Raw genomic sequence first — 115,343 nt, 5'->3', positions numbered from 1 at the left:
CAAGCATCCATATTTTAATATCAAAGTGCTTTAATAAAGATTCTTTTAAAAACTCTACTCTATTTAAATCTACATTATCCCCGCCATACATCCATCCAGCAACAGTAAACATAATGCTGGTAATAATATAAGCTGGAACGTCTAATACGAGCATAGCTCGAACGTGAGCAATAACATCTACTTTCGCCATAGAAGCTGCAAGAACTGTGCTATCAGAAAGTGGTGATAACTTGTCTCCGAAATAAGCTCCTGAAAGGACTGCACCCGCAACAAGCGGAAGTGGTAATCCAAGCCCTTCACCTATCGCCATCATAGCAATACCTGCTGTTCCAACTGTTCCCCATGATGTTCCTGTCGCGATAGAAGTGATTGAACAAATAATTAAAGTTGCCAATAAGAATATGCTAGGGTGAATGAATTCTAATCCATAATAAATTAATGTAGGTACAACCCCACCAGCAATCCATGTTCCAATTAAAGCTCCAACTGCAACTAAAATAAGAATTGCTTCTAATCCATTAGAAATCCCTTTCGTAATTGCATCTTGCAATTCTTGATAACGAAATCCTAATCTTAATCCAAGCGCAATAACTAAAAACCATGAAATAAATAGCGCTAATTGAATTGGGAGATCAAAAATCGTTTGGAAGGAAAAGACGACAGCAAGAAATAGGCATAAAAGAATAATAATTTCTAGCATCGATGGTAATCTTACACTTTTCATTTTTTTCTCTCCTTACAAGTCGATAACATGATGTATGTAGTCTTACGTGTATGTAGTATACAATTAGCGAAGACAAAACAAAATTTTCATATTATTTCGATTTATTTTTCCAGTATAATATATTCACAACCCTTTCTATTGTAAAAGTAGATGACTCTTTTCGCAATGAAAAATATAAAAAATGTTGTATTTTTATTTATTTAGATAAAAACACCTAATGAAATAAAACTTTAATCAATGAGGGTTTTATCCATCCCCCACTAATTATTAACCCATAATAACCTTTTTAATATTTGCCTCAACAAAACTTTTTACTACCGCTTTCACCTCATATGTAATAATATATTTCCACATAAAAAAAGCGCACACATCATTTAATCGATGCATGCCCCTCTTTTATTTATACATATTTTGTATCTCTTCTTTATTTTTAAGTATTTCCGAAAATTTATCGCTACAACCTTTCGGAAATAAAACTCCGAGTCCATATGAATGCCCAAACTGAAAATGAGGGTGTTTCACCTTGACCTCATCCCAAAACTTATACACACCGAAATCACCGTTTTTAACTTCGATATCATGAAATAATACAATACCGTTTTTCGCAACTTTAGGTAACCATGTTTTATAATCATGAGAAACAGCTTCATACGTATGATAGCCATCAATATGCAAAAGATTTATCGTTTCATCTTGAAACTGATCCAGAGCCTCATCAAAAGTAGATCGAATTAGATTTCCTATATTAGGGTAACTAATATTCACAACTTTTTCTACTATATGAAAAATCCCTTCTCCATATGGACCTGTATGCTCATCTCCAGCCCAAGTATCTACAGCAAAACACTTAGTTGACAACCCTCCGTCTTTTACCCCCTGGCAAAAACTAAAAAAGGAAGCACCTAAATGTGTGCCTAGCTCAACTAAAGTTCCTGGCTTTTCAAATCGTACTAAAATCATATGCGAAATCCAAATGCCCACTCCAAGCAGATTGCGACCGAATAATATGGCTAAAATTATCAAATTCAAACGATGATTTATGAGTAACCCAGTTCATCTCATATCTCCTTATACGCATATTTTTAACAAACCAAATTACTCTTTTTTATCATTGTAATTATGATTCTATTTCATAAAAAGATTAAGAATTAGCCCTTTATTAATCCAGCGATAGAAAAGCAAGACGAAAAACAAATTTAAAAAATGATGTCTCAAAACTGGCTCCGTCCCATGAAAGAAATAAAAGAGCTAGTTACATTCTCATGTAACTAGCTCTTTCTTTACTACTCTATATGGTTATGCCTGAATGTCTGCATACTCTTCAATGTGTTCGTACTCTTTTTCCAATTCCTCTAAAGAAAGCTCGTATAATTGCCGATCACGAACTTTAAACACCCCTGCTCCAATTAACTCATCAATTAAATGCCTCTTACGATTTTCAACAGCAAAACGGAGTTGACTACTCATCTTTTAAAAAACTCCTTTCTACGATCATTGAAAATGATAATCTTTATCAATTACCACTTTTGATTATAAAAGATGATTCTTTATAAGTAAAGTAATCTTATGAAATATTTACCTTACAAAGTATTTGTGGCCACATTATATATATGTATGCCACGCGAAAGATGTTATGACACTTTTTCTTATCCTTTTTCTTTCATACTTTGCAAGTTGTCTCACTATGATTAAATTCACCGTCTATCTCTACTTGAATGGTGACATGTTCGACATGAAACTTCTCCTTTAATATATCCGTTGCCTCTTTTAATACATTTTGCGTTTCATTACCTTTAATAATAAGGTGACATGTTAATACTTGAAAGTCCGATGTGACAGACCATATATGCAAATCATGAACTTCTTTTACAATCGCAATCGTTAATAATGTATTTTTCACTTCATCAACATCGATGTGCTGCGGTGCACCTTCCATTAATATATGAACTGTATCACGTGTTACACGCCACCCACTAATAATGACTAAAATAGACACAAGAATACTAGCAATCGCGTCTGCAGCGTTCCAGCCGAAAAATTTAATAAGTAACGCAGCAATAATCGCTCCAACTGACCCTAATAGATCGCCTAGTACGTGTAAGAAAGCACTTCTTAAATTCAAATTACCTTTCACATCTCCGCCTCTCATTAATATCCAAGCTGATAAAATATTAATAAGCAGACCAAGTACAGCAATAATGAGCATTCCATTACTAGCAATCTCAACTGGTTCTTTAAATCGGCGAATTGCTTCAATAAAAATGTATATAGAAATGACAATAAGTACGACACCGTTACATAATGCCGCTAACATTTCGACTCGCTTATACCCGTATGTTTTTGCAGCCGTTGCTGTTTTTTCTCCAAGCTTGAAGGCAAGTAAACTTAAAGCTAAGGATACTGCATCACTTAACATATGCCCCGCGTCAGATAATAGTGCTAAGCTATTTGTTACAAATCCACCAATAACTTCAGCAATCATAAAGCTTGTCGTTAATATGAAGGCAATTAGTAACGCCTTTTTATTTTTTGAATGGCCGTGATCATGTGAATGTCCCATACAAATACCCCTTTATATGAATCTGTCTGTTAGTATGCAACAAACTTCCGGCGTTTATCCCGCTTTCCTTCTATATACAACCTTCGCTTCTTTTCAAACAAGTCCTTTTTCTCAACAAAAAATAAGACTACTTCTTTTTCAGCTTCATATTGTTTACTAATGAAAGAATTTTTAAGGAGGTTACTAAAATGAAACGTTTATTTCTCTGTATGGAGCGTGAACTTGTTGTAGTGAAAGAACAATACGGTCACTATGAAACAGCATATCACTTACAAAATATGCAACCTACTTGTATTGCGGTTGATCCATTTCAAAAGAATCGTGTATATTGTGGAACATTTGGACGAGGTTTATGGTTAAGCGATGATGGTGGGGATTCATGGAGACCAATTGGGGATTCTTATCGTTACTTTGATTTTCCGAAAGAAGATGGTATTTTACATTCTTCGATCACTTCCATAACGATCAGCTCTAATGAACAAGTTAACGGATATGGCGTCGTTTATGTAGGCACAGAACCTAGTGCTTTATTCCGTTCAGAAAATGGTGGTGAAACGTGGACTGAACTTAAAAATATGAAATCATTATTATCTTCCTATACGTGGGCTTTCCCGCCGAGACCTTTTACTCATCACGTACGCTGGATTACAGTTGATCCAAACAATCCAAATACAATCCACGTTTCAATCGAAGCTGGTGCTGTTATTCAAAGCAACGATAAAGGGCATACATGGATTGATAAAAAATTCGGTGCTCCTATCGATGTTCATCAATTACTCATGCATCCTGACGCACCAAATCGCCTATATGCATCATGCGGTGACGGATTTATGGGCGGCCCTGATCGTGCATACCTTGAAAGTTATAACAACGGCAGGAGCTGGATCTCATGTAGCGCAGGGCTAGAGCATCATTATTTATACAGTATGGCCATCGATCCAGCTGATTGTAATACGATTCTCGTCTCCGCCGCACCGAGTGCTGATCTCGCTCATCACCGTATTCCTTATGAATCTTATATATATCGAAAAACGAAAGATACTCCTTTCGAGCAAGTACAGCAAGGACTACCATCTGCAATCGGTACAGTCATTTCGATGTTTGCGACAAACCCGGCAGAACCACATACATTTTACACTTTAAATAACAACGGCATCTTCCAATCTGTAGATAGCGGCGAATCGTGGGAACAACTAAACATTCCGTGGAAAGATGAGTATAAAACGCAGCATCCTCATGCATTACTCGTTACTAGCTCTTAACAAAAAGAGAGACTGCCTATTTATTAATTTCAGGCAGTCTCTCTTTTTATTTCTTTAAATCAATCACAATATCATCTAACACAATATCTTTACTCTTCGCTTCTTTTTTCGGCACTTCAATTTTCTTCTCTTTTCCATTCACATACTCCACTCCACCATGATTTTCAGGTGTATGCACTCGCAAGTTCACATGAGGTGTAACGATAAGCTTTGTAGCATTTTCGTTCAATTTTTGGAATGTGGCACTCCAACTACTTTTATGTGGCTCTGCTACTGTACTACTTCCGCCATTTCCTTTACCTACGTATCGATTTCCTAAATCATCTTTTATTTCTAATTCCACATCAGCACTATCCCATATATTTCTTAATGCCTTAGATTCTTCTTGATTGTAATAAACAATAAATGACATCGGGGTTACTTCCATTTTGTCTATATTCACTTTTATTAATTCATTTTCAGAAACCCCATTAACCTTTGCTTCCTTACTATCCATTGCTTTTAAACTAAGTGCGAAATTCCAGTTCCCCTTTATTGCATTACCTTCATAATCCAACTCAATTGCTTCTATATCCCACCAAACATTTGCAACATCTAGCCTTTCATTACCAATACCACTCATAGTGGTCATACCTACATATTTTCTCTCTCCAATCTTTGTAACTTTCGAACTACCTCCCCCGCCATTAAAGCCCATAACTTGCGGGCTTCCAAATATGAACGGTTTCTCTCCTAAATCTTTATCACTCTCAATAGAATATGTGATTGTGATTGTTCTACCATCGAACACAGCATCATTAATTGTGACCTTAACCCCATTACTCTCCTTTGTCATATTCAACTCAGTCGAAAACTCTTTATAATTTTCGTATAGCCCTGTTCTACCATTATCTAAAAACCGGAATATATCCCCTACTATAGGCAGTCCTCCAGCGTATGTGGGAAATCCAATACCAAGCGTTGCAACTGATAACCCTACTAAAATAGATGCAACAGCGACACCTTTTTTCCAAGTTTTCATCTTTTTCTTCGTACGTATAGATTGTTTTAAGTTACGTTTTACTTTTTCTTTTTCAATTTCAGAAGCCTCTAGTTCCTCTAGTTCTTTTTCATCTATTTCAATATCATTTAATAGCTCATAAATGTCTTTCATATTACACTACCTCCAAAACTAATATTCGTAGCACTTTGTTGTAGTTTCTTTTTCCCGCGATACACACGATTATCTATTGCCGCTCGAGTTAATCCCAGCTTATCTCCTATTTCTTCTGTCTTCATGCCGAGGAGATATTTCATAATGAATACTTTTTGATCTAACGGTTCCAATTGATTAATGAGATTCAATAATTCTTCCCTGTCTTCCATAACGATTAATTCGTCTTCTGCCGATTTTTCTGTACTTATATGAAACTCATCTGAAATGACTTCTATTTTTTTAGTCGCTTTCCGGTAATAATCAATTGCTTTAAACTTTGCAATCGCCGCAATCCATTTTTTAAAATCACTCGGCTCTCCATGAAATTTATTTGAGTTATTCCAAATGGAAAGAAATATATCATTTATACATTCTTCTATCAACCCATCATTTTGAATTGGCCGCAGTACTTTATGCGTGATTCCTTTTATTAACGGTAAATATGTATCAACAACAAACTCTAACGCATCTTCTTTTTGCCGCTGTAATCTTTTTATATAATTTTTCTCATTTGATTTCATGTAGCGATTCCCCTTATTTTTTGTAAAAGCTTTTACACTCTATATAACGTCCAGAAAAAAGTTTTCTCTCATCTTTTTTATTATTTTTTGTATGTAATGGAATACTTTTCCTCATCTATTGTCTCATATAACTATGCATTCGAAGAAAATTTTCTCAAGTCTACAATTTGATTAATGTAGTACACTATTTATGTGGTCGTTCTTTAACTTGGTGTATATTTTATTTTGTTAATCTACTTTCAATTATTTAAAATTAGGAGATGAGATGTGTATGTGTGGAATTACAGGCTGGGTAGATTGGAAAAAGGATCTTTCCAATGAACATGTTATTTTAGAAAAGATGGCAAATAGTATTCAGCATCGCGGTCCGGATGCTGAAGGATTTTGGTTTTCACCTCGTGCGGCTTTTGCACACCGTCGATTAATCGTAATTGACCCCGAAGGCGGGACACAGCCGAAGACATTCCGTGCCGGTGATTATACGTATGCTCTTACTTATAATGGAGAAATTTATAATTTCCGTGAGCTGAGAGAGCAACTCCAAAAATGTGGGCATGCATTTGAAACTCATTCAGACACAGAAGTGCTACTACATGCTTATTTAGAATGGAAAGAAGATTGCGTACAACATTTAAATGGAATTTTCGCTTTTGCTATATGGGATGATCAGAAGCAACAATTGTTTTTAGCACGAGATCATTTAGGGGTAAAACCACTTTTTTATACAGAAAGAGATAACAGTATTATTTTCGGTTCTGAAATAAAAGCCCTATTAGCTCATCCATCTGTTCCTGCTGAACTTGATACGACTGGAATAAATGAAATATTTGGATTAGGCTTATTTCGAACTCCAGGTTGTGGCGTCTTTAAACATATTCAAGAAGTTCGTGCTGGACATTCTATAACGTTCACACGTGATAAAAAAGTAGTTAAGAAGTATTGGAATTTAGAAAGTAAGATCCATACAGATTCTGTTGATGATACATCTTCATACATTTTATCTATTTTACAAGATACAGTAAAAAGACAATTAATTGCCGATGTTCCCCTCGTTTGTATGTTATCAGGCGGATTAGATTCTAGTGGTATTACTGCACTGGCAGGTAAAGAATTTGCAGAGGAACACAAAACACTTCACACGTATTCAATTGATTTTGTAAACAGCGCTAAAGATTTCGAACTTACATTCGCTCGCACTGGTCTAGATGCTCCTTGGGTAAAACGTGTTTCTGAGCACGTAGGGACGTCGCATCATGACACTATTGTCAATGCAGAAGAATTAGCAAATCACTTATTTGTTCCCCTTCATGCGAGAGATTTACCGAGTGCTGGTGAAATGGAAACTTCACTATATTTACTATTTTGCGAAATGAAAAAAGATGCAACCGTGGCTTTATCTGGCGAATCTGCTGATGAAGTATTCGGGGGATATCCTTGGTTTCATCAAGAAGAACTATTATATGTAGATAAGTTTCCGTGGTTAACAAACTGGAAAAATACATCTTCTCTATTATTAAATGACGTAACGACTCAATGTAATCCTGAGCATTATATTAATAAACGATTCCATGAGGCTGCTCTTGAAGTACCTACTCTTGAAGGTGAAAGTAAAAAAGAAGCGAAACAACGTCAAATGTTTTATTTATTTTTAACAAGATTCCTTCCCTTCTTACTCGACCGTAAAGATCGTATGAGTATGGCTGTAGGTTTTGAAGTTCGTGTACCGTTTTGTGATTATAGACTAGTTGAATATTTATGGAATGTACCTTTTAACGTCAAAAGTATTGATAATATTGAAAAAGGTATTTTACGTAGAGCACTGAAACCGGCTTTACCTGATGATGTGCGAAATAGAAGAAAAAGCGCTTATCCTACTTCACAAGATCCACACTATTTACAAACAATCCGTAATTTAACACTTGATATGTGCAGCAATAAAAACAATCCTGTTTTCTCACTTATTAACCATTCCATATTACTTGCAATTGCTGATCAAAGTAATAAAGTGGTTAACAATTTTGAAGCAAGAAGTGCTATGGAGTATATGCTACAAGTAAATGAATGGTTAAAAACGTATCATATTCATATCGCTTAACAAAAAAGAGTTCAAGGACAAAAACCCTTGAACTCCCTTTCATTTATTAATTGGCACATTGTCTATTTTCAGTATCGATGGACCATCCAATAATAGTAGCACAATCTCTACCTTTCCACTGAAGTACATTTGTTAATACAGGCTCAATCTGTAAACAAGTTCCGTCGTGTAATATTTCTACTAAAGATTGATCATCATCAAACTTTCGTTTATCACATTCTAAAATACCATCTGTTGCCATTACAATGTGATTCTGACCTTTTTCTAATCCCCTTATCCCTGATGTAAAGCAAGGTGTATTCGCTGCAAAAACATTTTTTCTTCCTATATATTCATAATTCTTACGCTTATTTAGCCTACCTTTTCCATTTTCCGCTTGCTCTGAATGGAATAAATACGCAAAACAATCACCAACTGATAGCCAATATAAGAACTCGCCTTTTCGTAAACAAATTAAACATGCAAGTTCCTCATCATCTTGGTCACATTTCTCAATAAATAGCTCATCTGTAAATAACGCTAATAAATACATATGTGTATGATGAAAAGCTAAATGTATTGGATATGAAAATAACTCTTTTAGTTTTTCTTCTCTTTCTGAAATAGCTTCTATTATATAATGTATATTTTTCGTTTTATGATGTGTATCAAAAATCATAACAAATTCAAATTCTAATTTCGGATCCCACCAAGCTAGCACTGCATCTCCTCTTTCATATGCATCACTCTCTTGATTCCCTCCATATACGCCGACTGAAAGAGGACCACATTTTTCAACATGTATTTGATCTACATACATCTTTTCATGACTAATCCATTTAAATGTATTCACAGCTATCATCCTCTCTCTTGCTAAATGTATACCTTTACACATAGATTACCTTATATTTCAATAAAAATAAACTTTTTCAACATTTATTATGAAAATAACAGGATTTTAATTCTTACCAAGCGAATATATCTTATAAGACGATATAAAAAATAGGGGGATTTATAATATGAAAGATATTAATCCACATTGGGAGACAATTTACTACCACTTACGATATGAGTATGAAGACAATCTTTCTCACCAAGCAATTCGCATTTTACAAATCATTTCTCGTGAGAAAGACATAACAATTGGAAAAGTTGCTTCTGAACTCGGTTTATCTCATAACACAGCGTCCGAACATGTAAAACGCCTTATTCAAAAAGGATTTATCATTAAAGAAAGAAATAAACAAGATGAAAGAGTTGTGAACCTTACATTAACGACAGAAGGAATTGAAGCATTAGAAAAGCATACTTTGCTAGATAAAGAAAAGATACAAATATTAGAATCACAGTTATCAAAAGAAGAGCAACAATTAATAGCAAAAGCCTTTTCGTTATTAGCTAAGGAGGCAAAATATGCATTTCCTCGTTAAGGTCATCGTTTCTGCACTTATTATCGGCGTTATTACTGAAGTCGCTAAACATTATAGTACGATAGGCGGCTTTATTGCTGCCCTTCCTCTTGTGAGTTTACTTAGTTTATTTTGGATTGCTTTCGAAGGTGGGAGTAAACAGGAGTTAAGTCAATTCGCTATGGGCGTATTATATGGATTTCCTGCATCCGCATTACTATTATTTATTGTTTATATCGGTTTAAAAAACTCCTTTTCACTTAGTACATCGATACTCTTTGGCATAGGCGCCTGGTGTATCATCTTTGCTTGTCAAAAAGCATTTCAAGCTTAGGGGGTATTACTATTAATAGATCAGTAGAGATATTTGGACAAAATGTAGAAGTATATATGAGAGGTAGTAGTAAACAAACTGTAGTCATTCAAACAGGAATGGGATGCTCATTTTATGATTGGCTTCCTATTATAGAAAAGCTTTCACAAAACTTTACAGTCATTTCATATCATCGCCCAGGTTACGGAAAAAGTGAGCTAGGAAATACTCCACGTACAGCAAGGCAAGTTACAAAGGAACTACATATGTTACTAAACAAACTAGATATTCACGAGCCAATCTTTCTAATCGGCCATTCCTATGGAGGGTTATGTGCACAACATTTTGCAATGTTACATGCAGAGCAACTACAAGCACTTCTTTTAGTTGATTCTACTTCCATGAACTTACACCGATTAGATGAACTTCATTTACCGGTTTCTGATCAAACTGATTCTGATGATATTTGGCTTCAAAAATATAATACGTACTCCAAAATGGATGTAGACACACTTTATAATGAACTAAAACCTATGCTTGTCGATCAACCAAGACAGCAAATTGAATTTTCTACCTCTCCTTCATTATATAAAGCGACAGTCTCTGAACTATCCGTGTGGAAAAATTGCGCTCACTCAATAAAAGAGCTAGATAAAACATTAGAAACACCATTAATTGTTATCAGTAGAGATCCTCATTATTCTATTACTCAAATGATTGAGGGCGGTATGCCAAAAGAGGAAGCAACACAACTTGAAGCAATGTGGCAAGAACTGATTCGTGAACAATTACATATTTCAATAAACAGCCAATATATTCTTGCCGAACATGCTGGTCACGGAATAGAAAATGATCGACCAGATATTATCATTGAAGCTATTCACTCATTACACACAAAAAAAGGAAGCAACTAAAGCTGCTTCCTTACTTATCTATTCATAATCTTCTTCATCATCAACTTCTTCATAATACGAACTCCCATTGCTTACATATATAGGACCATTCGCAACATCAATACGTAGTACCCATGCCCATGGCACAGCTAAACGTTTATGTATTGCTCTCCAAAAATTCATTGATTTTCTTTCGTACTCCTGGAACTCCTGAAGTAACTCTTTATAGGAGGAACCGTCTAACTGAATATTTGCTTCTAATAAACGAGAATGGGCATAGTACTGTAACTCTAGTTCAGCAGCAATCTCCATTTCTTCTTCCGTTGCCATACCTATAATTGCTCCATCTGCTGGTGCGATTTCATATACGTTGTGAACTTCAATAAGCCCTTCTTTCTCTTTCTCAAACATGTAAACAGCCTCCTTTAACCAATATTTTTTATGTTACAAAGTCATACTTCTACAATACCTTCTCTCTTTCCTCTTTTTTTGATAAACTTTTACAAATTATTAATCTGACGAGCGGTATTCTCTATTCTTCCAACAGAAACTAAACTCTCATTATGAAAAGTTAACTTAAATATATCTGGCATATGAAGGGTTTTCCAAAAATGAAAATCATATGTAGAATCAAAATAATTCATCAGTAACACCATAATATTTCCATGAGTACCGATTACAATGTTCTTCCCTTTATATTTTTCCAATATATTTTGCAAACATAATACAGCTCGCTTTTGTGCTACATCATTTGATTCTCCGCCTTCGTATGCAAAATTCCAATCTTCCCACACTTTCTGAATAGCGTCATTAAAATCTGCTACTGGATCCTTACTTAATAATCTTTCACGTAACTCTTCTTCTATTTGTATCGACAAATTATATGTATTCGCAATTCCTTGCACAGTTTGAATCGCTCTTTTATACGGACTTGAAATCACAACATCAATATGTTCATCGTTTAATAAATATGTTACATTCTCTGCATCCAAGTGCCCCTTTTCAGATAAAGGGCGTTCTCTTTCTTCTTTTGTATATGTAGAGTGTGCATGGCGAACGAAATATATTGTCGTCACTATTCAACTTCCTTTCTTATTTTCAATCTATATTCAATGGAGTAAATAAGAAATCCTTTATCATTAAAAGAAAAGGACACTTTCCAAAAAGCGTCCTTTGTTTACATAATAAAATTATTTCATTATAATTTATCTTTAAATTCCTCATTTGTTAAAATTTCTTGAATAAAATAATCTACATTATTTCTAAGTTTTTGATATGCAACTTGATCATCTATATCGTTAAACATAATTACAACTTCTACCTTATTCCCCTTCTTATCTGTAGTGTACAAGCTTTTTGTCAATACGAATGCGGTAGAACCACCTTTTTGACCAGCATATTCGAACTTACTATTTTTAACTGTTCCTTTAAAAACATTCTCAATTTCATCTTGCATTAATTTTGGAAAATAATTTCCACTATTTACCTTTTCCATTATACTCATATAATCTTTAGCATTTGCATTCACTAATCGGTCTGACCAAATTCGCTGGAATTCCATATCTACTTTTAATGGGATATCCCGCTTTTTCCATTCTTCCTCGTCTTTCATCCATTCATGTATTTGTAACACATGTTTATTATATTCATCGTTTGACATGTTACGTAGCATTTTTAATGATTGATTTTCTGGTACATGAAGCTCTTTTTCTACATATCCTCTCATATATAGTGAAGCTGTATAGGAAGAGAACTTGTCATGACTAGTAAGCTCTAACTCTTTTATACTTTCATTTACTCTTTCTATTCCAAGCTTCTCTAACAAATATGTTGTATTTGCATTAGAACTATAGTGAATCATCCCTTTAGCGACTTCTTCTAAAGGAATTTGTCCATTTTTCACTAACTCTTTAGCTTTGGCATCTTCTAGCCAGGCAGGATGCGCTCCACCATCAGTGTTTTTTACGTAATATTTTTCTAACTCATGTAATGAAATTTGTTCATCTCGACTTATCTTTCCTTCTGACACTTGTTTAGCAAACTCAACTGCTATTACGATTTTTACCATACTCGCTAATGGCAATTTTTTATTTTCATTTATAGATGTTAATACTTCGCCATTTCTTCTAATAAGTAATGAACAGGTTTCATCACCTTTATGTTCTTTTATGTAATTTAAAACATACTTTGGATCTTCTTTTGACAAATAATATTTCATAATAAAAAAGAACGCTACAATGCCTACTATGATAACTCCCACAATAATCCCTATAATCTTTACTATATTCACAATATGCCCCCTCTAACAAATTCCCTTTCATATAATCATTATACCGAATATAATTACAAAATTATACAAAATAGAATAACTCTTCCTAATAATAGAAAGAGTTATTCTATTTCACATGAAGTTATTTGTCCATTTAACGTAACTACTATATTTGAATCGTCAGCCTGTATATCGCCTTTAGAGCGGGTTACTGTGGGCGGTCCAATTACAACCGACTCTTTAATTGGCGAAAGGTCTTTCGCTAATTTCTCTGCACTTACACCGTAGGCAGCTTGAAATACTTCTGGCGGCGTCAACCTTAATACATCCGATCCTTCGGCTGTTTCAAACTGATCGTTATTGAAGAATAAATGTAATTGTACTTCTTCTGTTATGGCTGTGATCCAGTGCCACCACCCCATTGGAATAAAGACAGTTTGCCCCGCTTTCAAATGATAATTTTGTAATTGATTCGTTTCAGGATTTAGAATAGACGTAACGGCTTCCCCAGAGACAACAACATCTAACTCCCAAGCATTCGGATGCCAATGTGGTTCTCGCATATGCCCCTTCGTCATAAACAAATCAACAAATGCTCCTCCAATCATCGCTGGTAACTGTGTTGACGTTACTTCATACGCAACATTTTTCTCGTCTCTTTTAAAAAAGACATTTGTTCTTGAATCAAAGAAAAGATTTGGCATTCCTGAGCTTTTCTTTAAATTTTTATTATCTGTAACATAACCTGAATTACTCATTTTATCCCTCTTTCCCGCTCCGAACATTTCTGATTTCACACTGTATCGTATGGGAATTTTTTATGCATGTGCCTATTAACAACATAACAAAAAAACATGCTTTCATTATGAGAGCATGTTTTGTGATATTCTTCACATTGTTTAGTTAAAAAATAAACTTTTTACTTACCATGATGTAACATTAAATCACTAAGTTCTTCTTCAATGTGATTTAATTTCGCAACTCCTTCTTTCCATTTATGAATATAACGTGAAACCCCAACGAAAAATAAAATAATAATTGTGGAAAGAATAATACCATACACGATAGCTACAGTACTCATAGTTACACTTCCTTGTAATTAGTTATGTTTTTATTATAAACCTTTTTTTTATAAAATGCTTTGATTTCAACTTTTTGTAACAAAATTGAGTTTTCTAACAATAACAAAAGCGAACTTACCATCTAATTTCCCCCTTACGATTGATAAAAAACCTTAATATTTCCATCATACCAAATACCTCCTTATGAATTGGCAATAGCTCAATTTGTTAAAAAACGTTCAAAAAAGGAAAATTTTTCACAAAATATACAAAACTTCACCATATGTACTATTACCATATGGGTTATATTATTTAATAGAATAAAGGGGATGATATACTATGACGACTTGGTTTATTGTTATGTTAGTTGTATTTGGAGCATTTAAAATTATCGTTTCTAGCCTTCCAAACTCTGTTATTGAATCCATTATTAGCAGGTACGAAACACATCCACAACTTGAAGAAGAGAATGTGACTGTTACAATCAATGGAAGTAACTTAGAAGGCGAAAAGAAATCCAAAATTATTCATGATTTTAACGAAGGTTTATTTTTAGATCGCTATTATGCACCACCGCATAATGAGGGCACTCCTATAATTATCAATGCAAAGCGTGGCAAAAAGGATTTTACATTTTATATTTATAGTCATGAAGAGCATGTTGATATTGTAAAACAACATAAAAAGAAAGTAATTGCTTATAGTTTACGCTCTAAAAACCTACAAAATAGTGATATGTTCGTGTCAGCTGATTTAGCTTAATGCTCATATATTAGAAAAAGGAATCCATGGCCATATGGATTCCTTCTTTCCTATTTACTGAAAAATAAGCTCTGTCTTCAAACTATCTTTCGGTAACAACCATCCTTTTTTCTCTATACTCGCCATTAATAATTCTCTTTGTTTTGTCGCAATACTTTCCTCATTTGTTTTAAATGACACTTCTATTACGAAGTCGTCTTCTATCTTCCCGGTATTACTTAATGGCCAAATTTCAATATTCGTTTTTGTATTTTCAAACTCCCCTGTATACCGTTTCATTAATACAGGACCGTAAATGTGAGAATCGTTGAGCATTTCTTCTCCCCAATTCGTATACAACCATTTGTTCATTTTCCCTGGTAATTTCTCTATTAACATGTTTTGAGCATCCCGTTCATTTGGTAAATCAAGTATCCCATATCCTTTAGCACTATAACTTTTCTTATTTGAAATACTTAATGTTTTCTTCTCAAATCCCCAATCTATTTCTGCCTCATAGTTATCAGTTTTACTATCAAATCCATCCTTCTTAGCTACTTCTAATGCATCTTGAATTATACCATTTTGAATCGGGTATCTCTTTTTATATGTTAGCTCAAAATCTTTACTAAATTCTTTCTTTCGAATTCTAGCAAACCAACCTTCATTACTTAAATTTTTATTCGCCGTATCTAAAAATTGCACTTGTATTCTTTCATAATTTGTACCAGCCTGGAAATGTTCTAGTACCTCTTGCTTTATCTCTTTGTTATAACCTAATACTTGTTCTGGCTTTAATAATAACTTCACTTCAAAACTAGGTTTCATCGGACTAGCAGCAAACCCTTCCTTAACATTATAAAGGAAACAACAAAAGAAAATACTTACGAATACAAATACCTTTTTCATATACCGATCTCCTTTACACTTTAAATTACTTCTATACGTTCCATAGTAAGGGAATATACATTTTCATATCCTGCTGTACTAAGGTTTTGCTGTAATCGATCCGTGTCCTCTTTAAGAGCATGCACTAACACCGTATGTTCTGGTAATAATATATTTAACATCGCCTTAACGTCACTTATACTTTGATGAACCTTATATGGAACTCGCTCTACCCTACATTCTCTACTTACACATTCTTTCATCACCTTTTCTGCGAAACTCCCTTTCGCAATATGTCCAGTAAAGATAATGGAATTTCGTTCTTCATGCCGAAGTTGTTCATAATATAACTGCGCTCGTTTCGTTTGCATATTCGCATCACTCATTACAACTATTCCGTAACTATTTTGCATACAAATGTCATTATCCATAACTATTATGTTTCTTTTTAAACTCTCCAGAGCCCGTTCAAGTTTTTCATTATCTTTTAACCAATCTTTATATATGAACATCTCTTCAAAACCAACCAAAATTTCTTTATCTACTATAAGCGGAAATTTTTTATATCGTTCATATAAATACAATACTATATCTTGCGCCCTACCAAGTGGAGGTAACGGTAGTAACGCTATTCCTTTATTGTGCGCAACTCGTTCAATTTCTGCACATAATTCGTCCACTCGTTCATTTTGCGAAACATCATCAGTGTGATAAGCGGCATCTACAATTGCAATTTTTATATCGCTTCGCAAATTTCCAGGTAAATTAGCTCGTAGTATATTAGATTCTGCTGAATAATCACCAGAATAAAATACGTATGTATTACACATATCCACTAAAAACCAAACAGCTCCTAATACATGCCCACTATACCCCCATTGAAACCGCAACGTTGGTGTAATCTGTATCCATTCATTTGGATTACTAATCTCATCAATACATACATAATTTAAATCTTTAATATTTTGGTCGTTATAAGGTAAATTCCACCCTTGCGTCAGTTTGTAGTTTCTCCATTTTTCAAAATAAGCTGGCAGTTGCTCCTTCGTATAACGAGTCGTCCAAATTTTTTTCTTATATCCATACTTCGTCAATAAAGGTAAACCCATCGTATGATCTTCATGAATATGCGATAAAAATACCGCATCCAAAAATGGAACAACTTCTCTTTCTATTTTTGGATAACTATCCTCATATGATCGATTAATACCACAATCAAATACTATTTTCATCTCTTTATTTTTTACAAAATAGCAGGAACGACCGTATTCTCCCGCTCCTCCCCATACTTCCATCCTCATCATGCTACCCCTTTTCGTTTTTGCTCCATATGTTGCAGAAGTAATAAGCACATTGTTGTAAGCCCCACAGAAACAACAGCCATTGCCATTCCTATAGATACTTCTCCTTGTTCAAATTGAGAAAAAATAAACGTTGCTGACGTTTCTACTGATGGAGGTAGTACGAGAAGCGATGCTACTAACTCTCGTATCGAAATCGTAAATGTCATCGCCCATCCAGCAAGAATGCCCGGAATAATAAGAGGCAATATTATTTTTCTAAAAATATAAATATAATTCCCAGAAAAAACACTTCCTGCCTGTACAAGAGAGTCATCAATTTGTCCGAGCGATGCTTTTACATACTGTACCGTATAAGGTAGAAAAAGAACAACATACGTTACGATAACCATGACAGGTGTATTGTAAATTGATATAGGCATATATGGTGAATTCCAAAATAAAATAAGCCCTACAACCATCACTATTCCTGGTACCATATTCGGTAACATACCGCACATATCAAGCCATTTTTCAGAGGAATTTTTCCCCTTTCGAATCATAAGTGCCAAAAAGACTCCAATAATTACAGCAACAATCGCCGTTACGAGTGAAAAAAGAAAACTGTTCCATAAAGCTTCTAATCCCGGAGAACCAATTGTAAATAATGCTTCATAATGGCTTGTTGTAAAGTTATTAAAATGTAAGCCCCCGCCTCTTAACTTCGATAAAGAAGCTATGAGTATAGAAAAGTATGGGATACCAATTGCTACTATTAGTAAACCAATTACATAAACCCATGCTATAAAACGTGTAACTATAGACAAAGTATATCTTTTAGATTTCACACCTTTTCCACTAACCATTGCATATGAATACTTTCGATTCAATACATTTTGCATATACCAAATGAGCATACACGCACTTAGTAATAAAGAAGATAATGCTGTTGCACTACTAAAATCAATCGGCCAACTCGAAATAAATTTATGAATCTCTGATGTTAACACGTGGAATCCTATTCTACGTCCGAATGTAGCTGGTGTTCCAAATTCAGCAATCGTCTTTACGAAAATGAGTAAAGCACCCATTACATAACTTGATAACAATAACGGCAATATTATTTTTCTTAAACGATAGAAAAAGCTTCCACCATGAACTGCTGCAGCTTCTTCTTTACTACTCCCAATTTGAAGTAACGTGTTTTTCAACATGAAGTAAAGGAATGGGAATAAATGCAGACTCATAATTAAAACCATACCGCCTAAACTAAAAAACGATGATGAAATCGGCTTTAAAGCCGGAAAAAATTGTTCAAAATAACCGTTAGGTTGCATGAACAAAATCCATCCCATCGATCCGATATACGGCGGCGTCATAAATGGGATCATAAAAATAATATCTAACTTACTATACTTTCCTACATCTGTTTTGCTCATAATGAACGCCAATGGAAATGCAAATATTGTAGCTCCTATTACAACGAGTACACCTAGAAGCATCGAATTTAGAAAAATCCCAGCTAATCCACCACTCTTCATGACTTCAAAAGGCTTTAAAAAATTCCAACTGCTATTTTCATATACACTAGAAAATAAAATGAGAAAAAGCGGAATGACGATTAACATCACCACAAGTAACAATGCTACTGTCATTCCAATTTGTCTTACTGATACGAATCGATTTACCATGTAATCACCATCTTATTGAAATACTTTCTTAAATTGTTTTCCTACTTCATCCTGTTCTTTCCCAACTGTTTTCCAATCAACGTTTAGTACCGGAATCTCTTCTACATTCGGTCTATTTTCAGCTTTTATATCTTTTCTACCTGGCAATAAGTACGCTTTAGAAACTTGTTTTTGCACATCATCTGATAATAAATAATCAATAAACTGTTTTGCACCTTCTACATTTTTACTATCCTTCATAATACCTGCTGCACGCGGACTAATAACCGTTCCGCTTTTTGGATATACGATATCAACCGGCTCGCCCTTTGCTTTTGCACTGTACGTCATATAATCAACACCCGCAATTACCATATCTTTCGCACCTGTTACTACTGGATCTAAAGCTTCTTGGTTTGCTCCCGCTACTGTAACTTCATTTTTCTTAAGTTGTTCAAATAAATTCCATCCATCTTGTCCATTCTTTTTCACGTATCCTGTTACAAAGTCTAAAGCTGAACCTGAAAGCGCTGGGTCTGGAAGATTCACTTTCCCTTTCCATTCTCCTTTTGTTATATCGCTCCAATCTTCAGGTGCTGTCTTCACATTTTTTGTGTTATACACAATTCCTAATGCTGAAGCGCTATATCCAAAATAATGTCCTTTATCATCCGACCATTCAGAACGAAGCTTATCAGCTTGTTTCGCTTCTTTATAAGCTAACGTTTTACCATCGTTCTTTAATCCTTCCATCGCTGGTAATGAAGCGAGTACGACAACGTCAACGACTGGATTTTTCTTTTCAGCTTCCATTCTCGCTAAAATCTTACCTGTTGTTCCTTGAAACATTTCCACTTTTATACCTGTTTTCTTTTCAAAGTCCTTTTGAATTTTTTCTGCTAATCCTTTTGGTCCTGCACTATATACAACAATTTTCTTTTCATTAGCGTTTTTATTTTTTACATCTGCACTGCCTGTCTTTGAACTACACCCTGTTACTACTGCAGAAAATAGTAAAGTACATACAAATAAAGACTTAAGCGAACTGAATTTCTTCATACGATTCTCCCCCTATATGATGAATACATTTTTTTGGTACATATAACGATACTGGTTTACCGACGCTTAGCTTACTATTGTGATAAGCTGTCCATACACCTAATGCCCCCATGTTTACTTTCACTTCATAACGTTCTCCTACATATATAACGTGCTGAATTTCACCTGCATATGTATCGCACACTTCATTTTTTGTCCAGCTCACGTGCTCTGGACGAATCATTTGTTTATTCTCTACAAGCCAATTTGCCTTACCAACAAACTTTGCAACAAATTCATGAGACGGTTTCACATAAATATTTTCTGGTGTTCCTTTTTGTAATACTTCCCCTTGTTTCATTACAATAATTTGGTCTGACATTGACATAGCTTCTGTTTGATCGTGTGTTACATACAATGCCGTTAAACCAATGGAATGAACGATATCCATAAGCTCTAAGCGCATTTCTTCTCGTAAAATTGCATCGAGTGCACTTAACGGTTCATCAAACAAAATAAAATGAGGCTTTGTTACAATTGCTCTAGCAAATGCGACACGTTGCTGCTGTCCGCCAGAAAGTTCGTGTGGATATCTTTTCTCCATACCTTGCAGGCGAACTCGCTTTATCGCATCTTCTACCTTTTCTCGTAAATGATTCGTTTGCTTTGTAGCCCTTAAACCAAATGCAACATTTTCAAATACAGTCATATGCGGCCATAAAGCAAAATCTTGAAATACCATACCGATATTCCGTTCATGAGGAGATGTTTTCACCTTTTTTGTAGACGAATACATGCACTTATCTCCAAAATATATTTCTCCTTTATCCGGTTCTTCAAGTCCTGCAATCATTCTAAGCAAAGTCGTTTTCCCACATCCCGAAGGTCCTAAAAGTGTGGTAAACTCTCCTTTTTTCATTACAATTTGTAACGGTTTTAACGCCTGCATTTTTCCAAATGTCTTTTCTAATCCATGAATTTTAATATCCATCGTTTCACCTCTCTTCCCTCATTCTTAACCTGCTTTCATTCTATCTGGACGATTTATACTGAATGTTAATGTACTGTAAAGATTAAATTAAAAAACTTCTAATAAACTATTTATTTCTATAGATTTTTTCTATAGTTAGAAGAAAAAGGGGTCAACTTATCATGAATCTCTTAAAATTAGAAATTGTAGTGCTTATTAAGAAGTACAAAAAGCTTACTATTGTCGCAGAAAAACTTGGTGTTAAACAACCTACTATTACATTTCACATAAAAAGCTTAGAAGAGGAACTCGGTGTGCCTTTATTTGAATTACGTTCCGGAAGATATTTCTTAACAGAAGCTGGCGAGGCGTTGCATCATTATGCTTGTAAAATAGATGCACTTATGAAAGAAGCTAGACGGGTGACACAAGAATTTAAAGATTTTAATAAAGGAGCTATAACAATTGGCGCTAGTTATGTACCAGCAACTTACCTTTTACCAGAAGTTGTTCACCAATTTCAGTGCGAATTTCCAAATATAAAAATAACACTAATGGTAAAAACAGCTCCTAAAATTCGAACGATGCTACAAAATCACGAAATTGATCTTGGAGTTATTTCAGCCGCACCATTTGACGAACCACTTTTAAAACAAACGAATATAATACCCGATACACTTGTTCTGGCCTTTTCCAAAGAACATCATTTTTCTAAAAGAGCAAATGTATCATTACAAGATATCGAAAAAGAACGTATATTATTGCACCGTAACCCATCTACAACGAGAGACTTACTTACACAATGGACGTTAGCACATAACATTACATTCCAATCTGAAATTGAACTAGATTCATTAGAAATGATGAAACAAATTTTAAAATATGGTAATGGGGTTGCCTTTATTTCTAAACTTGCTATTGAACAAGAAGTACAACGAAATGAGCTCTTATACATACCAATTCCCGAATTTGAATTACAGCGTAATATTTATACAATTCATCATGAGGACAGGTGGAATTCTAAAATCATTTCTTTTTTACTACATAGCATCACTTCTTTTTCAGCCAAAAATTAAAAGGCTGTCGTTATACACGACAGCCTTTTAAACTATAACTCTATTTATTTTTCTTTTCCTCAATTTTTGCTTGCGCCTCTTCGGCCTTATCTAATGCTTCTGAAACTTTCTGTTCTTTTTCTTTTACATCATCTATACTATCAACAGCTTTAATTAATTTATCGATTCCTTCTTCATTTACCTTTTTTCGTTTCGCTACTCTTTCATTTACTTTCTCTTCAACGTCTTTTGCTTTTTGAAGCATATTTTCTGCATTTGATTTCACAGCCTTTTCAAGTGCATCGTCCTTTTTCTTTTGCAACACTTCATTCGCATCGTCTTTCGTTTCTAAATACTTACCATCTTTTAATGCTGTTGCACCGTGATCCATTATTTGAGCGACTTCTTTATATGATTTCGCTTCATTTCCTGATTTTTCTTTTTCCGCTTTTTCAAACCACATAATCGCATCACTATATTTTTCATTTTTCAATGATTGCATACCTGTTTCAATATACGTGTCATAATTACTACATCCAGTCATTACGACTAACAGAAAAAGCATTACAAAACTTAATTTTTTCATGATGTTTTCTCCTTTTCTTTGCCTGCTCACTTTACTGTAACATACATGAAAAAGAGTTTCAAAAACTAAAATACTAATTTAGTCATTTTTTATCGTTAAGTCAAATTTTCTTTTAGGCAGACACATCCACTTGCTTTTTCGCCACATGCTTCTTTACTCCAACTAAAACAACTAACAATAACCCTCCGCCTAATGTCATCATAACAATGCTAGTCGGTAACATATCTAATAATAATCCATATACAATCATACCAAGCGGTGCGATTGCAGTAGAAATTGTTTCAAGTAGGCCGAATACACGCCCTAAATAGTTTGGATCTGTCGTCTTTTGCATATGTACTTGCATCGGGATATTTACAACCATCATTGATATACCAGTTAACATCATAAAAGCGATATAGTAAATAAAACTTGCTACTTTCGGAATGGTAACTAACAATGGAAAGACTGTACATAAACTCAAGCCCGCAAATAAAAACAGCCCAATATAAACAGAGCGAAACGGATTATTCACTTCTTTACGTACTGATAAAACAATTGCACCAATTAGCATCCCGACTGCTAACATTCCCTCTACAACTCCGAGTTGCTTCGAGGATAAGTGCAAATTTTGAATAATAATATATGGAAGTGAAACGAAAAGTGCACTCGCAAAAAAGTTTACCCCTACTGCAATTTTCATTAAACCATATATTTCATGTTGTCGTTTTATATATGAAAAGCCTTCTTTTATACTCTTCAAGAAATGCTCTTTACTTTCAGCCATTTCTTTTTTATATAAATCAAATACGATAAATAATTGTACAATAACCGCTAAAAAGAATGTAATGCTATTTAGCAGGAAAAAGGATTTAATTGAAAAGAAACCAAATACAACTCCACCAATAATTGGTGCTAAAATATTCGATAAAGATGCTGCCGTCTGGTTCAAAGCACTCGCTTTTTGAATACGCTCCTCATCTACTAAATTAGGAATAGACGAAGTTAATGCAACAGAATAAAAACTTGCACAAATTGATAATAATGCTGCTGAAACATAAATAAACAGAAGTGATGGTCCAAATATAGTAGTAAGAATAAACATAATAAGCATCGTTAAACTACTTAATAAATCTGTGCCAATGACAAGCCATCTTCGGTTCACACGGTCAGCTACAGCACCTGCAATTGGTCCACAGATCATTCTTGGTATTGATCCGCAAATAAGAGTAGTTGCAAATCCCATCCCGGAACCAGTTGTCTTTAATACGTATAACCCCATTGCAAACGTATAAATACCCGCCCCTAACAAAGACGTCATTTTTCCAATCATCATTAAAATAATATTTCTCATTGCAATCTTCATTTTCGAATCATTTTGACCTATACTTACATCCCCCATTATGACACTCTCCCCTTAAAAGTTAAATTGTGTTAAACTTATTATATAATCAATTTTCCGATTTTTACAACAAAAAGTTTAATTGTATTTAACTTTTTAATTATAAAGGAGCATGTGATGGCTACTCTCGGTGAAAAAATTAAAACGTTACGAAAAGAAAAAAAGCTTACTCAAACTGAGCTAGCAGGTTCAGAACTGACAAAAAGTATGCTAAGTCAAATTGAAAATGGAAAAGCTACACCTTCCATGAAAACATTACAATATATCGCTGAAAAACTTGGATGCGAAACGAGTTTTTTACTAGAAGAAGATGATGTAGAAATTGTAGAACTCATTCAACAAATGGAACAACTAATAAAGGCAAATAAATGTGATGAAGTATATAACACTTTACTGCCTATCGTTCAAAAAGAGCTACCTCCCACTTTAAATACCGCTCGTTTATATAAACAATTTGTAACAGCTGCGGCGATTATGAAAGATTACAATATTGAATATTACGTTGAAAAGGCTACTTCTATTTTTGAAAAATATACGTTATACCGGGACAGTACGGAAACAAAATTAAAATTATCCTTTACGATATTCACACGTAAAAAATATGCTGAATGTTTACAACTTATAGCTAGTATCCGAAATGACTATGAAGAGAAACATTTGGAAATGGATCTCATTATACATATCGAGTTATGTTTATATGAAGCAATTATTTTTCTTGCATGTGGTGATTATGAACAGTGTGAAAGAGTCATTTTAGATGCACTTGCATTTTCAAAAAAACATCAAGTCTATTATAAAACAGATGAATTTTACCGTATTTTGTCTTACCAAAAAGTCATCACTGCTGATAAAGAACAATATTTACACTACATAAAGAAATCTGAGCAATTTGCCATTTTTACAGAAGATACTTTATCGGCTGCGATTGTTGATCTTTTAAAAGCTTATTACTACAACACAATTACTAATGAATATACAATTGCATTAGTACATCTAGAGCAATTTCGAGAGAAACTAAAAGATGAGCCAATTTTTCAAGACGACGGATTGTATTATCTTGAAAAAGGAAAAGCTTTATACGGATTAAAACGTTACGAGGAGGCTTTAAAAACATTGCAACGTGGTATCATGCCAGATTATATGAACCATCCACTTGATCAAGCGTGGCTTACAACAGCTGGTGCATATCGTGCCCTTTGTTATGTAAAACTTAACGATAAAAAAAGAGCTCTTGAGGAAGTTACAGAAGCCGCTCAAAAGATACAATCCTATCCGGATTCCATCTTTTCTTCTTTTATTAAAGAAACATTACAAATAATACAAAAACTTTAAAAGTGTCTCTAAATGGTATATTATTCCTCTTTTTTTGCAAAGATAATAATGATGGGAGGAATATAAATGAATATACAACGCGCAAAAGAGCTTTCCGAGTCATCTGAAGAAGCCAATGTCAGTTTCCAAGGCATGCCTGTTATGATTCAACACGTTGACGAAAGCAACGAAACCGCCCGCATATATGAAGTAACAAATCCAAAACGCGAATTAACAGTTCCAGTTAATAGCTTAGAGGAAATATAAGCAATGCCACTTCAATTTTCTGAAGTGGCATTTTTCTTGTTTTGGATTACTTAATATGTATATATTTCTTCTAACCTCTATTTTTCTTTTTATTACGTGCTAAAATCAAACAATGAACTGATTTTAAAGGGGGAAAATGTATGGGGAATACGCCACAAAAAACTAGTCCTTATTATGCCGTTATCTTTACTTCTAACCTATCAAATGATACAACAGATTATAGTAACGTTGCCGAAAAAATGGAGGACCTTGCGAAACAGCAACCTGGATTTCTAGGTGTAGAAAGCTCACGTGATAATTCGGGACTCGGAATTACAATTTCTTATTGGGAATCACTTGAAGCAATTGAAAACTGGAAAATGAACGCTTTACATATTGAAGCGAAAAAAAGAGGACGCGAACAATGGTATGAAAACTTTCATCTACGAATTTGCCTTGTAGAGAAAGAATATAAGTTTCAGAGAGAGATTTTGTAACTATGAAGAAAAAAATAGCTCTCGTTGTTGTTCACGAAATATACGGTGTGAACGATCATATGCATCATGTTATTGACCACTTCACTTCACTTCATCTCATATAGATGTATTCTGCCCTAACCTTCTACAATCACAAAGTGCATTTCATTATAGTGATGAAGAAAAAGCATATCAGCATTTTATGAATCATATTGGATTTAATTATGGAAAAGAGCAAATTGAAGAACTCATCACTAGCCTTTCCAGCAGGTACACACATATAGGGCTTATCGGCTTTAGCGTTGGATCTACCATCTCATGGCTATGTAGTAACAATCCAAAACTAGATTTTATCATTGGATGTTACGGTTCCCGTATACGCGACTATGTTCACATGAAACCTTCGTGTGCAACATTACTTATTTTCCCTGAAAAAGAAACTAATTTTTCAGTATCCTCCTTCATGCAAACATTACAGCAACAAAATAACTCTTTAGTAGAAATAAAGCAACTTTATGGTGAACATGGATTTCTAAATCCGTACTCTGAAAAATATAACGAGCAATCTGCAAAGCAAGTATACAACATAATAGATTCGTTTCTTATGAAAATAATATTGTAAAGGAGGTCCAAATGTCACTTACATTACTCTTACTTATTTTCATAATCATTGCCTTTATATCAGCGCTAACTCTCCTTTTTATAACCGTTAAAAAAAGGAGAGTTTTCAACCGTCCCTACTTACAATCATTCATCGTATGTGCTCTATTTTTTGCGAATTGGATATTATATTTAACAAATTTTTATTCATTACTACCTGAGAAAGTTAGTCGATTTATATTTCTACCTATTTGGTTTTTCCTTTGCGTTTTAGGCTTTATCGTTTTCGTACGCGAATGGAAAAACAATCGTATTTTTTCCATATCTACCGGTTTTCTTTCTTTCATTAGTTTTTTATTTGGATTATTGTTGTTAGTTCTTTCAGGAATGTAAAAATAGAAGAAAGAAAAGCCCAACATCAACTTTTCTTCCTTCTATTTTTATCTTTAGATTTCACTGTTACTGATTCACAAGGTGTGTAATAAATTTGAGGTGTCGCCTTATCAACAACCATCATAAACGTAATAAAACCGATAATAAAGAAAATGAATACCGTTAATAAAATAGAGCCTATCGTTAAAAGTATCATAACACCACCCCTATATATTTCATGTTATTACACCTTTCGCTATTATATGAGCTGAATCCTTTTTAGAAAAATAAACGTAACAAAATAATTACAATGACTCCTGTTAATACTGTTCCTAATAAACTACGAGTATATATTGCGACAAGAAATGTTTGGATTGCTGCGATAAGATAATCCCACTGCATCGTCTCATGCATAAATAATACTTGTGCTAAAAGTGCAGCTAATATCGCAATTGGTATGTAATTTAACCATTTTAAACCCCAGTCTGGAATTTGTAGTTTGCTAAATACGAGTAGAGGTAAAATACGCGGCATTAGTGTGACAGCTCCTGCTGCTAGTAAAAGTAATAATACGTCTAATCTCATTTCCATTTTTCAATCACCACTCCAATCGTCGCAGCTAGTAATGTTGCGATAATAACTGCTATACTATCTGGCATAAATAAGTGTGAAACGTATGCGATAATAATCGCTACAATTGCAACACTTAGATGAATTGCTAGTTTCGGTTTACTACTTATTAGCTGAAGAACAAATAATCCGATAAACATCGCTGGTAATGCATAATCCATCCCGTACGTATGAGGATCTGGTATCCACTCACCAAATAGCCCGCCAATAATTGTAGCAATAATCCAATTTAAATAGGCGGTTACATTTAACCCGATCATCCATCTTTCGCCTAAATATCCTTTTTGCGCTGCGTGCTGCACTGCAACGCCGAAAGTTTCATCTGTAATTTGCGAACCGATGATTAAGTTTTTAAATAGAGGAATTTTCGTGAAGTAGGGCGCGAGCGCAGCGCTCATTAAAAGGTGCCGTAGATTAACAAAAAATACGGTAAAAATAATTGCTGAAGCCGGAGCACCGGCAGCATACATACCTGCTAATATAAATTGAGCAGAACCTGCATAAATTAAAGTGGACATAAAAGCAATTTCAATGATGGAGAAACCAGCTGTTTTCGCAATTACACCAGCCGCTATACCGATGCTCAAATATCCAAATACAGTTGGTAAACAATCCTTTACACCTTGTTGAAATGTATCATCGCTCTGCAATGTCATATGTGCCTGAGCTTTATTCACCTTTCTCTCCCTCCATTTCTTCCATACTACGTTTTCCTGTTACGACATGAACTAAATCTATATTTTCTCGCCATAACGTATCTAACTTATCAGTACCAAAGTAATCCCTCACAATCTATATAGCTCTAATTCCATTTTCCGATAGTAGTTATTGTTATACCTACTAATATAGAAAAGAAGCCCCTTATAGTCAACTGATTATTCTGAATTTTTAAACCGAAATAAAAAAGCCTTCTTTTGAAAGGCTTTTTGTGTATAATGTCCTAATTATTTTAACTGCAAAGAATTTGATATATTACTCTCCAAATGCTCACGTAAGGTTGAACCTGTATACTCTTCTCTAAATACACCTGCTCTTACGAATAAAGGAATCACTTCACTAAAGAATAGATCCAATGATTTAGGAGGTCCGCCTGGAATTGCAATGAATCCATCTAGTGCCCCCGCTTCAAATCTTTCCATAATTTTCTTAAAAACGTCTTGTGGTGTGCCAATAGCGACCCAATGAGCAGAACCAACAACTTCTGGTCGTTCTAGTATTTGCTCAACAGTTGGTTCATTTTTAATGATGAAATTCCGTAATAATTCGGCATGCGTTTTACTACGTACAGCTTGATTTCTACTCGGCAGCATATCTTCTGTGATCTTACTCTCTAATGGAATCCCTCTAACGTCTAGTCCAAGAACCATTTCAAGTAAAGCATACCTCTTCTCTTTTGTGAGATGTTGATGAGCTTGCCTGTGCATTTCTAACGCTTCTTCATATGTATCACCAATAAAGAAATATAAACCCGGCAATACACGTATCTCATCTGGCTTTCGGTCATGTTTCTCTGCTCTTCTTCTTAAATCTTGACGCAGTTCAATTTCTGCCTCTACATCTGGCGTTGCGGCAAAAATCGCATCAGCAACAGAAGCAGCGAAATTCCGACCAGACTCTGAAGCACCAGCTTGAAATAATGGCATTTCTCCAGAAATATGCTGAGGGACATTAAGTGGACCTTTCACCTCAAAATGCTCACCACGATGCTCAATTGGCTGTACCATCTCTCTAATTACGTCTGCGTTATCTACTTTCAAAACTTCATAAGGATGACTCCTCCAAAGTTTTCTTACTAATTCTGTACATTCTGCCGCTTTCGCGTATCGTTCCTCAGATGGTGGCATCCCTGCCTCACCAAAGTTTTCAGCACCATCAATTGATGTGACAATGTTCCATCCTACTCGGCCGTTACTAATCCAGTTTAAAGATTGTAGTTGCCTCTAAATTGTTAAACTGTTATTTTTTTATATTTATTAATTCAAATTTTCAGTTGAAACTTGATATAGCAAGACTTACAATAAATTCTAAATCTATTTTTTCGTATATTACCGTTTTTCAATTTGCAGAAAAATCAATATAAAAAAATGGGGGTTCTTCACATGAGAATCAATACAAACATTAATAGCATGTGTACGCAAGAATACATGCGCCAAAACCAAGCAAAAATGAGCAACGCTATGGACCGTTTATCAAGCGGTAAACGTATCAATAACGCTTCTGACGATGCAGCAGGTCTTGCTATCGCAACTCGCATGCGTGCTCGTGAAAGCGGATTAGGTGTTGCAGCTGACAACACGCAAAACGGTATGTCTTTAATCCGTACAGCTGACTCAGCTTTAAACTCTGTATCTAACATCTTACTTCGTATGCGTGATATCGCCAACCAATCTGCAACTGGTACAAATACAAAAGAAAACCAAAATGCTTTAAACAAAGAATTCTCTGCGTTAAAAGGGCAAATTGATTACATCGCAAAGAATACTCAGTTTAATGATAAAGCTCTATTAAATGGCGTTGAAGACACACAAACGGGCGATACTGTGATTAAAATCCAAACTTTAGATTCTGATGACGCAGATAAACAACTGGGCATTAAACTAGGAAGTGCTACAAGTAAAGCTCTAGGAATTGACCAATTAAATATCGGCGGAGATGCAGAAGTTAAACCGCCTGTTACTGATTCTCCTGAAGTTACAAACGTAAAAGAGGCAATTACAAAATTAAACGAAGCGCTAGTTGCCGCTACTGGTGATGACGATGGAATTAAAACTGCTGTCGATACATTTAAAGACAAATGGAATACTAATAAATCAGGATATACTGGGGCTTCTGTACAAGAGCTAACAGATTTATTAGATAACTTTAATACAGGCGACGACGTTTCTACAATTACAAATAAAATTAAGGACCTTACTCCGAAAACAACAACGGCAGCTCCAGCAGCTGGCGGTGCAGACAAACCAGCTTCATTACAAGCAGCAACTGCTATTGATAGTGCTCTTGAAATGATTGCAAACAACCGTGCTGAACTTGGTGCTACATTAAACCGTCTTGACTTTAACGTAAATAACCTTAAGAGCCAACAATCAAGCATGGCTTCAGCTGCTTCTCAAATCGAAGACGCTGACATGGCGAAAGAAATGTCTGAAATGACTAAGTTCAAAATCTTGAACGAAGCTGGTATCAGCATGCTTTCTCAAGCAAACCAAACTCCACAAATGGTTTCTAAATTATTACAATAAGCCATTTGAGTTAGCTTCATGAATAAACCTCTCTGCTTGCGGGGAGGTTTGTTTTTTCTATATAAAGTGAAACTTTAATCAGTGGGAGCTTTACCCCACTGATTATTAGTTGAACCAATCGGGCTTTTACGGACGGTTGATTTCCCGCCTAACTTCTTTGCTTCTTCCTAGTTTTCAGGCGGAAATCTTATCGCCGTTAATGCGGGATAAATGAATTATTTGTAAAACCTTTCTTTTTTTAGGTGGAAGAGAGCATCCGCGATGTGTAGAAGTGGTTAGTGCCTATTTCAATCCCCTCCTATGTTAAAACACAAACAGGAAATGAGCATAAGCCCTTTTTCTTTTCGTAGCCGTTTATTAGTTTTAGAACACCGACTCTATATCAATCTATAAGGAGTGTCTATTATGCGTATTAGTACGAATGTTTTGAGTATGAATGCTAGGCAGTCGTTGTATGAGAATGAGAAACGTATGAATGTTGCGATGGAGCATTTGGCGACTGGTAAGAAGTTGAATGATGCTTCTGATAATCCGGCGAACATTGCAATTGTAACTCGTATGCATGCGAGGGCAAGCGGTATGCGTGTTGCGATTCGTAATAATGAAGATGCGATATCAATGCTTCGTACAGCAGAAGCTGCCCTTCAAACTGTTACGAATATTTTGCAGCGCATGCGTGATTTAGCTGTTCAATCTGCGAACGGTACAAATTCAAATAAAAACCGTGATTCACTGAATAAAGAGTTTCAATCTTTAACAGAGCAAATTGGCTATATTGGTGAGACGACTGAATTTAACGATTTATCCATATTTGACGGTCAAAACCGTCCTGTTACGTTAGATGATATCGGTCATACAGTAGATATCACGAAACATATTTCCCCTTCCCCTACACAACATGACATAAAGATTTCAACTGAGCAAGAAGCAAGAGTAGCGATTCGTAAAATTGAAGAAGCTTTGCAAAATGTATCACTTCATCGTGCTGATCTCGGCTCTATGATCAATCGTTTACAATTTAATATAGAAAACTTAAATAGCCAAAGCATGGCATTAACAGATGCTGCTTCTCGAATTGAAGATGCGGATATGGCGCAAGAGATGAGCGATCTTTTTAAAGTTTAAGTTATTAACTGAAGTTGCACTTAGTATGGTTTCACAGGCAGATCAAATTCCGCAAATGGTTTCTAAGCTACTACAATCGTAAATATACCTTCATATTTATTGGAATGATTCATAAAAAAGTAAAAGGGAGATACATAGCGTTTATGTATCTCCCCTTTTACTTTTACACTAGTTTATTCATTATAAATAATATCCTCCGCTAAAGACGTAAAAATCTCCCCAACGAGCGAATCTTCATCATACACACATGAACCATTATTTTCTTCACGTTTTACAAACGGTATTTGGGCGATCACTTCTGTTTGCAGTTGTTCTGCTAACATTTCACCACCGCCTTTTCCGAAGAGATAGTTTCTTGAACCATCTTGTTCTTCGTAATATGCCATATTTTCAACGATACCTAAAATATCGTGTTTCGTATGTTTGGCCATTACTCCTACTCTAGATGCGACAAACGAAGCTACATTATGAGGCGTTGTAACGATAATTTCCTTCGCTTGTGGAATCATCGCAGCAACATCTATCGCAACGTCCCCTGTTCCAGGTGGTAAGTCAAGAAGAAGATAGTCTAGTTCTCCCCAGTGCGTGTTCGCGAGGAAGTTTTGAATCCATTTGTTTAACATTGGTCCGCGCCACATTACTGGGTTATTCCCTTCTGTGAAGAATCCCATCGACATAATTTTAACACCATGACTTACGACTGGAATTGCCGTTTGATCGATCATTGTTGGTTTTTCATTCGTTTCCATCATTGCTGGAATACTGAACCCATATATATCTGCATCTAAAATCCCAACCTTTTTACCCATACGCGCTAACGCAGTAGCAAGGTTAATTGTCACAGTTGATTTTCCGACTCCTCCTTTGCCGCTCGTTACTGTAATAAAACGTACACCTGAATCAGGTCGCAGCATACTAGGCATGCCTGTTTCTGTTCTAGCCTCTTTCTTTAAAGAGGCTGTTAATGCTGCTCGTTCTTCCGGTGTCATCGAGCCGAATGTTAAAGAAACTTTTGATGCCCCAATGTTTCGAAGTGAGTCTTCAATATCTTGTTGAATTTTCGCCTTTAACGGACAACCTTGTATCGTTAAAACTACTTCTAGCCCAACTTCTGTACCATCAATTTTTATATTTCTAACCATGTTTAATTCCACAATACTTTTGTGTAACTCTGGATCTTCTACATGGCTTAAAGCATTCATAATTTGTTCGTGAGTAATCATAAAACTCATTCCTTCCATTATAATCATTTCACTTTATGAAAAAAGTCTCCGCTTTTCCCACCCGTTTTTTGCACTAAATACGTTTCTTTCATGACCATCGTTTTATCAACAGCTTTACACATATCGTAAAAAGTAAGAGCTGCGATTGATACGGCAGTTAATGCTTCCATTTCTACCCCTGTTTTCCCACTGCATGTTACTGTTGCTCTTATGATTAACTCATACCCATCACTTGTCTTTTCATAATGGAACGAAAAATCTGTTCCTTGTATTAATATCGGGTGACACATCGGAATAATATCGGATGTTTTTTTAGCACCGATAATCCCGGCAACTTGCGCCACTTGGAGCGGGTCACCTTTTTTCAATCCGCCACTTTGAATTGCCTCAAATAATTCATTTGATAAAGAAATTGTACTTTGCGCAACAGCTGTACGTGTTGAAATATCCTTTTGAGAAATATCAACCATTTTAGCTCTTCCCTCTTTGTTCCAGTGCGAAAACTCACTCATAATGATCCTCCCTAACGTATGAAAGATAAGATATTCAAATAGAAAGAATTAACCTCCACTTACAGGCGGGATAAACGCCACGGTATCTCCAGCCTTTACAGTATTTTCGTCCGTTACAAATTCTTCGTTAATCGCTACCATAACTTTATGTAGCGTCTGTAATTGATACTTATCTTCCAGCCATTTTTTTAATTGCTGAACATTCATCTCTTGTTTTTCTATTATTACTAACCTCTCTGAGCCGACTTCTTCTCGTAAATTTGCGAACAGTAAAATTGTAATCATTCTCTCATTCTTCTTTCTTTGGTTTTCCTTCTGGATATAGAGTATTTTCAAGTTGATCTCCAATCCACTTCGTCCCATCTTCCCAAAATTCTTTTTTCCAAATTGGGACGATTTTCTTTATACGTTCAATTGCGTATTCATTCGCTTCATATGCCACTTTACGATGTGGTGACGATACTGCAATGACAACGGCAATATCCATTATTTCTAATCGCCCTACTCGGTGCGTGATTGCTATTTTTGCATCCGGCCACTGTTTCTTAATCTCTTCTCCAATTGCAGTAAGCTTTTTTACTGCCATCGGTTTATATGCTTCATACTCAAGATGTAACGTTCGTTTTCCTTTCGTTAATTCTCTAACCGTTCCAATAAAAGCTGTAATCGCTCCTGCTTCTCGTCTTACTACTTTATTCGTTACTTCTTCAACTACAATCGGAGTATCTACAATTTCAAATCGTGCTTGTCCCATCAAAACCTCTCCCTACTTTTCGGAATGCCCAAGGCCATTCACTACCTTCGTTATCTTCTAATAAAAGAATGTCGACAAGCATTCCTTTCTTATATCCTCTCGTACCGCCTAGTAGTACGATAAAAATGTTTGATTCTGCTAATGAAGAAACGGAACTAGATTTATCAAATCCTGATGGATAAGCGACTAGTTGGCCTTCGTTATACTGGAGCTTTGCTCGTACAAATCTTGTAAATGGATTCGGTTTTAGAAAATCTTCTCCAAGTATTGCTTTTTCTCGTTTCACATGTGGTGTTTCACTAAACATATACGTACGAATGCTAGGTTTTACGAATAATTCAAAGCCTACGTAACAAGCAGAAGGATTACCTGATAATCCGAATAATAATTTTCCTTTTAATTGCGCTACGGTCGTGACACTTCCTGGCCTCATTGCAACTTTATTGAAGAGAACTGATGCACCTAACTTTTCATATATCGCTGGCAAATAATCGTAATCTCCGACCGAAACACCACCAGTTGTAATTAACATATCCACTTCACTTAACGCTTTTTTCACTGCTTCGTAGCACGTATTCAAATCGTCGCTAAACTTCCCGAAGTATTTTACTCTTCCACCCGCTCTTCTAATTTGAGACGCTATCATATACGTATTACTATTTCGGATTTTCCCTGGTTGTAATAGTTCATCAACATGAAGAAGCTCACTTCCTGTCGCCAATAGTCCGATTACAGGCTTTTTCGCAACTGGCACTTCACTGTAACCGAATGTAGCAAGAAGAGCCAAAATACCTGGATTAATGCAACAACCCCTTTTTGCGAGAACGGTTCCTTTACGTGCATCTTCACCTTGAAAGGATATATTGTCCCCTTCTTTAAATGAGCGTTTCACTTCCATATAGCTTTTTCCGATATTCTCGTATTGACGATGACGAGTCAGTTCTAGCATGACGACCGCGTTACATCCTTTCGGAATTTGTGCCCCTGTCATAATTCGAACTGTTTGAAACGCTCCTACTTCTTTAGAGAATACGGAACCTGCTCCAATTTCACCGATTATTTCAAATACAATTGGATTCTCATGACTTGCCCATATCGTATCTTCTGCCCTAATAGCGAATCCATCATATGGCGAGCGATCAAAGGAAGGGACATCGTGATCTGCTACTAAATCTTCTGCTAATGTACGCCCGTATGCTAATTCAAGTGGTACTAGTTCTTTTACACCACAATTAGCAAATCCCATTACTTTACAGACAGCCTCTTCAACTGTAATCGGCACTCTTCTTTCCATCATTACCAATCCCTTTCTATTAGCCTAATAACCGATAATATAGTTGTTTCGCTTTTTGAACTTCATTCGTTCCGTGAATAAATACACGACCATCTTGAAAAATGACGATGCGGTAATCTTCTAATTGGCAAGACAGCAAATATGGATTCCGCTCTATTTTTCCGTGTTTTTTTAATACTTTTTCTAAATCGTCAAAGTTGTAATGACTATTATGCGCCGGTCTAATTTGAACTGTATTTCTTCCGCATAAAACAGCTGTCTTCGTTTGGTTTTCGTAAGATAAATAAGGATAAGTTCTATTTGTTCCGCACGAAGGACAGTTTTCCGTTTTTATTTTTCCTAGTTTGATTGAGTGATGTTGATTACTCCATATATCAAACATTAAAAAAGTTTTTCTAATTGCTGCGTAATCTTCTACTAAAATTTTGAATGCTTCTGCTACTTGATAGGCAGCGACGATTTGAACAGCTGGACTAATGATTCCAACTGTGTCACATGTCGCTCCTGTAACAGGAACACTTTTCAACACACAATGTAAGCACGGTGTTTTCTTCGGAATAATTGTATAGCTCATGCCATAACCTCCGACACAAGAACCGTAAATCCAAGGAATGTTATATTTTTGTGATAAGTCATTGATTACGAATCGAATATCAAAATTGTCTGTTGCATCAATGATGACATCGACATCTTCTAATAAAGCTTCCATATTATCCACTCTTGCATCCATCACAAGAGCTTGAATTTGTACTTCTGAATTAATTTGTTTTAACCGATCCTGTGCTGCAATTGCTTTTGGTAACTTTTCTATCGCATCTCGTTCAGCGTATAGTTGTTGCCGCTGTAAATTACTCCATTCTACGTAATCACGATCAATAATCGTTAATTTCCCGATACCAGCACGTACAAAGCTTTCGGCACTTGCACTTCCTAATGCACCTGCCCCCACTATCAGCACATGCTTATTTCTAATCTTCTCTTGTCCTTCTCTTCCAATAGGAGTGAACAACTGTTGCCGTGAATATCGCTCTATCATGAGATAGCCTTCCTTTCATTTGAAAATGTGCTTCCTATTCGATTATTTTTTCAATACATCTTTCTCGATAGCACTTTGTTTCTGATAACAAGAAAAATAAGCGAATCCAACAAATCCCGCTCCGCCAATTACATTTCCGATAAAGACAGGCACAAAGTTTTTCGCAAGATCCATCCACGTAAGATGCCCCGCAAAGATAACGGCTGAAATGACAAACATATTTGCTACTACTTGCTGAAATCCAATTACGACAAACGCCATAATCGGAATCCAAATTCCAACAATCTTTCCGATCAAATCGTTCGTTCCATAAGCTAACCAAATCGCAAGGCAAACGAGCCAGTTACAACCAATTGCCAAAATTAACGTTCTTCCGAAAGATTCATGTAACTTATCTTGAGCTATCGCTATCGTTTTATTTAAATATGCTCCCTCAGTAAGCCCGCCAAGATGACCGAAACAATACGCTACGAAAAGTGCACCTGCGAAATTAGTTAAAGTGACCCACGCCCAATTGTGTAACACATGTTTCAATGAAATTTTCCGTGCATAAAGTGCCATGGCCATTGACATCATATTTCCCGTAATTAATTCTCCTCCTGCTAAAACAACGAGCATAAGTCCGATAGGAAAAACTGCTCCTCCTATAAAATTGACTAAACTTCCCCATTGCTCCGGTACATTACCTAGAACACGAATATTAAGTAAAAATCCTAACGAAATGAATGCTCCTCCTAAAAAGCCAAGAATAAGCATCGCGGATAGCGGTTGCCTTACCTTTTGAACACCGGATTCAATCACAAGTGCCGCGATTTGTTCCGGTTTATGAAATGCCATAATCGATTCCTCCATTTTTCTAATCAAAAAAAGCAGCTTCAAAAAACCTTAACATCGTAAGGATTTTTGAATGCTGCTTAATCTCTCTGCATATCTCTTACAGAAATATCAATCATCATTTTTACTATACTCATAGAAAGTGTACAAAACTTGCACATTTCCCATTATTTACTTTAACAAAGAGAGTCTACATTCATAGTGGTTTCTCAGCCACCGATATGCGACATTTCAATTTTCGGTATTGTTTTTTTATTCGTATCGCTTAACCGTTCATCTGAATAGCGATCTGAACGATTATTCCAAATGTCACGAATAATATCAGTAATTTCCTCATCCGTATATCCGGAGCGAAGTAATTCTTTAAGATCATTTCCTTTAGAAGCAAACAAACATGTATACAATTTTCCTTCTGCGGAAATACGTGCTCTTGTACATGATGAGCAGAACGAATCTGTTACAGATGAAATAATTCCTATTTCTTCATCACTACCGATATAACGATAACGTGTCGCAACTTCACCAGGATAATTCGCTTCCATTTTTTCAAGCGGCATAACTTTATGAATCATTTCTACTATTTCTTGCTTAGAAACTACTTCACCTAATTCCCAGCCGTTATAATTGCCGACATCCATATATTCAATGAATCGAAGGATATGCTTATTCTCTTTAAAGTACTCTGCCATCTGAACGATGTCTTGCTCATTTTTTCCTTTTTGCACAACCATGTTCATTTTAATTTTCATTCCGGCTTCCGCTGCAGCCTGTATTCCCACAAGAACAGTTTTCACTTTACTTCTATTCCCATTTAAATAAGAAAATCTCTCTTCATTTAAAGAATCTAAACTAACTGTCACACGAGATAAACCCGCCTTATATAAATCCGGAGCAAATTTTTTAAGTAATGATCCATTTGTCGTTAAACCAATATCCTCTACTCCGTCAATTTCGTTTAACCGTTGTATGAGTTCAGGTAGGTCTTTTCGAAGTAACGGCTCTCCCCCAGTAATACGTAACTTTCTTACACCTAAAGAAACGAAAATACGTGTAATCCTTTCAATTTCATCAAAAGATAAAATTTTATCATTAGACAAAAAAGAATAATCACGACCAAATATTTCCTCCGGCATACAATATCGACAGCGAAAATTACAACGATCGGTAACAGAAATACGCAAGTCCTTTAAAGGACGATCCAATTTGTCTAATGTAACAGATTTCATATTTATTGCCTCGTTTCTACTTATTTTATATTTACAATCCGCTCTGGATGCGTATATACATTTAAAGATTTATTACGAATGAAGCCTATTGTAGTAATCCCTAACTGCTCCGCTAGCTCTAATGCTAATTCAGTTGGAGCTGATTTTGACAATATTACTTCACAGCCAATTTTCGCAACTTTCAATAGAATTTCAGAAGAGATACGTCCGCTAAAAACAATAATTTTATCACCAATCGAAATGTTATTTTTTAAACAATAGCCGTAAATTTTATCTAAAGCGTTATGTCTTCCTATATCCATGCGGCTTAAAATAATTCCACTCACATCACATAAAGCTGCGTTATGAACGCCGCCTGTATGTTGAAACGTAGACGCAGATTGCTGCATATCATTCATTAACCGAAAACAATCCTCGGCAGAGATCTTTACGCGAATATCATTCATTTCTTTCGCAGTCAGCGCATCGTTTGCGAAAACAAATCCTTGCCTACTCATTCCACAGCAAGAAGTAATATAACGTTTGTTTTGCATGTCACGATAATAAGGATTGATTTTCGTCGTTTTTACATGTACATAGCCTTCTTTTTCTTGCACCCATATTTCATCAATATCTTCATACTTTCGGATAATGCCTTCCGAGGCTAAAAAGCCAATTACCATATCTTCAATATACTCTGGAGTACTAACCATTGTAACAAATTCCTGGCCGTTAATTTTAACCGTAACAGGAAACTCTGTTACAATGCTGTCCTCTATATGTTTAAATTTCCCTTGCTCATATTTAAAAATTTCCCGTTCCACCTGAATCGATTTCACGATGAGCATCCTTCTCTCACGTTATATTTTTATCAAAGACAAAAACTGAAACTGCAATATCTTCATCTACTTTCATATCAGAAAACAGATGAACCAACTTCGCACCAACAAGTTCTTCTAAATGTTCATGAGGATTAGCCGCATACACTTCTTGAATCATTTTCGTTCGAGCCATATGAACCATTTCCGCACCATCCATAGTTCCCGAAATGAATTTCTCTGTAGGTGTCAAATTCCCATAAAGTGTAGCAATCGCCATGTTTTCAGTAAATACAGTATGAATTCGTTCCGGCCCTTTCCCGAACAACTCTTTTCGAAGCTTTCGGATCATATCATTAAATTCATGTACCATTTTTGACATACTCTCATTCCTCCCCAGTTATTCCTTACTATCTTCTCAAATATTATTCCATCACAACTATTTTAACAAAATGACCATTTCGTCTAAACTATTTAATAATGAGACGAAATGGATCATCTTTTACAATTATCTCAAGTACGCAAGCAACATATGAAATACTATTATTGTTGCTTATCTATTCTTCTTTTAATCCTTTACCCATACCTTTTAAGAAATGAAGACCAAATCCGATAGCACGATTAATATCTGGGTCTTTCAGTACTTTCATAAGGTCTAATATTCCTACTTTTTTATTGCTTTGCAAATGCTGGCTTCCTTCATCCATACCTGTTAATACACTACCTACAAGCTTTTTCGTAAGTTCCGGATCAAGTTCTGTTAAAGCTCCTGCCGCGCCCATCATATTATTAATTAAATTTGTAACTGGTTCACGAGTGACTTGGCCTAGAACAATTTTTGCGATTGGTTCTTTCGCTTTCAGCATAGAATTTGCAGCTTCCAGCATCCCGATGTCATTTAATTCACCTACTATATTAAACATTTGATTTAAAGCATCTTCATTATTAGCTAGCAGTTCTTTTAAATCTTCGAGTTTTTGTTGTTTGAGTTCTGCCTCAGTTAACTCCTGCTTTTGAATCGCTTGAATAGGTGCTGCCATATTCTTTTCTCCTCCCTAGTTATCCCGCATTAACGGGCAGTAAGACCCCTACCTCAAAATTCAGCGAAAGCAAAGAAGTTAGGTGGGGGATCAACTGCCTGTAAAAGCCCGATTGGTTCAACTAATAATCAGTGGGAGATAAAGAAAACCCCCACTGATTAAAGTTTCACTTTATCCGTTAAGTGTACGTATCCTGGACGAGCCCACTTGCGATTTACCTCAATACCGTTTTGAGGATGACGCTTTTTATTACGTGGGTTCGTTTTTGGCATCGGATTCTCTCCTTCTACTTGTAACACTTCCATACGCACTTTCGTTTGTTTATATGCAGGCGTATTTGTACGTTGATCGACCGCCGGACCAGTTAAGAAATTAATCGCCGTTTCATTATCTGTCGAGTTCATCGGTAAATACAGCTCATTCGCTTTTACACGATCTGTTACAAGTGCACGTAATTTAAGTGCTCCAAAAGGAGAAACAAGACGTACTAACGAACCAGTTTTCACTCCACGTTCCCTTGCAAGTTTTGGAGAAACCTCGACGAAAACACCTGGTACTTTCGATTGAATACCAGTTGATTTATTTGTCATGTTCCCTTCATGGAAATGTTCAAGCATACGACCGTTATTAATGTGAAGATCGTATTCTGCTGGGAATTCAGCAGGACGTACCCAATCAGCTATCGCAAAACGAGCCTTTTTGTCCGGGAAGTTAAATCCATCTTTGAATAGAAGCGGCGTATTCGTTCCGTCAAAACTTCCCCAGTGGAAACTGTTCCACCCTTCAAGCACTTCATAGTTTGCATGTGCGAATAGTGGTGATAAACTCGCCATTTCAGCAAAGATTTCACTTGGATGATTATAGTTCCAGTTTGCGCCTAACTTATTGGCAATTGCCTGCACGATCCACCAGTCTGGTTTCGCATCTCCTAGCGTTGGAAGTACTTGATATAACCTTTGTACACGACGCTCTGTATTTGTAAAAGTACCTTCTTTCTCAAGAGATGGCGCTGCCGGTAATACTACATCTGCATATTGTGCCGTTTTAGAAAGGAACACATCTTGAACGACAAAGAACTCAAGGCTTGATAACACTTCATGTACGTGATTTGCGTTAGAGTCAACAAGAGCCATATCCTCTCCAACAAGATACATAGCTTTCATTTTCCCTTCATCAATTGCGTGAAGCATTTCAATATTATTTAGACCTGGTTTGTTATCAATTTTTACTCCGTAAGCTATTTCAAATTTCGCACGTTCTACGTCGTTAGTAACGTGCTGATATCCTGGTAGCCAGCCTGGAAGAGTTCCCATATCACAAGCACCTTGTACGTTGTTATGACCACGAAGTGGATATGCACCAGCACCTGGGCGACGATAGTTTCCTGTTGCAAGAAGTAAGTTTGAAATCGCAGCGGAAGTGTCTGAACCACCCGTATTTTGCGTTACACCCATACCCCAAAGAATACACGTACCATCTGCATCACGAATCATCTCGGCCATTTGAACGAGAGTTTCTTTTGAAATACCTGTAACCTCTTCTGCATATTCAAGCGTATATTCTTTAAGGCTATCTTTGAAATCTTCAAAGAAGTTCACATTCTCGTCGATGAACTGTCGATCATGCCAACCTTGATCAATCATATATTTCGTAACAGCCATTAACCATACTTGGTCCGTCCCTTGCTTTGGACTAATAAAGATATCTGAACGCTCTGCCATTTCAGTTTTACGAAGATCTGCAACAATTAGCTTTTGACCGTGAAGTTTATGTGCACGTTTCACACGAGTCGCTAACACAGGATGACCTTCTGTTGGATTACAACCGACAATAATAACAAGGCCTGATTGTGCGATATCTTTAATCGTCCCTGCATCTCCGCCCATACCAATTGTACGGAACAATCCATCCGTCGCTGGTGATTGGCAATAACGTGAGCAGTTATCAATATTGTTCGTTTCAAACACTTGTCGTGCTAATTTTTGAATAACATAGTTGTCTTCATTCGTAATTTTAGAAGAAGAGATAAAGCCGATTGAACCTTTACCGTACTCTTCTTTAATAGAGCCCAATTTATTCGCTACTACATGAAGTGCCTCTTCCCAAGTCGATTCAACGAACACTCCATTTTTACGAATTAAAGGTTTCGTAAGTCGTTTTTCAGAATTAACGAAATCCCAACCGAATTTTCCTTTTACACAAGTAGAAATCGCATTAACTGGTGCCTCAGAAGTTGGTTGCACCTTTAAAATTTTGCGCCCTTTCGTCCATACTTCAAATGAACAACCTACACCACAAAACGTACATACTGTTTTCGTCTTTTTCGTACGAGTGTCGCGCATCGCAGCTTCTACTTCTGACACGGCGAAAATACCGCTATATCCAGGTTCAACCTCTTTAATAAGATCAACCATAGGCTCAAGAATATCCGGTTTTAACCCTGTCATAAATCCAGCTTCACCGAGCATCGATTTCTCCATTAATGCATTACAAGGACAAATTGTTACACATTGACCGCAGCTTACACATGAAGAATCATTAATCTCTACTCCTTCATCCCAAATAACACGAGGGCGCTCTGCCTCCCAATCAATAGATAACGTTTCATTTACTTGTAAGTTTTGACACACCTCTACACATTGACCACACGCAATACACTGATTCGGATCATAGCGGTAAAATGGATGAGACATATCAACTTCACTTGCATCAACCTTTGGCTCATAAGGATATTTTTGATGCTCAATTTCCATTAATTCTGCCGTATTATGCAATTTACAATTCCCGTTATTGTTGTCACATACCGTACAGTAAAGTAAATGATTTTCTAATAAGCGGTCCATCGCTTCATGTTGCGCTGCCTTTGCACTAGTAGAGGACAACTCAATATTCATACCGTTCGTCACTACTGTAGAACACGATCGCACAAGCTTTCCATTCACTTCTACAATACAAGTATCACACGTTTGAATCGGATCCACTTCCGGCACGTAACAAATTTGTGGATGTTCAATTCCGTTCTCATTTATAACGCCTAGTATAGTCGAACCAGACTCAGCACTATATTCTTTGCCTTCAATTGTAATATGAACCATGCTGTCGTTCATGGTTACTCCCCCTTTTTGAGAATAAAAAAAACTCCACCACGAAAATATACGCACCACATTTTTGGCACGTTATCATCATGGTGGAGTAGTTTATTAGCACATCTTGCTAAAATACCAGTCCATTTATTCATAAATAAAATGATAGATTCATAACAGGTCATATCACGATTCCATCTTTAACACTGTAATTATAGCGTTAAATCCCAAAATACACAATATAAATATCATTACAAAGGACAAAGCACATAATGCTCTGACCTTTTTATTACCTTTCGGGATTATTTTGGGATGACTTATTTCCCGGTGCAAACCAACCAATTAGTGCGATAGCAACTAATACTCCATAGAAGATTAAAGTCCAAGTTGTACTGTGCGGAAAATCATGGTCTAAAATACCAATATCCTCATGAGCCAGTGTAATTACAGCTAATTTGACACCAACCCAAGCAACAATCGCATATGCCGTTGTTTCCAATGCTGGCCGTTTCTCAAGAAGACCAACAAACCAAGTTGCAGCAAATTTAATTAAAATAAGTCCAGCAATCCCACCAAGAAGTACCACAATGAACTGTCCTCCATCCATACCACCGAAATCGTCAAGCGGTGAATCCGGAAGCCCCAGAGCAAGAGCAACTGCGGCTAATATTGAATCAATCGCGAAAGCAAGGTCAGCTAATGCAATCTTTCCTACTGTGAACCAGTAGCTTTTACCTGCCGCTTCCTTTTCATCGTCCTCATGAATATTTTTACTTTCTTTTCCGAATTGCGCCTGAATGACATGCTTCAATCCTAAATAAAGAAGATAGGCTGCTCCTATTGCTTGTATTTGCCAAACATTTGCAATAAATGAAATCGCAAATAGGGCTGCAAATCGAAAAACAAAGGCCATAATGATTCCGTAATTTATAGCTCTTTTTTTCTCTTCTTCAGGTAAATGTTTCGCAATAACCGCTAGGACAAGGGCATTGTCAGCCGATAACAATCCTTCTAATCCAATTAGAATTAATAATGCCCAAGCGTACTCTAGCCATATTGACTCCATCCACTTCTCTCCTTTCTAAAACAAAAATGAGGTAAAGACTTTGCTATCAATAGAATTTCCTATTAAGCCAAATTAAATGCTAAAACTTACGACTAAAACATTTAGACAGTCAATTTTCTGTCCTCTATTTTTTAGAATTTCTACAAAAAAACAGGTTTAGATTGTGCTTTTCATCCGTATCAAAACCGTAAACGAATGACATGGCCTCTTTTTCCAAGCCACGCCGACATTTGATTTATCGTTAATCACACATTATTAATTTCAGTTTCACTACCAATGTTTTTACAAAATACATATTTCTTTTTTTGAATATTTTCATACAAAATAAAAGGGAAATACATAGTGTATATGTATTTCCCTTTTATTTTGTACCCATTTTTATTATGATACAGTCATAACCTGACCACTACTATCAACCAGAATTTTCATTTTTCCGTCTTGATCGTTATATAATCCTAGCTTATGTAAATCTTGTTTACACTCTTTTACGAAGAAAGGCAACGTACGAATTTGATCGATATCAGAGCTCGTAATAAAATGAATTAAATGATGCGTTATTTCTTTAATATCATGTACAAGGTCTTCCTTCTCTCGTTTTAACCTTTCATTTTCAGCTCGTAATGAATGTACTTCACCTTCAAGACCCCGAGCGTTCTTTTCTTCTTTCGAACGCCCTGCAGCCATGCTAGAAAGCTTATAAATCCCCGCCATGAACTGATGCAATTCGTGTTCTTTCTTTTCACTACATTGACTAATTGTTTCAAAGTTATCCACGATGCCAGATATAACTGTTACGAGATTTTTTTCGTCCTCTTCACTTCGGAAATCTTCTTTTACTTCCTGTTTTCTTTCTTGTTTCGCCTCAACAACTATATCCTTTACAGGTGTATATTTGCGTTTTCGACCCGGCTTTTGTTTTTCAATATTTTCAAACGGGATTTCTTGTTTTTTTAATTTATAATACGTGTTCTGTAATTGGCTTTCCGTTTTTGGAAATAAATTCAGTTCATTTTTACTAACATATTTTGAAATATTTGCAATGTTTAAGCCTTGACGCTGACAAAATTGATATACTTCATACAGTAGTTCTAGTTCAGACTTCAACCATGTAATCCCTGATTTTTCATATACTCGCATACCGCCATTTTTTTCTATATCTATTTGAAATAATGCCATTCTATTATATAAATCGATAAGCTCTTCATACTTTATTCGGAATTGTTTCTCTATTTTTTTAAATTCCGCCTCTAATTTCATATCGTTCGTTTTATTATTTGACATGTTTTGTAAAAGACTTAATACGTTGATTGCTGTGTGGTGATACATACTCTGTGTCACTGCCCCTCATCCTTTCACAATTCTCATCTGACTCCCATGTCTTTTAAGAAAATAGAAATTTCCACATATCCATATTATAACATTTCGGAATTATCTGTCAAATAATTGACATACAAAAAGGTATAAAAAGTATGTAAATAATAGTAAAGATTTTTTAAGAAAATAATAAAAAAATCTAACACGATGCTATATTAATAAAATGTGTTTAATTATATTATATGGTATTCCCAATGTAATTTCACCGAAAATTTTTGCGCTATCACGAAATATTACTAACACAATCCAGAGATACATTCTCTTATATTTTCAAATGAAAAAAGCCTACTACTTATTAATTAAACCAAATAATAACCCTTAAATAAAAACAGCTAAATACACGAAAGAGACTTTTGGCATAACACTCCAGAAACATTTGATTTCTCTGCCTGTACATACTAAAAAGGAACTAACCGGTATTATACGGCTAGTTCCTCTCTTTCAGCTAAAAAAAAATGTATTTTAAACCGATTCTTCAAACTCTTTTTGCGGTCTTTTTATCATCATACCACCCCTCAAGCTATTAAGCCGCTCGTTTGTCTTTTGTCATCTTCGTTTCATATACGTATGTATCAAGTTTTAACTTTAACTTAGAAGGAATTTGTCCTCGGTAAAGCTCGGTGATTGCTTCTATTACAAACTTCTTTTCTGTATATAAATCTTCAATGCTACGATATACTTTTTCAGATAACGGTATTGCAATCATGTTTGCAATAACAGATCCATACAACGTCGTCAACATAGCGACTGCCATCCCTGTACCAATTTGAGATGTATCTTGCAAGTTTTGAAGCATAATAATAAGACCTATTAACGTTCCTATCATCCCCCATGCTGGAGCGAAATCACCAATTTTATCTAATAATGTTGCTCCTTTTCTTAACTCATACACCTCTGTTTCAACATCTTTCATTAACACTTCTTTTAATTCATCTTCATCATAGCCACTTAGCATTAAACGAATCCCCTTTTGAATAAAAGGATTGTCTACTTGCTCTCCATCAACTTCTAATGAAAGTAAACCATGTTTTTAGATTTTTTCGAAAAATCAACGAATAAATCCGTTAACTGTTCTAAATCTTCCTCTCTTCTATGTAAAACAGTAAAAATACTTTTCGTATATTTTTTTATTTCTCCAAATCTATATGCCACAATTATTGTCGCTGTTGTTCCCCCTATAACAATTAAAATAGATGAAACATCTAAAAAATTTTTAAAAGCTTTTATTCCACCACCGCCAAGCATGATCGCCGCTATTACAATGGCGAAACCTACTATAATGCCCACTCGGCTAGAAATATCAAACTTCCTTCTTTTTCTTTCTGGTCTAGCAAATACTTGATTTTCGTCTCCCATATTCCTGCCCTTCCCTTTTCATTTTTACAAAACATTTTTTTATTTTAATAATGCGTTTTCACATATAATGCTCATTATACGCTTATCATCTATTTATCGCAATATACTCATAAAATTGACACATTTCATTTCCATATTAGAATTATAGTATAGAAATATGAGGAGGATCACGATGGAACATAACATTTTGCAAGTCATTGCATTAGCAGAAAAACTAAAATATGAAATGCGACATAGTTGGCTTTCTAACGGACGTCAAGAAAGTGTTGCTGAACATACGTGGCGTATGTCCTTAATGGCTATCTTAGTTGAGCCTTATTTGGATCAAAAAATAAATATTGAAAAATTACTTAAAATGGTCATAATTCACGATCTTGTTGAAGTAGAAGCTGGTGATATTCCTGCCTTTGATACAATGAATAGCCGTGAATTACAATTACAAAAACAAAAAAATGAGCAAAAGGCTATTTTAAATATTAAACATACACTAGAAGGTTCTCTTGGTGAAGAATTATACGATTTATGGATGGAATTCGAAGCGAAAGAAACGTATGAAGCAAAAGTTGCTAACGCACTTGATAAACTTGAAGTGAAAATTCAGCATAACGAAGCTGATATTGATACTTGGTTACCAATTGAGCATAAAATGACTTTCCAAGTTGGTAAACATACAGATTTTGACTCTTTCTTATCTAAATTACAAAAAATCATTGAACAAGACGGAGAAAAAAAATTACTCGCTGCTGGCATTGACGTTGAAGCATGCAAACAGTAACGATTTAATTATGAAATAAGACACTCATTTTGAGTGTCTTATTTCATAATTGTTGATATTGCCTGCTTATAAATAAGTTGTTGTTTTCCATCTACTAACATTAATACTGTAAATCTATCTACTCCAACTACTTCCCCCACTATTCTTACTCCGCTCTTTAAGAATATAGTAACTGCACCTTTTTCTTCTTTTATTTGTTTATACAACTCTTCTTGTAAGTGTTCCATAACTGTTCTCTCCTTTGCAAATAAATAATCCTAATATAAAAAAATAAAGATTAATCACTTATATACTTTGTCTTTTATATTCATAAACTTATTAATTAGTATATCTAAATCTCGACTAAATAACAAAACTTTATCATGATCTAATCCATGCCTAGCAACAAGTTGAATTAACTCTTTCTTTTTGTGTTCTATTTTATTGTGTAATTGTCCCATCTCCATCTCTATACTAAAACTCCCTTTTCCCATAATATTACTTGTAAAATTATAGTACATTTTCACTCATAAAAAAATAAAAAAATGGTTTTTTTTACAAATTTTAATGTAATTGTAAGTTACATACCCCTTTCATTTACAATACATTCACCTATTACTTCCATATTTTTTTACCATTTTCAAAAAAGCGCTATGAAACAAAGTGAATATCATATCTAAATCAGATCACAGGCTCTTGTCTAATTAGAAGTAAGACTTGCTCCTTTTCTAAATAAAAACATATCTTATAAAGTAATCCATTAGTTATATAGATTAATTTACTAAAAAGGAGGAAAAAACATGAGCTTTGGTGGTAGTTGCGCTGGTTTCGGCGGTGGATTTGCTTTACTCATCGTGCTATTCATCCTTCTAATCATTATCGGATGTAGCTGTTGGGGTGGAGGCGGAGGGTTTTAAATATAATACGTATCCTTTTCGCTAAACCCTAAATGAATAAAATATGTTAACTAAAAACTATACGAAAACAGCTCATCTTTGAGCTGTTTTCTCATACTTTCGTATGAATTTATATCCTTCTTTTTAGTGATTTCAATAAACAAAACATCGTTTACTATGGAATAAGAAACATTTTTATTAAGGAGGATTATAATGATTAAAGGTCTTTATGAAGCACATTTACCTGTCTGTAATTTAGAAATTTCGATACCTTTTTATGAATCACTGGGGCTAAAATTATATAAAAGAGACAAAGATACCGCCTTCTTTTGGATTGTAGAAAATGAAAGTTGGATTGGCCTTTGGGAAGGAAAAGAATACAAAGTTACTTATCATCCAGCCTTACGACATATCGCTTTCCAAGTAAGCTTACACGATTTAGAAGACGCGATATACTGGCTCAAACAGAAAGGAATTCCAGCGCGAAAAGACTTTCGAATGGAGCCAATTGAGCCAATCGTTTTTCCAGAATTAGCACACGCCTCCGTATATTTTAACGATCCTGATGGAAATAGTTTAGAATTCATTGCACAATTACCTGTTGGACTACCTAAAGCAGAGAAAATGTATTTAAGTGAATGGAAAAAACAAGTACAGGCATCGCTTATAGATAAGGTTTAATTTTTCATGTCAATTTCTTATTACAGGCTTCTTAAAACAAATAAAAACTTCAAAAAACTATTTTATGGTCAAACGTTAAGTGTACTTGGAGATTGGTTTCATACTGTAGCTTTATTAACATTCGTCTATAGCATAACAGAATCTCCGTTTATGATAGCGCTCACTTTTATGAGTAAAGGATTACCTCAACTCCTTCTCAGCCCTTTCATAGGCGGAATTGTAGACCGTTTTTCAAAAAAAAAGATTATGATTTTCACCGATATTTTACGAGGAATTATCGTCCTCACTTATTTATTAGCGATCTATAAAATTGAGATTATTTTCATTCCTAATATATGTTTATCAGTACTTTCTTGCTTATTTGAGCCTGCTAAGCAATCAACTCTAAAGAATATCGTACATCGAAATCATTTAGTAACCGCTAACTCTCTTTCTAGTACAATCAATGGTTCTATGTCTATTATGGGGGCTTCTTTAGGTGGGGTTATTGCACAATCTTTAAGTATTGAGATCGCTTTTTTAATGAACAGCCTGTCATACTTTATTTCAGCCTTTATTATTCATAAAATGAATATCCCTTCTCGTAGTACTTTTAACACGAAAAAAGCATTTATTACTGATATAAAAGATGGTTATACATACATATTACAAAGAAAAATTATTTTAACATTAATTCTTGTCGGAATTTCATGGGGCATTATTGGAGGCGCTTATCAGCTACTTCTAACAATCTATGCCGAAAGAATTTTCCACACTAACATTGGAATTTTATATACGGTTCAAGGGGCTGGACTTATGATTGGCAGTCTCCTCGTTAATCTTTATATGTCTAAAAATGAAGAAAAAATGAAAAGAGCATTTGGTTGGGCCTATTTACTACAAGGAATTTTCTTTCTCGGATTCATTCTATCCGATCAACTTATTATCGGTATCATTACATTACTCTGTATGCGTATAGCAGGAGGAATCATCGTTCCACTTGATACAACATTGCTACAAACGTATACGCCAGAAGACATGATTGGTAAAGTTTTTTCATTCCACTACTCCATTTACGGATCTCTTATTCAATTATCTATGTTTATTACCGGATGGCTTTTAGAAATACTTTCTCCGCAAATAATCGGTAGTTCGCTAGCTTTATGCTGTATTTCCGTTAGTTTTATATGGCTTTTCTTATTTTATCGCGGGGATCTTAGTGAAGAATCTACTATCACTTAATGAGGTGGACCCAAAAGTAGCTGAATAGCTACTCGGGCTAACCTCTTTTTTATTTGTAGGAAAAACCAAAAACGAGTACTGGGTATAAACGTTGTACAGAATGTTTGGATTGTCCATTTTAAGATAGTCGTGAACTATCTATTCATAAGTTGATATGCATTGTTTTTCCCAAAATTAATTAACCAGATTTTATAGGAGAAGATTTTGATAAAGAATCCATGCATTGTTTTTTAATATAATGGTAAGTTCTGTGAGTATAATAAACTTTTGCAGTAGCAAGATTATCACAAAGAGAACACTTAATTTGATACGAAGCTTTGCTAACATGGGGAGTGTCTAACAATAGTAATGTTTCTTTCATGTGTGAGGTACAGACCCACATAACGTCACCCCTTCATTAATATTTCACAGTAATCTTTACTCTCAAAGCGAAAAATGAAAAAATCTTTACTCTGTGGAGTCACTTTCTTCTTAAGTTTATCTGGCTTTCATTTCTTCAATTGTTCTGCAATTATCTAATCCCAATAGATCGAAATATTTTTTAATTGTTTTATAGGGCTTTTAACTAATTTTTTCTGCCTGCCTACAATTATTGTGCTTTCTTTCGGAAAATTTTTTATCAGTTTTATATGATAAAGATGATTTCTAGAAACATCTATTAGACATAAGCTACTACCCAAGTTGCTCCTGTTTGTTTACTTCTGAATATTTTATCATCATAAATTCATTGACCACTAAATCTAACTTTTGGCTGAATTCAACGGTTTTTTGGTTAGTTAATCCATATTTCTGCGCTGATATTTCCATTTCGCGTTTGAATTGATTGTATTCATTTAAATTTTTTTCAGCTTCATGAAGCTTCCTCCAATCATAACGTAAGCATAATATTTTCCGTAAATCGTATAAGGTTTGAGAGCACTCTTTAAAGATTGAATGGCCCCTGCTTTGCTATTCAACTAAATTAAGCACGATTGTGCAATTTGCCACAGAAATTATATAAGGGTGATACGTGTAAAAACTCTCATTCTTTCAAAGATAGGAATTTTATGTTTATTTACACTTTTTGCTCAAGAAGTTTTCGGGTATAGATGGTTACCCATTTCCTTGGCAGCAGGCCCACACATTTAGCCATAAATTTATTTTTAAAGCCCGGAATGATTACCCTTTTATTCTTCATTAATCCTTCAAAGCCGCACTTGGCAACCGTTTGCGGATCCAACATGTTCTTATTGAACACCTTCGTGCCTGCCCCGGCGAATTGCTGCGTGAGTGTTGTTTTGGTAAAACTTGGACATAGCACTGAGACTTGAACCCCGGTTCCTTTCAGTTCTTCAGCAATCGCTTCCGAAAAGGATAAGACGTACGATTTACTCGCTCCATACATCGACATTCGTGGAACCGGCTGAAAGGCTGCCAGTGAAGCCACGTTTAAAATTTTACCTTGCTTTCGTTTCACCATGTCATCCACAAAAAGTCTAGTTAAATACGTAAGCGAAATCATATTGAGTTGCAGATATTCCATTTCCTTCTGAATATCCACTTCCGTCATAAGTCCGAATCCGCCCGCTCCGGCATTATTAATCAAAATATCGATGTCAATTCCCTCGGTTTTCAAGTGTCGATGCAAGCTCTCTACCGTTGTATAGTTTCCTAAATCGCCAGCAAAAGTATTTACTTGCATACCATAATCCTTTTTTAAATTCTCCGCTTGTTGCTCCAGCAACGTTGCGTCTCTGGCGACTAACACCAAATTATAGCTATGACCTGCGAAAATTTTAACGAATTCCAAACCAATTCCTTTTGTAGCACCTGTAATTAAAACAGTTTCTGTTCTCATCCGTCTCCTCCCCATGTTTTATTTATCCAGTTGAGCAATGAGAAATTACTTTATCCCTGTCTTGAACAACAGATTCAGAATCTGTTACATCCAGTGCCAGGACAAGGGCTCGTTTCCCTAATACCTCGATTCCTTTCACAACTTTCTCGTAAACCTCTATACGACGTGAACATACTACAACGTTTGCATCTTCCTTTACCAACACAAATGCTTTCAGGATCCGTTAACCCGCTACTATCTTCAGTAACTATTTCTGTCCCGTTAAAACAAACAATTGTTTTGATACCTTTAATTTTTTGAATGTTCAAAATTTTATAAAACTTATTATTGTTATCAATTATACTTATAAATTATAATTAAATAAAATTAAAGAATTTAATCTGTAAGTAAGTAATACTAATATTCGAAAAGGGGAGCGGTCATGAACATTGAGCAATTAGTATATATTATTGAGGTCTCAAAACACAGTTCTCTGACTAAAGCAGCACAGAATCTTCATGTGACCCAATCTACGATTAGCCAATCCATTACCAGCTTAGAAAAGGAGTTAGGGATTAAGATCCTTAATCGCTCACGGGGACACGGTGCTGTACCAACCGATGAAGGTAGAATCATTCTAAAACTTGCCTACGGAGTACTGAGAAAAATTGAAGAAATAAAAGAGACAGCCAGCTCATTCAACTCCATGGAAGTGGGAGAACTAAGGTTATCTTCTTTACCCGGATTGACGACGTTTCTAGTAAAAGCTATAGCTGCTTTTAGACAGGAATATCCACATGTAAATGTGGAGGTTACCGAAAAAAGTGGACATGCTGTAATTGAAGATATTCGACAGCATAAGACCGACATCGGACTGATTACGTATTCGCCCGATTTAAATGTAAATATGGAAGGAATAGCTTTTGAAACACTATTTGAAGGGAAACAGAAAGTATATGTTTCTAAGCATTCCCCCTTAGCGTTTCTTGGTACCATAACTCCTCATGATATACTTGATCAAACTCTCGTTACATATAAAGGTGAATTTATGCAGTATTTTGTTCAAGATTTCTTTAACAAATATAAACCCTTAAAAATCCTATTTACATCAAACAATATGGATGGAGTTCTCCAAGCCATCATCGAAAGTTTAGCTATTACATTTGCTCCTGATTTCGTAATGAAAAATTATCCCCCTGTCAACAATGGTGATATCATTCCCGTTGATTTGATGAATCATAGGACTGTAAATATTTCTTTAGGAATGGTTCGATCAGAGAATAAACATCTATCCACTTTTGCCAACAAATATATTTATCATCTAAAATCCCAAATTATTAAGAGTTAAAAAAGAAAAAAGAGGAGCATCTTCGTCACATGAACGTCGCGCTTCTCTTTTTTACGAATCTATCTTTTAAAATTTAGTCACATCGACAGGTGCAATTCCTTCAGCTGCGCAATGCTCATGGTATTTTTTCAGAAATGACTCCCAATTATCTCTGGCAATTATTTCTCCATTCTCACCTAAATAGTCTAATGTTCCTTCAACAATATTAAGCGTAATAACTTCTTCATCCCCTACAGCTTGAGGTGTATGGGATGAGCCAGCTGGCTCATAAACGACATCACCAGCTTTAGAGACCCAAGGATCCTCGAGATATCTCCAAGTGCCTTGGACGGTATAAACAATGACCGTACCAGGGTGAAAATGAGCAGGAAGCTGCATAGCCGCAGGAACTTTTAATAGCGTAACCGTCTGTCCTGTCACCGGGTTTGCCTTAAGCAATTTAAACTTCGAATCTCCAAAATAAGGAATCCAAGGTAAATTATCTGGACAAATATTATTGGCATGAAATGCCACTACCTCTTTTACATTTTTTACGTTTCCCATTTATATCCCCTCTTTCAATTTTTTAAAATCAGCATATTGATAACGCTTACAATAGTCAGTTGATTAACTATTGCGAATCTATCATTTTCAGTGTGTTCATAATTAAAAATTAAGTGAAATGATTATTTTTAACTTATAATTAACTTCTACTAATTCACACCCTCAATTTGATATATTCACGAATTAAGTTTAATTATTTTTTGGGGGATTTACTTAGCACCAAGTCCCCCATCAAGAGTCAATATTTGTCCTGTACAATAATCAGAAGCTGCTGAAGCAAAATAAAGGACTGCTCCTACTAAATCTTTGTCTCTACCTAACCTCCTTACTGGAACTTGGGAGGCGATAATCGGACCGGCCTTATGCACAAGTGTTCCCGGTATTTCTGGGTTATTCATTCCAGTAGTGAAAACTCCAGGAGCAATAGAATTCACATGTACACCATGGCGGCCCCACTTAACTGCAAGATCCTTCGTTAAAGTCATAACTGCACCCTTACTTGTTGTATATCCTACAGAATCTACTGCTTCTGGGTCAGTACCTTTAAAGCCGATTGAAGAAGAAATGTTAATGATTTTTCCGTATTCGTTGTCTATCATATGTCTTCCTACAGCCTGACACATTAAAAATGTTCCTGTCACATTTGTATCGAGCATAGCTTGCCATTGCGTTAAAGGCATGTCCGTAGCAGGCGTTTCAAAAACCGTTCCGCTACTGTTGACTAAAATTTCGATTTTCCCAAAATGAGAAACCGCTATCTCCACACCTTGAGCGATAGATTCAGGAACTGTTATATCCAATGATAAGGCAAGTGCTTGTCCTCCTAACGCCTCGATTTCTTTCACAACTTCTTCGCAAACTTCTATACGACGTGAGCAAACTATCACATTTGCACCGGCCTCAGCTAACGCCAGTGCCATTACACGTCCTAACCCGCTACCACCTCCGGTGACCATTGCTGTCTGTCCTGTTAAATCAAACAATTGTGTAGATGACATTCTAGACCCCCTTAAAAATTTTAAATATTCGAAATTTTTAAAACTCACTATATTATGGATTATACTCATAAGTTATAATTAAATAAAATTAAAGATTTTAATGTGCAAATAAATATTATTAATATTCAAAAAGGAATACAGTATCAATATTGAACAACTACCATAAATATGGACGGGATTTTCCAATTCACCTTTGAAAGTTTGCCATTACATGTTCTCCTGATTTCGTAATAAAAAATTATCACCCTGTCATAAAAGGTGATATCATTCCAATTGATTTGGTGATTCATAAGCACTTAAATATTTCTTTTAGGTTGGTTCAATCAGAAGATAACTTGCTTTTTTTGCTACCTGCGAAGCTCCAAATTCTGTCGTACAACCTATTTCACTTCATCTTCTACTTCAATATAATCATCCGAGTAAGTCTCGGACATCTTCTCTTGACAATTCCAACACTCGCTGCGATTCCGTTCCATAATGGCTAATACTTCATGACAATGTACACAACGATCCATTTAGCAACCTCCCTTTCATATTTACTCCTTTCTTTCCCTCCCCGATCCATCATTAATTTTTAAATACTTACTTGCTCCTCTGCTTTTATTGTTGTATGACTTTGATTCGCGGGACGTACAACAATCAAAAACAGTAATCCAATAACGAACATACACAAAGCAGTTACTTGAAATCCATAACGATATCCCATTTCCTCAGTCGCTGCATACTGGATGAAATACCCGAATACGAGCGGAGCAATAATACTTGTTGAGCTTGCAAGAGCAACGTAAATCCCTTGTGCTTTTCCAATGTTTTTTGGAGAAAAAAAATCCATCAATATTGCAGGTGCAAGTGAAAGAATGACATACGCAAAACCTGGAGCAAGGGTGAAAAACAAAATGGATATAGCACTTGAATTCACGGCATTTGCTATATATACACAAAGAGCAGATAGTACCATGGTGGAACCGGCAACATTTATTCGTGCTTTACGAATGTCCCCAGTTTTGCGATAAATCCGGTCTGATAGCATAGAAAAGCCAATTTGACTAATGGCAGCGAAAAGAAAAGGTAACGACACAGCTAATTTTAATGTTTGATTATCAAAATGTTGAACTTTGGTAAAGTATGCCGGAAACCATATAGCTTGAACGGACAATAACCAATAGGCACAACCTCCACACAAAATAATAAAAACAAAATTTTTAGATAAAAGATGCGGAAGAAACTGACGCCAAGAAACCTTGGAGAGGGTTGACGAATGCTGCTCCTCTTGATGAAAAGAAGGCAACCCGATTTCTTGTGGACTGTCTTTACCGAAAATGACCCATAAAACTAATACAATCAGTCCAACAATCCCCATGACTAGAAAAGCAGATCTCCATCCATATTGATTGATCAAGGAGATTAATAATGGTGTAGCAATTGCAGGCCCAATTGTTGCTCCACAGAGAACAGCGCCAAAGCCTATACCATTTCTATGTTTTGGGAACCATTTTCCAACTATAGCCGTTGATAGAGCAGGGGCTGCACCTTCGCCTGCTCCCAAGATCATTCTTGTAAAGACTAGCAGAGATAGACTAGAAACAAAAGGTGTAATAAATTGAACAATCAACCATACCAGCGACATCCAAGTTAACATTTTTTTCGTGTTTTTGGAATCGGCCATGCCCCCAAGAATGATAGAGGAAAAGGTGAAGAACCAAAAGAAGGAACTTCCCACCAATCCCCATTGCGAAGGACTTAAATGTAACTCTTTCATTACTGGAACGGAAACCAAACCAATGATAATTTTATCAACTTGGTTGATCATACCTGAAGCAACTAGAAATAATAATATAATCCAAGAATATTTTGGGGTGTTCAATATAACAATCTCCCCTTACCTTAAGTTTTCTACAATACCACCGCGACCTGCTTTACCTGTCTTCTCATCAATAAACATCGCTAAATCACGTGCAACTTCTCGGCCGTTTGGCATCGTGAGCCATGATCTTAGTAAATGACGTTTACGTTCTGGTTCTTCATAATGTGTATAAAATTACTGCAAGATGTGTATAAAATTACTGCAAGCCTCCCTAAGTATGAAAGCGTTACCATAATTTTATAGATTGTTTCCTAATAAAAGATCAACTTCAACTCCATCTCCCTTCTCAAATTCTTTGTCAGATAAATTATAACTTCTTAAGTGCTGTCCTCCTTCTCCGCCTACGCGAAAGTGCTTTAAATAACAACCGATACAACCGCATGGATTGTTATTTGGATTATATTTATAATTTTCAGATAAATAAAATTAAAAGTTTTAATATGTAAGTAAATATCGCTAATATTCAAAAGGGATACAGTTATAGACAGTAAACAATTACAATATATTGTTGAAATCACAAAACACAACTCTCTACCTATCTTCTTCGCTTCTCTCAACCTTGAGATGGACACAAATAGCGGGATAAACAAGAATAGGAGTGTGCTCCTCCCCTTGAAGAGCCTATTCAATCGTACAAGACCGATACATTTTACAGAGTAAGGTATCTGTCCTATTTTCATTATTTACAAAATAACTTTTTTTATATTAGTAATACTTACTTACAAATTAAAATCTTTAATTTTATTTAATTATAATTTATCTGTAGAATTAAAAATAGAAATGATTCAATATTCTCGGGATTTATTTCCAAGTTTGATCTTTTACGGTTAAATCAAAACAGGGGGTTAAAATATGGACTTAAAGTTATCTGGAAAAAAAGCACTTATTATTGGAGGAAGCCGCGGGATTGGTAAAGCTACTGCCCGTCAGTTGGCTCTGGAAGGTGTAGATTGTACGATTTGTTCAAGAAACGAATCCTCACTAAAAATTGCGGCAGAGGAATTAGCCCAAGAAACAAAAAGAAATATCTATCCGATTGTGGCAGATACTACTGATCCTGACTCTATTCTAAATTTAGTTGAAAAATCAGCAGCAACAATGGGAGGCATCGATATTTTAGTCAACAGTGGAGCTCGTGTTGGCGGCTTTGAGCCAGAAGATTTTAATAGTATTAAAGATGAACTTATTTTGAAAGATTTTGAAGAAAAGTATATGGGCTATTTTCGTTGTATCCGAGCTGTAGCTCCCTATATGATTGAAAATAATTGGGGACGTATTATAAGTATAAGTGGTCTAGCTGCTAGAATTGGCGGTAATTATTTTAGTTCCGGTCCACGTAATGCATCTGTTGTCCATTTAACAAAATCTGCATCATTGGAGTTAGGAAAGCATGGAATTAACGTCAATGCTGTTTATCCAGGGATTGTCGATACTGAAATGTTTAGAAATCGAGTCACTAACGAAGATGCTTTGCGTCAGATGGCAGCACTCAATGCAATCGGCCGCCTGATTACAGTAGAAGAAATTGCCAATGTCATTACCTTCTTGGCTTCACCTTTGGCAGCATCTATTACTGGTGATGTTATTTCGGTAACCGGTGGAATTGGAGATACCGTTTTTTACTAAAAAGCTAGGATAGATATTGTAACTGTATCTTAGATTACCAATAATAGTGTATTTAAAAACGAGCCTCGCTAAAAGCTGGGGCTCGTTTTTTATAACTTTTCGATCTCAATCTATCCCTATTGTATATTTAGCAGTATTCAAGAACTTGTCAATCTTAGAAACCGTTGATTCAATGTTCTTAGAGAAAATAGCCATGTGTGCAAAAAAGCCGTGGATCATACCAGGTTCACATGCATATTCAACTTGCACACCAAATTTTTTCAGACGTTCAGCATAAGCCATTCCTTCATCCCGAAGTACATCATTTTCTGCGGTGATTACGATTGCTGGCGGGAGACCACTTAGATCTTCAGCCCCCAAAGGAGAAGCGTATTCATTATACCTGTCCTCATCATTCCTTAAATAATGATTACGGAACCAAACCAGCTGTTCACGATCTAACCCAAATCCTTTCGCAAATGTTTGGTGGGATTCCGTATTAAACTCAAGATTCGTCGCAGGATAAATTAAAACCTGTGCAGTGATGTCAGGGCCTTTTCTGTCTCTCGCCATCATAGTAACTACTGTTGCTAGATTTCCACCCACGCTATCCCCCCCGACTGCCAATCTAGTAACATCTCCGTTAAAAGAGGACCCTTTTTCATAAAACCATTCCAATGCCGCATATGCGTCTTCAACTGGAGTAGGGAACTTATACTCTGGAGCGAGACGATAGTTTACAGATACGACAATACTAGCCGTTCTATTTGCGATCATTCGGCAACTTGCATCCACCACGTCAATGTCTCCTAGAACCCATCCTCCACCATGGTAATAAATAAATATTGGGAAGGGACCTTGCCCCTCCGGTATGTATACCCTACATTTGATTTCTTCATCTTGACTTACCGGTATCATTAAATTTTCTACCTTTGAAACCAGATCTAATTTTACAGCAGGGCGTGGTGCGTTGTAAAGCATATCCCTTACTGCCTTAGGATCCATCGTATGAATAGGTGGCATCTGATTACACGCTTGTAAATATTTTTCTGCTTGCGGATCTAAAATTACCAAGAAACATCATCCTCACTTCAATTTTTTTTAAAACTAACCCGAATATTTCCTAAACCTTTCTTCCTGTCCTGAAACCTTCACATTCACTTCATCATTAAAAAACATACAATGGTGATTTTATTCACCTTATTTCGATGAATAAAATCACCATACAACTTAATATAAGAAAAAATGACGATTTTACTTCTCACCAGCTGTTTATCCCACATTAACTGGCAGTAAGAGCCCGATTAGACGAGCTTTCCATCAACAAGGGATGAAGCCCCACTGATAGAAGCTTCACTTTATCTATTTACAGGTACTCCTCCGATATAAAACTCGAAATCTGGGGCAATTTTTCTACCATTTGGCATCATAAGCCACAATCTTAATAAATGACGTTTGCGGTCATCTTCTTCATAATCTTCAAATACTGTGCGTGAATGCATAACTGTATAATTATTAACGAATTGCATATCCCCTCGTTCCATCATCATATCAATATGCATGTTCTTATCATGAGTAAGGGAATCTAGTAAATCAAATGCTTCGATTTCTAATTTCGTCAAAGAAACATCTGTTTTCGTTTGTGCAGATTCGATATAATTTCGTATCCATCTGCAGCTCAATTTACCATCGTAATAACTAAAGATTGGTGATGAAACTACTGGAGATGAACTTTGTGCTTCTTCCCCGCGAAGATCATGGAAGAATGGACGATAAAGAATTCCAAGATACTCTGGGTACTTCTCAAGAATTTCATTATAAATAGCCATAGAACTTGCGATACTACTTAGACCACCAGATTTTGCTTTGCGAAGACATAGTAAGCCAACTACATCAGCGAGGTCTGTGTGATAAGGAAGGTGTACATTCGTTTGGTAACCACGTACACTTGTATTTTTAAAGTCGAGACCTACGTCTTTGATATGCCCTAAAAGGTCACCTTTTTTACTTTGAATGATTGGAATACCTAGGTAAAGTCCGAGACCCCAATAAATGATGCTTGCTTCTTCATCAGTATAACGTTCCATTGGCAATCCACGAATCAATAGGAACCCTCTACCATTTTCCAGTTCGTCAACAAAGTAAGTGATTTCGTCAGCAAAATCCGAAATTGGGAAATCCTCTTTTCCAAAATCAGGTGCTTTTAATCCCTTATGCTGAACATGTAATACAGCCTTCTCAAGTGCAGCAATCATTTTCTCGGACAAATAATAAATCCATGAATCATCTTTAGCTAGTTCAATACCCTTCCACACTGAACGCCCTTGAATTTTTTCCTTTAAAATGATCGACATAAATAATCCTCCTTTATTAATTTGGTTATTTTCCTACTTAAGATGACTGAATTTTTTTTAGCATTAACAATGAAGAAAAGAGAAGTATCTTAATCGCCCTTTGATCCGAACCTCTCGCTATCTCCCAAAATACCAGTAAAACAACTGAATATTACGAATTTAATTTTTACACTTATAAATTAAATACAATTATAAGTAAGTTGTATTAATATATACCGGCATCCAATCTCACAAACAACCCTTTCAAAAAACTAAGTAATAGATTCATTGACCAAATAATCCATCAACATAGTTATGCTCACCTTACCTCAACTTGATATATTCACTAACTAAGACAATTCTTCGTTGAAGTTACTACTGTACCCTTACTTGCTGTATATCTTTTAAATATTCACTTGCTCCTCTGCTTTATTTTTGTGTTGCTTTGCTTTGCAGGACGTACAACGATCCAAAACAATAACCCGATAACGAACATCCCCAAAGAAGTTACTTGAAATCCATAACGATATCCAATCGCCTCAGTCGCTGCATATTGGATGAAATACCCGAATACGAGTGGAGCAATAATACTTGTTGAGCTTGCAAGAGCAATGAACGTCCCTTGTGCTTTTCCGATGTTTTTGGGAGAAAAAAAATCCATAAATATTGCGGGTGCGAGTGAAAGAATGACATACGCAAAACCTGGAGCAAGGGTGAAGAACAGGATGGACACAGCAGAAGAATTCACAGCATTTTCCAGATATACACAAAGAGCAGATAGCACCATCATGGAACCGGCAAGATTTATTCGTGCTTTACGAATATCCCCAGTTTTGCGATAAATCCGGTCTGATAGCATGGAAAATCCGATTTGGCTGATGGCAGCGAAAAGAAAAGGTAGTGACACGGCTAGTTTTAATGTTTGACCATTCAAATGTTGAACTTTGGTAAAGTATGCCGGAAACCATATTGCTTGAACGGACAATAACCAATAGGCACAACCTCCACATAAAACGGTAAAAACAAAATTTTTAGATAAAAGATGCGGAAGAAACTGACGCCAAGAAACCTTAGAAAGGATTGATGAATGCTGCTCCTCTTGATGAAATGAAGTCAACCCAATTTCTTGTGGACTTTCTTTACCGAAAATGACCCATAAAACTAGCACAATAAGTCCAACAATCCCCATGGCTATAAAAGCAGATCTCCATCCATATTGATCGATTAAGGAGATTAATAATGGTGAAGCAATAGCTGATCCACCTGTCGTTCCTAATAGAACTGCACCAAAGCCTATACCATGTCTGTGTTTCGGAAACCATTTTCCCATTATTGCCGTTGATAGGGCAGGGGCTGGACCCTCGCCTGCTCCCAAGATCATTCTTGTAAAGACTAGTAGAGACAGACTGGAAACAAAAGGTGTGAGAAATTGAATAATCAACCATGTAAGTGACATCCAAGTTAACATTTTTTTCGTGTTTTTGGAATCGGCCATACCACCAAGAATGATAGAGGAAAAGGTAAAGAACCAAAAGAAAGAACTTCCGACCAACCCCCATTGTGAAGGGCTTAAATGTAACTCTTTCATTAGGGGAACGGAAACCAAACCAATAACAATTTTATCAACTTGGTTGATCATACCTGAAGCAACTAGAAATAATAATATAATCCAAGAATATTTTGGAGTGCTCAACGTATAAATCCCCCCCCTATTTTTACCATCAAGGGAAAAACTTTTCCTGCCATCTGAAAAGGCACCCCCATTACATGAATCAATTGGTGTTCTAATGAATCGATTTATATAGGTAAGTCTTTGTGATTTAAACCCAATTACTTTAAGTTTTCTATAATACCGCCAGATGTTTTTCCACGGACTGGAATACCGCCACGACCCGCTTTACCTGTTTTCTCATCAATAAACATCGCGAAATCATGTGCAATTTCTCGGCCATTTGGCATCGTGAGCCATAATCTTAATAAATGGCGTTTGCGTTCCGGTTCTTCATAGTCTTCGTATTGAGTACGTGAGTGAAGAACTGTATAATTATTGACGAATTGCATATCACCTTCTTCCAACATCATATTATAATGCATATTTTCATCATGAAGGGTGGAGTCCAGTATGTCTAAAGCTTCGATTTCAACCTTTGACAAATGGATACCTGTTTTCGCTTGTGCTGATTCTATAAATGTACGGACATATCTACAGCTCAATTTACCATCATAGTAACTAAAAATTGGTGATGTAAATACTGGCGATTCACCTGGCGATTCCTCACCACGACGATCAAAGATGAATGGACGACAGAGAATTCCTAAATACTCTGGGTACTTCTCAAGAATTTCATTATAAACAGCCATTGAACTTATGATACTACTGAAACCCCCAGATTTCCCTTTTCGAAGGCTTAATAGTCCAACGACATCAGATCCATCTGCGTGAAAAGGAAGGTGCAGTTTCGTTTGGTAACCGCGTACATTTGAATTTTCTAAACTCAGACCTTGATCAATGACGTGCCCTAAGAGGTCACCATTTGCGTTTTGCGATACCGGAATGCCCATGTGAAGTCCGAGCCCCCAATAAATAGTGCTCACTTCTTCATCCGTATACCTTTCCATTGGCAATCCACGAATTAATAGAAACCCCCTCCCATTCTCTAATTCTTCCACAAAGTATGCAATTTCGTCAGAGAGATCCGGAATCAGGAAGTCTTCCTTGTTAAAATTAGGTGCTTTTAAACCTTTTTGTTTAACATGAAATAAAGCGTTTTCAAGAGATGCTATTGTTTTCTCAGACAAATAATAAACCCATGAATCATCTTTAGCTAGATCAATACCTTTCCACGCTACTGGTCCTTGAACTTTTTCCTTTAAAATGAGCGACATAAATAATCCTCCTTCAATAATATGGTTAGTTAGTTTCTTACTTAACTTCAATCAATTGTCTTAACTCTCTGCGCAAAACTTTCCCTGTTGAGTTCTTAGGTAACCCTTTAGAAAATTCCACTCGGCTAGGAAGCTTGTACTTAACCAGCTTATCCTGACAAAATCGGATAATGTCATTCATGGTGATTCGTTCATCATTGACTACGACATAAGCTTTTACTTTTTCTTCGTATTCTCCATCTGAAACTCCGATTACGGCCGCCTCTATAACAGCAGGATGTTGATACAGAACTTCCTCCACTTCACGAGGATATACATTGTATCCAACAACAATAATCATGTCCTTCTTACGATCCACGATGTAGATGTATCCTTCTTCATCCATTGTCGCTAGATCATCAGTGTAAAACCATCCATCTATTAAGACCACTGATGTAGCTTCCGGCATCCTCAAGTATCCCTTCATTACGTTTGGCCCTTGAACTACTAATTCTCCGACTTCTCCTCTGGGCAATTCTTTTCCGTCCTCATTGACAATTTTGCTCTTGAGGCCTGGTATATTTAGGCCGATAGAGCCTGGTTTGCGGGTTCCCTTTAAAGGATTAATAGCGACAAGAGGAGCAGTTTCCGAAAGGCCATACCCTTCCAAGATAAAAACGTTATATTTGTTTTCAAATTTTTGTAGCAGCTCGACCGGAATCGATGCACCTCCTGAGATACACAAGCGAATGGATAAAAAATCTTCTGCAGTGGATTCAGGCAATTGCAAGATAAAATTATACATCGTAGGAACTCCAGCAAACACTGTTGCCTTTTTTTCTCGAATGGTACTGATTACATCAAGAGGGCTGAATTTAGGTAGGATCAGGACAGTTGCCCCGCAAGCAATTGGGGCATTCAGACAAATAGTCATACAGAAAACATGGAACATCGGTAGAACAGCTACTACACAATCTTTACCATGAAGCTCAATTAATTCTGAAATGGCGTCTGCATTCGAAGCCAAATTCCGATGTGATAACATCGCACCCTTTGGTTTCCCTGTTGTTCCTGATGTGTATAAAATGACTGCAAGGTCTTCCTGATCAATGAAAGGGCTTAGCCAAACGTTATTGTTTGTTTCCATCAGATGCTCCCATGTACATTCCTGATCCTCGGCATCTGTATAAATGACTAGCATTAGATTTTTCAATTGTTCCTTTACTTCTGATAACTTCGGTTCTACAGATACATGAGCAATAACCGCTTTAACTTGGCTATCGTCTAAAATGTAATTCATTTCCTCTTTCGTATACAAAGGATTCATCGGAACAACAAATGCACCTAATCGTAAAATGCCGTAATACGTAATGAGAAATTCAGGGCTATTTCCTAATAAAAGAGCCACCCCATCTCCCTTCCCAATTCCTCGGGCAGACAAACCAGCAGCCAATTGATCTACCTGCTGATTTAGTTCTCTATAAGTAACACTTTTATCTCTATAGATATAAGCGATACTGTTTGGGAACTTACTTGCACTTCTTTTCAGATTTTCGTCTAAATTATAACTCATTAAATGATTCCCCCCTTTATTCATATGCAAGTGGTTGAATGATAACTTTTAAGAATATTCAAAATATTATTACGTTAAGTATACTTATAAATAATAATTAAATAAAATTAAAGATTTTAATTTGTAAGTAAGTATTACTAATATTCAAAAAGGGATGCAACCCTGATGTTGGGAGCTCTTCAGCATATGTGGGAATAATTAAGAGGAAAACTTCCAAAAACTATTTTATGGTCAAACGTTAAGTATACTTGGAGATTGGTTTCATACTGCAGCTTTATGAACATTCGTCTATAGCTCAACAGAATCTCCATTTACGGATCTCTTATTCAATTATCAATATTTATAACAGGATGGCTTTTAGAAATACTTTCTCCGCAAATAATCGGTATTTCGTTAGCTATATGCTGTATTTTCGTTAGTTTTACATGGCTTTTCTTATTTTATCGCGAGGAACTTAGTGAAGAATCTACTATCACTTAATGGCATGTATATGTACATGCCATTTTTATTTATGTCGAAACTTACAAGAAAAAGGCGATTTATTTCTCTTACGTTCTAATTTTTTAGAACGTACAATAAATTTAGATTATAAGAAAGGAGCTAACATAATGTTTGAGGATCGACTTACCATTTCAGCAGAACAACAAAAATTAATTTCCAATGCAACTCGCATTCAAATTCTTCATCTTTTAAAAGACGAAACACTCACTGCAAAACAAGTATCTACTAAACTAAATAAATCTGCTGGTAGCGTTCACTATCACATCCAAATTTTATTTGACGGAGGCTTACTTGAGTTAGTAGATACAAAGGAAAAACGGGGGATTATTGAAAAGTACTATAAAGCAAAATCTGCTCACTTCTATATTGAAGAAGCGGGCACGGAAGGAACAAATACAGGGAGCCATATTATATCTCATTTATTTTTAACTCCAGAGGAATTACAACAACTCACTTGGGAGATTTCACAAGTTTTATTACGCTGGGAAAGCAAAACCGCTCGTCAATCAGCCTCAGAAGAAGAATACGCTATTTCCTGCCGGATAAAAAAACAATGAAAGAAAGGTCCATATACACATGAAAAATAAACTATTATTATTGTCGGGCACAGGCATTTCTCGTTTAGGTGATTTTATGTACCTCATAGCTCTAAACTTAATGGTGTTAAATAGTACAAACTCTCCCGCTGCTGTAGCAGGCACATGGATTGTCGGTCCAATTGCCACCGTTGTTACAAAAATATGGTCTGGTAGTATTGTAGATCGATTAAATAAACGGTCAATTATGCTCATCACAGATATTATTCGAGCAGTTCTCATCGGCTGTATTCCACTATTTGACTCTATTTGGGCAATTTATATTTTTATCTTTTTGACTCGCATTGCTACATCATTTTTCGATCCAGCTTCATTCACTTATAAAACACTGCTCATACCAGCTGAAGAACGTGCTCAATTTAATGCTTGGAATAGCCTATGTACAAATGGGGCTTTTATTATCGGTCCGGCTCTTGCTGGAATACTTCTCACTACATACTCGGCAGCTTTTGTTATTTACTGCAACTCAATTTCATTTCTACTTTCTACCATTCTCATTTACTTCTTGCCAAACATCACATTACAAACAAAGCAAAACGAAGAGGTTGCAAATACTTTCGTACAAACGTTACGAAGTGATTGGAAACAAGTTTTTTCATTCGCACGAACTGAAACTTATATTATTCTCGTATTCGTTTTATTTCAAGCTACGATGCTTGTCTCTATGGCACTTGATTCACAAGAAGTTGTTTTTACACGACAAGTACTGTTTTTATCAGATGTAGAATATAGCATGCTTGTTAGTATAACCGGAGCAGCTTACGTTTGTGGTTCATTTCTTGTCTCTCTCTTTGCAAAACGATTACCGATTCAATATTGTATCGGTTTAGGTATGATTTTCACAGCAATAGGCTATGTGATTTTCGCCTTTTCAAATTCATTTACGGTCGCAACAAGTGGTTTCATTTTACTTGGGATCGCTTCATCATTTGCTGGTACTGGATTTATAACATTTTATCAAAATAACATCCCAGTACATATGATAGGACGTATCGATAGCGTATTTGATTCAATAAAAAATTTCATCCAAATCTTTTTCATTTTAGCAATTGGAGCATCCGCACAATTTATTTCAATTCAAATTGCTGTAATAAGCAGTTCATTATTAATTTTTGCTCTTTCCTGCTTATTAGCAATCCGGGTAATGACTCCTTCACGAGAAAAATATTTTAAAATTACAGAATCTTCACTAGAATGCTAATTAAACGTAAAAAGCGGCTATTATGCCGCTTTTTCACAATAAATATTTTATAAAGTAAAGACCTGAACTTACTATCACGAATATATTAAAGAATAATAAAAATCCTTTTTCGAAATCTCTATACTTTTCTACTTTTACTCCACGTTTTTTTAACTCCATAATAACCATTGCAATTTCATGTGCATACGCAATACTTCCAAATTGTATATAATTGTTATTATATTTAATCTCAAAGACGTTTTTCATTTTTTTATGTTGCGAAATGGATTGTATATCTTCTATTGGCATGCTATGTTCATTTGTTTTTTTAAAATAACAATCTAACCCTTTCATTATCACTCTTTTATTTGTTAAAACGATATAATAATAAAAAGTAGCTCCTACGTAATATATATTTGGTATGACTTTATTATTTACCATACATCCTTCGTCTACTAGCAGTTCCTTCTCAATTTCTTCACCAGTTTGTAATTCGTTGCGAATTGATTCTTCCAACATTTGTAAGGTTAATTTTTTTAGTAGCTCTCCATTTCTCACATAATACTTATCTATATTTATAGACTCATTCGCTTCTTTCTCTAAACGTGTAATTTCTTCTTCTGAATATTGGAGCTCATTTAACATCGATAATAATCTTTTATCCATATTACACACTCCCTTTCCACAGTTTTTGAAGTTTTTTCTTCCCACGAGAAATTCGATTGTATATATAATCCACCGTTACTTTTAATTCTTTTGCAATATCGTCAATGGAATATCCATCAATATACCTCTTTAAAAAGATATATCGATCCTTCTTATTTAAATCTTGGACTATTTCCATAATCTCTTCTTCTTGTTCTATTTCATACCTATCATGGATACCTTTATCTATTTCTAAGTCTTTATCCATTTTGTTCTCTTTATGTACTTTCTTTTTATATTCCAAAGCCTTTAATTTAGTAATACCAATCATCCAAGATTTTAAGTTTCCCTTTCCTATATCAAATTGGTCAATATTAAACCAAATGACAGTAAATACATCGTTATAACAATCATCCACATATTGTTTCTCAATAGGGGTACTTAATGATTTATGAATAATGTACAAAATTAATTTTCCATATTGATCAATCACTTCTTTCAAAGCATCTTGATCACGTTTTTTCATAGCTATAATTAAATCCTCTTCAGAATTGAAAATCATAAGCATCTTCCTTCCTCAGTTCCCCTTTAGCAGCTGCTTTTACTTACTATTGGAAATTTATTCTCATTTTCTATCACTTTTGTAAAAATTTATTAATTTTTATTTTCACTTTATATAATAACAAATAAAAAACCGAAGTTGAGAAAGCGGGTCCCACTTTCTTAGCTTCGGTTTTGCAAGTGATGTTATAACTTAAACTAACGTCTCACCACATACTGTTTTTATATTTTTAAAGTATTGAAGATTTTCATTAATTTCACCTTCATCAAACAAATTGAGCTGTTTCATAATTTCAATTGCAAATTCAACGTACGCGGATCCTATTGCTGTAATAATTTTCTCATCCACAGTTACATCTTCTTCTTGTTTATATTCCCATTTATGGAGATGTGCTAAATGTTCTACCTCTGGTGTTAATGATGTTGAGAATTTTTTCTTATTAAGCACTCCAGCTGCATGCAGTAGAGATGTCCCCGCACAAATTCCTGCTATCCATTTATTTTGCTTATGTAATTCGTTCACAATAGATAAAAGTTGTTCATTTTCTAAATGGTGAAAAATATGCCCTCCAGGTACAATAAACACTTCATAATCTACTGTTTCAATATGATCTATAGAGACGTGTGGCTGACACTGAAATCCACCTTCTCCTGTAACTGTTTTCCCGTCTACAGTTACTGTTATTACTTCAAATCCTTTACTTTTTAAACATAAACTCGCTATATTTACTTCAAATTCTGCAAATCCATCAAATAAAAACATCAATGCCTTTTTCATGTTATCTCTCCCCCATCTTTATACTTATTCGAAGGTGATTACATTTCTCCTCCCAAAAAGGCAAACCTGAAATATAGGTTTGCCTTTCACTTATTTCTTATTTAGTCCTCTTTCATTTAAAAACTCTTTCATATGCATTCTCTTCTCTTTGGACATAAATGTGCTCATTGATTCTGTCCATGTTACGTTTTTTTGATTTGACGATCTTTCTTTGTAATACGCGCTCATCGTTTCATCGTATTCGTTTAACAATTCATCATATTTCTTTTCATCATATCCATTTTCATGAAGAATGGCGGCTACTGGTAACCGCGGCTTAACTCCATGATCTTCATCTGGTACGCCGACTGTCATTCCGAATACAGGATATACTTTATCCGGTAAATGAAGCAATTTACTCACTTCTCTCGGATTATTACGAATTCCTCCAATATAACAAATACCGTATCCTAAAGATTCGGCTGCAAGTGCTAAGTTTTGTGCAAAAAGTGAAGCATCTACTGTCGCAACGATAAAGTCTTCCACCCCTTCATGTTTTATCTCTGTACCATGTTTTTCACATGCAACTTCTAAACGTTTTAAATCCGCACAACAAACAAAGAATGCTGCGCAGTTTTTCACGTGACGATTTCCAGATAGCTCTGCTAGTTTAGCTTTTAATGCCTCATCTGTTACATATATAACAGAATACGCCTGCACAAAATGTGAGGAAGCCGCATGCTGAGCAGCTTGCACCATTCTTTCCACTACATCTTTTGAAATTGGTTCTTCTTTATATTTACGAACTGAAACGTGTTGCTCCATTTTATGTATCATCTCATTCATGAAAATCACTCCTTTTTTCTCTTCATAATGAAAAATTAACATATCTTTTTCATTATTCACAACTTATAAACATAAAAAGAGCAATTCTTTTTGAATTGCTCTTTTTTAAATGTCTATTAATACGGTATATGAAATTATATAAACGATTTGACAAGAAATATCGACTTACCGACAAATAACGGCTGGCTCACGTAATATGATTTCCTGTTATACAATTTTTGTTACGCCGTTTTCAAAACTTTAATACCTTTTACGATATTCCAAATGAAATAGTAGATTCCTACAAGAATGAACACTGCATATGTGATAGCCATTCCAATTCCAGCGCCATCAGATTGATTGAAGCTTAAACCGTATACTCCTGACACTGCTAATCCGCCAAATAAGATTGCGTACGGGAAAATATGTGACCAAAATGCTTTTTTTGCGTGATATTTCACTTCATCTTCCGCAACGAAGTATACGATAATTGGTAGTAAAAATGGTGCGAAAAAGATACTAAAGTAACATAACGAAGATAAAATATTATTTCCTTTCATACGATTCACCTCTAAAGTTTTTTGTTACCTTCATTATGTCAGGAAACCATTCCAGAAACTATCGCTTTACCTTTCATAAACATGACACATTTGTAAGATTTACATCCTAAAAACTCCCACCTAATTTTAGGTGAGAGCCCTATTGACTATATTCGATTCATAAACCAATATTGTGTAATTGCTAAATATTCTCGGACGTTCGATTGAATAATAATTGGCTTCGGTGTTTTTGCCGAGAGACCTTCTAGTTTTAGCCCTTGTTTTTCTGCAATCTTTTTCGCTCGGAACATATGAAAATCATTCGTTACAATCATCCCTTGTTTCATATGTTTTGGAATAAGGGGTTTTGAGAATTTAATATTTTCATCTGTACTCGTCGAGCGATCTTCCATTATAATTCGATCTTCTGAAATATTTTGTTTCATTAATCCTTGTTTCATTGCTAATGCTTCTGAAATATCCTCGCCTTTTCCTTGCCCTCCAGATACGATAGCAATTGTTTTCTCATGTGATTTTAAATACTCAGCTGCTTTATCAATACGATATTGCAATGAGTAAGATGGTTTCGTCCCATTTACTTTCGAGCCTAGTACAATTATGTAATCCGCATCGTCAATTGCATTCATATGCCCATGCTTATAAATGTTATATTGTAAAAAAACCGCATACACGGCGCAAATCATTATAACAACTAAAATGTACTTAATTATTTTCTTCTTTCTCATATTCATATACTCCTATTTCCTTTACTTCCTTCATGATAATATCCATTTATTTGTTTGTATACAGACAAATTCCAATTAACCCTAATTTATCCTTCAAAAGGTAATATTTATATTACTTCTCGGGAATAGTAAGTACAACTTCGCACGAAGGAGTGTCCCTATTGCTTCTCTTTTTATTTAATGTATCGTTCTTTTTCATCTTATTTTTACTATCCCTTAAGCTGCTTGGTAAATCTGCATTAGCACAACTAACTCCTCATGATTTTGGGGCTATTATCTTTTTATCTTATTTAGCTTTTCAAGCCATACCAGTCGCTGGTGCTTTGCAAGCCTTTTTCGGTATGGTCGTTATTACTGGTTTGCATTTACTTCTTACAAAATTAAGCTTACTAAACAAACTAAATCGTTTCATTCTTGGACACCCCATTATTTTAATTAAACATGGTGATATTATCTTTGATAACTTACAAAAAAGTAGATACCCAATCGCTGAATTACTCTCTAATCTTCGTGTCGCCGGATATCCAAGTGTTCATGAAATTGAATACGCTATTTTAGAAACGAATGGAGCCATTAGTATTTTACCAAAGCGAGAACTTGTACCATTGACTCCAAAAGATATGAATATAGATGTTAAGTATGCTGGATTACCAATCGCCCTTATCGTCGATTCACAAATTCAATACGATAACTTAAAGTTAATTCATAAAGACGAAAAATGGTTATATAAAGAGTTAAAAGAAAAAGGCATCACAAATATTAAAAACGTTGCTTTTGCGTCTGTTCAAGAAACGGATGGATCTTTTGCGATTAGTTTAAAAGAATGAAAAAATCCCCTTACTTGTTCAAGGGGATTTTCTTCACTATATTGCTTCTTTCTTTCCTGCCAAGTTTAATGGAACAGGATGTTTCATACGATTCATCGTAAATACAATGATTGCTGTCAATATTTCCGCTACTGGCATAACGAGCCAAATTCCATTTACACCAAATAATTTCGGCATAATCCATAACAATGGAATAATAAATAGTAAACCACGGCTCAAAATAATAAGAACTGATTTTGTCGTTTGTCGCACTGATTGGAAATACTCTCCATACACAATGTTATAGCCTAAAAATACATATTGGATAAAGAATAAACTAATACCTGTTAACGTTAACTCCAATAGTTCTGGGGATTGAACATCAAACAAACCAATTATATATTTCCCGAAGAATAAACCGACAACAATTGCTACGCCTCCGAGTACAACTGCAATTTTTACAGCTAACCGTAATCCTTCACGCAGTCTTTCTGGTAAATTTGCACCATAATGGAAACTAGCAATAGGTTGTAATGCTGCTCCAACACCGAAGAATAATAGTAATGTCATTGCATGAATACTATTGACCATCGCATAAGAAGCGACACCTACTTCTCCTGCATATTGAACAAAAGCGATATTAAAACCAACCGTTACAATCGCTACTGTAATCTCAGTTGTAAAACTTGGGAAACCAATCACCATAATTTGTTTAACCGTATCCCATTCAAAATGGAATTTCGTCCACTTTAAAACACTATTTTTTCTAAAGAAGTGAGTTAATAACACTAGGAAACCAATTGCTGCTGAAAGAATAGTTGCTGAAGCAGCACCTGTTACGCCCCATCCAAAGATGAAAATAAAGATATAGTCAAAGATAATGTTCAATACAGCTGTTACGACAAGACCTGCCATTGCTAAATTAGGATTTCCATCGTTACGTATAAATGTACTTAAAATATTTTCTAAAACATATATCATTCCAAATGTTAATAACACGTGTAAATAATCTAACGCATATGGTAAAATCACTTCATTTGCACCGAACAGATATGCTAAATCTTCTATTCTCCATAAGCAAATAACCGCTAAAACACCTACGATAATAACTGCCACTGTCATAGATTGAGTAAAAATAGATCTTGCTCTTTCTAATTTATTTTCACCTAGTGCAATGGAATATAGCGTTGCTCCGCCCATTCCAATCCATAATGAAATGGAGAAGAAAATTGAAAACGCTGGAACAGCCACGTTTACTCCTGCTAAACCGTTCGCTCCAACTCCTCTACTAATCATGACCGCATCAATCATAATATTCACTGACATTAATACCATCCCAAGAACTGCTGGTATTAAATACGAAATAAATAAACTTTTTATCGGTTTCTCTCTTAACTTTTCTGTTGTTTCCATCATGTAAATGCTCCTTTTTCAATGCTCTATTCACAGTTTAAACCTTCAAGTTACTTGAAGGTCAATAGAGAATCGAAAAATATATAAGCCTATTTGTTATTTATTTTTTTAACAACAGGTATTTGAATTTCCGTTACTTGCTCCTCCGGATTTTCTGTTACAGACCAATCAATTAATGCAAGCTCAAGCGCATCTCCGCATACTTCGTATCCTTCGTTATCAATGTGCTTTAATAATTCCGTATACGTTGCGTCTGTTTCTTCATATGGTCCATGGTGATAAGAACAAGCAAATATCCCTTCTTTTATTTCATCTGAAGTATGCACTTGAAAAGGCATATAATCCAATAAAATAAACACACTATTATATGCTTGAAACTCATTTTGAAGTAACGCTTTTTTGGAAACTGTTACACCGATATCTCCTGAAAATAAACTATTATCAATTTGCTTCATATTTTTTTGCAGCGAATGGATATAATATTCAAACATATCATCCGTTGTATTTGGTGCAACTGCAATCGCTGTTATTTTTCGCTTCGGTATTTTTTTATAAATAATTTGATTCGCTTCTGATTTCGTCGCTTTTTTCATTAAATGGATTTTATGTTGCATTTTTGCCAAAGCATACTCGATTTCTCTTTGCTTTTTCAGCATCATTTCTTGTTGTTTTTCAAGTAAATTCAGCGCATAAGACGGATTTCGTTCATCAATATATTTCTTTATTTCCTTTAATGGGATATTCAATTGGCGTAAAAATTTAATCGTGTCTAATAGTGAAAACTGATCAATTGTATAATAGCGATAATTCGTTTGCGGGTCCACAATGGACGGATGAAAAATTCCTTTTTCATCATAATAGCGTAATGTAGATTCCGCTATATTATGCATTTTTGCCATTTCTCCAATTGTAAAACGTTTATTTAATAACATATGCCCTTCTCCAATTCATTAAAAATGTAGCCTTATTTCTTCTTATTATATAGTGATTCCCTCCATCCCTAAATCGAATCCTATCATGAAAATCTGCTATTTTTTCATTGATTTTTAGTAAATTTTATTATATATTAATTACAGGTTCAAATTACGAGTTCAAAAGAACTTGTAATAAGACCCTTTGTTTAATGGGTTTTTACATATTTTCATTAGGCAAATTCCGAGAAATCGTATGATAAAACTAAAAATGATGAGGAGAGGATCAGATGGAATTCGAATTTTTCTTTCAAATTGCACTAATTCTATTAAGTACAAAGCTTGCTGGCGACCTTAGTGTAAGATTAGGTCAACCTTCTGTACTGGGTAAATTAATTGTCGGTATCGTTATCGGTCCAGCTATATTAGGTTGGATTGAGAATTCAGAACTTCTAACGCAATTAAGTAATGTCGGGGTTATTCTTTTAATGTTTATGGCTGGACTAGAAACAGACTTAAAAGAGTTAAATGAAAACCGTAATTCGTCTTTAGCAGTCGCAATTGGAGGTATCGTTCTTCCATTCGTAGGTGGTTACGTTGCCGGTCTTGTTATGGGCATGGAACAAGGGAACGCTGTCTTTTTAGGATTACTTCTTTGTGCGACAAGTGTTAGTATTTCTGTACAAACACTTCGTGATTTAGGTAAGATGAAAACACGTGAAAGTACGACGATGCTTGGAGCAGCTGTATTTGATGACATTCTTGTTGTTATTTTATTAGCATTTGCAATGAGCTTCTTAGGTACAGATGATGTTAACTTAACAATGGTTATCTTGAAGAAAGTAGTATTCTTTGCTTCTATTATTTTAATCGGTTGGAAAGGTGTTCCAGCGATTATGCGTTGGTTATCACCACTACGCGTATCGGAGTCTATCGTTAGCGCAGCACTTATCATCTGTTTCTCATTCGCATATTTCGGCGAACTATTAGGAATTGCTGGTATTATCGGTGCTTTCGCAGCTGGTATCGCTATTTCTCAAACGAACTACAAACATGAAGTAGAAAAGAAAGTAGAACCAATCGCTTACGCTATGTTCGTACCAGTATTCTTCGTTAGCATCGGTATGAATATTACATTTGACGGTATTGGTGATCAAATTTGGTTCATTTTAGCATTAACAGTAATCGCTGTATTCACAAAACTAATCGGTTGTGGATTCGGTGCACGAATGACTGGATTTGATGCAAAGTCTTCTGCAATTATCGGTGCTGGTATGGTTTCTCGTGGTGAAGTTGCACTTATCATCGCAGGAACAGGACTTTCTTCTGGCCTATTAGCACAAGATTACTTTACAGCAATTGTTATTGTCGTTATTTTAACTACGATGATTACACCACCAATGTTAAAATACACTTTTGGTGCAAAAGATAAAGCAATGAAAGCAAGTAAATAATTTTAATATAATAAAAAGAGATTGCTATCTTATAAGATAGCAATCTCTTTTTCATGTTCTCTTTAAACAATTCCATGCGTTTTCAACCATTTTTCAAAAATAGTTCGTGCTTCTTCATCCTCGATATCATCATGAAATGAATAGACTTTAATGCCGTAATCATCTATATATTCACCTAGCTTCATTTCACTTACTTTCTCATAAAGTGAAACTTTAATCAGTGGGGGTTTTATTCATCCCCACTGATTATTAGCCCTCACCAATCGGGCGTTTACGGGCAGCCCGACTCCCACCTAACTTCTTTGCTCCAGGCGAATTTTGAGGTGGGAGTTTTACTGCCCACAAATAGCAGGATAAAAACTCCCTGCTTCATATTCTGGAATATATGCATCCCAAACTGCCTCATTTATTCTTTTGTACGCTGTCACTTCTAAATCATATCCATCTTCATAATAACCGATGTGATAATGTTTGTTAGGATCATATTTATCCATTAAAAGCCCCTCCTAATAAACAAAAGCGAGCCTTATCTTTCAGCTCTCTCCTCTCATTTCATTTACTAAATACGTTCCATTGCCGTCTTCAACGTTCCAACAATGAAAGCAATTTCTTCACTTGAAATAACAAGCGGTGGTGCTAATGTTAAAACGTTATTATACCCCGCTGTTGTCATACCGTTACGCCCAATAATAAGTCCTTTTTCTTTACAAGCATTTACAACACTTGCAATTTTGTCGTTATCAATTGGTTCTTTCGTCGCTTTATCATTTACTAGTTCGATTCCAACTAATAACCCTTTCCCTCTAATATTACCAACAAGCGGATGTTCCCCAATTTCTTCTTTTAATTGATTTAATAAAAGTGAACCCATTTGTGCAGAGCGCTCAATTAAATTTTCATTTTCCATAATCTCTAAGTTTTTAAGCGCTAATGCACAAGCCGCTGGATTTCCACCAAATGTATTAATATGGCGGAAGAATTCATATTCTCCTGTTCCTTTAAATGCCTCATAAATTTCTTTTTTTACAGCTGTTGCTGATAATGGTAAGTATGCGCTCGTAATACCTTTTGCCATCGTAACGATATCAGGCTTAACGTCATAGTTCATAAACCCAAATGCTTTTCCTGTACGCCCGAAACCACAAATAACTTCATCACTTATAAGTAGTGCTCCGTGTTTTTGACATGTTTCGTGAATTGCTTTCATATAGTCTTGTGGTGGCATTAAAATACCTCCGCCTGTAATAATTGGCTCCATTATAAATGCTGCTATTGTTTCGCTTAATTCCCACGTCATAACACGATCTACTTCTTTCACACACTCTACATCATAAATATTTTGTGATTCCATTTCTGGCATACGGTAACAATCTGGAGGCGTTACGTGTAAAAAACCTGAAGCAAATGGCTCATATTGATATCTACGTTGTGCTTGGCCAGTTGCCGCCATCGTTGCCATTGTATTTCCGTGATAACCACGATAACGTGACATAAATTTGTAACGATGCGGTTCACCTTTTTGAGCATAATATTGTCTTGCTATTTTAAAAGCTGTTTCATTCGCTTCTGATCCACTATTAGAGAAGAATATAACATACTCTCCACCAAGCCACTCGTTTAACTTTTCAGCGAGCTTTATAGCTGGCTCATGTGATTGTGACATCGGAAAGTATGATAATGTTTGCAATTGCTTATAAGCTGCCTCCGCGAGCTCTTTTCTTCCGTATCCACTATTCACACACCAAAGACCACTCATACCGTCTAAATATCTTTTTCCTTGTATATCTTCAACCCAGCATCCTTCTGCTTTTGCCCCTACCATTGTACTACTCGGGCTAAAAGGACGCATTCCGTGCCAGACATATTGCTCATCTTTTGCTAATAATTCATCGGTTTGTTTTGCCTTCATCATTTCTTCCACCTTCCATAACAACTTATTTTTCACAAAGCTGTGCTGGTGCCATGATGAGTTAAATTTCTCCCTGCCTATTTCATTCCACAAAAACATGACAAATCCTACAAAAAATATAGTGATATTTATAAGAGAATGACAAAAGAAAAAGGAGCTTTTCTTTTAATTCGAAAAGCTCCTCTTTTTTAATGTGAAGAAGCATCACTAATACCATGACCAGTATTAGATTTCACAAGAATTTCATCAAACTTCGCTGCATCTTCTTTCTTACTTGAGAAAACAGTTCCTAAATATGCTGCAAGGAATCCAAGCGGAATAGAAACAATTCCAGGTGTCGTATATGGGAATATCGCCTCTCCAACAAATATAGCTTTCCCTGCCACAGGATTCCAAACGTTTGGACTTAACGCAACAAGAACGATTGCTGATACAAGACCAACGATCATTCCACAAATTGCACCCGTTGTATTAAAGCGTTTCCAATATATTGTAAATAATATAACTGGTAAATTTGCACTCGCTGCAACTGCAAATGCTAGTGATACTAAAAATGCTACGTTTAATGTTTGAGCAAATAAAGCAAGTATAATAGATACTATCGCCACTCCAATAGACGCATAACGAGCCATTGACACTTGCTCTTTTTCCGTTGATTTTCCTTTTCGAATAATCTCGTTATAAAAATCATGAGCAAATGCGGAAGCCGCTGTTAATACAAGACCTGCTACTACAGCTAAAATTGTTGCAAAAGCAATCGCAGATACGAATGCGAATAAGAAATCTCCACCTAATGCTTTAGCTAATAAAGGTGCTGCCATATTACCGGCTGGATTTGCTTGAATAATTGCCTCATTCCCTACAAACGCCGCCGCACCAAACCCTAAGAAAATCGTCATAATATAAAATGCACCAATTAACCACGTAGCGTACACAACTGATTGACGTGCAGTTTTTGCATCACGTACTGTGAAAAAACGGACAAGAATATGCGGTAATCCTGCCGTACCAAGAACTAGTCCTAAATTTAAAGAAAGTGTATCAAGACCATCTTTATACTTTACTCCTGGATTTAAAAACGAATCTTTTAATGGAGTAGCAGTTTTCATTTGAGCGAACATTTCAGTCACACTGAAATTAAATTTGGAGAAAACGATAACAGAAATAATAAATGTCCCTGCCATAAGTAGTACAGCCTTTACAATTTGTACCCAACTTGTAGCAGTCATACCACCAAAAATAACGTACACTGTCATAAGTGTACCAACGATTAATACGGATGTCGTATATTCAATTCCTAATAATAATTTAATAAGTGCACCCGCCCCAACTAATTGTGCAATCATATAAAAAATCGAAATCGTCATCGTATTAAGTGCTGCAATACCGCGAACTTTTTTCGCATCAAAACGCGCCGCAATCATGTCCGCTAACGTATACTTCCCTAAATTTCTAAGCGGTTCTGCAACTAGGTATAATACAACTAAGTAAGCAACTAAGAAACCTATACTATAAAAGAACCCATCAAATCCTGTTAACGCTATCGCTCCGGCTATACCAAGAAATGACGCAGCAGACATGTAATCTCCGGCAATGGCCAGACCATTTTGCCAACCAGTTAATCCCCCTCCAGCCGTATAAAATTCACTCGCATTTTTCGTTTTTTTCGATGCGAAATAAGTTATAACAAGTGTACCAAGGACGATAATTAAAAATAGCGCAAAAGCGGTTGTATTCAAAGTCAGCCCCTCCCTTGTTGCATATCTTGCAGAATTTTTTGCGAGATTTCATCAAAGGATTCTGCTTTTTTGCTATAAATCATACATAATGCCCATGTCATTATAAATTGCGCAAAAGCAAATACCCACGCCCATGTAACATCACCAAATACCGGTGTATTAAGCACCTTTGAATACGATGTTAAAATAGGTAATGTAATAAAAAAACTTAAAAAGAAAATACTCATCGGAATGATAAACTTCTTTTTCGTATTTAATAACAATTGAAACTCTTCAGACTGAACAACTTCTGTATAATTCACCTCATTTTGTAACTTACGTGCTGACGTATCATCTCGTTTCATTCTCTGGTCCCCTCTCTTAACTTAAAATACAATTCCCCCTTGCATACCTAAAAACTAATTTTTATAAATATTCAGAAACTTATTTTCATTTTAGACAATCCGTACATTCCTGCAAAGATTTTTCGATAGACATTTTTCGTCATTTTCTCCTAAATTTTCAATATACTTTTTCAACATAAAATTTGATTGATTCGATTAAACTTTTATTCCCGTTAAAACAGAATAAAGTGAAACTTTAATCAGTGGGGGTTTTACGGGCAGCCCGACTCCCACCTAACTTCCTCGTATTCGCCGAATTTTGAAGTGGGAGTCTTACTGCTCGCAAATAGCGGGATAAAAAAAGTAGTGCTTATCGCACTACTTCTGTCTTTGTCTCCTTTTCTAAATTACGAGCTGTTTCACTTAATTCAACGTCTTTTCCATCTTTAAGCGTTCCAAATATAAAATCGAATACTGGATTTGAAACTCCGAACCAAAACTTTTCATTTTTATAATGGTGTAATATGTGCTGTTTTTTTAGCCATCTTCCAAACTTAGTGAAGGGACGAATCGGTTTATGTGCAATATAATGTTTCCATTCATAAACGAGGAGCATGATAATCATTCCGACTCCAAATGAAAGTGTAACAGTAACACTTTTTGTAATACCATATGATATAAGTAAATAGATAGTAAAGCTAGGTATACTAAACCATGCAGGCAAAAATAAAAGCTTCAAATCATCTGGATATACGTGATGATCATAATGTAATCTTCTTAACATTTTTAATAAAAATGCGTTTTTAGGCGGCTTTAAATGGAATAAAAAACGGTGTGTTATATATTCGTTAAACGTATAAAAAACAATCCCAAACACACACGCTAACATACCGATCCATGTGAAAAATTGCATTTTTAAAATAATAATAAAAATTAATAGAACACTATACATAATAACAATATCATGTTGTAAAAAGAACTCTTTCACCACTCTCTTCATCTTTCTTCCCCCTTTTCCCAAAAAACAGCCGTAACATATTGTTACGACTATTTCTTTTCTATTTTATTCTTATTCTATTCACTTTACAAATTTGCCTGCTGTTCTATTGTCGAGAAAAAAGTGTTCGGACCAAATATATTTTGCTTCGGAATAATGTGTTCTACTGCAAACACTGTTACTTCTCCTCTTTGTACTTCTCCAATAATGAGACCGAATACTTCATGATTTACCGCAAACGTTGGTTGTTTCGTTTGCAGTAACCTTGCTGCATTTTTAAATACCGCTTCATATAGTGGATTCCTATCAGTAATTTCTTTTCGGATTTTTGGTGCTAAAGTGATGATAATTTCTTTTCCGTCAATAGTGGTTCGATACATAAAAATCTCCCCTTCAATCTTATATGAACAACTGTAAAGCTTTGTATGCAAAATGGATAGAATATCCTACTAAAATAATACCTGCTCCGGCTGTAATATAGCCAAGTGCTTTTTTCTTTAATAAAGTTCTTCCAAAATGTACAGAAAAGGCAATATTTAAATTCCACAAAATAATACCAACAATAATGCAAAGACTGTACAAAAAAGCTTCTTGTTTCGTTACCTTTGTAAGCAACGAGCTAAGTGTACTTCCGTATATGCCAAACCAAAAAACGAGATTTAATGGATTGGATATCGCAATTAGAAATCCTGCCATAAAAGATTGTTTAAGTCCACCTATCTCTTCTTGTTTATATTCCATATTAGAGTGAGAAATTCCTTGTTTTACACTTTGAAACCCTAAATAAAACAACAAGAAAAAACCAGCGCAATACATAAAAGCTTGTACATATGTATACATAAACACAGAAGATAAACCGAAATAAATAAGCAGCATAAACAAAATATCAGCAGTCATTCCTCCGATTCCAACAATCCACGCATGCCAAAATCCACGTTCAATTCCCCGTTTTAACATTTCAATATTAATCGGACCTACAGGTGCAGCTAATGAAATACCTAATACTATTTGTTGTATAATTGCTCCAAACACCGCTCTATCCTTTCTACTTCTTTTACTATTAAGTAATGATGCAAATATAGAAAACAGACTAGCTTTCATAAAAATTATTCACTAATACAATACCCTTTTTTATCCAAAATATGCAAAAGAGCCATCCAGTTGATGGCTCTTATTTCTCTACTCTATGATGAAAAGGACATTTACCTTTAATCGGCTCAATATCATCCCCTATGAAATATTGTTTCCATTCACGATGATTAGGATCGCCGTAGTGACTAATGTTAGGGTGCTTCGGCAACTGATCCCACTTTTCAACTCGTTCACGGACCATTTGTCTTGAATACGACCCTTTAGGACGATCTCCTTCTAATCCATCGAAAATAGTTCGTGGCTGGAATCCAATAACGAGAGAATTTCCTAAATGCCTAGTTTTTCTCTGTTTATAAGCTGGCGCATTCCCAAATGCAAATATTGGTTCACCACCAAATGAAAATTCCCATAAATGATGGTCAGGGTCTGCTGGAATTTGCTTCGGCCATGTTTGGTTATCATTTTCATGTAAATACTGTAGTACTTTCCAAAAGTAATCACGGTAATATTCCAATGATTTTTCTTCACATTCTGGTTCCACAAAAAGAAAAAAGCCCCTTCTTACAATCGGCCGCTCTTTCATTAGCTCCAAAAAAGTTAACATTGTATTGGGCAAATGACTCCAATCATTATGAGAGAGAAATGAATAACGAAGTTCATTCTTCTTCAATGCTGTTAAACCGAAATAACACGGGAAGGTTGGTTCTAACACGACACTCGAAAAATCATGAAATTCTTTTGCAACCCAATTCGGTATGTCGACTCTATTTTTCATCCCTTCATTATCTAATAAATAAGACTCATCCATTCTTTCACCTCATTATGTACAGCATTCACTTAAGAATATTACATACTCGGCTTGTCCTATACCTTTTTAAAAATTCGAGAAGAAATTAATTTAAAATGCAAAATTTTCAAAACACTCACTTGACTAAATTCTACCAATTCATGTATATTTAAATTAATCATTTAGCAGAATATTCGAGAATGTAGCATTTTTTATTTATATTATTTTTTAATGAATTTCACTAAATGAAAAAAGGAATCGTTTTTAGGAGGAATTGTGACATGCAAGGAAAAGTAAAATGGTTTAACAATGAAAAAGGTTTTGGATTTATCGAAATGGAAGGCTCTGAAGATGTATTCGTACATTTCTCTGCTATTCAAAGCGACGGTTACAAAGCTTTAGAGGAAGGTCAAGAAGTATCTTTCGACATTACTGAAGGAAACCGTGGACCTCAAGCTGCTAACGTAACAAAACTTTAATCCCACATATGACAGGAGGTTACCTTACTTGGTAACCTCCTTTGTTATTCCTTTGTATATTTCCGTTTTACAGAGCAAAAACTATGTGAAATGCACAAAATACAAAGGAGGCAATAACAATGGGGTCACATGTAAATGATTTTGAAGAAGTAAAATTCCGTGTAGAAACTGCACAAAAAATGGTAGGTTCTGCAACAATTTCAATGGATCCAGACACATTAGAGCATGCCACTACTGCAGTAGAATCGGCTCGTTCTCAGCTTGAAATCATGAAATCCGTTGCAACGGATTTAGATGAGCCATTTCTAATGAATGAAGAAAAAAAATTAAGTAAGTGCGAGCATCAATTACACGAAGCGAAGCACTAAAAAACATCCAGAGAAAATTCTCTGGATGTTTTTTTATGACAATTGCTCCCCATACTTTTTCAACTTCTCTCCAACCGTACATTGCCGTATACAAAAAGAATGGGCATAGTATTTACTATGATTTTTCCGATTATGTTCCTGCAGGAAACACCCTCCGCAATACGTTTCTAATAAGTCATTTACCTCTGTAATGAGTTGCTTCTTCTTCACGTGTGCACCTCTCTATTCGGTTATTTCTTTATGACTATCAATCGTCGTCCCTTCTAATGCTTGCGCTGCTAATTGATGTGCCTCTTTATTTTGCTTTCTAGATATCGGTTCACAAACAAGTTTTAATTTCATTTGCTTCGCTTTTTGTTCAATTTGGTCTAAGTAATGATTTAAATGTTCATCATAGCAAGGCCATTCACCAGCTAATTGCTGCAGTACAACTTGAGAATCTCCACGAAGTGTAACTGCTTCATATTTAATTCCTAATTCCTCGAGTGTATTCATCCCGTATAATAATGCTGCGTACTCCGCTTCGTTATTATCATATATGCCTTCTATGTATGCATTGCGACGAACTCGATAATTTGTATTTCCTTTTTTGTAGTATACACATATGCCAACCCCAGCTTCTTTCGTCTGCACATCATAACCACCATCAAAATAAACTTGAATTTCTTGAGGATCTTCCTCCACTTGCTTACTCAGTTTTTTCATTTCTTTTAATGACCATTCCGCGTCCATTTCATCGTAAAATAAAAGTTCTTTCACCCTACCTGTTTTCTCAAAATCCTCCGCAAATTGAAGCACTTCTTCTATGTTCATATAATCTGTTGTTAATTCAGTTTGTAAACCACGCTTCGTTTTATACAACCAATGTATTTTATATTTCATACTAGATTCCCCTTTTATAAGACTTCTTATATTTATTTTATTATATTTTATCAAGAGTCACAGCATTATATTCAATATAATCACATACAAAAAGAGCCATCCTATATAAGGACGGCTCTTTCATCTATTACATAAATCTTTCAAATTGTACTCGCTTATTAATCCAGTACATTACAGGCATACCAATTGCCATTACAACAAATTCACCAACTGCACAAGTTAGCCATGTCAATAAAAATGGCAGATCAAACGCAAGATGAAGTTCAATTGCTATCATAAACATTGTAATTGTAAAAATAACTGTATTAAAAATCATACGAGCCCAAACACCTTTAATGAAGCGCATAGAAATAATAGTTGCAAGTAGTGCAAGAATTGATTGCCCTACTCCAAATACTAAATCATAAGCGATCATAGGTGAGAAAAAGAGATTCGTTAAAAATACACCTAATACAATCCCGTAAATTGCTTTCTTATTGAATACAACGAGATGATTAAACATCTCTGAAATACGAAACTGTACACTCGTAAAGCCAAATGGCTGAATAAGCATAGAAACAGCAATATATAATGCCGCTAAAATACCATTACCGACTAATGTTCTTATATTCATGACAAAATCTCCTTAGTTTTTTTACGTGGGATGGTTTCGAACCACGTTATTCGTTTTTAAGCAACAAGATTATATTTTACGCAATAGGTGCTCTTTCGTCAATAGATTCCTATCATTTACTACCTTTTTTCTTTTAGACAACGTATAATAAAGTGAAACTTTAATCAGCGGGGGTTTTGTCCATCCCCCACTGATTATTAGCCCGCACCAATCGGGTTTTTACGGACCGTTAATACGGGATAAAACATATGAAAGATTTAGGAGGTTTCACTTCATGACAGCAACAATTCAAAATGAAAAAGTGATCGTTTCCATCTCTGACAAAGGTGCAGAATTACAAAGCGTTCGCTTAAAAGAAGACAATACAGAATATTTATGGCAAGGTGATTCTACTTATTGGGGACGTCGTGCACCAATCTTGTTTCCAATCGTCGGTCGATTAGTAGAAAATACATACTACGTAGAAGGTAAACCTTATTCATTAACACAGCATGGTTTTGCCCGTGATCTTTCGTTCTCTGTTAAAGAACAAAGTGAAACAAAAATCACTTATGTCGTTACTAGTAATGAAGAGACGTTACAAAAATATCCATATGAATTTGAATTACTCGTTTCTTATGAAGTAGACGAACAAAATATACATGTTACATATGAAGTAAACAATCCTTCTTCAAAAGAGATGTTCTTTTCAATCGGAGCACATCCTGGATTCAACTGTCCTTTATTAGAAGGTGAATCATTTGCAGATTATCATCTATCATTTAACGGATCTGAACGTTTAGAAACTAGCATATTAGAAGGTCCTTTTCTTTCAAATGAAAAGCAACTAATCGCTGAAAATACGAAAGAATTGCCACTTACATATGATTTGTTCAAAAATGACGCGCTTATTTTTGAACATATGAATACGAATGAAATTTCTATTCGCTCACATAAACATAATAAATTTGTAAAAGTAGCATTTGATGGGTTCCCATTTGTCGGCGTATGGACACCAGGAGATAACGCACCTTTCTTATGTATTGAACCTTGGTACGGAATTGCTGATGAAGTAAAGCAAACAAAAGATTTTAAAGAAAAAAAAGGAATTCAATCGTTACAAGCGAATGAAACATTTACATGTCGTTATAGCATTACAATTGGATAAAGTGAAACTTTAATCAGTGGGGGGGGTTCATCCCCCACTGATTATTAGCCCACACCAATCGGGCGTTTACGGGCAGTAAGACTCCCACAAATAGCGGGATAAGTACTCTATCCCCTACTTCTAAAAAAATTTTCAAGTAGGGGATAACCTTATAACTGGAGGTTTCTCATTTTGATTGAAGTATATATCGATGGTGCATCAAAAGGAAATCCTGGACCTTCTGGTGCCGGGGTTTTTATTAAAGGGGTACAGCCACCTGTACAATTGTCATTACCACTTGGGACAATGTCAAACCATGAAGCAGAATACCACGCTTTACTTGCAGCATTAAAGTATTGCGCAGCGCATAATTATAGCATTGTATCTTTTCGTACAGATTCTCAACTTGTTGAGCGGGCTGTTGAAAAAGAATACGCAAAAAATAAAATGTTTGCACCGCTTCTAGAAGAAGCACTGCAGTACATAAAAAATTTCGATCTCTTTTTTATTAAGTGGATTCCAAGTAGTCAAAATAAAGTCGCTGATGAATTAGCTAGAAAAGCTATTTCACAAAATTAACGGGGGTATGAGTGTGAAAAAAGGGTGGATTGCTCCTCTCGCATTATTATTCGTCTCTTTTATTTGGGGAGCTACGTTTGTTGTCGTTCAAAATGCTATGTCTTTTATTGGACCATTTACTTTTAATGCTATTCGCTTTTTATTCGCTGGAATTATTTTATTATTCGTTCAAATGATTTTCTCACAAAAAACTTCAAAACAAGATATAAAACAGAGTAGTCTCGCTGGATTGATTGTTGGATTCTTTTTATGTATTGGCTATTTATTACAAACATTCGGCTTACTTTATACAACCTCTTCAAAAGCTGGTTTCTTAACAGGGCTTAGTATCATTATGGTCCCAATCTTGTCTTTTATCTTTTTAAAACAGCGAGCTACAATTTTCATTGCACTTGGTATTACTGTAGCAACAGCAGGTTTATATTTATTAACAGCTGGTGATTCTTTTCAATTAAACATTGGAGATATACTCGTTCTCGGTTGCGCTGTCGCTTTCGCTGCCCATATTCTTGTTAACGGTTTCTTTTCTAAGAAAATATCACCTTTATTACTAAGCACTTCTCAAGTATTAGCTGTCGGTATATTTTCTTCTATTTGCGCTTTTTTGTTTGAAGATTGGGGAAAATTACTTTCAGTATCACTATGGACAAATCATTCCTTTTTATTCGCTCTATTTCTAACTTCCCTGTTTGCGACATCAATTGCCTTTTTCATTCAAACATCTGCACAAAAACACACTTCTCCAACGAGAGTAGCCATTATTTTCGCAATGGAGCCTGTTTTTGCAGCATTAACAGGCGTTCTAGTAGCAAATGAACAGCTTTCTATTTCTGCTGTTATTGGATGTCTATGTATTTTCCTAGGTATGATTTTTGTTGAATTACCTTCAAAAACAAAAAAAGAAGCGCGGGCTGCGTGAAGTTACGCTTGTAACTTCCGCATAAAAGCCTTAGCGCTTTTTTTATCTGTAATTTCTTCTTCTTTCAATCGTTCTAATAACGCAACAAAATAACTGCCATCAAACTGTAACTGATGTTTAATCGTCGCTTCTATTGCTGCGTTCACAATTCCATCAGATGCACCAGTATATCCTTGTCCAAACATAATAAACCCGTGTGCTTCCTCTGATAATTTAAATCCTTTCGTATGTAAGAATGAAAGATAATCTTCTACTGTTTGCATGATATTCCCACCTACTCAAAAATTCTCCACTTCCTATCATACATGTTTTTATACTCTATGAGAATGAAATTTCTTTGACAACTTTGTAAATCGCTCGTCTACTTCACTAATGATAGAGGATTCTCATACACTATTACGGAATATATAAAGTGAAAATTATTCTGTATTAAAGGGGAGAAACAATGAAACAAGCTCTATTAATTATTGATGCTCAACAAGAACTAATTGATGGAAATGAACAAGAAAATGAAGTTTTCCGTAAAACCGAGCTATTAGCTACACTAAATATCGCTGTACAGCAAGCAATTGATTCAAATGCCCTTATTGTTTTCGTAAGAGATACTGATGTTGCTTCTGGTAAAGGGGAAGGATTTGAAGTACATAAGCAAATTAACATCCCTCAATCTGCAATCCTTATTAATAAAGCCGCAACAAATTCATTCTATGGTACTTCTTTACTTGAACTTTTAAAAGAAGAGAAGATTAATCATCTCGTTATAGGTGGATGTAAAACAGAACATTGCATTGACACCGCTGTTAGAACAGCTACTGTACAAGGTTTTGATGTTACATTAATTAAAAATGGCCATTCAACAACTGATTCTAACGTATTGTCTGCGCAGCAAATTATCGAGCACCATAATAAAACTTTACATGGTCATTATAACGTTGATCATTTTTCTATGGTGAGAGATATCGAGGAAGATCTCTTTCAACCGACTCATGACCAATATCGTGATTAAATTAACTATAAAAAAGAATCCTTTTCACGAAAGGATTCTTTTTTATCCAAAAATTTGTGCCGCAATACTATAGAGCCCATTATTCCTTTTTAATAATTGATCACTATTTTTCATCATTATTGGCGGTTTATTAACCTTTTGAAAACCAGTAATCTCTAATTCTTGCATGAAATCTTTCTTTCCTTCTGGTACATCAATTCTTAATTTTCCATTATGCCCTTTTGCTAAAGAATGTACAATTTCCATTGCCATTGTGTCATTTTTAGCAACGACTGGTCCTATTATTTTATTTTCTGGCGTTTGTATACTCATTCCATAGCCTAATATATTTTGTTTTGTATCCCTTATAAGGATACATTGTTCACTTTGCATAATTCTGCGCTTTAAAAACTCTTTTCGACTTGTCCCAAATGCATCTTCATCTATTTTTATTATTTTTTCTAAATCACACTCTTCATAATTCAAGATATACTCTTCATTTCCTACACATTTATAATTCGCATTATACGAGTTGCATATGTATTTAGAAACATAGCTCACAACCCTAAATCCTAATTTTTCATATAAAGGCTTCCCCTCATCCGTAGCAATAAGCATAATTGGAGTTTGAGATGATACAATCTTCATACATGAATCCGTTATCGCCTTTCCAATCCCTCTCCCTTTATAATCTGGATGTACAATCACCATTCCGATAGACGCTAATGTCTCCCCATATAATATAATTGCTGCACTAGCGATTACTTCTCCCTTTTCATTCCGCATGCCATATACGATACCTGAACTTAAAATGGTGTTGATTTCTCCTAAACTATAATCCCAGCCTATCCTTTCCGATAGACTAATAAGACATGATATATTATTTTCTCCAAGCCTCTCTACTACATTCACACAGTAGCTCCCCCTTCTTTGTCCCTTCTCACTACACTATAACACCCCTTCACTTTGTGAAGGGGTGTTATAAATCAATCTTCATTCAATTATTAGAACCACTATATGCTACATGTCGTTTCTCAATTCGTTCTTCTATCTCTTTCATATTCTCTTTATTACTTAATAATGATTGTTTATTTTCAATTAATAATTGTTTAAATGATTTTCTCACTTTTTTTCGCATTTTCATTTTCCTCCTTGGGGGATGGTTTATATAAAAGATAAGGAATTATCTGCGTGTTCTTATAATAATTGATTGTTGTGAAATCTATTTGAACTTCATATGAAAATCCCGTTTATTTTCTGACAACTTTGTGAACAAAAAAGAAAGGCCGATTAAAAATATTTAATCGACCTTTCTACTTCTTACAACATATTTATTAATATTTCAGGTCTTCCCCAATTCATTTCTTCACAAACGAATCTAAGTTTTTCTTCATCCATTGTGTGTAACCCTTCTTCTAATGAACATGAGATTGGAACTTCACAGTGAATTTGTGCTAATTGTAATGAAATATTTAAGTTCTCTAAATCACTTTCAATCTTTGTGCGCTGCGCTTTTGTTAATGATGCTATATTTTCTAGTACAGCCGATACTGTTCCATATTCTTGAATAAGCTTATACGCTGTTTTTTCACCAATACCTTTTACACCCGGATAATTATCACTTGTATCTCCCATGAAAGCTTTCGCATGCACGATTTGCCAAGGTTCTACACCTTTCTCTTCCATGATTTTTTCCGGTGTGTAATACTCGTAATTTCCAATTCCTTTACGAAGAAGCATAACTGTAACATTCGTATCAACAAGTTGAAGTAAATCTGTATCACCTGTCAAAATATAAACTTCCGCTTCATTGCAATATTGTTTTGCAAGCGTACCGATACAATCATCCGCTTCATAACCTTTCATACCGATTACAGGCATAGATAATTTCGCAGTTATTTCTTGCACTAAATCAAATTGCGGAATTAATTCTTCCGGCGGTGCTGCACGATTTGCTTTATAATTCGAGAAAGATTCCGTTCTAAATGTCGTACTTCCCATATCCCAGCACGTTACAATGTGCGTTGGTTCGATTGCTTGTGTTGCTGTTAATAAATGCTTCATATAACCATGAATCCCATTCGTCGGGGTACCATCTTGTCGTTTCATAAATTGTCCATATACACTTGTTGCGTAAAAAGCACGAAATAATAGTGCCATACCATCAACTAATAATACTTTTTTCATAATTCCTCTCCTACTAACAAAAAATAATAACCTCACGTTATCACGTAAGGTTATATATAGATTACCATTCTACGTTTTTGTTCAACTTTGTCTATTATACATTGTTTTTGTATATTTAGCATCATTAACACATTAAGACATTCTACCGCAACAAGTATGAAGTATTCCTGAATACGTATTTTTACCTGTCGAAACAACTACAGCCTTTGCATTTCCGCCAACAATATACGTACCTTTGAAACATACATTTTCAAGTTCAAGTGGATTATAGTCTTTCATCCGTTTTAATGGAATAAATCGTTTACGTTCAAGATGGTAGCAACTTTCAAATTTCTCAATACTAGCATCGTTTCCTGTCAGCATAGATTCATTTACTAATAAACCATTTGCATAAGTAATACGTACATCTGCTGGCACTGTATCGCCCTCTGAAAGAAAAATCATATCTCCAGGTACAAGCTCTTGTACTGGTAATTTCATCATTTTCAGTTCACTGTTTAGCCCTGTTACGCTACAACCAGCTACTCTAGAAACAGTAACTGTTTCACATTGTAATTCATCACGCACATTTTGTTTTGAAAGACCTGGGATCATTCCACTTAGCTTCATCATTACTTCCGCAATACGCACTCTTTTTGAAGTTAATTCATTTCGGCCATATACTTGAATACGCTTTTGTGCCTCTTTCATAGATAGTCCGTCTCTTGTTGTTTTAAAATACGCAAATACAGATTTTACATCTCTTGTTGCGATTTCAATTAATAGATCTTTATTTTTTTGAAGCATTGTTTGTTCTTTCATTGCTTTTTTACTTAATTTATACGGAGTGTTACCCACACTTTTATTTACATATAACATATTATCGTCTCCTCCTTTACAACATAGGAAGAAACGCTTTGTTTCTCAATTTATCCACTTCACCGTGAAAGTGTCTAGCGCTTAAATACTCGAATAAACGCTACATTATGATAAATATAGAGGGAGGAACAAGTCGTTTCCTGCCTACATCATATATTTTTGATTTGAAGTATATGGGTAACGGAACCGAGTCAGAATTTGACATGCTCCTCACCTCCTCTTTAATTTTTTAGTTATAATCTATACTATGAAATTACTCATAGCTTGCTAACAAAAAAGACCCTTACTCATAAGAGAGCAAAGGTCATTGCATACACAAATAAGCGATTCCTAATATAATACAATTAGAAATCTACGGACCTCTCCCTCGCCGAGTTTTAGCACTGTATAGCATAGGTTCATTACCAGCTACGTTAAGAAAAACCTTAATTCGATCATTCCTGTTGACCCATTGGCGTCTCTCGACATTTTTGGGCAGTAGCATTTCTCTATACAGGAGCCTCACCTAACAGAGACTTATTTTAATTACATAGAAAATGTTACTCTTATTTAAAATAGATGTCAACACTTTGTATGGAAACTTTTCCTTATTACAACAACTATCTCGAGTTTAGTACACTAATACGCATCCTGCTCAGCGTTCGGCTACATAAATTAATTGAACACATATTGCAAAAAATTAGCACATGAAAAATAAAACCCTTACGTTAAAATGTAAGGGTTTTAATATGTTACACAACCAGCAATTACAATTCCGATGGAAAGTGATAAAAACATAAAGAAAAGACCAACTGCTTGATTATCTTCTTCAAGGCTTTTATTAATATTAAAACGTGGTGTAAGCCATTCCGCTAAATAAAAGACAATAATTTGAGCTAATATCCCAACAGCTCCCCATGAAACCATATCAAGAATTGAAATAGAATTAGCAGCCGTTGAATATAAAACGATAGCAAGACCAAGTAGTCTTCCTCCAAGTACATAGCTTACCGCTTTATTCCCTTGAGCCATTAACTTAAATTCCTTAACTTTCGTTGTCACTTCCATAAGAAAAAGACCGATACACAAAAGTGCAAGTGATACTGCTAAATATAGTAAAAAATTAATCATTTATTTTCCTCCTTCTTAATACCTACCGGTAAATAATATGATTCATTTCCCGTAATTTTTTCTCCAGCACGTATACCGATGCTGCTCGCTTTTCCAGCAATTAAAAACGCCCCAAACACGTACGACAGCTTCTCAATTCCTTTTTCAGTCTCCAAAAATAAAACTGGAAGCTCTGTATATTTCTGGAATATGGGAAGTGACGATTTATACGTTTCATGTGCATTTCGAATCATAACGTTTGTATCCTTATCACGAATCGTAATCGTGTCACCTTCTCTACCGAACGAAGGTTTTTGAACGAAAGGACTTTTCCCAAAAAATAAATCTGGCTCTAAATATGTAGGAAGCATATATTCTTTAATCCACTTTTGTTCCTCACTTGTGTAAAAAGCACCTTCTTCTGCTAATCCCCAAATAAGACATTGAATTGATTTTGGCTGAAGTAAAAAGGACGACAAAGGATTTATAATAAAAAGCTTTCCTTCTTTTACAAGTTGCAAGAGTTCCACTCCCACCAAATCCCCCGTTTCGGGATCTTGATCTTCAATCAAGTCTTCGATTGGATATGTTTGGCGATACAAAATATCAATTGGTACACCATCTCTATCTACTAAAGCATCGGCTGTAATTCTAAGTTCTGCCATTGGCATCACTTTATTTTCAACATGACATAGTTGGCTCAAATACATAGTCGTATTCCAATCTTCTATATGTTCATGATGAGCTGTGAAAACAACATTTGGATCTTCCATTCCTTTTGCAAACTCCATTACGGCTTTTGTAATACCAGAAGAAAGTAACCGCTCTTGATTTGTATTTGGATCATCATAGTCAAGTTCTTCACAAACTTTTCCATTCATTTGAAAGCATTCCACAATAAAAGTTGGCGTGTCACTATTAAACTCAAGCATTTTAATACGATTATCATCTGTTAAAGCAAAATCAAATCGTGAAATAACAGATTCAGGATACATTCCTTTCAGTCTAATAAAAGGCAAACTTGCAGTTGGAAAACCGAGTTCAAGAAGCTGTTCATTAGATAAATTCCGAAGAAGTCTAGCAGTCTTAAAAAATATTTTCCCCATTCGTACAGTTGCTAATTGCAATTGTTTCATCGTTTGCTCTGTTATTGGGAAAACATGAAACAAACTATACTCACATTCATATAAATTCGACCAGAAATGCGGATAATTCGAATAAAATTCTTTTCGTTTCTTTATGTATTGCGACATATTTTAACCTCCAAATCCACCTTTTGAACCGCTTCCAATTCCACCTTTAAATTCGGCCGAAGATTGATAAGTTTTAAACTCTGATGAATTTTTGAAGGTGGATTTATTTTGATAGTATTTACCACCATAAAAGTAATGTCCACGATAACCTGAACTACTATCATCACACTGCCAAACGCCAAGTTCATCATCCCAATCCCAATCAGAACAACTATTATCATTCGGTTCGGGGGGAATATCTTGCGCACAGCCAAATAAAGTGCCCGTCATTAAAGATGTCAGGACACCACCTACTAGCCATTTCGTTTTTGTCACCTTTGCACTCCCCTTTTCCAATTATATTTCTATTATATAAGATGTCATGATAAAGTAGAAGAAAAAGGAAGAAGAGGGATAAAATGCGATTGGAATACCGGCTCAATGATGAAACTAACGGGTATCCGGCTTTATGGAACTACGCAAATATTTCTAATTCTGAAATTGTCGCGCGCATGACTTGTGAATATTTTATAAAAGATGGAAATACATATGTCGTTACTGCAACTTCAGTAGATCCAGACGGGACAGCAGTGTTATATATACAAAAAGAAGTTTTTTTCAACGACCCTTCAGATCCTACATACTCGCACATAGGTTTTGAAATTAGAGAACTAAAGGAAGCAAGCTCAATTATGATAGAAAGTAAAGATGTGTGGAATTACGAGGACATCTTACCCTCTCTCCATTCAGATATTATATATATTCAACGGGATGGAATACATTTGGAATTCACCCTAGATTCAAGAGAAATTGATGAAGACCGCAAGTGCTATATTTATTATGGGAACTTTACAGGTAAATCGAGATAACATGAGCATATTTATTCAACAAAAAAACCTTACGTATAAAACGTAAGGTTTTTTATATAGTCCCACATATGCCGTTATCTATAGATGTCCATAAACCTGCTCTCACAGGTGGATGTTCTCACAAATGTTTGTAACTTCCTTCTTAAAAAGATGGCCTGCTATCTACATCTAAATATTGAACTTCCATATTATACTTATTGGTTTAAGACATACACAAGCTACGTACACCGTAGGAATTTTATATACTGTTAGTTGAAATAAGACCCCCGCAAGTGCCGTCCCTCGTAAATGTCCAAAAACCCGCTACTCGCAGGTGGATGCCCTCACAGTTACCGTATATCTTCCTCCACAAGGAAGGCTTGATAATGGTCACTAAATATTGAGCTTCCGTAAAACTAACATCGGTTTTAGACATAAATAAGTTACGCACACCGCAGGATGTATTATTTACTTGTCGTTATATTATCACATTGTTTCCAATGTGTAAAATATAATATTTTTGAAGCAATCTCTTGCTTGTGACCTTATTTTAATACAAATTATTTTTGCATGCAAGTGATTAATCTTCTTCTTTTGCAATTTGATTTTCTGGATAAGAAATCCAATCACTCCAGCTACCTGTATACAATTTAACATTTTGAAAACCAGCTAATTTTAATGCAACTATGTTCGGACACGCTGTAACACCAGAACCACAATATACGATTGTTTCCTTCTCTTTATCAAGATTTTGGAAACGCCCTTGCTGTTCCTCTTCGTTTTTAAAGTGTCCCGATTCTAAAATTCCATCTTTCCAAAAATAGTTTACTGCCGTCGGAATATGCCCTGCCTTTGAATCAACGAGTTCTTCCGCACCAGCATAACGTTTTGGTTCCCTAGAATCAATTAATGTCATATGTGCATCTGCACCAATTTTCCCTCTCACATCTTCCATCGTTACAAGCATACTTTCTTGTATTTCCGGTATAAAAGGTTTTCGTGCAATAGCTGGGATATTCGACGTTGTTTGTAATCCATTCTCTTTCCAAGCTGGAAATCCACCGTCTAATATATACACTTTCTCATGTCCTACATAGTTTAATAACCACCATAAACGAGAAGCCATTGCACCAGCTTGACTATCATACGCAATTACTGTCGTATGTTCATCAATTCCAGCTTGTGAAAGCTTGTCTGCAAACTGCTCTATACTTGGTAATGGATGGCGACCACCATGTTCTATTACAGAACTTGATAAATCTAAATTTAAATCAAAATATAACGCATGAGGAATATGTTCTTCCTCATACTTCTCTTTACCCCAATTTGGATTCGCTAAATCAAAACGACAATCGACTATACGGACATGTTCATCTTCTAAATGCTCACGCAACCATTCGACTGTAACAATCATCCTTAACGCCCTTCTTTCTCGTGCACGCGACCTACATACTCCATAACCATATCTGTTGTAACAAGTTTACGCTGCGGCGCAACGCCGCGTTTTGCAAGGTCATTAATTTGCTGTGTTACCATATTAATTGCATCAACTGAGAAATGTTTTCCATTTGATGCAAGTGCGATCGTAGCCTCAATCGCTGCTTCGCGTTGCGCATCTAATTGTAAAAATATTTTTACAATCTCATTTTGTTTACGAGAATGTGCTGTAATTGCTTTATGTACTTCCATCTTCTCTTCCCCCTAAATAATTTATACTTATTTGTTTAATTCCATTGCAAGCCGAATCATATCACGACATACAATTCCATTTTCAATAATCTCTTCTTCATAATGCTTCGAAAAGTAATCAAAATCAATAGAAAAAATCCGAAATCCACATTTTTGATATAACGCAAGTTGTGAAACGCTAGAATTACCTGTACCAACTTCAAGCTTGTACATATTATATTCTTTAGCTGTTTCTATTGCATGCAACAATAACTTCTTACCAATACCTTTTCCTTGCATATGTTCTACAATCGCAATATTCATAATTTCCATCGTCTTTGGTCTTGTTTCCAAAAGCACATAGACACCGATAACTCTTTCTTCTTGTTTAGCTACATACATAAGTCCTCTTTGTACATATGCATTAATTTGACTTTCACTTGGATCAGCAAGAAGCAATATAGATTTCGGTATAGCTTCTTTCGAAATCCGCTCTATTACAACAGACATAAAAATTCCTCCTTCTCTATTGTTCTAAACCCCCCTTGTCTACCATAGATAATAGAAAGGAGGGATTCACCATGGACAACAATGAGAAAAAATGCAACGTCATCTCTATTGATGGAAAGAAAAAGAAGAGCGACACATATTCCTATCCAAAATTAGTAGTAGAAAACAAAACGTATGAGTTCTCTTCATTCGTCTTATGCGGTGAAACACCAGACGGCAGACGCTTAGTTCTTACCCATATGATTTCTACTGATGAGTTTGCAGGTTTTGTAAAATCTTTAGATACTGTACTACAAAAGAAAATTGAACGAATCTTTTTTTCATAACAGCTATTTAATATAAATTTCTTTTTCAATTTCTACTAACTGCTTTTGTAGCTCTTCTTTACTTTGTTCGTATAGTGATACATCAATTGTTTCAGCTAAAGCGAATAATATACTTTCATAATAATTCTCAACATCTTGCTGCATCACTTTTTGGAATAGGTTCCATTTTGCATCCCACTCTTGCTTATAATGATGAACGAATAAATCTTCTTCATCAACTACATAGTTTGATACGAAAGGTTCTAACACTCCTTTAGCGTCTTCTTGCATAAAAGCTTTATCATTTTTTTCAAAAAAGCTTTTCTCATTTTTAAAATGTGCTAGTGCCTTTTTAAAATCTTTTATTTCTATTGAAGGAAACGGCTCTTTATGTGTAATAACTTTATATTCATAATCCACTGTTCCACCCATAGAAATCGATTCATTTTCCACTTTGCAATTCACAATAATTTCATCCTTTGCACACTTCATCGCTTCATCTATCCATTTTTCAAGACGTAATGATGTCGCACGCATTTCTTGTAATAAATCATGTTGAATAAATGAAACTAATTCCATTACACATTGTTGCAACTGCATTTTCACATTTCCATCTGTTCGTAACGAAGCCGGATTAATAAATTCAGTAAACACATCGTTATAGCGTAAAAATAGACGTTGGTGTACATAATAAAGTAATTCTTTCACTTCATTTTGCATTGCTTGCTCTTCAGCAAGTACACTATATGATGAAATAATATGAAGTAGCTGATCACGCTCTGCTTCATATTTTTTTGTTTGCTTCTCTTTCTCATCATTTCCCTGCTTCGCGCCATTTATCATATTTACAAGAAGCTGATTCGCTCCTTGCAATGCACCATATAAAGCATGCACAGATACAAGCATTAAATCCCTCATCATAAAGGACGTAAATGATTCTTCAAACTTAGCAATCCCAGAGTTTTGTAAAATACCATACTTTTCTTTATCAATACTTTTCCCTTGTTTTTCTTCGAGTGCACATAAACTTGAAATTGCAAATAAGCGTGGATTTCTAATACCATATTGTAAAAGCTGATCCGCAATATAACCTTTTACCATTTCAAGCTCTTCTTCAGATTGAGCTAAATCGGCTGCATTAATTAAGAAGAACATTTTATCAAGCGCGAACGTATCTTTTACACGACCGAGCTGAATTAAAAATTCACGATCTGCACGAGAGAAAACATGGTTATAGTATGTTACGAATAAAATAGCATCCGCATTCTTTATATATTGGAATGCAACATCAGTGTGACGAGCATTAATAGAATCAGCCCCTGGTGTATCCACAAGAGCTACCCCTTGCCTTGTTAAAGCACAATCATAATAAAGCTCCATATACTCAACAAAACATGATTTTTCTTCATTTGCTACATAATCAGAGAACTCCTCTAACGTAACTTGTACTTGTTCACCTAAATGAGCAGCAACTGCCCCATACCCTTTTTGTACCGCTCGTAAAAAGCTAAATGTTGTTTTTTGCTTCCCGCTTGGTGAAGGATATTTCATAATTTTATCAATTTGTGTTAGCGCTTCTTCCAACGTAGCAATTTCATAGTGAAACATTTTATAAACGGCTTTCATATCTTCAAATAGTGCTTGCTCTGACTTAAACTGCACAATTACCGTTCCATGTGGTTTGTCTTCTGTAACTGGCAAAATTTGATTTATTGTTGCTGTCGTTGGATTTGGTGATACAGGAAGTACCTTTTCACCAAGTAATGCATTGGCAAATGATGATTTACCTGCACTAAAAGCTCCAAATAATGCTACTGTAAATTGCTTCGTTTCCACGCGCTTTCTTTTACTAACTACTTCTTGCTGTAAATGTTTAAGTGTAGGCAATGGATCTAATATCGTTTCAGCTTTCTTCACTTTTTCTAATATACGCTGAATATTTAAAGCTTTCGTTCCTTTAATCTCTTCTTCACTAGCCGCTACGTTATCATTTACAATTTCTTGCTCTTGTAGTGTAAACTTCTCACTAACAACTTGTTTTTCACTTTGTAATATTTCGTCTATTCGCAATCCATCTGGCGTAGAAACACGATCATACCAAACATCTTGTAAATAGCCCTCATATTCCTCATACGTCTTAATGTATTGTAATTTCGTTTCTTTCGCTGTTTGTAACATCGTATATTTTTCAATTTCTTCTTCAATACGAGCAATCTCTATCTTCACTTTCTTCTGCAATGCATCCATACTTTTTTCAAAAATTTGCTGAGATTTCATAAAGTATCTTTTCTTTAACTCATTTGCAACGTCAGCAGTATAAAGAAGTAAGTAATCACCGGTAAATCCAGCCCCTTGTTTAATTGTTTCAGCCAACACTTCCGGTCCGAAAGCAATCTCTAACGCATATATGTCTTTCCCTATTTCTTCTGTAAATAACCCTTCTTCTTTTAAGAAGGCTACAATAAATTCTTTCACATGAAAATCAAGTTGCGTTTCAACAGTCTTTTGAAGAACAGAATAAAAAACATCTACACGTCTTTGCTTTTCTTGCTCCGTCTTTCCTTTCGCAAATAACAAACCAACTTTAAACTTCGTTAATTTCGTTTCTAAATACCCGTTTGCCAATTCTCTCATTTCAAATGGCATTAAATACGCGTTATCTAATATAGCTTGTAAACCTTTTATAAACTCATTTCTCACATCGGATTCTTTACTAGCCGCGCGATTTTTATTTTCAGTTAACTCTTCTTTCTTTTCGACTATCTCTGACAGGGAAAGCAGTGATGTCAATTCTTCTTCATATTTCATGAGATATTTTTCATTTTCAGAAAGTATGAACGAGCAATGTTCTTGCAGTAAATATTCTGTTTCTCGCTCCATTCCATTCCTTACATACTGCTCTTTTTCTTTCATAATTGAAGAAATTAATACTTCTAATCTTTGAATTTCATTGTACGGATGATTCATCATTCGTAACGATGTATAAAAAATACCATCTACTTCTATATCCCAGTTAGAAAAAGACTGTTTTACACTATCTCTATACTCTTCAAACGATAGTTCATTTTCTTTATGTTTATCTATTTGGTTTACAACGAGATAAACCGTTTTATTACGTTGTTTCAATTCTTTCACAAATTGTAAGTTAACCTCTGATTGGACATGGTTATAATCCATCATATAGAAAATAACATCTGCTAGATGCAGTGTTGATTCTGTCGCTAATTGGTGGGCATCATCCGTAGAATCAATTCCGGGCGTATCAACTAACATAACCCCATCAGGAATTGGCGCATCATTTCGATAAATATGAACACCAATTACTTCATCACCGTCTTTACATATTTGTTTTAATTCTTCTGCTGAATATGCGCCGTCATATTCATACTGTTCTCCAGACTTAATCGTTACAACAACGCGATCAGATCCTCTTTCAATTTTAACGACGTTAGCACTCGTTGGAATCGGACTTGTCGGTAATAATTGCGCTTTATATAGGTGATTCATCATTGTCGATTTCCCCGCAGAAAAATGACCACAAAAAGCTAGCATAAGCTGCTCTTGTTTATATTTTTGAATCACTTCAAACAACTTCAAACTATTCTCTACATCGCCGTTTTTTTGCCACTCTTCATAAAAACAAACAAGTTTTTTCATACCGTTTGTCTGTACTATGTTTGTCATCCCCTTGTTCCCCTTTATCCAAGATGTATATACTTTATCCCGCTATTTGTGGGCAGTAAAAACCCGTTTCGTGCGGGCTAATAATCAGTGAGGGATAGACCTCCCCGCTGATTAAAGTTTCACTTTATTATCATACTAAATTTTCAGCATATTCACATCAAAAATAAAAAATCCCTTTCATTCTTTTTACAAATGAAAGGGATTTTATGTAATATTATTCATTTTGTTGTTCCTACTCCATTTAATACATACTTTGTAACACCAACATATATAGCAATCGTTCCTGCAACAAGTGCATACACCATATTAACACACCAACCTTTTTTGATAATGATTATCACTTTTGAATACATTTTATCATTAAAGAGAATCATTATCAACAATTTTCTAAAAAAGAAAGCTCCTTCGGGAAAAGGAGCTTTACTGCCTGTTTTAAAGAAGTTTAAAACTTGCTGTGCACTCTTATTATATCTCATAATACACATCTTAACAGTTTTAAAAATTGGAAATAACCTATATACCCTCCCCTTTACATTTTGTATAATAAAAGGGAATTACTTAACAAGGAGGAAAATAATGACACAAAATCTCACGCAAGGCGAGAGGATACACTCTATCGATATTATTAGAGGAATAGCTGTACTTGGTATTTTTCTTGTTAACTGGCCAGTTATTGCCGGAGTTGACTCAAGTGAAATTTCAGGGATTTACGAAGGAGTAGACAGCTACATCCGCCTATTTTACGATATGTTTATTCAAACGAAATTTTATACTATTTTTTCGTTTTTATTCGGATTAGGTTTTTATATCTTTATGAATCGTGCTGAGGCGAAAACAGATCGTCCAAAAACTTTGTTTGTTCGCCGTCTTCTCATTTTATTATTATTTGGTTTCTTGCACTACGTTCTTTTATGGGATGGAGACATCTTACATACTTATGCAATCACTGGGTTTTTCTTATTTCTATTTTACAAGAGAGAGCCACGTACTATTTTAATATGGTCAATTGTACTATTAAGTTTCATGCAATTGTTCACATTATTAGGTTCTCTTCTAATGGCACTAGTGCCTTTAAATGAATTAGACCTTTCCTCAGCAATTATACCGTTAGAAAACTGTGGCTTACAAATCGAAGACAGATTCCATTCATTCTATTCGGAAGCATTAGGAAACAGTTTCATTATGCTTCCTGAAACACTAGGGTTGTTTTTACTCGGATTATACGCTGGTAAAAAAGATATTTTCCGTCGTGCAAAAGAATTAGATCCAAAACTAAAAAAATGGCAAATAATTATGTTCATTTTAACATTGCCAATGTGGTTTATTATGATTCACTTCTTTATTAACAACCAACCTTATACACCATTTACCCTTATGGGCATTACGATGATAAGCGGAAAAACATTATTCATCTTTTACATTTTTACACTGATGCGTTTATTACAAAAAGAAAGATGGCAAAAATTATTACGACCATTCCAATATGTCGGACGAATGGCGTTAACAAATTACATCTCGCATACAATTGTTACGTTACTTGTATTCGGTCTATTGTTCAAAAATTATTATCCTGCTCCATTATGGGTGGGACCACTATTTTGCATCGGCTTTTATACGTTACAAATCTTTATTAGCCGCTGGTGGCTTTCTCGCTACCAATACGGGCCGCTTGAATATATATGGCGCCTTGGTACGTACGGAAAGATGATGCCCCTTAAAAAGAAAAGCAAGGTCTCTTGATGAGACCTTGCTTTTTTATGCTTCTCTTACTGCACTTTGCATAGAAACTGGCTCTTCTTTTACTTTCACTTTACGCTGCGGCACCATATTAAATACAATATTTAAAAGTACTGCTGATGCACTTCCAAGTACAATTCCGTTATCTGTTAAAATACGAATGTTTTCCGGAAGCTGTGAGAATAACGTTGGAACGACTGTAACACCAAGTCCGATTCCGACAGAACATGCAACGATTAATAAATTCTCTTGTTTTCCAAAATCAACACTGCTTAACATTTTAATGCCATACGCCATTACCATGCCGAACATTGCTAACATCGCACCGCCAAGTACTGATTTCGGAATAATTGTTGTAATGGCTGCAATTTTAGGAATAAACCCAAGAGCGATTAACATACCACCACAAGTATAGATAATAACGCGATTTCTTACTCCAGTTAATTGAACAAGGCCTACGTTTTGAGAATATGTTGTGTATGGAAACGCGTTAAAAATACCACCTAGAACCATTGCTAATCCTTCTGCGCGATAGCCTTTTGTTAATTCTTTTTCACCGATCTTTTTATTGCAAATATCAGATAATGCAAAATATACACCTGTTGCTTCCACAATCCCTACGCAAGCAACGAGAATCATCGTAATAATTGGCGTTAATTCAAATGTTGGTGTACCGAAGTAAAATGGCTGAATGCCGTGGAACCAGTCTGCCTCTCCAACCGCTTGCAAGCTTACTTTCCCCATAAATGCTGCAACGATTGTACCGAACAAAAGACCAAGTAATATAGAGATTGAACGGATAAATCCGTCAAAGAAACGATACATAATAATGATAAATAATAAAACACCAAATGCTAATGCTAAGTTTTCAAGACTTCCAAAGTCTTTACTTCCTACTCCCCCAGCCATATCATTAATTGCTGCTGGAACAAGTGTAACCCCAATTACTGTAACGACAGATCCTGTTACAACAGGAGGAAACAGTTTTACAAGTTTCCCAAATAATTTCGCGAAAATAACAACAAATAATCCCGCAGCAATAATTGCTCCATATATAGAGGACACGCCATATTGTTTACCAATTGCAATCATCGGTCCAACCGCTGTAAATGTACAACCAAGTACAACCGGAAGCCCAATACCGAAAAAGCGATTTGATAATGCTTGTAAAATCGTTGCAACGCCGCACATTAATAAATCAATGGATACTAAATACGTTAATTCTTGTTGATTTAAACCAAGTCCCCCGCCGACAATAAGTGGAACAATAATTGCGCCAGCGTACATTGCAAGCATGTGCTGAATGCCGAGCGATGCGATTTTAAATGGGTGCTGCTTCATTGTTAGTTCACCTCCGCAGTTTCTTGCTGTACAAATGTAACTGTGCCGTTATCAAGTGATGCAATTTCTGCTAGTGATTTAACACGAACGCCCTGTTCACGCAGCTTCTTTCCTCCATCTTGAAATGCTTTTTCAATAACAATGCCAATTCCAGCAATACTTGCCCCGGCTTGCTCTACTAAGCTCATTAAACCTAAAGCAGCCTGACCGTTTGCTAAAAAGTCATCAATAATTAGTACATGATCATTTTCATCAATATGATTTCGAGATAATGAGATCTCGTTCGTTTCTTGTTTTGTAAATGAGTATACTTTCGCAACATACATATTATCTTGTAACGTTAACGATTTACGCTTTCTTGCAAAAACTACTTTTACACCAAGCTCTAAAGCAGCCATAACTGCTGGCGCAATGCCTGAAGATTCAATCGTCACGATTTTTGTAATGTTCTCTTCTTTAAAACGCTTAGCAAATTCTTTTCCGATTTCTTGCATAAGTACTGGATCAATTTGATGATTTAAAAATGCATCTACCTTTAATACATCACCAGATAAAACCTTGCCTTCGTTCAAAATCTTTTCTTGTAATACTTTCATGTTTGTTCCTCCTCTTATGCAAATAAAAAACTCCAAAAGCCGCCACCACTCGTTACAAGTGAGAGACGTGCTTTTGGAGTTTCGCAAAAAAGAATGCTAAACAAGCAAATATATTCGTCCTCACTCATAGTCAAAGTATTTACGGTACTTCGGTAGAAACTTGCAGGCCATATCCCCGCGATTATATGAGTGTAGCTAACTTATTTATTTATAGAAGGATTATAACGCACTTTTTTCACTTTGAAAAGCATTTATCGTAAAAACACGTACAAATTTTATGAAAACACCATTTTCGTTCGAGTTTTTCAAACTCTTACATTTCATATTATAACGTCGTTAATATGATAGGCCCATCCTTCGTAATCGCAATTGTATGCTCATATTGTGCAGATAATTTCCCATCCATCGTCCTTGCAGTCCATCCGTTTAAATCTACTTTAGAATATCGCATACCGGCATTTACAATAGGTTCAATTGTAATTACCATTCCTTCTTGTAATTCTGGCCCTTGCCTTGGCTTACCAAAATGAAAAATTGCTGGTTCCTCATGAATTTCTTTACCAATTCCGTGTCCCGTAAAGTCTCTTGCAACAGAAAACCCTTCAGAAGCTACATAACTTTCAATTGCGTATCCAATATCTCCAACATGATTACCACTTATCGCTTGCTCAATCCCTTTATATAAAGCACTCTCTGCTACTAACAATAACCTTTTTGCTTCATCAGAAGTATCTCCAACTATATACGTCCATGCAGAATCCGAGAGTGCACCATTTAAGTTTACTACCATGTCAATTGTCACAATATCTCCTTCACTTAAAGGAACATCTGTTGGAAACCCATGACACATTTCATTGTTCACAGATGCACATATTGCGTATGGATAATCGTTATACCCTTTCTGTTCGGACCTGGCACCATGCTCTTCTAAATATGCTTCAACAAACGTATCAATTTCTTGTGTAGTGATACCTGGTTTCATCATTTTTGCGATTTCTCTATGACAAGAAGCTAGTAACTTCCCCGATTCATGCATCAAATCTATTTCATTTTTCGTTTTAATTGTAATCATACTACCTCTACCTCTCCTTACTAAACTTGCTATTTGCTACTAAACTTCAATCATACACATCCTCTTCCAAAATTTCAAAACTTCTAACTACATCAAGTACAAAAACAAACATCATTTATTTCTACATCAAAATAAAAAAAACAGAAGCCCCCTTCTGTTTCTTAATCATTTTTACATATATAGTTCATTTTCAAAAACTCAAAACAACTGCCATTCGTTTTTTGAATAAACGTTCCAACTGCTTCGAATCCTGCTTTTTTATATACTTTGATTGCCCTTTCATTAAATGCCGCTACCGATAATGTTATATAGTCACAGTTATATTTTTCTTTACTAAAATCTAATCCAGCTTTTACGAACTGTAAACCTAATCCATTGCCTGTTATATCAGGTCTCATTCCAAGTCCTATATCAACCGTTTGATTATTTATTTTACAAAAACTAAAGAAGCCAATTATAATATCGTTTTCTTTCACGACAAATGTAGTATTTCCTCTCATATGAGCATTTAAAAAGTCCACTAAATCTTCTTGATCTGCTTCTATATCATAAAAAGAATACTCCCCTTCATAATGCCAGTTGTATGCAATTTCTTCCGCTTCCGCTTGCGACATTACTATAAACATATAGCCCATTTCTCTCACTCCCTCATAAAAAAGAGCTGCAATTAAGCAGCTCCTGTTTTATAACTCATAAATCTCTTTATATTTAGCTTCCAAATAATCAGCTAAGTAGTTTGCATTTAAACCTTCACCTGTCACATCTTTTAAAATTTCAAGTGGTTTTTTCGTTTTGCCATATTGGTGAATATTCTCTGTTAACCATTCACGAATTGGTGTCACGTTTCCTTCTTCTAATAATGCATCAAAGTTCGGAATATCCTTTAGCATCCTATGTTTAAATTGCGCTGCATACATATAACCAAGCGCATAAGATGGGAAATATCCAAATGAACCACCAGCCCAGTGAACGTCTTGTAATACACCTTGTGCATCATTCTCTGGACGAATACCTAAATAAGTTTCCATCTTATCATTCCATGCCGCTGGTAAGTCCTTTACTTGCAATATGCCATCAAATAATTCTTTCTCCAGCTCATAGCGAACCATAACATGAAGCGGATATGTAAGTTCATCTGCTTCTATACGGATAAAGGATGGTTTTGACTCATTAATCGCATCATAAAACTCATCTACCGATACGCCGTCAAATTGATCGTCACTATATCGCTTTAACAAATCATAGTTTTTCTTCCAAAACGACTTATTACGGCCAATGAAGTTTTCAAAGAATAACGATTGTGACTCGTGAATTCCCATTGATGTTCCACTGCAAAGCGGTGTTCCTTCTAGTTCCTCTGCAACATTTTGCTCATATACAGCATGACCACATTCATGAATCGTGCCGAAAACAGCCATACGGAAGTCTTTCTCATCGTAACGAGTCGTAATACGAACATCCCCTCTATTTAATGTAATTTCAAAAGGATGTACCGTTTCATCAAGACGACCCGCTTCAAAGTTATAGTTCAATTGTTTTAATAACTCTAAAGTAAAATTCTTTTGTTTTTCTTTTGAAAAATGTTCGGATAAAGCATTTGTTTTTAATTCTTTTTTGGACTCAGAAATTTCTTTCACAAGCGGAACGATACGTTCACGTAGTTGACCAAATACATGATCTAACACTTCTACTGTGATTCCCGGCTCATACATGTCTAATAGCGTGTTATATTTGTACGTTTCGTAACCCCAATATGCAATAAAATTCTTTTTGAATTCAACAATTTTTTCTAAATACGGACGGAACATTTCGAAGTCAGATTTTTCGCGTGCTTCTTCCCATACACTTTCCGCTTTCGCTTCTAATTTCACATACGCTTCATATTCCGCTTGTGGAATTTTCTTATTTCTATCATATTCTTTACGACACTCTTCAACCATTTTCTTTGTCGTTTCAGAAAGTTTATTTTCAACAATTAAAGATTCTAGTTCAGTTAAATAGTTCCCCATCTCATCTGAAGTCGACATCGCAAACACTTCGGATGAAAGCATTCCAATTACTTCTGAACGCTGGTCCACTCCTTGCTTTGGTGCACCTGTTCTTAAATCCCAAAACATTAAGCTTAATGCTTCTCCATAATTCTCTATCTTCTTCACATATGCTAAAAATTGTTTTTCTACTTCATATGTAGCAACTGTCATAGTATAAAAAACCTCCTTTTTCTACCTCAACCTTATTTCGACATTAAAACATAAATTCCTTTTCTAATAGAAAAAAAGCTTGGCAAGTGCCAAACTTTTCCCTACAACATCTTTTCGTTTAAAGTACTTTTCCTTCTACCGGAAGCACTTTCTTCACTGCTTCTATCACTTTTTCATCTTCATTATCTGATAAGAATAATGATATAGCACCTTTATCTTCACTTGTACGAATTAAACGTCCAATTCCTTGGCGAAGACGTAAAATCATATAAGGCACATCTACGTCCCAGAATGGATCATTCACATGTTTACGCTTCGCCTCAAACACAGGATCGTTTGGAGGGAATGGTAATGACCAAATAATAACATGTGATAATGATGAACCAGGAATATCTAAACCTTCCCATAAATGAACCGCACAAAGTACTGTCTCTTCTTCATTTTGGAAACGAGAAACGAGCTGACTAATTTCTTGATCCCCTTCATATAAGAACGGAACCGACATTTGCTCTTTACTTACATACTCTTTAAACGCTGCAAGTTCTTGCATTGTACGGAATAATACGAGCGTACGTCCATTTGTTTTCTGTATATTTTCAAGTGTATATTGACACTTTCTTTCCCATTCATTTTCTTTCGTATAAGAGAGTAAGTTCACTGCCATTTGTTCTTCATAATCAAACGGTGAAGCAACTGAGAATGATAAGTAATCTTTTACCCCTAGGCTATTTGCAGTAAATGCAAACGAATCATTGTCCGATAATGTCGCAGAAGAGAAAATATACGGAATCTTCTTCGAGAATACTTTTTCTTGTAACACTTCTTCAACTGCACGCGGCATAATAACTAACGTGAAGGCACCATCACCTTCCTCACCCCACGTAATTACATTTTTCTCGTGCATGAAAAGACGAAGTGAATGCTCTAACACATCTAAATGCTCATCAACAATATTTAAATCGTATGTGTTTACTGTATACATTTCGCTTTCAAATACTAATGCGTCACCAACTTCACCAATTTTTGCATAAAGTCGTTCTGCCTCAGCAGTTACTTTTTCCGTAACTTTAATTTCTAAACGATCGGAACCTTCAATTTCCTTTTTATTCTCTTGTAGTACCTCAAAGAATCGTTCAGTTTGCCAAATTGTTTCTTCTACTAAATGTGCAAACTCTTCACGGATATCATTTTGTAACAATCTCGTTAAAAGTTGTTCCATCATCGTTTGCTTTAAACGATATGTTAAAGCTTTTTGCGCTGCATACTCTACAAGATGCCCTTCATCAAATACAACACAGCTACTTTCAGGTAACAATGGAATTTGCCCTTCACGTTTACGTGCATCATATGTCCAAATATGATCCATATAGAAGTCTTGAGAACAAATAATTAAATCTGCAGCTTTACGATAATGTTCACGAGAAAGTGTTTGACCACAACGATGACGAGAATCACAAGTGAAGCAATCTTGGAAGTAATCCCAGTTTACCTTTGACCATTCCTCGTCATTTAACAGTGGAAATTCTTTTCGATCACCATAGTGAGTAAAGTTCTGCATCGTACCATGATCGAATACGAACTGAGGTAATTCGTAATATACATCTTCAATTACTTCTGGAGCTCGTCCACTCATAACATCTTCAAGTTTACGCAAACATAAATAATTATCCATTGATTTCGCAAGTCTAACATCAACAGATAGCCCTAATGCTTCAGATAACTTAGCAATGTCTCCTTCTTCTTTCACAAGCTGCTCAATTAACGTTTCATCTGCACAAGCGATAATAGCTGGCTTCCCTGTATAACGTGCATAACAAATTGCATATAGAAGATATACAATTGTTTTCCCTGTTCCTACACCTGCTTCTGCAAACATAACTTTCTTCTCTTGGAAAGCGCGCTCTAACTGAAACGCCATAAAAATCTGTTCATCACGCTCTTCAAAGCCTTTTTCTGGAAGGATGTCGTAAAACACATCTCCAATCCACTCATTCAACTTATCATAAAAATTATCTTGTTTTCCTACTTCAAATGGTAACCTATTCTCAGTAAACATCCTTAGCCTCCAACCAAACAGTTTTTCTATAAAAAGATATAGCAACTGCTACTCACATGTATGCAGTTGCTTTCCCTTGTTGCAATACATAGAAATACACGAAAAAAAAATTCCCTTTCGAAAAAGGAAAATTTTTTTCTATATTAATGACCTTAAATAACGTTTATCAATCGCTGTTTCATGCGAAAGAGCTGACAAATATTCTTCCTGCGCTTTTTGTATTTCATCTACAATCGCACCTTGACTATCCACTTCTTTTCCGAGCTCATCATACGTACGGTGAATAGCCTTTTGAATCATTGATAATTGGAAACCATCCATTTCGCTTCCTCCTTTTACGCATTACATAATAGCCAGTATATGCGCGCTGGAGGAGTTTTATACTATGAGTTACGCGGTGGACGTTTTCCAAAGTATTGGTAGTAATCTGTACGGATAAAGCCGTTAAACAACTTACGCTTCTTCGATGCATCTTTTCCGTAACACTTCTCAAATGCTTCATAACTTGTTAATAAATACATTGACCATGTATCTAATGGGCGGAATACCTCTCCCGTTTCTTTATATAATTTTTCAACAAGCGCTCTTTCACTTAAACGTTCTCCGTATGGAGGATTCGTTACAACATAGCCATATTCCTCTTTTGTCGTGAAATCTTTTACTTGCATTTGTTTAAATGATATAAGATCCCCTAATCCAACTTCTTCTGCGTTATCTTGGGCAACTCTTATCATACGGTGATCGATATCTGATCCAATGATTTGCAGTGGTTGATTATAATTTGCTAAATCTTCAGCTTCTTGACGAGCTTCGCGCCAATTTTGTTTACCAATCCAGCCCCATTCATCCGATGCAAAGCCTCGGTTAAATCCTGGTGCAATATTTTGTCCAATTAATGCAGCTTCAATTGGAATTGTACCAGATCCACAGAAAGGATCAACGAAAGGACGATCCGGCTTCCAGTTTGTTAACTTAATTAAAGACGCAGCTAATGTTTCTTTTAAAGGTGCTTCACCTTGCTCGAGACGGTATCCACGTTTATGAAGACCTACACCACTCGCATCGATTGTTAACGTTGCAATATCTTTCAACATTGCAATTTCAATACGGAATAACGGACCATCTTCTTCAAACCAAGTTGTGCGTCTATACGTTGTTTTTAATTTCTCAACAACAGCCTTTTTAACAATACGTTGGCAGTCTGAAACGCTAAATAATGTTGATTTCAAAGATTTCCCAATAACAGGGAATTCTCCATTCTCTGGAATATAATCTCCCCAGTTTAACGCTTTTGTTTTTTCAAATAACTCATCGAATGTTGTTGCTTTAAATTCGCCGACTTTAATTTTCACACGATCTGCAGTACGTAACCATAAATTCGTACGACAAATCGCTTTTTCGTCTGCTTCAAACGTTACCTTGCCGTTTTCCACTTCACATTCATAACCAAGATCGCGAACTTCTCGGGCAACTAACGCTTCAATACCCATTGCCGCTGTTGCAATTAAAGTAACTTTTCCCATTTGCATTCACCTCTTATGTATAATCAAACAATAATTAATAACATGTTGTCCTATTAATTATTACATATTACGAAAATTTTTCTCATTTACCATTTTAACTCACAATTTATAACTTCATACAAATAAAAAGCCCTCCTCTTACAAAGGAGAGCTGAGTTATTTCATAGTTGGTTCATAACGTTCTGTAAGCCATGTTCTGTTCCTTTGTACTGCAAACGGCCCACGCCTCGTACTCCGGTGGTAATCATCTATCTACAGGTTACGAAAACCTGTCCTTTTCCATCGTTCATTTCCTTGGAAAAGATTCCCCTACCATTATTTGGGTTTCTCGCTCGTGGGGTTTACCTCGTTCCACTCCTATCATTTCTTCAAGGACTTCGTCACTGTGGCACTTTAAAGGTAGTCAAACCATATCCGAAAGGACTTAGGTTTTTTCCCTGCCGTTAAACCAGCCTTACAGCCAGAATACCCTAGCTTATGACTTGGCTAGGCACGAACACTACAACCATCTCAGGCTGTGCGAGCATGGACTTTCCTCTACAACGTTGGCGTTGCAGCGATTACCCAAACGTTATGACAAACATTAGTATAGTGGAAACAAAAAGATTTTGCAATGTTTTTTTCTATGTAAATGCTTTAACCTTTTTACCACCTTACATTATTCGTATAACTTACTTCCAAATACAGCTTTTTCTAAATTAGATAGACGTTTTAAAATATCCGTATTCGTATTGTTATATACAGGTTGTGCAACTGGTGTTTGTACCGGTTGTTGCGGAACTTGTGTTGCCACTACTTTTTGTTCTTCTAATTCACGTTTCAAACGAGCATTTTGTTGTTTTAATTGATCAAATTCCTTATGAAAAGCTTCATAATCTTTAATAATCATATCAAGAAACTTATCTACTTCTTCTTGTTGATAACCTCTCATACCTGTTTTAAACTCTTTTTCTAAAATATCTTTCGCCGTTAATTTAATTTTATCCGAAATCATTTTCTTCACCTCAAATTTTTGCCAAAACTTTCATTAACTAAATTTTTTCAGAAACAATGCCTTTTGTCAATCAAATATACGAGCACTATATTACATATCACTCTGCATTATTCCACTGTTCCTCTTCCATTATATCTTGTAAATCAGAAAAAAGAATGAAATAACTGTGATAATTTTCTATTTCTCCTTTTTTCTTAGCTGCTTCTACAATATATTTAGGGCTCCCAGGCTTTTCTTCATCATATACAGCTAAAAGTGCATCGCTTTTTTCAATAAAAAATTGATTCTTTAATTTAAATTGCTCTGGGCTTTCGTACTTCCGTTTCGTAATACTATCAATATGATCTGCTTGTGAAAGAATAAATTCGTAATATTCACGATTATCTTCCTTCCAATTTTCCTCTTGTTCTAAAAAAGGAGTAAATATCGCTAATTTTAAATTTGGATATTCTACTTGAATCTCAAAAACAACTTCAGCAGCCCATAGCTCTACTCCTAATTGACCACTTATAATAACCCATTCCAAACCTTCTTCTACAAAAGCGGTTAATTTGCGATGCAACGCCTTTTTTATACAATCTACTCCTGGATGATCATTTTTAAATATTCCAAGTTCAAATGGCTTATATCCTGTTACAGCAACAACTTTCATATCAACACTCCAATTATAAAAAAAGAACTAGCATTTTGCTAGTTCTAACATATCATTTACTTTTTGAACATTCCACCAATGTTTGGTCCCATATTTGGTCCAAATGGTGACACATTCGGTCCTGGTCCAAATGGTGATATTTGATGACCGTGGTGATGACCATGACCACATGGTCCACATCCACCGCCAAATCCACCAACAGATCCACCGCCAAATCCACCAACAGATCCGCCGCCAAATCCACCAACAAATCCTGGATCACCAGGATCTACAACGTTTACGTTCGAGTTTGTTTGTGGGAAGAAGCTTTGATTTTTAATTTGTTGATGATGAACATGCGTTGTATGAGTTGGAAAAATGTGTGGCACCACCGTTGTTGAAAAAGAATGTGTTACGCACTGTTTCGTTGGATGAATGACAGGAGCTGTCGTACAAATAGGTCCTACAGGCTTATGCCCTCCAAAGCAAGGATGACAATGATGCATAGTTTTTTCTCTCCTCTCTCATTAAAAAAATCTGACTACACTTTACAATATGAGCGAGGGGGTAAAGCCGCTTGTTATATATACCCATTTATTTTATGGAAATTTGTCTAGTATCCAATTTCATACGTAATACCTATTATAGACAACCCCCTAATATTATTTACCAAAAAAGCCCCCGACTTGCTTAACAATCCCTGTTACTTGATTCATCGCGTTCATCATTTGTCCAGCTGTGTTCATCATTTTATTTACATCGTAGTTACCATCTGATGATTTAAATTGTGAAACAAAACTAGAAAACTGACTTGGTTGCTGTTGCTGTTGCTTTTGTTTATTCATCGTTGGATATGGTTGTTTTGGTGGATAAAACATAGCTTGTTGATTTACATATTGAGCTGGCGACATGTAGTTTTGTGAATTCATATACGCTTGCTGTGGTTGATTCGTATACATTTGCTGCGGCTGACTCATATGCGGTTGCTGCGGTTGATTCATATGTGGTTGTTGCGACTGATCCATGTGCGGTTGCTGTAGTTGATTCATATGTGGTTGTTGCGACTGATCCATGTGCGGTTGCTGTAGTTGATTC

At 35.4% G+C, this 115,343-nt stretch carries 123 protein-coding genes, 3 other RNA genes, 10 pseudogenes and 3 riboswitches (1 of these 139 running past the window's edge); of the genes and pseudogenes, 34 read left to right on the top strand and 102 right to left on the bottom strand.

Annotation, left to right across the window (positions count from 1 at the left end; all coding sequences use genetic code 11):
• From nhaC to MR071_RS05185, 4 genes and pseudogenes are all read right to left on the bottom strand, one after another.
• Positions 1-724, bottom strand: the 5' portion of a protein-coding gene (nhaC, locus tag MR071_RS05200) for a Na+/H+ antiporter NhaC (protein WP_242235282.1). It extends 680 nt beyond the left edge of the window; only the first 724 of its 1,404 coding nucleotides appear in the window; it begins with the start codon at positions 722-724; the stop codon falls past the left edge of the window.
• 396 nt (positions 725-1,120) lie between these two features.
• Positions 1,121-1,781: pseudogene (locus tag MR071_RS05195) on the bottom strand (class I SAM-dependent methyltransferase).
• A gap of 239 nt (positions 1,782-2,020) precedes the next feature.
• Entirely contained in the window at positions 2,021-2,191 is a 171-nt protein-coding gene (fbpA, locus tag MR071_RS05190; protein WP_105583885.1) for a Fur-regulated basic protein FbpA, read from the bottom strand.
• A 193-nt stretch (positions 2,192-2,384) separates the two neighbouring features.
• Positions 2,385-3,284 (bottom strand): cation diffusion facilitator family transporter, encoded by a 900-nt coding sequence (locus tag MR071_RS05185; protein ID WP_242235280.1) that lies wholly within the window; start codon positions 3,282-3,284, stop codon positions 2,385-2,387.
• A 188-nt stretch (positions 3,285-3,472) separates the two neighbouring features.
• Between MR071_RS05185 and MR071_RS05180 the strand changes: the two genes are divergently transcribed.
• Positions 3,473-4,546 (top strand): WD40/YVTN/BNR-like repeat-containing protein, encoded by a 1,074-nt coding sequence (locus MR071_RS05180; protein ID WP_242235278.1) that lies wholly within the window; start codon positions 3,473-3,475, stop codon positions 4,544-4,546.
• A gap of 46 nt (positions 4,547-4,592) precedes the next feature.
• Here the strand turns inward: MR071_RS05180 and MR071_RS05175 are convergent, their stop codons facing one another.
• Positions 4,593-5,699 carry a DUF4179 domain-containing protein gene (locus MR071_RS05175; protein ID WP_105583888.1) on the bottom strand — a complete coding sequence of 369 codons (1,107 nt, stop codon included), beginning with the start codon at positions 5,697-5,699 and terminating at the stop codon, positions 4,593-4,595.
• A complete protein-coding gene (locus MR071_RS05170; protein WP_105583889.1) occupies positions 5,696-6,262 on the bottom strand; it encodes a sigma-70 family RNA polymerase sigma factor in 567 nt (188 codons plus the stop codon). The genes MR071_RS05175 and MR071_RS05170 overlap by 4 nt, the downstream gene beginning before the upstream one ends.
• A gap of 271 nt (positions 6,263-6,533) precedes the next feature.
• On the opposite strand from MR071_RS05170, the gene asnB reads away from it, so the two are divergent.
• The gene (gene asnB / locus MR071_RS05165) at positions 6,534-8,357 is read left to right on the top strand and encodes an asparagine synthase (glutamine-hydrolyzing) (protein ID WP_242235276.1); all 1,824 of its coding nucleotides are present in this window, start codon (positions 6,534-6,536) and stop codon (positions 8,355-8,357) included.
• Between the two features lie 46 nt (positions 8,358-8,403).
• Here the strand turns inward: asnB and MR071_RS05160 are convergent, their stop codons facing one another.
• Positions 8,404-9,231, bottom strand: coding sequence for a PP2C family serine/threonine-protein phosphatase (locus MR071_RS05160; protein WP_242235274.1), 828 nt, complete (start codon positions 9,229-9,231; stop codon positions 8,404-8,406).
• A gap of 124 nt (positions 9,232-9,355) precedes the next feature.
• Here MR071_RS05160 and MR071_RS05155 point away from each other — a divergent pair, with 124 nt between their 5' ends.
• From MR071_RS05155 to MR071_RS05145, 3 genes are read left to right on the top strand one after another with little or no spacing between them, the layout of a single operon-like run.
• Positions 9,356-9,766, top strand: a complete 411-nt coding sequence (locus MR071_RS05155; protein ID WP_105583892.1) for a MarR family winged helix-turn-helix transcriptional regulator — start codon at positions 9,356-9,358, stop codon at positions 9,764-9,766.
• Positions 9,750-10,079, top strand: a complete 330-nt coding sequence (locus tag MR071_RS05150) for a DUF3147 family protein (RefSeq protein ID WP_105583893.1) — start codon at positions 9,750-9,752, stop codon at positions 10,077-10,079. Before MR071_RS05155 ends, MR071_RS05150 begins: the two co-directional genes overlap by 17 nt.
• The gene (locus MR071_RS05145) at positions 10,040-10,972 is read left to right on the top strand and encodes an alpha/beta fold hydrolase (protein ID WP_242235272.1); all 933 of its coding nucleotides are present in this window, start codon (positions 10,040-10,042) and stop codon (positions 10,970-10,972) included. Before MR071_RS05150 ends, MR071_RS05145 begins: the two co-directional genes overlap by 40 nt.
• A gap of 18 nt (positions 10,973-10,990) precedes the next feature.
• Here the strand turns inward: MR071_RS05145 and MR071_RS05140 are convergent, their stop codons facing one another.
• The 5 genes from MR071_RS05140 to MR071_RS05120 all read right to left on the bottom strand — a co-directional run bounded on the left by MR071_RS05140 (position 10,991) and on the right by MR071_RS05120 (position 14,301).
• Positions 10,991-11,362, bottom strand: a complete 372-nt coding sequence (locus MR071_RS05140; protein WP_000461762.1) for a hypothetical protein — start codon at positions 11,360-11,362, stop codon at positions 10,991-10,993.
• A gap of 89 nt (positions 11,363-11,451) precedes the next feature.
• Entirely contained in the window at positions 11,452-12,027 is a 576-nt protein-coding gene (locus tag MR071_RS05135) for a histidine phosphatase family protein (protein ID WP_242235270.1), read from the bottom strand.
• 122 nt (positions 12,028-12,149) lie between these two features.
• Positions 12,150-13,241, bottom strand: a complete 1,092-nt coding sequence (locus MR071_RS05130) for a serine hydrolase (protein ID WP_105583895.1) — start codon at positions 13,239-13,241, stop codon at positions 12,150-12,152.
• 101 nt (positions 13,242-13,342) lie between these two features.
• Positions 13,343-13,978, bottom strand: a complete 636-nt coding sequence (locus tag MR071_RS05125; protein WP_142395711.1) for a cupin domain-containing protein — start codon at positions 13,976-13,978, stop codon at positions 13,343-13,345.
• Between the two features lie 161 nt (positions 13,979-14,139).
• Positions 14,140-14,301 (bottom strand): hypothetical protein, encoded by a 162-nt coding sequence (locus MR071_RS05120; protein ID WP_002158451.1) that lies wholly within the window; start codon positions 14,299-14,301, stop codon positions 14,140-14,142.
• Between the two features lie 319 nt (positions 14,302-14,620).
• Between MR071_RS05120 and MR071_RS05115 the strand changes: the two genes are divergently transcribed.
• Positions 14,621-15,043, top strand: coding sequence for a YfmQ family protein (locus MR071_RS05115; RefSeq protein ID WP_105583897.1), 423 nt, complete (start codon positions 14,621-14,623; stop codon positions 15,041-15,043).
• 54 nt (positions 15,044-15,097) lie between these two features.
• On the opposite strand, the gene MR071_RS05110 is transcribed toward MR071_RS05115, so the two are convergent.
• From MR071_RS05110 to MR071_RS05090, 5 genes are read right to left on the bottom strand one after another with little or no spacing between them, the layout of a single operon-like run.
• Entirely contained in the window at positions 15,098-15,931 is an 834-nt protein-coding gene (locus tag MR071_RS05110) for a hypothetical protein (RefSeq protein ID WP_105583898.1), read from the bottom strand.
• A gap of 20 nt (positions 15,932-15,951) precedes the next feature.
• A complete protein-coding gene (locus tag MR071_RS05105) occupies positions 15,952-17,214 on the bottom strand; it encodes an MBL fold metallo-hydrolase (protein ID WP_142395712.1) in 1,263 nt (420 codons plus the stop codon).
• Positions 17,211-18,881, bottom strand: coding sequence for an ABC transporter permease (locus tag MR071_RS05100; RefSeq protein ID WP_105583900.1), 1,671 nt, complete (start codon positions 18,879-18,881; stop codon positions 17,211-17,213). The genes MR071_RS05105 and MR071_RS05100 overlap by 4 nt, the downstream gene beginning before the upstream one ends.
• Positions 18,882-18,893: 12 nt before the next feature.
• Complete coding sequence (locus tag MR071_RS05095) at positions 18,894-19,919, bottom strand: ABC transporter substrate-binding protein (protein WP_105583901.1); 1,026 nt, start codon at positions 19,917-19,919, stop codon at positions 18,894-18,896.
• Positions 19,897-20,889, bottom strand: coding sequence for an ABC transporter ATP-binding protein (locus MR071_RS05090; RefSeq protein ID WP_242235268.1), 993 nt, complete (start codon positions 20,887-20,889; stop codon positions 19,897-19,899). Before MR071_RS05090 ends, MR071_RS05095 begins: the two co-directional genes overlap by 23 nt.
• 161 nt (positions 20,890-21,050) lie before the next feature.
• Between MR071_RS05090 and MR071_RS05085 the strand changes: the two genes are divergently transcribed.
• Positions 21,051-21,944: a LysR family transcriptional regulator gene (locus MR071_RS05085; protein ID WP_242235266.1), complete on the top strand. Its 894-nt coding sequence runs from the start codon at positions 21,051-21,053 to the stop codon at positions 21,942-21,944.
• 40 nt (positions 21,945-21,984) lie between these two features.
• Here MR071_RS05085 and MR071_RS05080 read toward each other — a convergent pair whose 3' ends face one another.
• A complete protein-coding gene (locus MR071_RS05080; protein WP_142395713.1) occupies positions 21,985-22,509 on the bottom strand; it encodes a COG3014 family protein in 525 nt (174 codons plus the stop codon).
• Between the two features lie 112 nt (positions 22,510-22,621).
• The gene (locus MR071_RS05075; protein ID WP_105583905.1) at positions 22,622-23,890 is read right to left on the bottom strand and encodes an MFS transporter; all 1,269 of its coding nucleotides are present in this window, start codon (positions 23,888-23,890) and stop codon (positions 22,622-22,624) included.
• Positions 23,891-24,007: 117 nt separating this feature from the next.
• Between MR071_RS05075 and MR071_RS05070 the strand changes: the two genes are divergently transcribed.
• The 5 genes and pseudogenes from MR071_RS05070 (at position 24,008) to MR071_RS05050 (ending at position 26,916) form a co-directional block, all read left to right on the top strand.
• Entirely contained in the window at positions 24,008-25,222 is a 1,215-nt protein-coding gene (locus MR071_RS05070; protein WP_105583906.1) for a transcriptional regulator, read from the top strand.
• Between the two features lie 66 nt (positions 25,223-25,288).
• A complete protein-coding gene (locus MR071_RS05065; RefSeq protein WP_001025736.1) occupies positions 25,289-25,468 on the top strand; it encodes an H-type small acid-soluble spore protein in 180 nt (59 codons plus the stop codon).
• A 140-nt stretch (positions 25,469-25,608) separates the two neighbouring features.
• Entirely contained in the window at positions 25,609-25,944 is a 336-nt protein-coding gene (locus tag MR071_RS05060) for an antibiotic biosynthesis monooxygenase family protein (protein ID WP_105583907.1), read from the top strand.
• Between the two features lie 2 nt (positions 25,945-25,946).
• Positions 25,947-26,545, top strand: a pseudogene (locus MR071_RS05055) (dienelactone hydrolase family protein).
• A gap of 11 nt (positions 26,546-26,556) precedes the next feature.
• Positions 26,557-26,916 carry a hypothetical protein gene (locus MR071_RS05050; protein ID WP_105583909.1) on the top strand — a complete coding sequence of 120 codons (360 nt, stop codon included), beginning with the start codon at positions 26,557-26,559 and terminating at the stop codon, positions 26,914-26,916.
• Between the two features lie 25 nt (positions 26,917-26,941).
• Here the strand turns inward: MR071_RS05050 and MR071_RS05045 are convergent, their stop codons facing one another.
• The 5 genes and pseudogenes from MR071_RS05045 to MR071_RS05025 form a co-directional block, all read right to left on the bottom strand.
• The gene (locus tag MR071_RS05045; protein ID WP_105583910.1) at positions 26,942-27,112 is read right to left on the bottom strand and encodes a DUF3951 domain-containing protein; all 171 of its coding nucleotides are present in this window, start codon (positions 27,110-27,112) and stop codon (positions 26,942-26,944) included.
• Positions 27,113-27,174: 62 nt separating this feature from the next.
• On the bottom strand, positions 27,175-27,486 hold the full coding sequence (locus tag MR071_RS05040) for an AzlD domain-containing protein (protein ID WP_242235264.1): 312 nt from the start codon (positions 27,484-27,486) through the stop codon (positions 27,175-27,177).
• Positions 27,477-28,181 (bottom strand): AzlC family ABC transporter permease, encoded by a 705-nt coding sequence (locus tag MR071_RS05035; protein ID WP_255833270.1) that lies wholly within the window; start codon positions 28,179-28,181, stop codon positions 27,477-27,479. Before MR071_RS05035 ends, MR071_RS05040 begins: the two co-directional genes overlap by 10 nt.
• Before the next feature lie 13 nt (positions 28,182-28,194).
• A pseudogene (locus MR071_RS05030) lies at positions 28,195-28,302 on the bottom strand (TrmB family transcriptional regulator); the annotation flags it as partial.
• 167 nt (positions 28,303-28,469) lie between these two features.
• Positions 28,470-29,465 (bottom strand): annotated as a pseudogene (locus MR071_RS05025) (LLM class flavin-dependent oxidoreductase); the annotation flags it as partial.
• A 159-nt stretch (positions 29,466-29,624) separates the two neighbouring features.
• Here MR071_RS05025 and MR071_RS05020 point away from each other — a divergent pair.
• The gene (locus MR071_RS05020) at positions 29,625-30,767 is read left to right on the top strand and encodes a flagellin N-terminal helical domain-containing protein (protein ID WP_105583913.1); all 1,143 of its coding nucleotides are present in this window, start codon (positions 29,625-29,627) and stop codon (positions 30,765-30,767) included.
• A 405-nt stretch (positions 30,768-31,172) separates the two neighbouring features.
• A pseudogene (locus tag MR071_RS05015) lies at positions 31,173-31,974 on the top strand (flagellin N-terminal helical domain-containing protein).
• Positions 31,975-32,065: 91 nt separating this feature from the next.
• On the opposite strand, the gene MR071_RS05010 reads toward MR071_RS05015, so the two are convergent.
• The 16 genes and pseudogenes from MR071_RS05010 to MR071_RS04935 form a co-directional block, all read right to left on the bottom strand.
• Positions 32,066-33,133 (bottom strand): P-loop NTPase, encoded by a 1,068-nt coding sequence (locus tag MR071_RS05010; protein WP_105584308.1) that lies wholly within the window; start codon positions 33,131-33,133, stop codon positions 32,066-32,068.
• Between the two features lie 5 nt (positions 33,134-33,138).
• On the bottom strand, positions 33,139-33,627 hold the full coding sequence (moaC, locus tag MR071_RS05005; protein WP_105583914.1) for a cyclic pyranopterin monophosphate synthase MoaC: 489 nt from the start codon (positions 33,625-33,627) through the stop codon (positions 33,139-33,141).
• 48 nt (positions 33,628-33,675) lie between these two features.
• Positions 33,676-33,912 carry a molybdopterin converting factor subunit 1 gene (gene moaD, locus MR071_RS05000; protein WP_105583915.1) on the bottom strand — a complete coding sequence of 79 codons (237 nt, stop codon included), beginning with the start codon at positions 33,910-33,912 and terminating at the stop codon, positions 33,676-33,678.
• A 4-nt stretch (positions 33,913-33,916) separates the two neighbouring features.
• Positions 33,917-34,381, bottom strand: a complete 465-nt coding sequence (locus tag MR071_RS04995; RefSeq protein ID WP_105583916.1) for a molybdenum cofactor biosynthesis protein MoaE — start codon at positions 34,379-34,381, stop codon at positions 33,917-33,919.
• Positions 34,362-35,675, bottom strand: a complete 1,314-nt coding sequence (locus MR071_RS04990; RefSeq protein WP_242235359.1) for a molybdopterin molybdotransferase MoeA — start codon at positions 35,673-35,675, stop codon at positions 34,362-34,364. The genes MR071_RS04995 and MR071_RS04990 overlap by 20 nt, the downstream gene beginning before the upstream one ends.
• A 19-nt stretch (positions 35,676-35,694) precedes the next feature.
• On the bottom strand, positions 35,695-36,711 hold the full coding sequence (locus MR071_RS04985; RefSeq protein ID WP_105583917.1) for a molybdopterin-synthase adenylyltransferase MoeB: 1,017 nt from the start codon (positions 36,709-36,711) through the stop codon (positions 35,695-35,697).
• 42 nt (positions 36,712-36,753) lie between these two features.
• Positions 36,754-37,548: a formate channel gene (locus MR071_RS04980; RefSeq protein WP_142395714.1), complete on the bottom strand. Its 795-nt coding sequence runs from the start codon at positions 37,546-37,548 to the stop codon at positions 36,754-36,756.
• A gap of 206 nt (positions 37,549-37,754) precedes the next feature.
• Positions 37,755-38,771: a GTP 3',8-cyclase MoaA gene (moaA, locus tag MR071_RS04975; protein WP_105583918.1), complete on the bottom strand. Its 1,017-nt coding sequence runs from the start codon at positions 38,769-38,771 to the stop codon at positions 37,755-37,757.
• Positions 38,772-38,791: 20 nt separating this feature from the next.
• On the bottom strand, positions 38,792-39,589 hold the full coding sequence (gene fdhD / locus MR071_RS04970) for a formate dehydrogenase accessory sulfurtransferase FdhD (protein ID WP_105583919.1): 798 nt from the start codon (positions 39,587-39,589) through the stop codon (positions 38,792-38,794).
• 16 nt (positions 39,590-39,605) lie between these two features.
• A complete protein-coding gene (locus tag MR071_RS04965) occupies positions 39,606-39,950 on the bottom strand; it encodes a Na-translocating system protein MpsC family protein (RefSeq protein ID WP_000041502.1) in 345 nt (114 codons plus the stop codon).
• A gap of 175 nt (positions 39,951-40,125) precedes the next feature.
• Positions 40,126-40,608 (bottom strand): helical membrane plugin domain-containing protein, encoded by a 483-nt coding sequence (locus MR071_RS04960; protein ID WP_105583920.1) that lies wholly within the window; start codon positions 40,606-40,608, stop codon positions 40,126-40,128.
• 158 nt (positions 40,609-40,766) lie between these two features.
• Positions 40,767-43,715 (bottom strand): formate dehydrogenase subunit alpha, encoded by a 2,949-nt coding sequence (fdhF, locus tag MR071_RS04955; protein WP_242235260.1) that lies wholly within the window; start codon positions 43,713-43,715, stop codon positions 40,767-40,769.
• Positions 43,684-43,876 (bottom strand): annotated as a pseudogene (locus MR071_RS04950) (hypothetical protein). The gene fdhF and the pseudogene MR071_RS04950 overlap by 32 nt, the downstream one beginning before the upstream one ends.
• Before the next feature lie 104 nt (positions 43,877-43,980).
• Positions 43,981-44,757 carry a TerC family protein gene (locus MR071_RS04945; RefSeq protein ID WP_105583922.1) on the bottom strand — a complete coding sequence of 259 codons (777 nt, stop codon included), beginning with the start codon at positions 44,755-44,757 and terminating at the stop codon, positions 43,981-43,983.
• 381 nt (positions 44,758-45,138) lie between these two features.
• Positions 45,139-46,083 carry a DNA-binding domain-containing protein gene (locus MR071_RS04940; RefSeq protein WP_142395739.1) on the bottom strand — a complete coding sequence of 315 codons (945 nt, stop codon included), beginning with the start codon at positions 46,081-46,083 and terminating at the stop codon, positions 45,139-45,141.
• A gap of 571 nt (positions 46,084-46,654) precedes the next feature.
• Positions 46,655-47,487 (bottom strand): annotated as a pseudogene (locus MR071_RS04935) (flagellar motor protein MotP).
• Positions 47,488-47,659: 172 nt separating this feature from the next.
• Here MR071_RS04935 and MR071_RS04930 point away from each other — a divergent pair.
• Positions 47,660-48,262, top strand: a complete 603-nt coding sequence (locus MR071_RS04930; RefSeq protein ID WP_242235258.1) for an HD domain-containing protein — start codon at positions 47,660-47,662, stop codon at positions 48,260-48,262.
• Positions 48,263-48,300: 38 nt separating this feature from the next.
• Here MR071_RS04930 and hfq read toward each other — a convergent pair whose 3' ends face one another.
• Together hfq and MR071_RS04920 are read right to left on the bottom strand one after the other, a co-directional pair.
• Entirely contained in the window at positions 48,301-48,489 is a 189-nt protein-coding gene (hfq, locus tag MR071_RS04925; protein ID WP_000400656.1) for an RNA chaperone Hfq, read from the bottom strand.
• Between the two features lie 54 nt (positions 48,490-48,543).
• Complete coding sequence (locus tag MR071_RS04920; RefSeq protein ID WP_033658168.1) at positions 48,544-48,762, bottom strand: aspartyl-phosphate phosphatase Spo0E family protein; 219 nt, start codon at positions 48,760-48,762, stop codon at positions 48,544-48,546.
• A 279-nt stretch (positions 48,763-49,041) separates the two neighbouring features.
• Between MR071_RS04920 and MR071_RS04915 the strand changes: the two genes are divergently transcribed.
• The 3 genes from MR071_RS04915 to MR071_RS04905 all read left to right on the top strand — a co-directional run bounded on the left by MR071_RS04915 (position 49,042) and on the right by MR071_RS04905 (position 51,039).
• On the top strand, positions 49,042-49,158 hold the full coding sequence (locus tag MR071_RS04915; protein WP_000007805.1) for a YjcZ family sporulation protein: 117 nt from the start codon (positions 49,042-49,044) through the stop codon (positions 49,156-49,158).
• 192 nt (positions 49,159-49,350) lie between these two features.
• A complete protein-coding gene (locus MR071_RS04910; RefSeq protein ID WP_242235256.1) occupies positions 49,351-49,818 on the top strand; it encodes a VOC family protein in 468 nt (155 codons plus the stop codon).
• A gap of 6 nt (positions 49,819-49,824) precedes the next feature.
• Positions 49,825-51,039: an MFS transporter gene (locus MR071_RS04905; protein ID WP_105583926.1), complete on the top strand. Its 1,215-nt coding sequence runs from the start codon at positions 49,825-49,827 to the stop codon at positions 51,037-51,039.
• Between the two features lie 672 nt (positions 51,040-51,711).
• Here the strand turns inward: MR071_RS04905 and MR071_RS04900 are convergent.
• The 3 genes from MR071_RS04900 to MR071_RS04890 all read right to left on the bottom strand — a co-directional run bounded on the left by MR071_RS04900 (position 51,712) and on the right by MR071_RS04890 (position 53,081).
• Positions 51,712-51,846, bottom strand: coding sequence for an aspartyl-phosphate phosphatase Spo0E family protein (locus MR071_RS04900; protein ID WP_105583927.1), 135 nt, complete (start codon positions 51,844-51,846; stop codon positions 51,712-51,714).
• A gap of 247 nt (positions 51,847-52,093) precedes the next feature.
• Positions 52,094-52,876 (bottom strand): SDR family NAD(P)-dependent oxidoreductase, encoded by a 783-nt coding sequence (locus MR071_RS04895; protein ID WP_242235255.1) that lies wholly within the window; start codon positions 52,874-52,876, stop codon positions 52,094-52,096.
• Between the two features lie 22 nt (positions 52,877-52,898).
• Positions 52,899-53,081 (bottom strand): hypothetical protein, encoded by a 183-nt coding sequence (locus tag MR071_RS04890; protein ID WP_242235253.1) that lies wholly within the window; start codon positions 53,079-53,081, stop codon positions 52,899-52,901.
• A gap of 216 nt (positions 53,082-53,297) precedes the next feature.
• Between MR071_RS04890 and MR071_RS04885 the strand changes: the two genes are divergently transcribed.
• Positions 53,298-54,203, top strand: coding sequence for a LysR family transcriptional regulator (locus MR071_RS04885; RefSeq protein WP_105583929.1), 906 nt, complete (start codon positions 53,298-53,300; stop codon positions 54,201-54,203).
• Positions 54,204-54,269: 66 nt separating this feature from the next.
• Here the strand turns inward: MR071_RS04885 and MR071_RS04880 are convergent, their stop codons facing one another.
• The 4 genes from MR071_RS04880 to MR071_RS04870 form a co-directional block, all read right to left on the bottom strand.
• A complete protein-coding gene (locus tag MR071_RS04880) occupies positions 54,270-54,746 on the bottom strand; it encodes a 2,4'-dihydroxyacetophenone dioxygenase family protein (RefSeq protein WP_242235250.1) in 477 nt (158 codons plus the stop codon).
• 209 nt (positions 54,747-54,955) lie between these two features.
• A complete protein-coding gene (locus tag MR071_RS04875) occupies positions 54,956-55,744 on the bottom strand; it encodes an SDR family NAD(P)-dependent oxidoreductase (RefSeq protein WP_105583931.1) in 789 nt (262 codons plus the stop codon).
• A 380-nt stretch (positions 55,745-56,124) separates the two neighbouring features.
• Entirely contained in the window at positions 56,125-56,259 is a 135-nt protein-coding gene (locus tag MR071_RS25460) for a hypothetical protein (protein WP_002171253.1), read from the bottom strand.
• Positions 56,260-56,318: 59 nt separating this feature from the next.
• Positions 56,319-57,608 carry an MFS transporter gene (locus MR071_RS04870; RefSeq protein ID WP_242235249.1) on the bottom strand — a complete coding sequence of 430 codons (1,290 nt, stop codon included), beginning with the start codon at positions 57,606-57,608 and terminating at the stop codon, positions 56,319-56,321.
• 852 nt (positions 57,609-58,460) lie between these two features.
• On the opposite strand from MR071_RS04870, the gene MR071_RS04865 reads away from it, so the two are divergent.
• The gene (locus MR071_RS04865) at positions 58,461-59,234 is read left to right on the top strand and encodes an SDR family NAD(P)-dependent oxidoreductase (protein WP_105583933.1); all 774 of its coding nucleotides are present in this window, start codon (positions 58,461-58,463) and stop codon (positions 59,232-59,234) included.
• A 105-nt stretch (positions 59,235-59,339) separates the two neighbouring features.
• Here MR071_RS04865 and MR071_RS04860 read toward each other — a convergent pair whose 3' ends face one another.
• From MR071_RS04860 to MR071_RS04840, 5 genes are all read right to left on the bottom strand, one after another.
• On the bottom strand, positions 59,340-60,131 hold the full coding sequence (locus MR071_RS04860) for an alpha/beta hydrolase (RefSeq protein WP_242235357.1): 792 nt from the start codon (positions 60,129-60,131) through the stop codon (positions 59,340-59,342).
• 440 nt (positions 60,132-60,571) lie between these two features.
• A complete protein-coding gene (locus tag MR071_RS04855) occupies positions 60,572-61,567 on the bottom strand; it encodes a TauD/TfdA family dioxygenase (protein ID WP_105583935.1) in 996 nt (331 codons plus the stop codon).
• A gap of 391 nt (positions 61,568-61,958) precedes the next feature.
• The gene (locus tag MR071_RS04850) at positions 61,959-63,239 is read right to left on the bottom strand and encodes an MFS transporter (RefSeq protein ID WP_242235247.1); all 1,281 of its coding nucleotides are present in this window, start codon (positions 63,237-63,239) and stop codon (positions 61,959-61,961) included.
• A 137-nt stretch (positions 63,240-63,376) separates the two neighbouring features.
• Positions 63,377-64,432, bottom strand: coding sequence for a TauD/TfdA family dioxygenase (locus MR071_RS04845; protein ID WP_105583936.1), 1,056 nt, complete (start codon positions 64,430-64,432; stop codon positions 63,377-63,379).
• Between the two features lie 37 nt (positions 64,433-64,469).
• Positions 64,470-65,984 carry a long-chain-fatty-acid--CoA ligase gene (locus MR071_RS04840; protein WP_242235245.1) on the bottom strand — a complete coding sequence of 505 codons (1,515 nt, stop codon included), beginning with the start codon at positions 65,982-65,984 and terminating at the stop codon, positions 64,470-64,472.
• A gap of 306 nt (positions 65,985-66,290) precedes the next feature.
• On the opposite strand from MR071_RS04840, the pseudogene MR071_RS04835 reads away from it, so the two are divergent.
• The 3 genes and pseudogenes from MR071_RS04835 to MR071_RS04825 all read left to right on the top strand — a co-directional run.
• Positions 66,291-66,464, top strand: a pseudogene (locus tag MR071_RS04835) (MFS transporter); the annotation flags it as partial.
• A gap of 128 nt (positions 66,465-66,592) precedes the next feature.
• Positions 66,593-67,042 (top strand): ArsR/SmtB family transcription factor, encoded by a 450-nt coding sequence (locus tag MR071_RS04830; RefSeq protein WP_105583938.1) that lies wholly within the window; start codon positions 66,593-66,595, stop codon positions 67,040-67,042.
• A 19-nt stretch (positions 67,043-67,061) separates the two neighbouring features.
• On the top strand, positions 67,062-68,282 hold the full coding sequence (locus MR071_RS04825; protein ID WP_242235243.1) for an MFS transporter: 1,221 nt from the start codon (positions 67,062-67,064) through the stop codon (positions 68,280-68,282).
• Positions 68,283-68,315: 33 nt separating this feature from the next.
• Here the strand turns inward: MR071_RS04825 and MR071_RS04820 are convergent, their stop codons facing one another.
• The 6 genes from MR071_RS04820 to MR071_RS04795 all read right to left on the bottom strand — a co-directional run bounded on the left by MR071_RS04820 (position 68,316) and on the right by MR071_RS04795 (position 72,334).
• Positions 68,316-68,927 (bottom strand): PH domain-containing protein, encoded by a 612-nt coding sequence (locus MR071_RS04820; RefSeq protein WP_242235242.1) that lies wholly within the window; start codon positions 68,925-68,927, stop codon positions 68,316-68,318.
• Position 68,928: 1 nt separating this feature from the next.
• Positions 68,929-69,474, bottom strand: coding sequence for a sigma-70 family RNA polymerase sigma factor (locus tag MR071_RS04815; RefSeq protein WP_242235240.1), 546 nt, complete (start codon positions 69,472-69,474; stop codon positions 68,929-68,931).
• A gap of 186 nt (positions 69,475-69,660) precedes the next feature.
• The gene (locus MR071_RS04810) at positions 69,661-70,245 is read right to left on the bottom strand and encodes a DJ-1/PfpI family protein (RefSeq protein WP_105583941.1); all 585 of its coding nucleotides are present in this window, start codon (positions 70,243-70,245) and stop codon (positions 69,661-69,663) included.
• A 90-nt stretch (positions 70,246-70,335) separates the two neighbouring features.
• A complete protein-coding gene (gene nfsA, locus MR071_RS04805) occupies positions 70,336-71,070 on the bottom strand; it encodes an oxygen-insensitive NADPH nitroreductase (RefSeq protein WP_242235238.1) in 735 nt (244 codons plus the stop codon).
• Between the two features lie 221 nt (positions 71,071-71,291).
• Positions 71,292-71,609 carry a magnetosome magnetite crystal formation protein family gene (locus tag MR071_RS04800; protein WP_105583943.1) on the bottom strand — a complete coding sequence of 106 codons (318 nt, stop codon included), beginning with the start codon at positions 71,607-71,609 and terminating at the stop codon, positions 71,292-71,294.
• 146 nt (positions 71,610-71,755) lie between these two features.
• A complete protein-coding gene (locus MR071_RS04795; protein ID WP_142395715.1) occupies positions 71,756-72,334 on the bottom strand; it encodes a YdcF family protein in 579 nt (192 codons plus the stop codon).
• Between the two features lie 161 nt (positions 72,335-72,495).
• Here MR071_RS04795 and MR071_RS04790 point away from each other — a divergent pair, with 161 nt between their 5' ends.
• Positions 72,496-73,161, top strand: a complete 666-nt coding sequence (locus MR071_RS04790) for a DUF421 domain-containing protein (protein ID WP_242235236.1) — start codon at positions 72,496-72,498, stop codon at positions 73,159-73,161.
• A 36-nt stretch (positions 73,162-73,197) separates the two neighbouring features.
• Here the strand turns inward: MR071_RS04790 and MR071_RS04785 are convergent, their stop codons facing one another.
• Positions 73,198-74,553: an MATE family efflux transporter gene (locus MR071_RS04785; protein WP_105584311.1), complete on the bottom strand. Its 1,356-nt coding sequence runs from the start codon at positions 74,551-74,553 to the stop codon at positions 73,198-73,200.
• An 89-nt stretch (positions 74,554-74,642) separates the two neighbouring features.
• On the bottom strand, positions 74,643-75,485 hold the full coding sequence (locus tag MR071_RS04780; protein WP_105583946.1) for a MerR family transcriptional regulator: 843 nt from the start codon (positions 75,483-75,485) through the stop codon (positions 74,643-74,645).
• A 269-nt stretch (positions 75,486-75,754) separates the two neighbouring features.
• On the opposite strand from MR071_RS04780, the gene MR071_RS04775 reads away from it, so the two are divergent.
• Positions 75,755-76,918: a cation:proton antiporter gene (locus MR071_RS04775; RefSeq protein ID WP_105583947.1), complete on the top strand. Its 1,164-nt coding sequence runs from the start codon at positions 75,755-75,757 to the stop codon at positions 76,916-76,918.
• A gap of 62 nt (positions 76,919-76,980) precedes the next feature.
• On the opposite strand, the pseudogene MR071_RS04770 reads toward MR071_RS04775, so the two are convergent.
• The 9 genes and pseudogenes from MR071_RS04770 to MR071_RS04730 form a co-directional block, all read right to left on the bottom strand.
• A pseudogene (locus tag MR071_RS04770) lies at positions 76,981-77,121 on the bottom strand (DUF3986 family protein); the annotation flags it as partial.
• Positions 77,122-77,262: 141 nt separating this feature from the next.
• Positions 77,263-77,412 (bottom strand): annotated as a pseudogene (locus tag MR071_RS04765) (DUF3986 family protein); the annotation flags it as partial.
• A gap of 65 nt (positions 77,413-77,477) precedes the next feature.
• Positions 77,478-78,827, bottom strand: coding sequence for an aspartate aminotransferase family protein (locus tag MR071_RS04760; protein WP_242235235.1), 1,350 nt, complete (start codon positions 78,825-78,827; stop codon positions 77,478-77,480).
• A 188-nt stretch (positions 78,828-79,015) separates the two neighbouring features.
• Positions 79,016-80,566 carry a solute symporter family protein gene (locus MR071_RS04755; protein WP_242235233.1) on the bottom strand — a complete coding sequence of 517 codons (1,551 nt, stop codon included), beginning with the start codon at positions 80,564-80,566 and terminating at the stop codon, positions 79,016-79,018.
• Positions 80,567-80,568: 2 nt separating this feature from the next.
• Complete coding sequence (locus MR071_RS04750) at positions 80,569-80,910, bottom strand: DUF485 domain-containing protein (RefSeq protein ID WP_105583951.1); 342 nt, start codon at positions 80,908-80,910, stop codon at positions 80,569-80,571.
• 349 nt (positions 80,911-81,259) lie between these two features.
• Positions 81,260-81,889, bottom strand: a complete 630-nt coding sequence (locus MR071_RS04745) for a sterol desaturase family protein (RefSeq protein ID WP_105583952.1) — start codon at positions 81,887-81,889, stop codon at positions 81,260-81,262.
• A gap of 83 nt (positions 81,890-81,972) precedes the next feature.
• Complete coding sequence (locus MR071_RS04740) at positions 81,973-82,266, bottom strand: hypothetical protein (protein ID WP_002011898.1); 294 nt, start codon at positions 82,264-82,266, stop codon at positions 81,973-81,975.
• Positions 82,267-82,285: 19 nt separating this feature from the next.
• Complete coding sequence (locus tag MR071_RS04735) at positions 82,286-82,918, bottom strand: LysE family transporter (protein WP_002030886.1); 633 nt, start codon at positions 82,916-82,918, stop codon at positions 82,286-82,288.
• A gap of 139 nt (positions 82,919-83,057) precedes the next feature.
• Positions 83,058-83,786: a YqcI/YcgG family protein gene (locus tag MR071_RS04730; RefSeq protein WP_105583953.1), complete on the bottom strand. Its 729-nt coding sequence runs from the start codon at positions 83,784-83,786 to the stop codon at positions 83,058-83,060.
• Between the two features lie 260 nt (positions 83,787-84,046).
• On the opposite strand from MR071_RS04730, the gene cspB reads away from it, so the two are divergent.
• Together cspB and MR071_RS04720 are read left to right on the top strand one after the other, a co-directional pair.
• A complete protein-coding gene (cspB, locus tag MR071_RS04725; protein ID WP_105583954.1) occupies positions 84,047-84,244 on the top strand; it encodes a cold shock-like protein CspB in 198 nt (65 codons plus the stop codon).
• Positions 84,245-84,363: 119 nt separating this feature from the next.
• The gene (locus MR071_RS04720) at positions 84,364-84,612 is read left to right on the top strand and encodes a DUF2564 family protein (protein ID WP_002011905.1); all 249 of its coding nucleotides are present in this window, start codon (positions 84,364-84,366) and stop codon (positions 84,610-84,612) included.
• 33 nt (positions 84,613-84,645) lie between these two features.
• On the opposite strand, the gene MR071_RS04715 is transcribed toward MR071_RS04720, so the two are convergent.
• The 3 genes from MR071_RS04715 to MR071_RS04705 form a co-directional block, all read right to left on the bottom strand.
• The gene (locus tag MR071_RS04715) at positions 84,646-84,822 is read right to left on the bottom strand and encodes a zinc-finger domain-containing protein (RefSeq protein WP_002011906.1); all 177 of its coding nucleotides are present in this window, start codon (positions 84,820-84,822) and stop codon (positions 84,646-84,648) included.
• A 12-nt stretch (positions 84,823-84,834) separates the two neighbouring features.
• On the bottom strand, positions 84,835-85,494 hold the full coding sequence (locus MR071_RS04710) for a ribonuclease H family protein (RefSeq protein WP_242235232.1): 660 nt from the start codon (positions 85,492-85,494) through the stop codon (positions 84,835-84,837).
• A gap of 127 nt (positions 85,495-85,621) precedes the next feature.
• Positions 85,622-86,107 carry a QueT transporter family protein gene (locus tag MR071_RS04705; RefSeq protein WP_105583956.1) on the bottom strand — a complete coding sequence of 162 codons (486 nt, stop codon included), beginning with the start codon at positions 86,105-86,107 and terminating at the stop codon, positions 85,622-85,624.
• Between the two features lie 6 nt (positions 86,108-86,113).
• A riboswitch (PreQ1 riboswitch) is annotated at positions 86,114-86,158 on the bottom strand.
• A gap of 223 nt (positions 86,159-86,381) precedes the next feature.
• Here MR071_RS04705 and MR071_RS04700 point away from each other — a divergent pair.
• The 3 genes from MR071_RS04700 to MR071_RS04690 all read left to right on the top strand — a co-directional run bounded on the left by MR071_RS04700 (position 86,382) and on the right by MR071_RS04690 (position 88,731).
• Positions 86,382-87,254: an aldose 1-epimerase family protein gene (locus MR071_RS04700; RefSeq protein WP_105583957.1), complete on the top strand. Its 873-nt coding sequence runs from the start codon at positions 86,382-86,384 to the stop codon at positions 87,252-87,254.
• 171 nt (positions 87,255-87,425) lie between these two features.
• Positions 87,426-87,812: a reverse transcriptase-like protein gene (locus MR071_RS04695; RefSeq protein WP_002149250.1), complete on the top strand. Its 387-nt coding sequence runs from the start codon at positions 87,426-87,428 to the stop codon at positions 87,810-87,812.
• A gap of 13 nt (positions 87,813-87,825) precedes the next feature.
• The gene (locus MR071_RS04690) at positions 87,826-88,731 is read left to right on the top strand and encodes a DMT family transporter (RefSeq protein ID WP_242235231.1); all 906 of its coding nucleotides are present in this window, start codon (positions 87,826-87,828) and stop codon (positions 88,729-88,731) included.
• Positions 88,732-88,733: 2 nt separating this feature from the next.
• Here the strand turns inward: MR071_RS04690 and MR071_RS04685 are convergent, their stop codons facing one another.
• Positions 88,734-88,994, bottom strand: a complete 261-nt coding sequence (locus MR071_RS04685; protein ID WP_105583959.1) for a DUF6123 family protein — start codon at positions 88,992-88,994, stop codon at positions 88,734-88,736.
• Between the two features lie 182 nt (positions 88,995-89,176).
• Here MR071_RS04685 and MR071_RS04680 point away from each other — a divergent pair, with 182 nt between their 5' ends.
• Positions 89,177-89,737, top strand: a complete 561-nt coding sequence (locus MR071_RS04680; RefSeq protein WP_242235229.1) for a cysteine hydrolase family protein — start codon at positions 89,177-89,179, stop codon at positions 89,735-89,737.
• Between the two features lie 42 nt (positions 89,738-89,779).
• On the opposite strand, the gene MR071_RS04675 is transcribed toward MR071_RS04680, so the two are convergent.
• The 7 genes from MR071_RS04675 to MR071_RS04645 all read right to left on the bottom strand — a co-directional run bounded on the left by MR071_RS04675 (position 89,780) and on the right by MR071_RS04645 (position 95,418).
• Positions 89,780-90,628, bottom strand: a complete 849-nt coding sequence (locus MR071_RS04675) for a GNAT family N-acetyltransferase (RefSeq protein WP_242235227.1) — start codon at positions 90,626-90,628, stop codon at positions 89,780-89,782.
• An 85-nt stretch (positions 90,629-90,713) separates the two neighbouring features.
• A complete protein-coding gene (locus MR071_RS04670) occupies positions 90,714-90,854 on the bottom strand; it encodes an FbpB family small basic protein (protein WP_105583962.1) in 141 nt (46 codons plus the stop codon).
• Between the two features lie 182 nt (positions 90,855-91,036).
• Positions 91,037-91,903 (bottom strand): 5'-3' exonuclease, encoded by an 867-nt coding sequence (locus MR071_RS04665; protein WP_242235223.1) that lies wholly within the window; start codon positions 91,901-91,903, stop codon positions 91,037-91,039.
• 132 nt (positions 91,904-92,035) lie between these two features.
• The gene (locus MR071_RS04660; protein WP_242235221.1) at positions 92,036-92,761 is read right to left on the bottom strand and encodes a P-type ATPase actuator domain-containing protein; all 726 of its coding nucleotides are present in this window, start codon (positions 92,759-92,761) and stop codon (positions 92,036-92,038) included.
• A gap of 354 nt (positions 92,762-93,115) precedes the next feature.
• Positions 93,116-93,281: riboswitch (M-box (ykoK) riboswitch) on the bottom strand.
• A gap of 203 nt (positions 93,282-93,484) precedes the next feature.
• A complete protein-coding gene (locus tag MR071_RS04655; protein ID WP_242235219.1) occupies positions 93,485-93,871 on the bottom strand; it encodes a DUF350 domain-containing protein in 387 nt (128 codons plus the stop codon).
• Positions 93,868-95,103, bottom strand: coding sequence for a glutathionylspermidine synthase family protein (locus MR071_RS04650; protein WP_242235217.1), 1,236 nt, complete (start codon positions 95,101-95,103; stop codon positions 93,868-93,870). Before MR071_RS04650 ends, MR071_RS04655 begins: the two co-directional genes overlap by 4 nt.
• A gap of 3 nt (positions 95,104-95,106) precedes the next feature.
• Positions 95,107-95,418: a hypothetical protein gene (locus MR071_RS04645; protein ID WP_070141568.1), complete on the bottom strand. Its 312-nt coding sequence runs from the start codon at positions 95,416-95,418 to the stop codon at positions 95,107-95,109.
• An 83-nt stretch (positions 95,419-95,501) separates the two neighbouring features.
• On the opposite strand from MR071_RS04645, the gene MR071_RS04640 reads away from it, so the two are divergent.
• The gene (locus tag MR071_RS04640; protein WP_002158539.1) at positions 95,502-95,951 is read left to right on the top strand and encodes a hypothetical protein; all 450 of its coding nucleotides are present in this window, start codon (positions 95,502-95,504) and stop codon (positions 95,949-95,951) included.
• Between the two features lie 55 nt (positions 95,952-96,006).
• Here MR071_RS04640 and ssrS (MR071_RS04635) read toward each other — a convergent pair.
• The 5 genes from ssrS (MR071_RS04635) to MR071_RS04615 form a co-directional block, all read right to left on the bottom strand.
• Positions 96,007-96,190: non-coding RNA, 6S RNA (gene ssrS, locus MR071_RS04635), on the bottom strand.
• Between the two features lie 21 nt (positions 96,191-96,211).
• Positions 96,212-96,394, bottom strand: a non-coding RNA gene (gene ssrS / locus MR071_RS04630) — 6S RNA.
• A 116-nt stretch (positions 96,395-96,510) separates the two neighbouring features.
• Positions 96,511-97,344 (bottom strand): sulfurtransferase, encoded by an 834-nt coding sequence (locus MR071_RS04625; RefSeq protein WP_242235216.1) that lies wholly within the window; start codon positions 97,342-97,344, stop codon positions 96,511-96,513.
• A 2-nt stretch (positions 97,345-97,346) separates the two neighbouring features.
• Positions 97,347-97,619, bottom strand: coding sequence for a YpbS family protein (locus MR071_RS04620; RefSeq protein WP_105583968.1), 273 nt, complete (start codon positions 97,617-97,619; stop codon positions 97,347-97,349).
• A gap of 27 nt (positions 97,620-97,646) precedes the next feature.
• Positions 97,647-98,108 (bottom strand): GNAT family N-acetyltransferase, encoded by a 462-nt coding sequence (locus MR071_RS04615; RefSeq protein ID WP_242235214.1) that lies wholly within the window; start codon positions 98,106-98,108, stop codon positions 97,647-97,649.
• A gap of 71 nt (positions 98,109-98,179) precedes the next feature.
• Here MR071_RS04615 and MR071_RS04610 point away from each other — a divergent pair, with 71 nt between their 5' ends.
• Positions 98,180-98,434, top strand: a complete 255-nt coding sequence (locus tag MR071_RS04610) for a DUF3931 domain-containing protein (protein WP_000369740.1) — start codon at positions 98,180-98,182, stop codon at positions 98,432-98,434.
• Positions 98,435-98,437: 3 nt separating this feature from the next.
• Here MR071_RS04610 and MR071_RS04605 read toward each other — a convergent pair whose 3' ends face one another.
• Complete coding sequence (locus MR071_RS04605) at positions 98,438-102,097, bottom strand: dynamin family protein (RefSeq protein WP_242235212.1); 3,660 nt, start codon at positions 102,095-102,097, stop codon at positions 98,438-98,440.
• A gap of 218 nt (positions 102,098-102,315) precedes the next feature.
• Positions 102,316-102,573 (bottom strand): hypothetical protein, encoded by a 258-nt coding sequence (locus tag MR071_RS04600; RefSeq protein WP_002149265.1) that lies wholly within the window; start codon positions 102,571-102,573, stop codon positions 102,316-102,318.
• Positions 102,574-102,673: 100 nt separating this feature from the next.
• Here MR071_RS04600 and MR071_RS04595 point away from each other — a divergent pair, with 100 nt between their 5' ends.
• Positions 102,674-103,837: a DUF418 domain-containing protein gene (locus tag MR071_RS04595; protein ID WP_242235210.1), complete on the top strand. Its 1,164-nt coding sequence runs from the start codon at positions 102,674-102,676 to the stop codon at positions 103,835-103,837.
• A gap of 15 nt (positions 103,838-103,852) precedes the next feature.
• On the opposite strand, the gene pbuX is transcribed toward MR071_RS04595, so the two are convergent.
• From pbuX to MR071_RS04530, 13 genes are all read right to left on the bottom strand, one after another.
• Positions 103,853-105,175 carry a xanthine permease PbuX gene (gene pbuX / locus MR071_RS04590; protein WP_002158545.1) on the bottom strand — a complete coding sequence of 441 codons (1,323 nt, stop codon included), beginning with the start codon at positions 105,173-105,175 and terminating at the stop codon, positions 103,853-103,855.
• Between the two features lie 2 nt (positions 105,176-105,177).
• Positions 105,178-105,771 carry a xanthine phosphoribosyltransferase gene (locus tag MR071_RS04585; protein WP_242235208.1) on the bottom strand — a complete coding sequence of 198 codons (594 nt, stop codon included), beginning with the start codon at positions 105,769-105,771 and terminating at the stop codon, positions 105,178-105,180.
• 107 nt (positions 105,772-105,878) lie between these two features.
• Positions 105,879-105,980: riboswitch (purine riboswitch) on the bottom strand.
• 116 nt (positions 105,981-106,096) lie between these two features.
• Positions 106,097-106,843, bottom strand: a complete 747-nt coding sequence (locus MR071_RS04580) for a type I methionyl aminopeptidase (protein ID WP_242235205.1) — start codon at positions 106,841-106,843, stop codon at positions 106,097-106,099.
• A 161-nt stretch (positions 106,844-107,004) separates the two neighbouring features.
• Complete coding sequence (locus MR071_RS04575; RefSeq protein ID WP_242235203.1) at positions 107,005-107,478, bottom strand: GNAT family N-acetyltransferase; 474 nt, start codon at positions 107,476-107,478, stop codon at positions 107,005-107,007.
• 48 nt (positions 107,479-107,526) lie between these two features.
• Complete coding sequence (gene ypwA, locus MR071_RS04570) at positions 107,527-109,044, bottom strand: carboxypeptidase M32 (RefSeq protein WP_242235201.1); 1,518 nt, start codon at positions 109,042-109,044, stop codon at positions 107,527-107,529.
• Between the two features lie 118 nt (positions 109,045-109,162).
• Entirely contained in the window at positions 109,163-111,100 is a 1,938-nt protein-coding gene (locus MR071_RS04565; protein ID WP_242235199.1) for an ATP-dependent DNA helicase, read from the bottom strand.
• 138 nt (positions 111,101-111,238) lie between these two features.
• Positions 111,239-111,421: a DUF3921 domain-containing protein gene (locus tag MR071_RS04560; protein WP_105583979.1), complete on the bottom strand. Its 183-nt coding sequence runs from the start codon at positions 111,419-111,421 to the stop codon at positions 111,239-111,241.
• A 62-nt stretch (positions 111,422-111,483) separates the two neighbouring features.
• Positions 111,484-112,623, bottom strand: coding sequence for a THUMP domain-containing class I SAM-dependent RNA methyltransferase (locus MR071_RS04555; protein ID WP_242235197.1), 1,140 nt, complete (start codon positions 112,621-112,623; stop codon positions 111,484-111,486).
• 180 nt (positions 112,624-112,803) lie between these two features.
• An RNA gene (gene rnpB / locus MR071_RS04550) (RNase P RNA component class B) lies at positions 112,804-113,195 on the bottom strand.
• A gap of 86 nt (positions 113,196-113,281) precedes the next feature.
• On the bottom strand, positions 113,282-113,617 hold the full coding sequence (gene gpsB / locus MR071_RS04545; protein WP_105583981.1) for a cell division regulator GpsB: 336 nt from the start codon (positions 113,615-113,617) through the stop codon (positions 113,282-113,284).
• 97 nt (positions 113,618-113,714) lie between these two features.
• Positions 113,715-114,269, bottom strand: a complete 555-nt coding sequence (locus MR071_RS04540) for an SLOG family protein (RefSeq protein WP_105583982.1) — start codon at positions 114,267-114,269, stop codon at positions 113,715-113,717.
• Positions 114,270-114,325: 56 nt separating this feature from the next.
• Positions 114,326-114,754: a CotD family spore coat protein gene (locus tag MR071_RS04535; RefSeq protein ID WP_242235195.1), complete on the bottom strand. Its 429-nt coding sequence runs from the start codon at positions 114,752-114,754 to the stop codon at positions 114,326-114,328.
• Between the two features lie 156 nt (positions 114,755-114,910).
• Positions 114,911-115,343: YppG family protein (locus tag MR071_RS04530; protein WP_242235194.1), on the bottom strand; the 433-nt coding region annotated here is incomplete at its 5' end.

Source organism: Bacillus cereus group sp. BfR-BA-01316, from assembly GCF_022664195.1.
Taxonomy (GTDB): Bacteria; Bacillota; Bacilli; order Bacillales; family Bacillaceae_G; genus Bacillus_A.
Note: the sequence above shows the minus strand (reverse complement) of the source record. Positions and strands in the feature narration are given on the sequence as shown.

Excerpts from the sequence above, each read along its gene's own strand:
- fbpA (WP_105583885.1), bottom strand. The coding sequence starts at position 2,191 with ATGAGTAGTCAACTCCGTTTTGCTGTTGAAAATCGTAAGAGGCATTTA.
- MR071_RS05185 (WP_242235280.1), bottom strand. The coding sequence starts at position 3,284 with ATGGGACATTCACATGATCACGGCCATTCAAAAAATAAAAAGGCGTTA.
- MR071_RS05180 (WP_242235278.1), top strand. The coding sequence starts at position 3,473 with ATGAAACGTTTATTTCTCTGTATGGAGCGTGAACTTGTTGTAGTGAAA.
- MR071_RS05175 (WP_105583888.1), bottom strand. The coding sequence starts at position 5,699 with ATGAAAGACATTTATGAGCTATTAAATGATATTGAAATAGATGAAAAA.
- MR071_RS05170 (WP_105583889.1), bottom strand. The coding sequence starts at position 6,262 with ATGAAATCAAATGAGAAAAATTATATAAAAAGATTACAGCGGCAAAAA.
- asnB (WP_242235276.1), top strand. The coding sequence starts at position 6,534 with ATGTGTGGAATTACAGGCTGGGTAGATTGGAAAAAGGATCTTTCCAAT.
- MR071_RS05160 (WP_242235274.1), bottom strand. The coding sequence starts at position 9,231 with ATGTGTAAAGGTATACATTTAGCAAGAGAGAGGATGATAGCTGTGAAT.
- MR071_RS05155 (WP_105583892.1), top strand. The coding sequence starts at position 9,356 with ATGAAAGATATTAATCCACATTGGGAGACAATTTACTACCACTTACGA.
- MR071_RS05150 (WP_105583893.1), top strand. The coding sequence starts at position 9,750 with ATGCATTTCCTCGTTAAGGTCATCGTTTCTGCACTTATTATCGGCGTT.
- MR071_RS05140 (WP_000461762.1), bottom strand. The coding sequence starts at position 11,362 with ATGTTTGAGAAAGAGAAAGAAGGGCTTATTGAAGTTCACAACGTATAT.
- MR071_RS05125 (WP_142395711.1), bottom strand. The coding sequence starts at position 13,978 with ATGAGTAATTCAGGTTATGTTACAGATAATAAAAATTTAAAGAAAAGC.
- MR071_RS05120 (WP_002158451.1), bottom strand. The coding sequence starts at position 14,301 with ATGAGTACTGTAGCTATCGTGTATGGTATTATTCTTTCCACAATTATT.
- MR071_RS05115 (WP_105583897.1), top strand. The coding sequence starts at position 14,621 with ATGACGACTTGGTTTATTGTTATGTTAGTTGTATTTGGAGCATTTAAA.
- MR071_RS05110 (WP_105583898.1), bottom strand. The coding sequence starts at position 15,931 with ATGAAAAAGGTATTTGTATTCGTAAGTATTTTCTTTTGTTGTTTCCTT.
- MR071_RS05105 (WP_142395712.1), bottom strand. The coding sequence starts at position 17,214 with ATGATGAGGATGGAAGTATGGGGAGGAGCGGGAGAATACGGTCGTTCC.
- MR071_RS05100 (WP_105583900.1), bottom strand. The coding sequence starts at position 18,881 with ATGGTAAATCGATTCGTATCAGTAAGACAAATTGGAATGACAGTAGCA.
- MR071_RS05095 (WP_105583901.1), bottom strand. The coding sequence starts at position 19,919 with ATGAAGAAATTCAGTTCGCTTAAGTCTTTATTTGTATGTACTTTACTA.
- MR071_RS05090 (WP_242235268.1), bottom strand. The coding sequence starts at position 20,889 with ATGGATATTAAAATTCATGGATTAGAAAAGACATTTGGAAAAATGCAG.
- MR071_RS05085 (WP_242235266.1), top strand. The coding sequence starts at position 21,051 with ATGAATCTCTTAAAATTAGAAATTGTAGTGCTTATTAAGAAGTACAAA.
- MR071_RS05080 (WP_142395713.1), bottom strand. The coding sequence starts at position 22,509 with ATGAAAAAATTAAGTTTTGTAATGCTTTTTCTGTTAGTCGTAATGACT.
- MR071_RS05075 (WP_105583905.1), bottom strand. The coding sequence starts at position 23,890 with ATGGGGGATGTAAGTATAGGTCAAAATGATTCGAAAATGAAGATTGCA.
- MR071_RS05070 (WP_105583906.1), top strand. The coding sequence starts at position 24,008 with ATGGCTACTCTCGGTGAAAAAATTAAAACGTTACGAAAAGAAAAAAAG.
- MR071_RS05065 (WP_001025736.1), top strand. The coding sequence starts at position 25,289 with ATGAATATACAACGCGCAAAAGAGCTTTCCGAGTCATCTGAAGAAGCC.
- MR071_RS05060 (WP_105583907.1), top strand. The coding sequence starts at position 25,609 with ATGGGGAATACGCCACAAAAAACTAGTCCTTATTATGCCGTTATCTTT.
- MR071_RS05050 (WP_105583909.1), top strand. The coding sequence starts at position 26,557 with ATGTCACTTACATTACTCTTACTTATTTTCATAATCATTGCCTTTATA.
- MR071_RS05045 (WP_105583910.1), bottom strand. The coding sequence starts at position 27,112 with ATGATACTTTTAACGATAGGCTCTATTTTATTAACGGTATTCATTTTC.
- MR071_RS05040 (WP_242235264.1), bottom strand. The coding sequence starts at position 27,486 with ATGGAAATGAGATTAGACGTATTATTACTTTTACTAGCAGCAGGAGCT.
- MR071_RS05035 (WP_255833270.1), bottom strand. The coding sequence starts at position 28,181 with ATGACATTGCAGAGCGATGATACATTTCAACAAGGTGTAAAGGATTGT.
- MR071_RS05020 (WP_105583913.1), top strand. The coding sequence starts at position 29,625 with ATGAGAATCAATACAAACATTAATAGCATGTGTACGCAAGAATACATG.
- MR071_RS05010 (WP_105584308.1), bottom strand. The coding sequence starts at position 33,133 with ATGGAAGGAATGAGTTTTATGATTACTCACGAACAAATTATGAATGCT.
- moaC (WP_105583914.1), bottom strand. The coding sequence starts at position 33,627 with ATGAGTGAGTTTTCGCACTGGAACAAAGAGGGAAGAGCTAAAATGGTT.
- moaD (WP_105583915.1), bottom strand. The coding sequence starts at position 33,912 with ATGATTACAATTTTACTGTTCGCAAATTTACGAGAAGAAGTCGGCTCA.
- MR071_RS04995 (WP_105583916.1), bottom strand. The coding sequence starts at position 34,381 with ATGGGACAAGCACGATTTGAAATTGTAGATACTCCGATTGTAGTTGAA.
- MR071_RS04990 (WP_242235359.1), bottom strand. The coding sequence starts at position 35,675 with ATGGAAAGAAGAGTGCCGATTACAGTTGAAGAGGCTGTCTGTAAAGTA.
- MR071_RS04985 (WP_105583917.1), bottom strand. The coding sequence starts at position 36,711 with ATGATAGAGCGATATTCACGGCAACAGTTGTTCACTCCTATTGGAAGA.
- MR071_RS04980 (WP_142395714.1), bottom strand. The coding sequence starts at position 37,548 with ATGGCATTTCATAAACCGGAACAAATCGCGGCACTTGTGATTGAATCC.
- moaA (WP_105583918.1), bottom strand. The coding sequence starts at position 38,771 with ATGAAATCTGTTACATTAGACAAATTGGATCGTCCTTTAAAGGACTTG.
- MR071_RS04965 (WP_000041502.1), bottom strand. The coding sequence starts at position 39,950 with ATGTCAAAAATGGTACATGAATTTAATGATATGATCCGAAAGCTTCGA.
- MR071_RS04960 (WP_105583920.1), bottom strand. The coding sequence starts at position 40,608 with ATGGCAGCACCTATTCAAGCGATTCAAAAGCAGGAGTTAACTGAGGCA.
- fdhF (WP_242235260.1), bottom strand. The coding sequence starts at position 43,715 with ATGAACGACAGCATGGTTCATATTACAATTGAAGGCAAAGAATATAGT.
- MR071_RS04945 (WP_105583922.1), bottom strand. The coding sequence starts at position 44,757 with ATGGAGTCAATATGGCTAGAGTACGCTTGGGCATTATTAATTCTAATT.
- MR071_RS04940 (WP_142395739.1), bottom strand. The coding sequence starts at position 46,083 with ATGTATCACCACACAGCAATCAACGTATTAAGTCTTTTACAAAACATG.
- MR071_RS04930 (WP_242235258.1), top strand. The coding sequence starts at position 47,660 with ATGGAACATAACATTTTGCAAGTCATTGCATTAGCAGAAAAACTAAAA.
- hfq (WP_000400656.1), bottom strand. The coding sequence starts at position 48,489 with ATGGAACACTTACAAGAAGAGTTGTATAAACAAATAAAAGAAGAAAAA.
- MR071_RS04920 (WP_033658168.1), bottom strand. The coding sequence starts at position 48,762 with ATGTACTATAATTTTACAAGTAATATTATGGGAAAAGGGAGTTTTAGT.
- MR071_RS04915 (WP_000007805.1), top strand. The coding sequence starts at position 49,042 with ATGAGCTTTGGTGGTAGTTGCGCTGGTTTCGGCGGTGGATTTGCTTTA.
- MR071_RS04910 (WP_242235256.1), top strand. The coding sequence starts at position 49,351 with ATGATTAAAGGTCTTTATGAAGCACATTTACCTGTCTGTAATTTAGAA.
- MR071_RS04905 (WP_105583926.1), top strand. The coding sequence starts at position 49,825 with ATGTCAATTTCTTATTACAGGCTTCTTAAAACAAATAAAAACTTCAAA.
- MR071_RS04900 (WP_105583927.1), bottom strand. The coding sequence starts at position 51,846 with ATGGAAATATCAGCGCAGAAATATGGATTAACTAACCAAAAAACCGTT.
- MR071_RS04895 (WP_242235255.1), bottom strand. The coding sequence starts at position 52,876 with ATGAGAACAGAAACTGTTTTAATTACAGGTGCTACAAAAGGAATTGGT.
- MR071_RS04885 (WP_105583929.1), top strand. The coding sequence starts at position 53,298 with ATGAACATTGAGCAATTAGTATATATTATTGAGGTCTCAAAACACAGT.
- MR071_RS04880 (WP_242235250.1), bottom strand. The coding sequence starts at position 54,746 with ATGGGAAACGTAAAAAATGTAAAAGAGGTAGTGGCATTTCATGCCAAT.
- MR071_RS04875 (WP_105583931.1), bottom strand. The coding sequence starts at position 55,744 with ATGTCATCTACACAATTGTTTGATTTAACAGGACAGACAGCAATGGTC.
- MR071_RS25460 (WP_002171253.1), bottom strand. The coding sequence starts at position 56,259 with ATGGATCGTTGTGTACATTGTCATGAAGTATTAGCCATTATGGAACGG.
- MR071_RS04865 (WP_105583933.1), top strand. The coding sequence starts at position 58,461 with ATGGACTTAAAGTTATCTGGAAAAAAAGCACTTATTATTGGAGGAAGC.
- MR071_RS04860 (WP_242235357.1), bottom strand. The coding sequence starts at position 60,131 with ATGATACCGGTAAGTCAAGATGAAGAAATCAAATGTAGGGTATACATA.
- MR071_RS04855 (WP_105583935.1), bottom strand. The coding sequence starts at position 61,567 with ATGTCGATCATTTTAAAGGAAAAAATTCAAGGGCGTTCAGTGTGGAAG.
- MR071_RS04845 (WP_105583936.1), bottom strand. The coding sequence starts at position 64,432 with ATGTCGCTCATTTTAAAGGAAAAAGTTCAAGGACCAGTAGCGTGGAAA.
- MR071_RS04840 (WP_242235245.1), bottom strand. The coding sequence starts at position 65,984 with ATGAGTTATAATTTAGACGAAAATCTGAAAAGAAGTGCAAGTAAGTTC.
- MR071_RS04830 (WP_105583938.1), top strand. The coding sequence starts at position 66,593 with ATGTTTGAGGATCGACTTACCATTTCAGCAGAACAACAAAAATTAATT.
- MR071_RS04825 (WP_242235243.1), top strand. The coding sequence starts at position 67,062 with ATGAAAAATAAACTATTATTATTGTCGGGCACAGGCATTTCTCGTTTA.
- MR071_RS04820 (WP_242235242.1), bottom strand. The coding sequence starts at position 68,927 with ATGGATAAAAGATTATTATCGATGTTAAATGAGCTCCAATATTCAGAA.
- MR071_RS04815 (WP_242235240.1), bottom strand. The coding sequence starts at position 69,474 with ATGCTTATGATTTTCAATTCTGAAGAGGATTTAATTATAGCTATGAAA.
- MR071_RS04810 (WP_105583941.1), bottom strand. The coding sequence starts at position 70,245 with ATGAAAAAGGCATTGATGTTTTTATTTGATGGATTTGCAGAATTTGAA.
- nfsA (WP_242235238.1), bottom strand. The coding sequence starts at position 71,070 with ATGAATGAGATGATACATAAAATGGAGCAACACGTTTCAGTTCGTAAA.
- MR071_RS04800 (WP_105583943.1), bottom strand. The coding sequence starts at position 71,609 with ATGAAAGGAAATAATATTTTATCTTCGTTATGTTACTTTAGTATCTTT.
- MR071_RS04795 (WP_142395715.1), bottom strand. The coding sequence starts at position 72,334 with ATGAGAAAGAAGAAAATAATTAAGTACATTTTAGTTGTTATAATGATT.
- MR071_RS04785 (WP_105584311.1), bottom strand. The coding sequence starts at position 74,553 with ATGGAAACAACAGAAAAGTTAAGAGAGAAACCGATAAAAAGTTTATTT.
- MR071_RS04780 (WP_105583946.1), bottom strand. The coding sequence starts at position 75,485 with ATGTTATTAAATAAACGTTTTACAATTGGAGAAATGGCAAAAATGCAT.
- MR071_RS04775 (WP_105583947.1), top strand. The coding sequence starts at position 75,755 with ATGGAATTCGAATTTTTCTTTCAAATTGCACTAATTCTATTAAGTACA.
- MR071_RS04760 (WP_242235235.1), bottom strand. The coding sequence starts at position 78,827 with ATGAAGGCAAAACAAACCGATGAATTATTAGCAAAAGATGAGCAATAT.
- MR071_RS04750 (WP_105583951.1), bottom strand. The coding sequence starts at position 80,910 with ATGAAACGAGATGATACGTCAGCACGTAAGTTACAAAATGAGGTGAAT.
- MR071_RS04745 (WP_105583952.1), bottom strand. The coding sequence starts at position 81,889 with ATGAAGAGAGTGGTGAAAGAGTTCTTTTTACAACATGATATTGTTATT.
- MR071_RS04740 (WP_002011898.1), bottom strand. The coding sequence starts at position 82,266 with ATGTATCGAACCACTATTGACGGAAAAGAAATTATCATCACTTTAGCA.
- MR071_RS04730 (WP_105583953.1), bottom strand. The coding sequence starts at position 83,786 with ATGGATGAGTCTTATTTATTAGATAATGAAGGGATGAAAAATAGAGTC.
- cspB (WP_105583954.1), top strand. The coding sequence starts at position 84,047 with ATGCAAGGAAAAGTAAAATGGTTTAACAATGAAAAAGGTTTTGGATTT.
- MR071_RS04720 (WP_002011905.1), top strand. The coding sequence starts at position 84,364 with ATGGGGTCACATGTAAATGATTTTGAAGAAGTAAAATTCCGTGTAGAA.
- MR071_RS04710 (WP_242235232.1), bottom strand. The coding sequence starts at position 85,494 with ATGAAATATAAAATACATTGGTTGTATAAAACGAAGCGTGGTTTACAA.
- MR071_RS04705 (WP_105583956.1), bottom strand. The coding sequence starts at position 86,107 with ATGAATATAAGAACATTAGTCGGTAATGGTATTTTAGCGGCATTATAT.
- MR071_RS04700 (WP_105583957.1), top strand. The coding sequence starts at position 86,382 with ATGACAGCAACAATTCAAAATGAAAAAGTGATCGTTTCCATCTCTGAC.
- MR071_RS04685 (WP_105583959.1), bottom strand. The coding sequence starts at position 88,994 with ATGCAAACAGTAGAAGATTATCTTTCATTCTTACATACGAAAGGATTT.
- MR071_RS04680 (WP_242235229.1), top strand. The coding sequence starts at position 89,177 with ATGAAACAAGCTCTATTAATTATTGATGCTCAACAAGAACTAATTGAT.
- MR071_RS04670 (WP_105583962.1), bottom strand. The coding sequence starts at position 90,854 with ATGCGAAAAAAAGTGAGAAAATCATTTAAACAATTATTAATTGAAAAT.
- MR071_RS04665 (WP_242235223.1), bottom strand. The coding sequence starts at position 91,903 with ATGAAAAAAGTATTATTAGTTGATGGTATGGCACTATTATTTCGTGCT.
- MR071_RS04660 (WP_242235221.1), bottom strand. The coding sequence starts at position 92,761 with ATGTTATATGTAAATAAAAGTGTGGGTAACACTCCGTATAAATTAAGT.
- MR071_RS04655 (WP_242235219.1), bottom strand. The coding sequence starts at position 93,871 with ATGATTAATTTTTTACTATATTTAGCAGTATCACTTGCACTTTTGTGT.
- MR071_RS04650 (WP_242235217.1), bottom strand. The coding sequence starts at position 95,103 with ATGTCGCAATACATAAAGAAACGAAAAGAATTTTATTCGAATTATCCG.
- MR071_RS04640 (WP_002158539.1), top strand. The coding sequence starts at position 95,502 with ATGCGATTGGAATACCGGCTCAATGATGAAACTAACGGGTATCCGGCT.
- MR071_RS04625 (WP_242235216.1), bottom strand. The coding sequence starts at position 97,344 with ATGATTGTTACAGTCGAATGGTTGCGTGAGCATTTAGAAGATGAACAT.
- MR071_RS04620 (WP_105583968.1), bottom strand. The coding sequence starts at position 97,619 with ATGGAAGTACATAAAGCAATTACAGCACATTCTCGTAAACAAAATGAG.
- MR071_RS04615 (WP_242235214.1), bottom strand. The coding sequence starts at position 98,108 with ATGTCTGTTGTAATAGAGCGGATTTCGAAAGAAGCTATACCGAAATCT.
- MR071_RS04610 (WP_000369740.1), top strand. The coding sequence starts at position 98,180 with ATGGACAACAATGAGAAAAAATGCAACGTCATCTCTATTGATGGAAAG.
- MR071_RS04605 (WP_242235212.1), bottom strand. The coding sequence starts at position 102,097 with ATGACAAACATAGTACAGACAAACGGTATGAAAAAACTTGTTTGTTTT.
- MR071_RS04600 (WP_002149265.1), bottom strand. The coding sequence starts at position 102,573 with ATGAGATATAATAAGAGTGCACAGCAAGTTTTAAACTTCTTTAAAACA.
- MR071_RS04595 (WP_242235210.1), top strand. The coding sequence starts at position 102,674 with ATGACACAAAATCTCACGCAAGGCGAGAGGATACACTCTATCGATATT.
- pbuX (WP_002158545.1), bottom strand. The coding sequence starts at position 105,175 with ATGAAGCAGCACCCATTTAAAATCGCATCGCTCGGCATTCAGCACATG.
- MR071_RS04585 (WP_242235208.1), bottom strand. The coding sequence starts at position 105,771 with ATGAAAGTATTACAAGAAAAGATTTTGAACGAAGGCAAGGTTTTATCT.
- MR071_RS04580 (WP_242235205.1), bottom strand. The coding sequence starts at position 106,843 with ATGATTACAATTAAAACGAAAAATGAAATAGATTTGATGCATGAATCG.
- MR071_RS04575 (WP_242235203.1), bottom strand. The coding sequence starts at position 107,478 with ATGGGCTATATGTTTATAGTAATGTCGCAAGCGGAAGCGGAAGAAATT.
- ypwA (WP_242235201.1), bottom strand. The coding sequence starts at position 109,044 with ATGACAGTTGCTACATATGAAGTAGAAAAACAATTTTTAGCATATGTG.
- MR071_RS04565 (WP_242235199.1), bottom strand. The coding sequence starts at position 111,100 with ATGTTTACTGAGAATAGGTTACCATTTGAAGTAGGAAAACAAGATAAT.
- MR071_RS04560 (WP_105583979.1), bottom strand. The coding sequence starts at position 111,421 with ATGGATGGTTTCCAATTATCAATGATTCAAAAGGCTATTCACCGTACG.
- MR071_RS04555 (WP_242235197.1), bottom strand. The coding sequence starts at position 112,623 with ATGGGAAAAGTTACTTTAATTGCAACAGCGGCAATGGGTATTGAAGCG.
- gpsB (WP_105583981.1), bottom strand. The coding sequence starts at position 113,617 with ATGATTTCGGATAAAATTAAATTAACGGCGAAAGATATTTTAGAAAAA.
- MR071_RS04540 (WP_105583982.1), bottom strand. The coding sequence starts at position 114,269 with ATGAAAGTTGTTGCTGTAACAGGATATAAGCCATTTGAACTTGGAATA.
- MR071_RS04535 (WP_242235195.1), bottom strand. The coding sequence starts at position 114,754 with ATGCATCATTGTCATCCTTGCTTTGGAGGGCATAAGCCTGTAGGACCT.